We start from the raw sequence: 115,343 nt of genomic DNA, 5'->3' as shown, positions 1-115,343 counted from the left end.
TTCTTTTCATGAACTACGCCAGAATACACTCGGTTCTTCTCGAAATGCAAATGCTCCTCAACTACAAGCTCAGTGATTCAGCCCACCGATTACCTTGGTTTCTCAGCTTTTCTAATAACGCAGTGGATACTACTAAGCTATAAGACGTAAACTTAGCGTATCGTCATATGCGTGTCATTCTATAGGGTGGCACAACTATGTAGATGCAGGATGTTAAAGGTAAGGAACAGGTGAATGAGCGCATTCGATAAGATCGAAAAAACTGTGGAGAACGCAGTAGAGAATGTATTTTCACGCGCCTTTAAATCAGACGTCAAACCTGTCGAGCTCGCATCTGCGATCAAACGCACAATGGATGAGCGCTCTGCGGAGATTTCCCGAGATCGCATCGTTTCGCCCAACGATTTCACGCTGACACTATCCCCGCAAGATTTTAAGAAAATCGCTGAATGGGACGAAGACGCCTTACGCGAAGAACTCATTGGAATAGCCACAAACTATGCACGGGAACAAGCATACGTTTTCCTCGGACCTATTTCAGTGGCTTTTGCTGAGTCAAACACGCAGCCTCGCGGAAAAATCGAAGTTGCCTGCCATACCCGGCGTGGCCCAGTCGCCCCTGCCACCACCCCCCACGCCTCACCGCAAAACCCGATCATCGACGTCAACGGTGAGCGCTACATCCTCACCGGTGCCGTAACTGTTATCGGGCGTGGCTCAGTTGCTGATATTCAGTTAGACGATTCGGGGATCTCTCGGAAACATCTGGAGTTGCGAGTTACCCCTTCTGGTGTGATCGCAACGGACCTCAACTCAACCAATGGTAGCTTTGTTGAGGGGCATAAGATTTCTGCTGCCACTCTTGTTGACGGCAACACGATCACGATCGGACACACCCGCATCATGTTCTGGACCTCACCGGAGCCACAATGAGCCCACTAGTAGTTACACTTTTACGCTTCGGCTTCTTAGCTCTCGTCTGGCTTCTTGTCATTTTCATGCTGGTGACGATTCGAAACGATATTTTCGGAACAAAAGTACGTGACCGTGGTCGTCAGATCACCCAGAAACGAGCCCCGTTGAACGACGAACCAGCAACGCAAGCACGCCACCTCGTCGTCGTTCGAGGCCCACTCACCGGAACCGCGATTCCGCTGGGGACATCCTCAATCACAGTTGGGCGCTCCCCCGATTCGGCACTTGTGCTCGACGACGGATACGCATCTTCACGCCACGCCCGCTTCTACTCCGAAGGCGGATCGTGGTTCGTTGAAGACCTCAATTCAACAAACGGCACTTGGGTTGGGACACAAAAAATTATTGCACCTATCGAATTGGAAATTGGCGTTCCGGTCATCATAGGTAAAACTACGATGGAGTTACGTTAATGATCCGTTTTGAATATGCCGCGTTTAGCGACGTCGGCTTAATTCGTAAGTCGAATCAGGACGCTGGATACGCCTCCTCACACCTACTCGTTTTAGCCGATGGCATGGGTGGTGCAGCCGGCGGAGATGTGGCATCCTCCGTCGTCGTTGGCAATCTCGCACAGGTTGATGATTCACACCAAGCCGAAGATCTCCTACCGCTACTTAAAGAACAGCTCACCCGCTCCCAAGAACAACTTCTTCACATAGTGGAACAAGAGCCAGAGCTCTCTGGACTCGGAACAACTTGTATTGCTATCTTGCGTACTGGTAATAAACTTGGCATGGTTCACGTCGGCGATTCACGAGCCTACCTGCTCCGCCACCACAAACTTACTCAGATCACCCGTGACCACACATTAGTCCAGTACCTCGTTGACCACGGCGAACTCACACCAGAAGAAGCGTTACATCATCCTAAACGCCATGTCATCATGCGTAACATCGGAGCGAACGAAGGGCCTGCCGACGTCGACACCTCCGTTCGCGAGGCGCTACCTGGCGATCGATGGCTACTGACCTCAGATGGTTTGTTCGACGTCGTTTCTGATGAAACAATCGAATACACACTCCAGACTTACCCTGATCTGGATACGTGCGGCGAGCGGTTAATTGAGCTTGCCTTAGCTGGTGGCGCCCCCGATAACGTCACACTAGTTTTAGCTGATGTCGTCGACGATGCGGGGACCAGTTCATCATACGATCGCGGCCCAATCGTTGTCGGTTCAGCTGCTATCGATCACACAAAACCTACCCGAGCCGGTTTATCGGCAGCCGGACAACTCGTAGCTTTAACTAACCCACTACCTGTTCTTCCTGAACTGGACATTCAGCATGATCATTCACCTCGACGGTGGATCGCGCGTCTTGCGGTATTTTTCTTAGCTCTCCTGACGATAACAGGTGGACTTGGAGCGGGTTACTATTGGACTCAAACTCAATACTATGTTTCGTTAGAAGATAACAAAGTCGCTATCTTTAAAGGCATACCGCAATCTATTGGGCCATTTGATCTATCAGAAGTTTATGAAGTAACGACTATTCATGTTTCGCAACTGACCCCAATTGCACAAAACCGTCTAACGATTCCAATTACGCGCAGTTCATTATCTGAAGCTCGTAAAGTTGTTCACGATCTTTCGGCACAAACGATTGACGCCTCACCCCAGGCTGGCCAACAATCTCAGGAAGGCAAACAATCCCCGGCTGGTCAGCCAACGTCACCGTCCCAGCTACCAGGTGATCAGCCATGAGTGTGATTAGTACTCGACCGGCTCGTTCAGGTCGTGCTCAAGAACTCGGTTTACTTAGTGTCGCCCTCATCAGCGTTCTCAGCGCCTGGGTTTTGACCTATTATGGCGTCAATTCAGCTAATCCGGACCAAGCCTTACCCGATAATTTCTTCACCTTTGGAGGAGCAGCCGCAGGGGTTTTACTTCTCTGCCATCTTCTCATCCGGCGATTAGCACCTTATGCTGACCCAATACTATTTCCAGCTTCAGTTATGCTCACTGGGTTGGGGTTGGTGATGATATATCGGATCGATTTCCAGCTTGTCGCACGCGGCGCTAGCCCTGACGCTCGAGGGCAGCTTATCTTAGCCATCGGCGGTCTGATACTGATGGTGGGAACTTTGGCGTTCTTACGTGATCATCGCCGGCTTCGTCGAGTCACCTATATTTCACTGATCGTCGGTTTGTCGTTGCTGTTACTCCCGATGATTCCGGGACTTGGTGTTGAGGTCTATGGAGCGCAGCTCTGGATCAGCATTGCTGGTTTTTCATTTCAACCAGCCGAATTATCGAAAATATTCCTTGCCGTCTTTTTTGCAGGTTACCTTGTAGCCCAGCGCGACAATCTGTCATTGGCTGGACCAAAGTTTTTAGGTATTCACTTCCCACGCCTCCGGCACTCACTGCCAATCCTGCTTGCATGGCTTGCCGGTATGGGGATTTTGGCGTTAGAACGCGATTTTGGTACCGCACTGCTGTTCTTCGGGTTATTTGTTGCAATGCTCTACGTCGCTACCGAACGTACCTCGTGGATCATTATCGGCGGATTGCTCTCCACTGCTGGCGTGTATCTCATTGTCCAAGTGATGCCTCATATCCAAGCCCGGTTCACTATCTGGCTAAACGCCTTCGATCAAGATGTTTATGATGCACAGTACGGCTCCTACCAGCTCGTTCAAGGCTGGTTTGGTATGGCCTCTGGAGGCCTGTTTGGTACCGGTTTAGGGGAAGGTAGCCCAACGAATTCGTTCGCAGCCAACTCGGATTTTATTATTGCTTCGTTCGGTGAAGAACTTGGCCTGGTGGGCTTACTGGGAATTCTTTCACTGTATGCCATCATCGTGACTCGTGCAATGAAGACAGGTATAGCGTTACGTGACGGCTTCGGAAAGTTGTTAGCTGCCGGTCTGGGATTCGCAATTGCACTGCAGTGTTTTGTTGTCGTTGGTGGTATCACTCGCGTCATACCGTTAACCGGTTTGGCTATGCCATTTTTGGCAAAGGGCGGTTCCGCACTGCTAACCAATTTCATCATTATCGGCATTTTGATTCGCATGTCCGACTCTGCGCGTCGACCATTCGTCCCATCTTCTGTTTCACTGTCGACGATTAATACCGGCGAACTACCTGCCAATCTTATTGCGGATGAAGACGACGATCTCGAAAGTTCGGCTTCCACAGAAGCTGAACCGCATTCAGCCGAAGATTCATTGGCAACCACTGCAGTTCCTCGTATCACCGATGGGGGTTCTCGATGAATCTAGCGATTCGTAAACTTACAGCAATCATCATCGTCATGTTCCTCACACTGATGATGGCTGTAACATATATCCAATTCATTCGTGCTCCACAGCTGAACGCCGACACTCGTAACGTCCGAACGCTTTGGCGCGAATACGGCACGGATCGCGGCCCAATTATCGTTGCAAATCAACCGATTGTTACGTCTGAACCCCACGATGATGAGTACAAATATTTACGTACCTATCACCAGCCCGAGCTTTATGCTCCGCTGACAGGCTATTTTTCGACGACGTTTAACTCGATGACCGGTTTGGAACGTGAAGAAAATTCGGTGCTCGGTGGTTCTGATTCGGCACTATTTTCTCAACGCATTGAACAACTCATCACCGGTAAACAGCCTAAAGGCGGCGCGGTGGCCCTCACCATCGATCCAGTTATTCAGCAAACTGCATGGGATGCATTAGGGGATCATCGTGGTGCTGTTGTTGCGATTGAACCTGGAACTGGCAAGATCTTGGCGGCAGTATCCAAACCTTCCTACGATCCCAATTTGTTGGCAACCCGAGATAGCACTCTGGCGAATGAATCGTGGACGGCTATGAACAACGATGATCAGCAACCGCTTGTTAATCGCGCATTTGGTGGCAAACTCTATCCACCAGGTTCGGTTTTCAAGATCGTAACCGCAGCAGCCATGATCGAAAAACTCGGTTTGAACGCTGATTCTGTCGTTGAGGCACCCTTCTCTTACACCCCACCGGGAACCACGCATGAGATCTTCAATGCATACCAGCAACAGTGCGGCGATGGTTCGGGCCAAGTAACCCTCGCTACCGCATTTGCCGAGTCATGCAACACCCCTTTCGCGATTGGTGGAGTTAACGTTGGCGCAGAGCCACTTGTCGAAACTGCGCGAGAATTCGGATTCGATCAAGACTTCACAATCCCGTTACAAGTAATGGCGTCAAAATTCCCCTTCCCAGAAGATACTGCCGCTCTTGCAATGGATTCTTTTGGCCAACGTGACGTTGAAGTTTCACCGCTTGCTATGGCACTTATCGGCGCAACGGTGGCAAACGGTGGTGTCATGATGAAGCCATACATTGTTGCGCAAACCCTAACTGCCGACCTTGCTTTGCTTTCAGAAACTCAACCAACTCACTACGGTACGCCAATCAAACCGAGCACTGCAGCAATTCTGCGTTCGATGATGATTGGCGTGGTGAACAATGGAACAGGTACCAAGGCTGGATTGAGTAACGTACAGATAGCCGGAAAGACGGGAACCGCAGAAACTGGAAAAGAAGGCGGTGACCATTCGTGGTTTGTTGGTTTCGACGCAGTGGATCAACCTCGAATAGCTCTGGCCGTCGTCGTGGAGGAAGGCGGTAGCGGATCACAAGTTGCAGCGCCAATAGCGAGAGAAATTTTTGCATCGGCGGTCAATCGTGATTGAATCGCAACCTATCCAACACACACTTCATTATCAAGATAGGGCAGACTGGAAATCAGATTAATGGTCAAGGAAGGAACTCGAGAATGATTAACATCCCACGTATGCTGGGTGGTCGCTATGAAGTTGGCGAACTCATCGGGCGTGGCGGCATGGCCCAAGTTCACCTTGGTTATGATACTCGACTATCTCGCACTGTCGCTATCAAGGTTTTGCGCTCAGACCTCATCACCGATCAAACTTTTGTGGCACGTTTCCGCCGCGAAGCACAAAGCGCTGCAGGTTTGAATCATCCGTCTATTGTTGCGGTCTATGATACTGGCGAGGAACGAGTCGAGGGCGATGCTGGGCAAGAAATATCACTGCCCTACATCGTGATGGAATACGTCAAGGGACGAACCGTCTCCGAGCTGTTAAAAAACGGAGATGCACTTCCCATCAACGAAGCAGTACAAATAGCTATCGGTATACTTTCTGCGCTGGAATACTCTCATCGAGAAGGTATTGTTCACCGCGATATTAAACCGGGCAATATTATGCTTACCCATGATGGCAAAGTGAAGGTCATGGATTTCGGTATTGCCCGCGCACTAACCGATTCCTCAGCGACTATGACACAAACTAATTCGGTCGTAGGCACCGCACAGTATCTATCTCCTGAACAGGCCCGTGGCGAAGTAGTTGATTCTCGATCAGATCTTTATTCAGCTGGTTGTTTGTTATATGAATTGTTGACCGGCCGCCCTCCATTCCGCGGAGATTCGGCTGTTGCAGTCGCTTATCAACATGTTTCTGAACCGCCGGCACCACCTATGTCCGTGGCTCCTGATATTCCCGAGGCTATCGACCGTGTAGTGATGAAGTCGTTGGCAAAAAAGCGCGAGGATCGCTATCAGCGCGCCATCGATATGCGAGCTGATTTACTGCTTGCGTTACGTGGTGGGCGTGTCAATGCGCCAGCGTCGGATACGTGGAGCACCCAGATTCTCACTGCTCAGAACTCGGCTGCACCTACTCAAGTTGCTGCTCCCGTGACACAAACGACTCTTACTCAAACGGGAACGACTCCGGCCGTGGCGCCACCGAAGAAAAACAATACGGTATTTATCGTGCTCAGTATTCTACTTCTGACTCTTGCGGGAGCCGGGCTCATATGGGCTTTGTGGTCCAGCAATAGTTCGGGTGAGGTAACTGAGCCAGCCACTATATCTGTCCCAGACCTCGAGGGAACTAATCAAGTCTCAGCACGTCAGCGTCTTGAAGAAGCTGGATTGACCTTTGCGCTGGGTGATCCGCAAGAAGATAAAACTATTCCGGAAGGTCAGTTTGTTTCTTCAGATCCAGCCTTTGGCACAAAGGTCAAGAAGGGTTCTTCTGTGACGGTGTCATTTTCTTCTGGGCCCGGCAAGGTTTCAGTTCCTGACCTAACTGGTGGGAAATTCACTCAGGACACTGCGAAAGCTGAGCTAGAAAAACTCGGTTTGAAAGTTGGTCGTGTTGACATTAAGGATGTTCCTGGAAACGCGAAAGACGCTGTCACTGATACTTCACCGGCAGCAGGGCAATTAGTTGAACGTGGTAGCTCGGTCAACATTGTCGTAGCTTCGGGAAATATTGTCATTGACTCAGCAGCTATTAACACGCACGTGATTAACCAGCCGGAAGATGTAGCAAAAGCATATCTGCGAGACACTCTGAAAATTTCATCGTTCACTGTTGAAAAGGTTGAAAATCCTGATATTACCGCGGGATTAGTATTTAATATGGAACCTCTTCCAGGAACAGTCCCCTACGATACGACCGTGACTTTGTGGATAGCTAAGGAACCTGCTCGCGAACCGGATAATCCTGCTCCAACACCACCTGGGGCACCAAAAGATGATTCCGCTAATAACGGGGATGGCAACCAGAATCCCGGTTCTAATGTGGGAGAGAATCCGAACTCAAATAACCCAAATCCGCCAGATCAGAACTCGGCTAGAAGAAACTAATCATCGCACATGAATTTCAGGAGAGGTGGCTGCTCGTTTTGTACGGGTAGCCACCTCTTTTCCTACAACAAGTTTTCAACAAGTTCTCGTCGGAAAGAAAGCTATAAGGCCCGCACATGCATGTGCGGGCCTTATAGCTTTCAGTTCTTAGCTACTTTAGCCGACGGTGTTATCGAACCAGCCGGTAGTGTAGTAAACCCAAGGATAGACATAGGTGAAAAGTAGATAGATAACTCCTGCTAATAGAACGAGCATTTCAATAGCTTTCAACCATTTGGGGCCAGGTAAAATTCGCCATAATCCGTAGTACATAGATCAGCCTTCTTTCGCATTCATCTCAAGTAACTCTTTCGGCATACCCTCTGATCGAAGGATCGAGTAGTCGAGTTCGCCGTGAACAATCCAACGGTGAGTGGATGTGTATTGCGGATGACATGTGGTGAGGGTGATGAGACGTTTCGATGGAGCTTCGGTGACCTGCGTTCCATTTTCTTCAGCTTCACGTGCCTTGTATGGGTCTGGTGAAACGACTCGGACTTTGTCAGGAGTGACGAGTTCATGATCGGTCATACGGTAAACGTAGAAAGCATCAGCCGTCTCGACGATGATCGGATCTCCAGGTTTGAAATCTTCGACGAACATGAGCGCATCACCATTACCACGGCGGTGGGCTGCTAATGAAAAGTTACCCACTTGTCCCGGCCATGCGGTACCTTCGTAGTGGCCGAAGCCGCCATGATCGAGAATATCCCAGTTCGTGGTTCCTTCAGCCATCGTGCGGGTGGCAGCTTTTCCAAACGAAGGAAAATGGACGACGCCGAACATTTGCCCGTGGCTCGGGTTGAGTGTGAATGGTGGAGGCTCGTTTTCTACCGGTTCGGCCACCACGCTTGGCGCTGATCCATTCGCTTTGGCAAAATCGTCAAGCTGTTCACTTTGAACTTGGTTTGCTAAAACGCTTGTCCACCATAGTTGCCACACAACGAAGCCACCGACTATGAGACCAAAGGTAATGAGGATTTCACCTATGATACCGAGGAGAATAGAAAATAGACTTTTTTTCCGACGTTTTTTCGGCTCCTGTGCTCGTGTCATTGACCCATTTTGTTCAACCATTGGCGAGAAACCAAACGTGCCTGCGAGGGTGTCGCCGTCATGTTCGTTCGGTTGAGTTCGCACTCGTGCCTCACGAGGAAGCGCCGATCGACGTCGGGGTGGGGAAGTCAAATCTGCTGGCTGTTCGTCCTGCTCCAATGATTGACTCCTTTCATTTTTATATCTTTTGCTCACTATACGGGTATTTCTCCCTCAAAACTACCGTGTGGGCGCAGATAACGATAGTCTTATACCAGTTAGTTTCACTTTGAGCGAGGAAAATATGCCAGAATCTAAGAAGCGTAAGAAAGTCGAAGAGCGTCGTATCGCAGCATCACGCGATCGCCAGGAGCGCCCAGCACCTCAACTCCAGCGTTCTCCGCGCTGGTGGGCACCCTTAATGGTCGCCTTAGCCGTTATCGGCCTGCTGGTCGTTGTTACCGCCTATGTTTCCCATGGCCAAGCTCCTATTCCGGGTTTTGGTAACGGGAACTTGTTTGTTGGCATTGGCTTAATGCTAGTCGGCTTCTTAATGACTATGGGATGGAAGTAAGACTTAGTCTTTTTGATAAATGTCATTATGGTCAGGGATCTATCAATCCCTGACCATAATTTTTGATCTTGATCGCTTATCGCGATGGTGTTGCGCAGTTACTTATTGTGCTTGTACGGTCACCAACCGCCACGGTTTACTTCTTTCTGACGACGACGGCGTAGCTGCCACCATATTGCAGTAAAAATAAGTCCGGTGAGGAAGCCACCGAGATGCGCCTGCCAGGATATCTGCGGCGCAGTGAAGGCTAAGACGACGTTAATTCCGAGTAAAACAAGGATTCCTCGCGGGTCGGATTTGATAGCGTGGGTAAGCACCACAAGCGCACCGAAAAGACCGAAAATTGCGCCCGAAGCACCGACTGCAGCGATATTCCACTGCCCGGTCCATAACGCCCACAAATAGACAGCTGCATTACCACCGACGGCACTGACCAGGAATAATCCAGCAAAGCTCACCTTGCGCATAACTGGTTCAAGTTCTGCACCCAAGAACAGTAACGACAGCACGTTAAACCCTAAGTGCATCACCCCGCCATGTAAAAAAGCACCTGTGAGATAACGCCATGGCTCAACATCTGCGATGACTGGAATGAATGCATAATCATAGAAAGTATTGCTCAACACATATGTCATTAGTGTTGCCAAAATACATAGTGCGCTCATCGTAGCGGTCACTGGGGGAATATTGAGATTCTTCATATGCTCTCTTTTTACCTAAAAGCATTCCTGCCGCGCTGTGATGCGCGGCAGGAATGCAGTCATCTAATAAGTGTAAAAATCACTCAGAGATGGTGATCGACTCGATCATAATTGGTTCAACTGGACGATCCATTGGACCGGTTTGAGTGGTAGCAATCTTATCGACAACAGCCTTAGACTCATCATCGACGACCTTGCCAAAGATGGTGTGGGCGCCGTGCAACCATGGAGTTGGTGCAACAGTGATAAAGAACTGGGAGCCGTTGGTTCCCTTACCCATGCGCTTACCTGCATTGGCCATAGCCAACAGGTAAGGCTCGTTGAAGGCCAGTTCTGGGGAGATCTCGTCGTCGAAAACGTATCCGGGACCACCGGTTCCGGTTCCGAGCGGATCGCCACCTTGAATCATAAAACCGTCAATAACACGGTGGAAAATTGTGCCGTTGTAGAGTGGCTCGGTGGACTTTTCACCAGTTGCTGGATCAGTCCATTCGCGCTTACCCGAAGCAAGTTCGGTGAAGTTTGCGACGGTTTGCGGAGCCTGCTCTGGGAAGAGTTCGAGGGAGATGTTACCAACTGAAGTTGTCATTAATGCTTTCATAGTCTCCATCCTTGCACACCTGACGCTTCCTAGCCACCACGAACGCAACTTCACCGGCTGAGAGCGAAAACTGCCGATCACCGTCGCCAATTCGGTTAACCGCGAACAAGGAGGCCCAATATCTCCTATTTCAATGCAACTCAATGCTATTTCGTGAAACAATAAGAAGTAATAGAAAGCTCACCGTGAACAATTTACGGTGACACAACTTGGAGGTGGTGCAATGTCTTTCTTTAAGCGCGAGACTGCCGCAACAAAGGCAGCACAAGAAGCAACGAAGCTCAAGGATCAGGCTGCCGTAGCAACTGGTTCGTTCATGGCAAAGGTTGCCGATACATATAAAACATCCCGTACATGGGCAGAACCACGAATCGAAGAAGCCGCTGAGAAACTGGTTCCAGTTGCTCAAGATGCACTCGCCCGAGCAAACGATGCTGCACGCGAGGCCTACGAACGCACTCGTCCATATGTGGAAGAGGCCGTAACCAAGGCAAAGCCATACGTCGAGGAAGCTGTCACTGCAGCTCGCCCATACGTTGATGAAGCACAAACGTTTGTTTCTGAAAGTGCTGATCGCGTCAAGGAAGAATATCTTCCACGCGCAAAGCGTGCTGCCAATGCTGCATTGGCAGAGATTAAGGCAACTGCTGATGATCAAGCAACGAAGGTTGTCACGCTTTCCAAGAAGGAAATGAAGAAGGCAAACAAGCTTGCAAAGAAGGCTGAAAAGAAAGCCCTGAAGCTCGCTAAGAAGAACGAAAAGAAGTCACACACCAAGAAGTTCGTTGGCTTAACCCTCGTTCTTGGTGCCGCTCTTGGTGTCGCTTATGTTGCATGGGCTCGCTCTAAGCCAGTTGAAGATCCATGGGCAGATGCTTACTGGGAAGATCTCACTGTTCCTAACGATGAGGCCTTGGACGCCGTCGAAGAGCAGCTTCATGAAGCTGGCGAAAAAGTCAGCGAAGTGGCAAGCGATGTCGAAGAGAAGGTTTCCGAGAAGGTTTCCGATTCCGATATTCCAACCCCACTTGAGGTTGCTGAAAATATCGAAGGTAAAGACGCTCAGTAGTAACTGACTTTCACCTATCGATATCGATGGCTGAAACTATCGGCGTATTTCGTCGCGATTCACGTTACGTGAAGAGCACGAAATACGCCGATTTTCATTTTCTTCCCTCGTGCTCTCCCAGTTGAAACAAAATTACGTCATAATAGAAGGCATATGTAGCTGATAGCAAAACCTAAAAGCTATCGAAAAGAAAGGTTGACCTATGCGCGGCATCATCTTGGCAGGTGGTTCGGGAACCCGGCTTCACCCCATCACTCAAGGAATTTCAAAGCAGCTCGTCCCGGTTTATGACAAACCAATGATCTACTATCCGATGACGACCCTCATGCTTGCCGGCATCCAGGACATCCTGGTTATCACCACACCACACGACGCAGCTAGTTTCCAGCGTCTCCTCGGTGACGGCTCCCAGCTTGGTGTCAACCTTTCCTATGTTCAGCAACAAGTTCCGAACGGCCTCGCACAAGCTTTCGTGCTGGGCGCAGACTTTATCGGCAACGAATCGGCCGCTCTCGTTCTTGGCGACAACATCTTCTATGGTCCTGGCATGGGAACCCGCCTGCGTCGCCATGTTAACCCTAACGGTGGTGCAGTATTCGCATACCATGTAGATGATCCAGAACGTTACGGCGTCGTCGAATTCGATGACCAATTCCGGGCGCTTTCTATTGAAGAGAAGCCTACCCAACCGAAGTCAAACTACGCAGTGCCAGGCCTGTACTTCTACGATAACGACGTCGTCGACATCGCCGCAAACCTTGAACCGTCACCCCGTGGCGAATACGAAATCACTGATATCAACAAGCATTACCTGCGCGAAGGTCGCTTGACAGTTGAAGTTCTTCCACGCGGTACTGCCTGGCTAGATACCGGCACATTCGATTCGTTAGCTGACGCTACCTCGTTCGTGCGCACCGTCGAGGCACGCCAAGGTTTGAAGATCGGCTGCCCAGAGGAAGTCGCTTGGCGTATGGGGTTCTTGACCGACGCCGAACTAGCTGAACGTGCTGAGCCGTTGCGTAAGTCTGGTTACGGTGAATACCTCATGCGAGTCCTCGCAAGAGGTAAGAACGCATAACATGAATTTTTCGGCCATTTCCGCGGTCGTCGTCACATACCACCCACAAGATGTCAATGAATTATTGGGCAACTTAGCTCTACAGTGTACTGAGGTGATTGTTGTCGATAATTCCGAAGTACCACCAGAGCATCTGATCGACACGTGTAACAAAACCCACGCCCGACTTTTGTCGTTGGGGAAAAACGTTGGTATTGCTGCCGCTCAAAACATTGGTATTGACCTAGCGTTAAACCATGGAGCTGAGGCTATTATTCTTTTCGACCAGGATTCGGTTCCTGGCTCGTCACTCGTTCTCGAACTTGCTCACTATCTCGCCGACGATGTTGCTGCCGTCGGGCCGACACCGTACGACGGAGACGAACCCCTCGTTTATACTGACCACACATGGGGACCCAAGCGGCCTCGTACTCGCTTGGACTCCACCGAGCCGATAGATGTCTCGTTCTTGCTCGCCTCTGGGTGTCTGATTCGGGCAGATGTACTGCGTGAGGTCGGTTTCATGCCAGCAGAATACTTTATTGACCATGTAGACCTAGCGTGGTGTATGCGAGCACGCGCGTACGGTTACCGGCTGCTAGCAATTCCTACAGTACAACTACCACATTCGCTCGGAGATAAGGGCATAAAAATTAAGGGGCGCAGCAAAACTATCCACGTACATTCACCTATCCGGAATTACTATCTCACCCGGAATACCATTGAAGTCATGCGCAACCCTGATCTACCACTACGATGGCGAATCAGGTATGGTTACTGGATAACGCGCTTTGCTGCATTCACACTACTGACGAGTTCCGATCGAGGAATGCGCGGCGAGTTGATTTTGCGTGGTGTACGTGACGGCCTGCGACGACGGATGGGAAAAATTCATTAATAGACACGGTTTATCAATGATTTCTCAAAGATTTAGTATTCAACTCAGAAATATCACTATCGTCGTCTTCCTTATTGTAACGATATGGTTTATTGCCTATGTGTTCCGCACTGTCACCGGAACGACCCATGACGCGAATGAAGCAGCAGAGCTAGCTGAACAAGCGGAGGCTTCTACAGAGAGCCAAACAATGTTTGCTCTAACGTCATTCGATCCCTCTTTGGAGTCCTTAATTTCACGAGTAGATTCTTTGGAGGCCTCAAATTTAAATGACCTATATCAATCCGACTTATTATCTGAAGCTACTGCTGATCGTCTCGCACATGCGATAGAAACTATCGAAAGCACTCAATCCCAAGTGGGATTCGTGATGGTCGATATCACCACAGGGACCGCTATTTCCTATAATTCTGAAGCAGAATTCTATGGCGCTAGCACAATCAAAGGCCCATACATTGTTGCGATAAGTAAGTTTCTGCCAGACTCAATAACCGGTTCTGACAAAGCACTGATGCGCCAGGCTATTACCGTTTCCGATAACGATTCATATTTTTCGCTACGCTCGAACTATGGTGACGAATTGTTCGCATTTTTTGCTGATACTGCAAACGCTCCTGATATCAATCGCGAAGAATACTTTCCTCACCTCACGCCCAAACAGCTGACCAAACTGTGGGTGGAGAACTTCGATTATTTCTTCGTGTATCCCAACGAACAAGCAGATGATACGCGGGAACACTTCACCAGCCCATATAATTCGTTCATTTACGAGGCGCTAAAAGATACCCATCCGACTTATACAAAACCAGGCTGGATCGACCTTGACCTTATCGCTCGTAACGATGCCGGTATCGTTGAAACAGAAAACGGCCACTATCTGTTAACCATAATGTCCACTGCATACGATCAAGTGGAGGAGCTGATGGATCTCACCAAAGCACTCGATGAGATCCACCAGGAACTTGTTACTTCCGCAACGAATTAACAAACGTCATTGCTTCTTCATAAGTTGGCAGTAAGCCCTGCTCTTGAGCCTTCAACAATCCAGGCGCATCAGTATCTTTCTCCGAAAGCAACAATTCCATCGGATTTCCCGCACGGTCGATCTGTGGCCATTGAATACCGACTGTCTCACACAACGGATTAACGCCGTGTTCACGACCCGGTGCATATGGTGCCGAACATAGATAGGTAGCAACCGTATTATCTTCTAATGCAATGAATGCGTGGCCCAAACCTTCCGAGAGGAAAATTGCTCGACGGTCGACGTCGTCGAGCAACACCGAATCGTATTGACCAAATGTTGGTGAACCAACCCGAATATCGATCACGAAATCAAGCAACGCGCCTTGTGGACACATGACATATTTGGCTTGTGACGGAGGAACGTCAGCAAAATGAATGCCGCGAATCGTGCCAGCTTTAGACACTGACGTGTTCACCTGTTGTACATCAAGCTCACGTCCTACTGCTTCAACGAATGCTTCCTGTTTGAAAGCTTCGAGGAACAAACCGCGCGAATCCGGGAATTGCTTCGGAGTGATACGGTATGCGCCATCAATGGCGAGTGGTTCAATGAGCATGGGACCTCCTAAAAATAAATACTTCTGGGGAAAGTCTACGCCACCTGCAGTGGTGAACACGTTAGTTGCGTGCACGTGCGTGTAGAATTGAGAACAATATCTGACACACGCAAAGGAGATACACCCATGACTTGGATGGTTGTTGGCGCTAAAGGCATGCTTGGAACTGACCTTGTGGCACGGATCAAGCGCGATGGTCATGAGGTGCGAGCCGTTGATCTTGGCGATATTGATATTACCGATGTCGATTCGGTGAACACTGTTGTTGCCGACGTCGACGTCGTCATTAACTGTGCTGCCTTCACTGCTGTAGATCCAGCGGAAGAAAACGAAGGAACAGCATTCCGCGTCAACGCTACTGGCCCCGCAAACTTAGCGCGCAGATGCGCCCAAATCGGTGCCCGACTGGTACAGATCTCTACCGATTACGTCTTCCGTGGCGACGGCTCTACCCCATGGGGCGAAAATGATCCAGTTGATCCGATGTCTGCCTATGGGCGCACAAAGGCTGCCGGCGAATGGGCAGTGCAGGCCTACACTGATGATTATTTGATTGTGCGAACCGCATGGTTGTATGGCAAGTACGGTAACTGTTTCCCGAAGACGATGGCGAAACTCGCCCAGACTCACGAGACATTGAAGGTTGTTACTGACGAGGTTGGTCAGCCAACGTGGACAGTTGATTTGGCTGATCTGATTGTGCGCCTAGTGGATGCAAAAGCACCATCGGGTATCTATCACGGCACATCACAGGGCGAAACCTCGTGGAATCTTTTCACCAAAGAAATCATGCGTTCGATCGGCAAGGATCCCGAGATGGTGTTGGAGACGACGGCGGCTGCGTTCGATCGTCCCGCGAAACGCCCCTCCTACTCGGCTCTCGGCCACGATGCGTTGGTGAACATTGGTGTCGAACCGATTGGGGATTGGCGTGAGCGCTGGGTGGTTGCGGCGTCTGATGTGCTAGGCCTATAATTACTTTGCTTCCATAATAGGATATTTATAGGAATTTTCCATTAGTATGACATATATGAAAGCCGGACGCTTACGCACTTTTTGCGCTACAACAACTGCATTATTCGTGTCACTTACTGGAGCACTTACTACTGTTAGTTATGCGCACGCAGAATCAATAGATGAGGCATCTTCCGTATTAGTCGATGATATTAACGTCCTCGATCTAGCAAGCGGGGGTAGCTGGGTTGCTTCTGGTCAACGCTGGTGGTGGCGCAATGATGATGGAACATGGCCTGCTGCATCGTTTGTTCGAATCGATGGTCGTGTTTACTACTTCGACGATGACGGCTACATGCATACTGGCTGGAAAATGTACCACAACCAGTGGGTTTATTTTGGTAGTTCCGGCGATCAACTATTTGGCTGGATACATCTAGGTAACTTGTGGTACTACCTTGACCCACAAACCGGAATCATGACTACCGGAGAAAAAATCTTCTCCGACGGCAAATACTACTTCCGCCCATCAGGCGAAATGGTCACCGGATGGCTACAAAAAGACCAACAATGGTACTACTACACCGAATCCGGCCGCCAAAAAACCGGATGGATACATCTAGGTAACTTGTGGTACTACCTTGACCCACAAACCGGAATCATGACTACCGGAGAAAAAATCTTCTCCGACGGCAAATACTACTTCCACCCATCAGGCGAAATGGTCACCGGATGGCTACAAAAAGACCAACAATGGTACTACTACACCGAATCCGGCCGCCAAAAAACCGGATGGTTAAAAGACCACGACGATTGGTACTACCTTGATCCACAAACCGGAATCATGGTTACGGGATCAGCAAATATTAATGGTCAACAATACTCGTTCAACAGTTCCGGACGGTGGCGTGGATACCAAGCTCCAGCTGGAATGTTGCAACCTGTTTCATCTATTACCCCATTAGGATGGGCTAGCAATGAGCTTTCTCCAGGAATGAATGGAGTTAAAGTAGCTATTGTCCAAAAACGTTTGGGCCTGTGGCACTCGATGAAACTTGCTTCTGTGGATAGTAATTTCATGGCAGCGGTTCGTAATTTTCAAGCACGCGTAGGACTTCCTGCTACCGGCATTGTTAATAAAGCAACGTGGGATGCTTTGGCAACTGGTTACGATTGGTATGTGGATCAATACCAGGCACAACCAGTGCCATTAACTGCCCGGCGTTCAGAGCGTATCGAAGCTATGATAGCGTACGCACAACAACAGATTGGATCGCCATATACTTGGGGCGGAGCCGGACCATACAATCTCGGGTTTGATTGTTCTGGATTAGCTTTACAAGCGATCTATGCGGGCGGATTAGACCCACAGCCAATAAATGTCCATAAACATTCTTGGCCAGATTACCGATCATCCCAAGAACTATATCGCCATCCGCAGATGGTTCACGTTCCAATTTCACAACGCCAACGCGGAGATCTCATTTTTTACACTACTCGTGGCACCATCACGCATGTTGCGATTTACATCGGTAATGACCAAGTGATTCACACTGATTGGATGGGACACCCGGCACGTGTAGACAACTATTTAACCTCTTACGGCTGGGCAAATACAGTTAAAGATGTGGTTCGGCCATTCGCGTAAAACATCTTAGGCAGGATGAGAAGTACAAGCATCCTGGTCGCGTTAACTAGAAAACTACTGGCCAATGGGGCAAGCATGTAGTCAACGTGATATGCGATTGCGTTAGTTCAGTTATTGCTTGGTCAAATTGTGGATTACGTTCTGGTTCTTCGCCAAGCTTTATCGCTTCTTCAGCGCTTTTCCCATCAACATATTCGGAGATCTTACCCGCTACTAAATCATTGTTAATAGAACGATAACTGTGTAGTGCAGAATACGCTTCGAACGCAGACTCATCGGCGTGACTTATTTCTTCCAATGCTGGCTCGTGTTGCTCTACGAACACATCAACAAAATCACGCCACACAATGGAAATATCTGAAGCCCCGTTAAGCTGCGCATCAGTAAATGCTTTTCCTTGCGGACTATTGTCGATAAAATCAATCAGCAGTTTATCCATATCAGCGCAACCTTCACTTCCAGGATCCTGTTCAGGAATTTGCACTTTGGGTTTATCTGGCTCTGTTTGCGCAAAACTATCGGGCATCTTTGCCGTAGAGTTTTGCGTGTTCTGCTCCTGGCCTGTAGCACAGCCAGTTAATAACAGAAACGGAAGAGATAACGCTAGGATCGTGCGACTTGCTGAATATTTCATAGGTAAATTCTACCAAGTAGATAAAGTAAGCGAATCCATTCCACGAATTCCTTCCGTCTAGTTCCACTATATAGGTGGAACTAGACGCTCAGTTTGTCACACTTTGGCCTTTCGGTATCCATGTGCAATGGCATCAGATTGATTAGCAAAGCAGACTTCAGCGTTTGTGGAATTATAGAACCTCTGCTCGGGCATATGGTAGATCATCGAGCTCTGATTTCCTTTAATGGGCGCGTATGCAGGGCACTGTCCCCCAATTGTATTCACAATACTCTGCGTAGCTGATCCAGATCCGCTCGCTATCCAAGCACCATCTGCGCCAACGTAGTAATTACCGATCCACGCATTGCGCATCATCGCACCATCAGGACCAACGTAATAGTTGCCAACCCATGCATTGCGCATCATCGCACCAGAACTTCCTAGGTAATACCACTGACCACCGGAAGCAATCCATTGATTCGAGAGCATGGCACCCGAAGCATTGAAGTAGTAGTAGGTGCCAGTGGTATCAGTTGCCCAGCCACTAGCCATAGCGCCAGAAGCACCGAAGTAATACCATTGGCCACCAGCAGATAACCACCGGTTAGCTAACATTGCACCAGTTGCGTCGAAGTAATACCACTTGCCATTGGACTGTAGCCAGTTATTAGCCAACATTGCACCACTTGAATTTAGGTAATACCACTGACCACCCGAAGCCATCCACTGATTGGATTGCATGGCGCCAGAGACATTGAAGTAGTAGTAGGTGCCGGTGGTGTCTTTTGCCCATCCAGTAGCCATCGCACCATCGCTACCAAAGTAGTACCAGTGACCACCAGCAGATAACCACTGGTTGACTAGCATTGTTCCAGAATCACCTAAGTAGAACCAGCGACCATTCGTCTGAACCCACTTATTGGTTGTCATAGCACCACTGGCATCAAAGTAAAAATATTCACCTAGTTTATTTTGCATCCAACCGGTGATCATTACTCCTTCATCACCGAGGTAGTAACGTTTTCCAGCGTCCTCTAACCACCCTGAAACTGGATAGTTTCCGACGAAATAATACCAATGTCCCTCTGTGTGATGCCACCCATCCGAAATTTTATTATCAAGAATCAATGGGGTTCCAACACTAGCTATCATGGGCTTATTGACTGATTCCGATGCAACAGCAGGACTCGAAATTGCCAGTGCAAGTACACCAGCAATCGTCCCGGCTAAGGCACGATAGCTCTTTCGCATAACATCTCCGTTCTTGCTTTCTTTGAAATAGTGGCTAAGCAAACTTCCGCCACTTATCTTACTAACGCAAACCAGATTACCTTATAACTATGCTTGAAAGTGAATACGAAAACTTCTATATATCCTGCTTGTTCGACTAGTATGGGTAACCATGAAGATAGCAATGATAGTTAACAACTACCCGCCGAAAGTTGGTGGGGTTGAGTTTCATGTCGAAAATTTGGCGCGGGAACTCGCTCAACTCGGTCATAAAGTCTGGGTTTTAGATATTTCTGCTACTCCAGGAACTCGACACGAGCAAAATGTTACCGTCATTACTCGAAAAGCTCATTTACCAATCGCAGATGTCATTACAATTCCGGCGCTCGGTACCACCCGCAAGATCGCTAAATTCTTAACCGAACAGCAAATTGATGTCGTTTCCACTCACACCCGCTTCTTCCCAATGAGCTTCGTAGGTCTACGCGCTGCAAAGCTGGCCAATATTCCAATACTGCATACCGAACACGGTAGCGGTTTTGTAGCAACAAAAAATCCAATCATCTGGACCGGATCTCGTTTCGTTGATATCACAGTAGGAAAATATGTACTGAAAAAAGCTACCAAAGTTCTTGGGGTTTCAGAAGCAGTTACACAATTTGTTAAACGTTTAGCCAACGTTGACGCAACTGTTTTCTATAATGCGATTACGCCACCGCAACTTAACATTAAATCCGACGATCGTCTCAACCATTTAGTTTTTGTGGGACGGATTGTTCCCGGCAAGGGATGGGATGTTTTCATCAACGCTGTCGCCCAGTTACGCAAGGAAGGTTTCGAGGTAGACGGAGAACTTCTTGGAGATGGAGCTGACCTAGCCACGGCACGCTCTCTGATTCAAAAACACGGATTAGAGAAAGATTTACAAGCTCCGGGAAGGGTTAGCCAACAGGAAGTACGTCAGCGAATTGCTGGCGCAACACTTGTTAACCCCACAGTTTTATCTGAGGGTTTTCAAACCACGCTGGTTGAAGCAATTGCCGAGCGTGGACGTGTTGTCACTTTCCCTGTCCCTGGAGCTCAGATGCTTGTAACAAAAAAGGCACCTGTTCTTATTTCAAAAGAAAGAACCACCGATTCACTCGTTGCTTCGTTGCGCTCAATGTTGCTACATCCGCTACCACAAGCCCAGCTAGAGATTTATCAAGATCTCACATGGCCTGCGCAAGCTAGAAAATATGCATCTATCTGTGGTGCGCTTATTCAGCGTCAGAGTCAGTGATAGCTGAATCTGACGATAGATCTAGAGAATCATCTTTCGGGAAAACATATCCTCTCTTTTTGAGTTCAGCTTCAAGAATTGCAATTTTTCTTGCCAGCACCGTTGAGGTTCGCTCCGCTTTGCGTGCATGTGCAGTTGTGGTTACTGCAAATCCCATAAAGAAAACAATAAACATGTATAGGACTAAGTCAGTACCACGACCAATTCCTAGCCACGAGGCAACAATATCTGTGCTTTGCGGGAATAATACTGCGAATGCTCCTACCGCCAAGCCTAGCAGCCATGCTAAATGTCTGATCGCTTGGCCGCGGGCACTACGCCCTGGAACCACAATAGCGAGCGCAACTAGTAGAAGAGAAATAATAAGAATTGATTTGATAATGATCTGGTTGGTATCCATCATTTCTCACTTAAACATCAGATCGGAAAGAATATTGACTGAGTTCCATAAAGACTGGCCTTTGGAAAGCGAGTAGTCAGTGTAAACAATAAATACCGGCTCTTCGACATAGCGTAATTTATGTTCTGCAATTTCGCTGACGATTTCCGAAGCATGAGCCATTCTATTTTGACTGATACGAATGTTTTTTGCGGCATTTTGGTTCAATGCACGCAAGCCATTATGCGCATCTGTTAGTTGCATTCCAGTAGTCAGCCTTTGGAAAAATACTGCCGCCTTGAGCACTATGCGCTTCAAAAAACCTGCATTAGTTCTATCATCAAGAAAACGCGAGCCGATCACTACATCAATTGGTTCAGTCGCAAGCCGAACAACCATTTTCTGAGCATCAACAACCCGATGCTGACCATCAGAGTCAAATGTTACAAAATATTTAGCATTCGGTTGTAATAGAGCATAGTCTAAGCCAGTACGCAAAGCAGCTCCTTGACCAAGATTGATCGGATGTTCAACCACGTCTACTCCAGCAAGCCGAGCTTGTGCCGCAGAATCATCACTAGATCCGTCATTCACGCACACAATATTAGGGAAGGTCTTGCGAGCTTCCTCCATAACACCTTTTATGACTTGATCTTCATTATATAACGGAACAATCAGCCAGCTTTCTTGAGCAAGTTTCTCAGACCACCCGGTAACATTCAGTTCATTTTTAGTGGTTTTTTCAGGATCCGCCACGTTTCTTCCCGACCTCGATCCTCTATATTTGATGCAATAACACAGCTAATTATAGCAACCGACTAACTGGTAGATACTATTTCATTTCACATGCCACCATATTGAAATGAGTAATAGCTTACACAACTACTATCACTGTTCATTTTCACTCAACCTATCGATATATTTGAACATATATTATTTCCCGATACAGCGAGAGATTTCCATGCCCCATAAACTGACTCACGTACAGTTCGATATACTTCGCACACTTTCCGAGGCAGATACTGAGCTCTCGCAACGAGAGCTACAGTCACACGTTAACGCCTCATTGGGCAGTGTCAACACTGCTGTGCGTGAACTTGAAGCACTTGGTTATATTGAAGAACGCCACGTGACTGCTACTGGGATCAACGCTTTAGCTCCCTATCGAGTTCATAATGCCATCATTATGGCCGCAGGGCTATCGTCACGCTTCGCACCGATATCCTACGAACGTCCAAAAGGAACTCTACGAGTGCGTGGTGAAATCCTTATTGAGCGACAAATTGAACAACTACAAGAAGCCGGGATTAACGACATTACCGTCGTTGTGGGATACAAAAAAGAATACTTTTTCTATCTCATCGAAAAATATGGTGTCAAAATCATTGTTAATAAAGAGTATTCCAGTCGCAACAACAATGGCTCCCTGTGGTTAGTGCGTGAACAACTATCCAATACCTACATTTGTTCCTCGGACAATTATTTCACTGAGAATCCTTTTGAGCCTTATGTTTATCGAGCATACTATTCTGCAGTCTATGTTGATGGTCCAACAAATGAATGGTGTATTACCACGGGGCCAGGCGGTCGCATAACTGGATGTACCATTGGTGGCGAAAACGCCTGGACTATGCTCGGGCATGTCTATTTTGATTCTACTTTTTCTGAAACTTTCCGCGATCTTCTGGAACGTGTCTACCACCTCCCGCAAACAGCGCCTAAGCTATGGGAGTCACTCTTCATCGAGAACATCAAAGATTTCTCGATGGTTATTCGAAAGTATCCTGATGGAATTATCAACGAATTTGATTCAGTTGATGAACTTCAAGACTTCGACCCACTATTTATCGAGAACGTTGATTCGGAAGTCTTTGACAATATCACCAATGCATTAGGTTGTACGAAAACTGAGATCAGAGATTTTTCCCCCCTCAAACAAGGATTAACTAATCTCTCATGCCACTTTTCGGTCGGCGATAGTGAATACGTCTACCGACATCCGGGAATTGGAACGGATAAACTTATTGATCGTACTGCTGAAAAGCAGGCACTTTTACTTGCCCGTGATCTTGGACTTGATTCAACCTTCATCACTGCTGACGTCGGCAAGGGGTGGAAGATTTCCCGGTATATTCCCGAAATACGTAATCTTGACGTAACGAATGATGACGAACTACAACAAGCGATGCAGATGATCCGCAACCTGCACACCTCAGGCGCTGTTCTCGATAGGGATTTTGACTTTGTACAAGAAGCGATGAAGTTTGAGCAACTTTTGCACGAGATAGACCCCTCTATGCCGCAGGGATACTTGGACTTGCGTAAAAAAGTTATGAAGCTCAAAGAGTATGCTGATGCAGACGGTTTTCCTACAGTGCCCAGCCATAACGATTTTTACCCATTGAACTTCCTGATCACTCCTGACGGTCAGATGAATTTGATCGATTGGGAGTATGCCGGAATGTCTGATGTAGCAGCTGATTTTGGCACAATGGTTGTTTGTTCGAACGACATTGACGACGAACGAGCAAAACTGGCATTGACATACTATTTTGGTCGTACTCCAAATCAAACAGAAGAAAGGCATTACTGGGCATACGTGGTGTTTGCTGGCTGGTGTTGGTACGTATGGGCGTTACTAAAGGAAGCTGATGGAGACGACGTCGGCGAATGGCTCTTAACGTACTACGAGTATGCCTCACAGTACGTCGACAAGCTGCTTGCCAGCTACGAAGAAGCAGCTAAGTAAGTCCATCTCGCCTATTTTGACCTTCCACTAGCTTCCTATACTTGGAGTTACTGACTTACCCTTTTCGATACAGAAAGTATTCTTATGACTAACGGTTATAATCCGAAAACCCTACAACGAATCCAGTTAGCAATGACTGATGTATTGTATGAGTTTGATCGTGTGTGCGCTGAATTAAATTTACGCTACGTGGTTTATGGAGGATCGGCCATTGGTGCAATTCGCCACCAAGGTTTCATTCCCTGGGACGACGACGTCGACATATGCATGTTGCGTGAAGATTATGATAAGTTCTTCGCTCACGCACCGAAAATTTTGGACGAAAAATACGTCTTGATCGATTCACGTACCGACAGTAATTACCCAAAAACTTTTGGCGTTCTAGGCTTTAAGGAAAGTGAGTTCATACCTGGTTTGGCCGCAAAGCGTGATTATAGTATGCCACTGGGCATAGATCTTTTTCCGCTCGATCCTATCCCAAACTCACCGCGAGATTTTGCTAAGCAAAATAAAGCCACGTGGTTTTGGGGGAGGCTACTCTATCTCCAGGGCACCCCTAACGCAATACTCTCTGTGCCACAACCGGCAAAACTAGCAATTAATGCCGCATTACATGCTATTCACTGGTCAATGAGACTAGCTCACGTTAAGCCTGCAAAATTAATTGAAAAATGGGAGAAAGCTGCTCGACGATTCGAGCATAGTTCGTCTACTCTTTTTGGAGATTTCTCCACTCGAGATCCGCAACGGTGGTCAGCATCCCTCAATGAGTTATTCCCTGCACACCGTGTCCCCTTCGGTGATATTGAAGTCATGGTTCCACGTGACTATGATGCAATTTTAAGCCGCGGTTATGGCGATTACATGACTATTCCGCCAGAAGATCAACGAGAAAACCATGAAGCATCCTCGATTATTTTTGGCCCCTACGCTCCAAAACTAGTGGAATGAAATCTAACCGATTCGCTTCGATGCCTCTACAATATAGAAGTCTTCAAACCAGCGGGCAGTAGTAGTAATATCGAATCCGTTTTCTTGAGCTCGTTCCACTCCCGCACTGCGCATGTAATGTGGATCCATGGAGCGCTGGAACGCATTCTTTATAGCAGCTACCCACGCCGCAATACCTGCATTGAGATCAACAAAGCGAACTTCTCCGCTCCAGTTTGCCGCCTCTGGAAAACCCGTTGTGACAATACATGGAAGACCAGCTGTTTGAGCCTCCGATATCGCCACTGGCATACCCTCTGAAAAAGAAGTCATAATAAATACATCGCCAGCTTGGAGAAGATCATTAACATCGGAACGAATTCCAAGAAACTTAACTACATCAGTCAATTGATAATTCTCAATTTTATTACGTAACGTTGGCCCTTCCGAACCACCACCTCCAACCATTAACAACCGACTTTGAGGATTTAATTTATAATATTCATTGAATACATCGATCAAAAACGTCTGATTCTTCACTGGATCGAAACGAGCAACATGGATCAAAACCTGTTCATCAGAGCTGATCTCTAATTCTTTCCTCAACTTTCGACGTTTTTCTTCACTATATGCATATAGCTGTACAGAAACACCGTTGAAAATGATTTTAAATCGTGGAGAATTCACGATTTTTTCGCCGAAACGATCAAGACCAGCTTCAAAGGACGCACCCAAATAATAGTCAGCCACAAACCTGGTAGGAAATGCGAGTATTCGGAAAAGAGCTTGCGAAAAATCTAAGGGATAGTTCTGAGCATGCGAATGTGCAATGGCATACCGTCCAGCTTTATGGGCAGCTCTCAAATACAATGCAGCAACCGATCCAATATGTCCATGAACAACTATCATTTCTGGATGGTCAGCAAAGAACTTTTTATAAAATGGATATAGACGAGCTAACGACGTTGGGGTAATAGCCGGCGCCCGGAAGATTCGCCCTCCTAGCTTTAGAATTTCAGCATCATATGCCGCCTCACGATCAGTGTGCACTAGAAAATCAAACTGCACTTTAGACCGATCAATCGACCTATACAGATTCATTAAAAATGTTTCTGCCCCCGCCCGTTCCATTGCGCCGATAACATGACAAATTCGAATCACCAATGAATCTCCCTACAAAAATATATCAATAACCTAAATTCATGGTATCAAGAACTTCACTTCGGAAGAGGCGTCCACGAAAATCTCCTATACATACTCCTAATGTTATAGTATTCAGTGTTTAACTCCCTACCACTAAGATGGTATAGAGAAGATACTAGGATATATGAGGTGCATATGAGCACTAAAAAACAGCTAACACTTAAAAGCAATATGCTATGGAACTCGGTTGGATCCATGATTCGACTAATATGCAATTACGCTATAACAATTGCCGCTGTTCGACTTTCAACCGGATTTGATGTTGCAGGTAGTTTAGCTATCTCCATGTCGATATCTAACCTTATCCTTCCTTTTGCTGACTATCGTCTCCGCACATTACAAATCACCGACGTAAAAAATGAACGCTCATCTCATCGTTACGTTGGCTTACGTGTTCTCACATCACTGTTTGCATTTATCGCTGGTACCCTCTACGCCATTATTACCTCGTCTTTTGCCAGCCTCATCCCAGTCCTCTTGTATCTCATCTATTCTCTGACGGTTAACTTTATTGAAGTATTTCATGCAATTGATTGGCGCAACTATCGTATGGATATTTCTGGAATTTCCTATATCCTACAAGGTGTAGCAAATCTGGCATCATTTAGTGTGACGCTATGGACGACAAATTCATTGATCTGGGCAATCATTGCTATGATCGTCTCAGAAATCCTGGTTGGGGCTTTCTATGATGCTCCTCAAGCAGCAAAGTTCGAGGGGATTACACCTGTTATTGATATCCTGCCCTCGCTAAAACTACTCTTTACACTCACTCCGCTCGTTATTTCACAAGTGCTGAGCACTGCTGTCCTTACTATTCCCCGCCAACAATTAGAAATTTCTTTAGGTACCGATGCGTTAGGAATTTATGCTTCAGTAGCTTCTCCAGTACTCATCGTTCAAATGGGCGCCACATACGTCTACAGCCCACTGCTTCGAGAGCTGGCCCAGCGATTAAATTCAGATAAGCGCTCCGCCTTGAAACTCATCAAAAAAACAACCGGTTTTATGATCCTCATTACTGGAATACTATCCCTTCTTTTGCTAATGTTTGGCGACCGGCTCTTAGCGATCTTATTTGGCGATGACATTAGCCAGCATACTTACATCCTGCAACCAGCCATATTATTTACGTTAATCACTGCCTTTGTATGGTTTATGAACGATCTGCTGATCACCGTAAGGAACTACAAAGGAGCCTTCATTGGAAATGCAGTCGCTGCAGTTTTAACCGTTACACTTTCCCAATGGTTCATAAGCATGTTTGGAATCAATGGACCAAGTTGGGTTGGCACGGTGGCCTATTCCGGCGCCCTGCTCGTTATGGTTGTAGTATTTGCGCACAGCTACCGTAAGCTACCGCATAATACAAGTATCAACGATTAGCAACAAAGCTACGTCTATGTTCACACAAGAGCGTGTTTAGGCGATACCTTTTCCGCGATTATGTTTTCAGAGTCATTGCTTTGACTACTCTCAGCAATCGGCACTTTTTTCACTGAGTCACTGTTGAATGAATTCCGATGAGCAAAATACGTAACTACTACAATCGCCACGACAAATGCCAATGATGCCACTACCCACACAGTCATCGGTGAAATACTGGTATTCCACCACCATGAAATATTATTATCCAAGTTCAGTGGATGCGCTGGTTGGAATCCAGCAGTATAACGTTGCATAACGATATGAAGTGCCAAGCTATTAGCAATCGGGATAGCCAATGCAATAAGAATAAGTTGCGGAAGCTCAAATATTTGACGCTGCCGACTTCCAATTGTAAACAACATAAAAAGTAAAACACCCAACAATGGCAACATATAACGCGGCTGATAATCTCCAAAGCCTGTAAAAATGCCTTTGAGAATAAACACCAGCGGAATTCCACATATCGCCCCAAGAATAACGGATGCAGACATCCACTTGCGCCACGAACCAGAACGTAGCCCGGCCATTACTGCTCCGGCAAAAACAAAGAGAACAATATACGTTGCTGGACCTTCAACTGGTGTATCAAACCAACCTGGTCCGTATGTAACCCCAAACATTCCAGCAAAATAACGCGGAAGATCGAGAATAGTATTCAACGCATTGCGGAAAAGATTCCCCTCTGATTCGAAGCTAGCAGTGACGTGCTTCGCCTGACCACCTAACGTAATTGAGTAAGCACCAACAAACCCAATAATCGCGACCGCTACTCCCGGAATGATGTTTTTCTTGCTCCATTTGATGGCGAATATGAACGCCACTGCAACGACGAAAAGATAGAAAGAAACGTCACGCCGAGAGGACAGGCATAAGACTGCGGAAAACATAGCTAGCCCCAGCAAAACCCAACGGCGCCAATCTTTTCCGGTAGCGGCTCCATACATGGCCACGGTATAACCATAAAGCCCTGTAATCGCCCAAGAACTTGGATTAATTGAGGTGATGAAATAGAACCCCATTGGGATCCACGTAACCACCATCGGTAATAAATACGCCGTTCGTTGTTCTGGGCGCAAGAAAACTCCGATGAGAGTTAAAAGCAAAATCGCGATAGTTAAGTTCACCGTGCGCATGACGATTATCGATTTACCAACGTCATGTTGGATAAACAGATGCTGAAAGGCATAATAACCAGCTGGATAGTCGCCATCATCATAGCGATGGCTCCACATCAACTCGTTTGTGGAAATATCAACATTACAGTCCGAAGCTGAACTATCCGATTTGAACGCATGACAGGCTGCTCCCGCAGCCACAGGAATCGGAACTCGCACTTCATCAACACCATTGATAGCTTTAACTGTACACGATTCTCCAACCGGCCTCGGGCACCAAATAGAGCCCATATGGTAATCATCATCAGGAGAACCGCCAATTGGAGAGGCTACAACCCACCCTAAACCAGCTCCAAAAAAGGCTATCATCGCCACAATAACAAGGCTGATCGAACGAATACCTAATGCTGACCGCAGTTGCTGAATTTTACTATCACGCATTTTCATTTCCTGTAACTATCCACGTACTAAAACAGTTTCCGTAATCGCGAACGGACTTTATCTGCCAGCAACTTCGGGCCACCCGCTTTCAGATGCTCAATAACAAGTTTGGCATCGCGCGTGAGGTTAAATGGTACTTTCACAAATTGCAGATCAGTACGTATTACTTCGGTTGTCGCTGTCTTGTGATCGTCAGCTCGGCATGCATGATCCACAAAATCAAGCAACGGTTTGAGCGCATTTCGCCATTCAAACTGAACTGAATAGCGTGCAATATTTTGCTTAAACTCTTCAGCAAGGCCCGGTTCAAAGAGTACGCGCTCTAACGCCGTCGCCAACGCATCAACATCTTCAGGCGGAACCGAAATCCCAATACGCTCCGGATTTAACGCATTACCAAAAGAGTCACCTTCAGTTGCCACAATCGGCAAGCCAGCCCATAAATAATCCAGAATCCGTGTACGGAATGAGTACTGAGTTTCGATATGCTCGAAATGAGTCGAGACCCCGCAATCAGCGTCAAGTAAATAGTTGTGCCGAGTATTGTAATCTACCCAGTCATGGTTAAAGAAAACATACTTACCGGTTAGGCCGAGCTCATCAGCAAGATCCATTGCCGCCTGAGTCATCTGCATCTTCGGCACTGCCGGATTAGGATGCTTCACGCCAAGGAAATACATCCGAACATTATCGTGCTTCTTCACCAAAACATCGACTGCTCTTATCAGCGTGAGCGGATCAAACCAGTTATAAACTCCGCCACCCCATAAAATTACTTTATCATCGAGGGAGATTCCCGGAACTTTGCCCTTAATCGCATGGTATTCCTGCACCGGGCGTTCTTCATTCAACCCGAATGGCACAATATCAATCACCGATTCAGGGTCATTTCCGGCACCCACGAAGTTTCGATTAATTCGTCCCATAGCAGCTAACTGCCCCAGCCAGAAATAACGCTGCTTCTCGGATGCGCATAGGAATCTATCCCCGCGAACAATTTGCCGATTAAGCGCATTGGTGCTTGACACTAGTGTATCATCGCGGCCTTTGGGCCCTTGATCTTTAGCCTGCTCAAGCTGTTCAAGATGAATAGGATCATAGATATCTGTAATAAGGATTTTGTCACTATCCATAATCCACGGAGCCACCTCTAACAAGAAGCCTTGGAAAATCACGATATCAGACCAGTCAACAAGGGCATGCAATTCTTTGTCAATCCCGAGATGAATATCAAAATCAACTGACTCCACTCCAGAAACACCCGTTGTAGAACAAAGTTTAACCTGATGCTTTTCACTGAGACGCTTGGCCATCTCCCACGCACGTATAGCTGGACCAGCCATCTTTTCCGAAATCATATCGCCAGTAACAACCAAGATACGCGATGGACGGAAATACTTTCGATCAATGCCAAAATGATCCACTAGTTGCTTATACGCGTTAAGATAGGCTGAATGCGGTTCCAGTGGCTCCAACGCCACCCGCATCAACGGTAAAATCTCCGAATCATCGCGCACACGGGTTGCCTGAACGTGCTTTCGTTGTGCGGCAAAATATTCTAGATGCTGATTAAACCAGCCAACTGCGTAGGCACCAGTAAGTGCCGTCTTCGTGATCTGCGTACCAGCGAAGGCATCCGCATTAGCTGCATCTATTTCTTTTTCGCCTCGCGAAGCACCACGCTCATTCGCCAACGCCAGCGCCGAAGCAAATACCGTTCGCAAAAGATCCGGCCCTAGATTCTTATAAAGGCACGCCAATGCATTGCGCTCTAGTAGATATTGCTCACGATAGTTACCGAACTTATTCATCGAGACGTGATGACGGTGATAAGCAATCGACGCCGGTACATAACGCACATCGTATCCGGCTAATGTCACTCGCCATCCGAAATCAACATCTTCATAGAACATAAAGAATTTTTCATCAAAACCGCCAAGCTCTTCATAAACATGACGCGGCACGAACATCGCAGCACCGGTTGCAAATAGCACGTTCTTTTCCACGCTACCTTGCCCAGCATAGTCCCAGCCAGCTTCGCGCTTATATCCCATACCGAACCATGTCAGTGAACCATCAATGTAATCAATTTTGTCGCCTTCCCAGTTCAAAACTTTCGAGGCCACACAACCAATTTTTGGATCGTCTTCGATACGTGCCACGGCAGCGCTGATCCAGTTTTCGTCTGGGCGCGCATCATTGTTCAAAAAGGCAACCACATCTCCGGTTGAAGAAGCAGCACCTAAATTACAGCCACCTGCGAAACCAAGGTTTTCTCCAGCGTCGACGATAACTTCGTCAGGGATCTGCTCACGGAACTTTGCGAGAGAATCATCGCCTGAATTATTTTCAACGACGACGATTTCCAATTGCTCTTGAGGCCACGATGTTTGGCGTAAGTACCTTACTGCGTCAATCGTATCTTGCGCTCCACGGTAATTGACCAGGATCACCGAAACTTTTGTCATTTCTGGACACTTCCCTTCGCTTTATCCACCGTGTTGCCAGTTTTCTTCACCAGCTCATTGACAATACCTTGCGCGGTCCGTTTTGCGAGCATACCGTATGGAGTTTTCTGATAAAGCGGAACCGACTTAACATTATCGAGTGCTTTTCGTGGGTAGTTAATAGCTGTAAGAATCTGCGATGTGCCATCTTCAACGGCAACAAGCGAATTGTAAGCATGATCTTCGTCGTAAGCCATAGCATTAAGTCGTTTAAGGCCAGCAATATATCCAAGATAGAGGTCGCGTTGTTGCGACGAAGAAACAATGATCCGATCCGCGTGGCCAATAGTTTCATTCCACTTTTGCACAGAAGTTTCCGTGACTCCTGCCGTAAAACTGCGATGTTCATTTTGCATCAGACCCAAAACATCGGTAGTGGTCATATCCAGCACGATCATCGCGTTTGTTTCTTGAACTCCGATCACTTCACGGAGCGCAGCGCCGACGAAGACGATTACTGACATTTGCTCTAAAATACCAGGCTGCACGGCAATCTGCTTTAACTCGCCTTGTGAATAGCGGTGGAGTGTATCGTTACACGTATTCCATACGTAAACGTCAGGAGACAAAAGTGAACTAACCTGCAACATTCGGTTGTACGCATGCTCGTCATCGAAGGAACATACAAACAGAACATCAGGATCACTGTACGGAGAAATATCCGCAAAAGATTCACGCAATAAAGTAATAGAAGCTGAATCTAATCCGGTGCTTGCCCACATTTCGTCAATGAAATCTACCAAGCCTGGCAATCGTTTCGCAGGTATACGATTCATTGGAAAATTAATAACACTTGCAGCTTGGGTACGTTTCATTCCCTTGGTCCATTGACGAACTAGGCGTGCCCCCGATAGCGCGTGAGCAGGAAGGGTGAGTTCTCGATTATTTTCATCTCCTGGGGACAACTGTAAATCTAATGCTGAAATATCCGCATCAGCCATCGTTCCCGAGAGAACTCCTAAAATCAGTGGAGCAAGTTCATACGACTGTATTTTCGGATCAAGATTGCGCGACAAAACGTTCATGTATGCCAACAACGAAGCAGGGTTATGTTCTAGCCCTTCCACTCGGCGGCGATGAATTACGTGCCCACGGGCACTTAACCGGAACATCACATCCATCGCCATCGTTAACGCATCAAGCGAACCATCAAGACCACCAATATAATGAACGTCCTCTGCATTAAAAAAGTATGCAGCAGCAGCTGTAGATAAAGCTTGGCCTTCTTCTCCTCTACCAGAAAAGACGACATTCTCTCCGTTACGCACATGCTCCAAGCCATTATCCATAACTGTCGAGATCAGCTCTTGCGGAATCGCTGAAACACATGGGATTACTACAACAACACCAGGGAAAGACATGCGGTCGAAAACATTAGTAAACTCCCCAGGTACAGCTTTTTCCACACGCGCATCATTTTGCAGATACGTCGACCACTGCGGTGAAAAACTCTGATCTTCACCAATAACAAACAGTGAATGCACTACGATCTCCCTAGATTTAATAAGATGTAACCTATATCCAATGCTACCTTGATTACCCTGATTACTCAGAGCACATACCTCAAATTTCACTATGTCTATCTCACATGTCTACCATTTGGCCACTTGAGCATTAATATAGATTTAAGAATACTGAAACGATTGGATATCAATGCAAGAACATAACGCCAACCGAAACCCGAGCCTGTCCGCTCAGCAAAGGTTTACGCGCCTTGCCAATGAAGAGATGCGCACAGTTTCGCGAAATTCTAGCTTTATTCACGGCTTAATCCCCTCTTGGCTCGACGTGTGGAACCATCGAAACTTACTCATGCTTCTTATCCGTCGTGAACTCAAAGCGAAATACAAGGATTCTTTCCTTGGTTTCACTTGGACTTTAATCCGTCCATTAGTGCAGCTGTTCATCTACTATTTCGCGATCGGGAAAATCCTAGGTGCAGAACGCGGGATACCAGATTTTGGCGTTTATGTTTTTGCAGGATTAACTGCATGGGCACTATTTAACGAAATTGTTGCGATGGGGACCCAGTCGATTGTTTCAAACGGAGGAATTATCAAAAAAGTCTACCTCCCTCGTGAAATTTTCCCTCTCGCCAGCGCGGGCGCTGCATTTGTCAATTTCTGCGCTCAGATGGCTGTACTTATTGTGGGGGCACTAGTTATACGTGGAATATCTATCACTCAATTCATTCTTTATGTCCCCTTAGCTTCATTAGTTCTTTTTGTTTGGGGAGTAGCATTCGCATTATGGTTATCCGCAGTTAACGTCAGCATGCGCGATACTCAATATCTTGTTGAAGTTGGCTTACTCATTGGAATGTGGCTAAGCCCGATCGTTTACTCTTATGAGATGGTGGCTAACGTTGCAAGTAGCACCATTTCCATTATTTATAGTTGGAATCCGATAACATTGGCAGTATCAGCCTTTCAAGCTGGAACATGGAAGGCAGGGATGGACAATGGTGCACAACTCCCTCCCGATTTGCTAACTCGAAACTTCACCGTCCTTGCTGTCGGTATTGTTTTATGCATTCTTGCTCAACGCTATTTTGCCCATGCACAACGTAATTTCGCTCAGGATCTATAATGACATTTAACGTAGCACCAGAACCTTTAGACGTTATTAAAGTAGATAGCGTCTCTAAAAAATTTGTTTTACGTAAAGATAAATCGCTTAAAGAACGCATTGTTAATGCTGGACGTAACCGTAAGCACATCGAGCGCTACACCGCACTTGATGATGTTTCTTTCTCGGTACAAGCTGGCGAATCCCTCGGGCTAACTGGCGCCAATGGCTCCGGAAAGTCTACGCTACTCAAACTTATTGGTGGAATTATCTCTCCCGATTCAGGGAGCGTTAAGGTTCGCGGCCGCATTGCAGCTCTTCTTGAACTTGGGGCAGGATTCCATCCCGATCTAACTGGAATGGAAAATATCTTCCTTAACGCTTCAATCATGGGACTGAGTGAAGAAGAAATCGATGCCCAGATAGATTCCATCATTGATTTCTCCGGAATTTCTGACTTTATCAATACCCAAGTAAAGTTCTATTCCTCTGGCATGTACGTTCGCCTAGCTTTCTCAGTTGCAGTTCATTCAAACCCCGATATTCTCTTGGTTGATGAAGTTCTTGCTGTAGGAGATGAACCTTTCCAACGAAAATGTATGGAACGTATCCGACAGTTCCAAGACGACGGGCGTTCTATTATCTTGGTTTCTCATTCACCTGACCAAATCGTAGAAATGTGCGATCGTGCTCTTGTCCTTCAAAAGGGTGAGCTCATCACGATCGGCCCTACCCGGGAATCTATGAACATTCTTCACAAATCTTACGCAAAACAGATTCAGGTCGATCGAGCTAAATCCACAAATATTTCACCTGAAGTTGAAGAAGCGCTCCATAATCTAAAAATTACTGATGTCCGAGCTAGCGGTTTCACTAGACTTCCTAGCGGTGTTGACCTTTTCCTCTCAGGTAACAATCTGACTATTTCCATAGATCTCGACACTCAGGTACCACTAGAGGATTACACGGCCGAATTGACCGTGGAAGCTCTCGATGGCACGAAGGTCTTCACTATGAACAGTGCCAATCTTGATCAACAACTTCCACCGCTTTCATCTACCGGAACTATCGATATAGTGATTCCAAATTTCTATCTTGGCGAAGGCCAATTTGTTTTCAATGTTCTGATCAGCAATTCTTCTGGCATAACACTGGCACATAAGGCCAACGCACTAATTCTTCAAGTAGGATCTGACGCAAAAACTTCCGGCTTAATCAAAGCTTTCCCCGAAATCACCGTTAAAGCTGACTGACACGTTCAAAACAATCAAGGAGAAAAATGAAAGTACTTATCACTGGCGGAGCCGGCTTCATCGGAGCGAACTTCGTCCACCAAACTGTTGAAACGATGCCCGACGCCGACGTCGTCGTCTTAGACAAACTCACCTATGCTGGCAATCCAGCCTCAATCGCTGGCTTGGATCGGGTCACCCTCATCGAAGGCGATATTGCAGACCGCGATACTGTTGATCCGCTGGTGAAGGATGCCGACGTCGTCGTTAACTTCGCTGCCGAATCCCATAACGACAACTCGCTCAACGATCCGTCTCCATTCATCCGGTCAAACATTGTGGGTACCTTCGAACTCCTCGAAGCAGTTCGCCGCCACGGAACCCGGTTCCACCACATTTCCACCGACGAAGTCTACGGCGATCTGGAAATCGGCGAACCACGTCGTTTCCAGCCTGGTGACGCATATGTGCCATCGAGCCCATACTCGTCATCAAAGGCAGCATCCGACCACTTGGTTCGCGCATGGGTACGCTCCTTCGGTATCGAAGCAACCATCTCGAACTGCTCGAACAATTACGGCCCCTATCAGCATGTCGAAAAGTTCATTCCACGAACCATCACCAACTTGATGGACGGTATTCGCCCACGGATTTATGGCACCGGCGAACAGATCCGCGACTGGATCCACGTGCGTGATCACAACACCGCTGTCTGGGCGATTATTAACAAGGGTCGCTTGGGCGAAACCTACCTGATTGGCGCCGACGGCGAACTCAACAATCTCCAAGTTACCCAGATGATTCTGGAAGAGTTCGGCCGACCAGCTGACGATTTCGATCACGTGAACGACCGCCCAGGGCACGATCAGCGTTATGCTATCGATAACTCTAAGCTGGTTGAAGAAACCGGCTGGCAGCCGTCGTTCAAGAACTTTGCTGACGGTCTGCACGACACCATTGAATGGTACAAGGCCAACGAAGCTTGGTGGCGTCCAACGAAGGATGCTGTAGAAGCTAAGTACGCCAAGAACGGCCAGTAGCTGTTAGTTTTAGTCGCCTATACCAGCGCCTAACAGCACTGAATCGGGGAATAGTGCAAACTGCGGCAATATTTGACGCGGTTTGCACTATTCCCCGATTTGTTGCATAAACTATTTTATTTCTGTCCGAGGACTAGTCTTCAACCTCAGCTGCAACAGCGATGATTTCGTTGTCGCCGACGCCATCCAACTTTCCAGCCTTCTCTAGGCGGTTGTTAACAATGGCCAGGACAATTGCACAAGCAGCACCAATTGCTGCCACCAGTACTGTGATCCACAAGATCTGCTGGTAGCCAACATACGGATCAGCCTTGTTAGCTTCCACCAAACCTGCAGTCATTGGGTGGGCCCAGAGTACTGAGGCGAAAGCAGCAAACGAACCGACTGACATAGCCGAACCCGAAATATGCTCAGGCAAATGCAATTCTGCAATCGGAGCAAGAATAACTGCCTTACCCATGAAGATACCGATTGCCATAATCATCAGCAGAACCATCGCGAGCCACATTGAGCTAGAGCCAGCCGGAAGCAACGACACTGTGAATGCACCGCCTGCAGTCACAGCCAACGATACGCCCAGCATAACCGTTGAGGACTTAAAGACGTAATCCGCAACGATACCTGAAATAAGGCCAGCAAACACGCCGATAAGACCGGTGTTGAAAATACCAAACGCACCCGCAACCGCATCCGAAGCGTTGAATACGAGCTTGATGTATGGTGCAGACAGGTAGATGAGGTTGACGTAGGTCCAGTACAGGCACATTGCCGCAAGACCTGCCATCCATACACGTGGCTTGAGGAGCACGTTGATCAGACCCGCGAGCGCAGCAGCGTTCTTACCGGCCTTCTTATCACCGATCTGGACGCTCTTAGCAATTGCATTCTTTGGTACGTAACGTAGCAGAGCAATGATAATCGGGATGAGTAGAAGGGCATATCCGATTCCGAAGCCCTTCATAATGCTGACTGCGTTATCTGGATACAATCCGAGGAACACCAAAATAATTGCGTTCATCGCAAATTCAAGTGCTCGGCGAATGGTTTCAAGCAAGCCCATTGCTAAACCGCGACCCTTAATATCCTCGTCTTTTGCAATAAATACGACGCCGTTGACCACTGCTGGCCAACCGATTGCATCCCAAATACCCCAGCTAGCTGCAATGACAACCATGAATTTAAATGGAATACCTGGAATCAGATACAAGATAAGGAATGTGACAAGACGCCATCCAGCAAATGCAATCAGGATTGAGCGAATAGTAAAACGATTGTTCACCCAGCCAGCTGGCACATAGAAGAACATCGCAATGCCGATCCAGCCAAATAGAATACCGAATTGGTCAATGCTAATTCCGAGCGACTCAGACAACGGCAGAAGCAACGAGCCTTTAAATGCTTCGAACGAAACATATACCAACTGGCCAGTAAGGACGATGCTTAAGAAGGCACCGATTTTGCCGCGCTGTAGGAACTTAGGTATACGTCCGCTCGACGTTAAACTATCTATCATGAGTTTTCACTTTCTGTTTTAGTTAGTTGCTACGTTGCCGCTAACATCAATTTTTGGAAAATATCAAGTAGCAGAACCAGTCAGGAGCGGGAAGGCAACCTGCCTTCCTGCTCCTGATAGGCATTAAAATACTGTTACTACTTCAAGAATTCATCGGCGATGTCGGTAAAGACTCCGGTTGCACCCCAGTTGAATAGCTCGTTGGCGCGGTCTTTTCCGTTAACGGTCCATACATTCACGCCATAACCAGCTTCACGGAATTGAGAGATGAGCTCTGGGGTCAGCTTTGCGTCCTCTGGATGGATGTAGGTTGCTCCGACGAGCTCCAGGATAGACTTCCAGTCTGGCCACAGGTTATCAACGACGAAAAGTGCGCCGATCGGAATATCTGGACGCATGTCATGTACATGATGAAGAAGAAGGTGGTTGAACGAGGAAATGATAACCTCGCGTTCCGGATCGAGGCGGTCGAGCTCTGCTAGCGTGTTTTCAATCATTTGCATCGACATGGCTTTGCCGCGCTCATTGGATTTGAGTTCAATGTTGGCATTCATACCTGTTTCGTTCATCAAATCTACGAGTTGATGAAGCGTTGGCATAGGTTCACCGGCATATTCGGAAGAAAACCAGGATCCCGCGTCGATGCTTGGCAGATCTTCAGCGGTGAGATCGTAGAAATACCCGGACTTGTTTGTGGTCCGATCTAGTAACGTATCATGCAGAATGATTGGGGTACCGTCCGCCATAATATCGACGTCGGTTTCAAACCATGTGCAGCCACTTTCAGCTGCTAGGCGGAATGCAGCAAGCGTGTTTTCGGGCGCACGATGGTTGAGCCCACGATGTGCAATTACTTCGCGTTGTAATAAAGTATGTTTCATAATGTCACTATCCTCGTCGATTTGTGTACGAATGAAGAATAGCTCATCTTTATTCATGAAAACACTTGAAGCCTCCCTATGAGAATTATGCGCAGAGAAGCCAGACTTCTCTGAAAAATTTCTCACTGGTCAACGATAAGGTAATTTTCTACTCACTCCCGCGAGTTTGCCACCAAGCCCGAACATCGAGACCTGCTCCTAGCAGTGCGCGCAGTGGCACGTATGCTATGCCAGGGTAGGCGTCCGCTAAATATTGCTTTGCAGAATCGTGGTGGGCGCGAATCATTTTAGCTGGGCGCGCCTTCCACGAAGCACCTTGTTCGTGGACAACAGCTGCCGAAGGTACATAGACGCTCGTTATTCCAACTTCGCCTGCACGCCGGCCCAGATCGACGTCTTCGAAAAACATGAAGTACCGGGGATCAAATCCCTCTAACTTTCGCCATGCCGAGGTACGAATAAGTAAACAGGCCCCCGATAACCAGCCGGCTACGTGTTCATGTTCAGTGTTGCCGTGGTAGGCACGAGTCCACGGGTTCGCCGGCCACACATGAGCAAATAGAGCATGCCCAACTCCGTTGCGCAGGCTTGGGAGAGCACGAGCAGATGGGTAAACCTTTCCATCGCGTTCTAATAACCGTGGCCCAAAGATACCTGCTTGCGGCCAACGATTTCCAGCATTCACTAATTCCACTAAGGATCCGGGCTGGAAAACGGTGTCCGGATTAGCCACGCATACCCACGGTTCAGTAGCATCGTGCAGACCACGGTTCGCTGCGCGTCCATATCCTAAATTGCGACCTGGCCGAATCACACGTGCAGAAAATTCTTGCGCATATTGGTCAACTATCGCATCGACGCGTTCGGCTTGTGAACCGTTATCAACAATCGTCAACGTTATATTCACACTGGGGTCACTAGCACCATGGAGCCTACAAGCGACACGTAGAGAGGAAACCATAGCTTCCAGCTCGGGCCCCGGATTATACGCAATTGTGACGACGTGGATACCCACAGGTTGTTGTTCGGCCATAGTCATATTGTAGTTCACTTTAAGAGTAAGTCAGTTACTGATGGATCATATTAACTTAGCCACTCTCCACATTTGATTTCATCTTTAAACACGCCACAACTGAACAAAACGCATAGTTATCTTATATGAAAAAATCTACACTTAATTGTAAGAGCGAAAACGGCTCAGCACCTCGGCAGCTATACCCCAGCCTGGCATGCCACCAGCATCATAGCCAAACCCCGCCGCATACCCAACACAACCACTCGGCGAAGGTTCCACCCATACGTCTCGTAAGAAAATTATCTGGTACGTTTTAGGAGTCATGCTCATACTTGCCGCAATTGGATTCGGCGGGTTCTTCCAGTTCTTCAATGACAAGAATCCTTCCGGCGACGGTAACAGTCCACAAGCTATGACCTCCGGTAAGGCTTCTGAAAGCGACTCACCAAAGAACCCTCAAGAAAAGAATGCAAACGACAAGCTTGAGATGCACACAACAACATGCCTGGCACAACTCCGCCGATCATCCTCGACTACGGCAAGCAGGCCGTGTTCGAAGACTGGGTATGCGCCTCAGAGCAAACGGGCCTCACCTGTTGGAATTCGAAGACCGGTCACGGCGCCACTTTTGCTCGGGAACATTTCGAAAGCTTCTAAACATCTAGCTCCCGTCGGGATGTTTGCTAGCAGCGCTCGTATATCACGCATCCGGCAACATTAATGTCCACGTGGGGTGAAGGTAAAATTTCTTACCTCCACCCCACGTTCACACGTTTTAGCCGCATACGATCCTACTGAGTAGCCTCGACCCATTGGCACACCAACACCGGATCGACCGGATTGGCGAAGCTACCGCCACGCACCGGCGAACCAACATGGAATTTGCGGATACCAGCTTCCTTCAGACGGTCAAGATGTTCGAGACGCAGTCCACCACCGACCATCATCACCTCAGCGATTCGCGGATCGACTGCTTGCGTTAACAAATTTTCCATTCCAGCATCAACGCCGGCAGCCGAACCTGCAGTTAATACACTCGTCACATGTGGCAGTTGTAGAATCTTCTTCCAGCCAGCACCATAGTCTGCCACGTTGTCGATTGCGCGATGAATCGTCATTTCGCATTCTGGTACGCCACGAAGTACGTCAGCCAATGTGTGGGTGTCGAACTTTCCGTCACGGACCCAGCCGACGACGAGTGCTTCAACACCGGCATCGACAAGGTCGCGAGCGCCCGCTGCCAGTTCGCTGACATTCTTTGGGGTGAATCCGTCCCGGTCGCGGAGCATAGCGCGGATTGGAATATCGCTTACTGCCCGAATTTTTGCGACTTGTTCGACGGTTGCGGATAGTCCGTCTTGATCCATCGTGCCAACGAGTTCGATCCGATGGGCACCGCCTTCCACCGCCCCCAGCGCGTCGTGTTCGTTGAGCGCAATAACTTCAAGCATGTTATCTCCTTTGATACCAGTGAAGAGTGATGACTTGTCTACTTCTCTAGTTTAGCGACCCTCATCGGCCATTCGTCCGTTGAATCACCGAGCCAAGTAACGTTGTGGTTGCGTAATGGTTCCGGCAGTACAATTTCTCGCTCTGCTTCTTGGAGAAGATAGACGACGTCGTTGCTACCGTGTGCCGACGCCGGCTGAGTATAGTATCGCCCATCGATCACCCCTGGTCCCCACGGCCGGGTTCCATAGATCGCTTGGCCGTGTTGCGTTAACCAGCGTCCCATATATAGCAATGATTGGCGTTGAATCTCCGGAATCGTACCGTCTGCCTGCGGACCAATATTGATCAACAAGTTTCCGTTTTTGGCGACGACATCGACAAGGTAACGCACGAGGTCTGGTCCGCTCAGTGATAGTGAGACGTCTTCGTCGGCATTGTATCCGAAAGATCTTCCCAGTCCGCGCACTGCTTCCCAAGGGCGTTCCATCATATCATTAACGTCTCGATATTCACGGGTCAGGACGCCTTGGGCAGGTACACCCCAGCGGTCATTAATAAGTCCGTGCGGAACATGAGCTAAATAGTCGGTGAAAAGTTGAGCAAGACCATAAGGTTCCTCGCCTTTTCCGCCGTCGGGCCAATCAATATCGTTCCATAAATAATCTGGAGAATATTGGTCGATCAATTCGCGTATTTGAGCAGTTGCATACTGTGCGAATTCGGCGTCGTTGCGCCGGAATCGGAAAAGTTCCTCATCTGACGTAATCGGCCCGAAATCGCTGACATGCCAATCCAGGGCGCCGGAAAAATAGAGTCCAAGACGCAAGCCGGCACGCCGGGTAGCGTGTGCAAACTCGGCAATAAGATCTCGATACGGACCGCGGCGAACGGTAGAAAACTGCGTCGTTTGTGTGTCCCACAAACATAACCCGTCGTGATGTTTCGTCGTCGGAACAACATAGTGTGCGCCTGCAGCCACCGCCAGATCAACCATGTCTGATACGGCGTTGTCGTTAATCGTCCACAGGTCAAGCAGATCTTCATAGTTGCGCTGCCCATACCGGGCACGATGCAGCAAAGCAGTTGGCGAACCAGGAATCCGTACCGTATTTCCATACCATTCAGCATAACGATGGAAGGCATACTCTTCGTCGGCATTAAACCGCTCATCGCTGGTCACCGCCCACGCCGGAATCGAATAAATTCCCCAATGGATCATAATGCCAACTTTGGCATCCCGATACCAGTGTGGAACCGGGGTTGGCGGATAGGTGATATCAGTACGGTTTCCAACTCGTTCATCAAAATTTAGCATGCCTGCACTCCTTTCCGAGCAGCGCCGATCAGAACCGCATCTGCCCCCAACACAGAACGATGAATATCGAGTTGGGCTCCTGAAATCAGCGGATATTTTGCGGCGACCTCACTGATTCCCGCCATGAGATAATCCCAGTCACGAGTCACGCCCCCGCCGACGACAACCGCAGTAAGATCGAGCATCGTCGCAACCTGGATGATTGCCAGCCCAGCGTACCGGCCCGCATCAACAAGAATATCGACGGCGGTAGAGTCACCAGACCGGGCAGCTTGGGCGACCTCGCCCGCGTCGTGAACCTGACGTCCGGTCGCTAACGCATACCGATGCGCAATTCCGCGACCCGACGACGTCGTCTCAATATGTCCGCGACCACCACACGTACATGGCAGGTCGCCAAAACCTGGCATGTGCCCAATTTCAGCTGCTGCCCCGCGTTGACCATGAAGTAGCTGGCCGTCAAGCATAATTGCGCCACCTACCCCAGTACCAAGCATCAACCCTAAACTTGTATCCGTTCCAGCAAGCACTCCAGCATATGTTTCGCCAAGCAAAAATGCGTTGACATCATTTTCAACCCCCACCGGAATGCCCAGAGCCTGCTGAGTTTCTTGACCTAACGCAAACCCGGCCCAGTCGTTAAACGAATCAGATGCCGCAAGGATCGTGCCTTCTGTGTCAATCACACCAGCTGCACCGATACCCACCGATTGCGCATCTGGCCAGTTGTGACGGACGATGCGCGTAATTTCTTCAACTACGCGAGCTCCTGACTCGCATGCCGGACTAGGGATATCGATGCGACCAATAATATCGCCTGAGTCAAGCACACGAGCCACACTCATCGACGTGCCACCAATATCGACACCGATGCGCACTGAACTATCGAATGTGTCCATGCTGCTCATCCCAACGGATAGTGGCAGGCAACCTGGCGTCCTTCACCAACCAAAACAGGTTCGGTGTTACACAGCTCGGTAGCAAATGGACAACGGTTTTTAAACCGGCACCCTTCCGGAGGATTGATAGCTGAAGCTGGTTCACCAGTCAGGTGGACGATTTCTTTGCGCTTATGCCGTGGATCAGCAACCGGGATTGCTTCAATAAGTGCCTGCGTGTAGGGATGGCACGGATTATCCACAATTTCTGCGGCCGGGCCAATTTCCACAATCTTGCCTAGATACATCACTGCGATCCGGTCGGAAATATATTTGACCACTGAAAGATCGTGGGAGATAAAAATATAGGTTAATGATTGTTCTTCTTGCAATCGGCGCATCACGTTGAGCACTTGTGCTTGAACGGAGACGTCGAGCGCCGAGACAGGCTCGTCGCATACGATCAGTTTCGGTTCGAGCACTAAGGACCGCGCCAAACCAATACGCTGTAGCTGACCGCCGGAAAATTCGTGCGGATACTTCCACATTGCCCCGTGTTCGATACCGATCTTACCCACCAACGTATTGGCACGATCCTGCTGTTCTTCACGGTTGCCGATTTTTTGAATCTTGAGCGGTTCAGTCAAAATTTCGTCAACCCGCATGCGCGGATCCATTGCCGCAAACGAATCTTGGAACATCATCTGCACATCGCGCCGCATCTTCTTCAAATCCCGTCGCGAAGCTTGCGCAATATCTTTTCCACCAATCAACACATGGCCTTCGGAGGCAGGCTCAAGAGCTGTGATGACCCGGCCTAACGTTGATTTTCCACACCCTGATTCACCCACAATACCGAGAGTTTCACCTTCGTAAACATCAAGTGAAACATCAGATACGGCATGTACGGACCCGATTCGACGTCGAACAATTTTGCCACCCATCGCCGGATACAGCTTCGAAAGGTGTTGAACCGAACAAATAACTGGACGATGTGTCAGATCGCGCTTTTCTCGGATCGAAATCGGCCGCTCGAGTTCTGGACCGGCCGGATTCCAACACGCATGCGAATGAACTTGGCCGTCTTTATCAGTCACCGTGACTAATTCTGGCGTATCGGAGTGGCAGACGTCGAGTGCGCGCGGGCATCGCGGAGCGAACGGACACCCCACAATTTCTTCGCGTAACGACGGCGGCATTCCCGGAATCGCATACAGCTCCTGGCGAGTATCTTTTGTATTTTCCGGCAACGCAGCCATCAACGAACGTGTGTATTGATGTTGCGGGTTAGTGAATATTTCATCCGTTGTTCCCACTTCAACTACCCGCCCGGCATACATAACAGCTACCCGATCAGCACGCCCAGCAACCACACCAAGATCGTGGGTCACTAAAATAACCGACGTATCGAACTCTTTCTTCAAATCGTCAAGAAGATCAAGAATCTGACGTTGAATAGTGACGTCCAACGCCGTCGTCGGCTCATCAGCAATTAACAATGCAGGCTGACAAATCAACGCCATCGCAATCATCACACGCTGGCGCATACCGCCCGAAAGCTGATGTGGATAATCATTAACGATAGCTTCGGGTCGTGGCATACCAACTTTACGCAACACGTCAATAGCGGCCTGCCGGCCTTCAGCTTTCGACACGCCACGGTGAACACGTAACGGTTCGGCAACCTGGTCACCGATTTTCATTGTCGGATTAAGTGAGGTGAGCGGATCTTGGAAAATCATTCCGATTTCCATACCCCGCACACGCCGCGCATCCTTATCGGATAAGTCGAGCAAGTTACGTCCCTGGAAAGTCAATTTCCCACCAGAAACACTACCCATATGCGGTAACAAGCCCATCACCGAAAGTGCAGTCATGGTCTTTCCGCACCCGGATTCACCCACAATACCGAGAGTTTCACCAGGCATAACCTCCAGGTTGACACCTCGCAACGGCTCTACTTGACCTTTACGAAGCTTAATAGTCACATGAAGATCTTCAATAGAGAGCAATGGTTTACTTGTCATGATCGCTCCTAACGGCTTCGCAAACGTACTTCAAACGCGTCACGTAACCCGTCACCAACGAAGTTAAACGCAACAACTAGCAAAATAATCATGATTCCCGGCGGATACAACAACCACCAGTGACCGTTGTATACCTCATTCATACCAGTAGAAAGCATGCCGCCCCAGTTCGCTGCCGGTGGCGGAACACCAAGGCCGAGAAAGGATAAGTAGGCAACATACAAGATAGCGTCAGCAACCTGGAACGTAGCATTAACAATCACCGTTCCGATAGCGTTTCGCACAATATGAGTTCGAACAGCCCGCAACGGAGAACCACCCATGCCACGCATCGCCGTAATATACTCGCGCGAGCGCAACGCCAACGATTCGCCACGGATCAGACGGGCCGGATTCAACCACGCAAAAGCACCAATAGTTAACACCAAAAGTGAAACATTCGGCGTGATAACCGAGGCGATCAGAATGAAGAGGAAGAGAGCTGGCACTGCCATCATCGCATCAACGATACGCATCATTGCTGAATCAACCCAGCCGCCAACGAAACCAGCAATAGCTCCCCAAATTGTGCCGATCGTCGTCGCCAGAATACCGGCAGCTAAACCGATAATAATAGAAGTTTTACCACCTTCCATTAAGCGACCCAGTTCGTCGAAACCTACGCCGTCAGTACCCAGCGGATGCTCAGCAGACAACGGCAGATAGGCATCTGAAAGCGACGAATATTGCTGTTCTGTTACCCAAATATAGGGACCAACGAACGAAAATAGTGTAAACGCAATGAGAATCGATAGCCCAACAACAGCTAACCGGTTAGAAACAAACACTTCTACACTTTGCCGGAATATGCCTTTCGGATTCTTACCACTCATCAGGCTTCACCTCCTCCGTAACGGACACGTGGATCAGCGATGGCATACATGATGTCTGCCAACAACGCACCGATCACCGTCGCAATAGAAATAATTGTGGTTACGGCAAGCAGAATCGGATAGTCACGACCTTGAGCTGCCTGCCAATACATCAACCCCATGCCGGGATAGTTAAACAGTGACTCCACCACGAGGCCGCCAGAGAATAAACCTGGCAGGGACATACCGAGCAAGGTAATGACCGGGAACAGCGAATTGCGCATAGCGTGTTTAATGACCACACGAGATTCCGATAATCCCTTAGCCCGAGCGGTACGAATATAGTTTTCTTCAAGATTGTCCACCATCGATGAACGTACGTAACGGGTGTAGGCAGCCAACGAAACGATTGCGAGTGTGACGGCTGGCAAGATGAGTCCTTGCCATTGGGAGAGCATTTCCGAAACCGTGAAACCTTGTGGTGCTTCTGGTGGAAGTACTCCCCATACTTGAGAGAAAAGAACAATTAAAAGCAAGCCCATGAAGAACAATGGAGTGGAATACATCAGTAGCGCGATAGCGGTGATCAGGTAGTCCGGCCACCGGTTTCGTTTCCAGGCTTGTAGCATGCCCAACGGGATTGCGATGACGACGGCGAGCACCAGTCCAAGGAAGCTCAGCAGCATTGTTTTGGGAAGTCGTTGCGCAATCGCATCAGCAACATCCATATTCAGAGCGAAAGAGGTACCGAGTTCGCCGTGAATAAGCTGATTAATATAGGTGAAATATTGCTCGTAAAGCGGACGGTCGTATCCCATTTGACGCGAATATGCATCGAGCTGTTCTTGAGTAGCTTGGAGTCCGAGCGCAGATCGTGCTGCCCCGCCAGGTAGCATATGCAAAATTGTGAACGTAATGATCGTTACGAGCACGACAACAACCAGCGATTGCACCAGTCGCCGTGAAATGTAGCGGACCATAACCTCTCCTTCACAGCATAGTCAGGTACGTGTTGCACGCCAGACGTGAAACCCGGTTTGACGGTGCAACACGTACCTGATGGATTTAGATGGCAATGATTACTTTGTGTGTGCCCAATCTTGTGGATACAAGTTCAGCATTGGATCTTGTGGACCAACGCCAACCAGATCCTTCTTCCATGCCGAGATTTGAGCTACTGGGTTTGGCATCCAAAGAACTGGGAGATCTTCGGCTAGGTAGTCGTTGTAGGCTTCGAGTGCGGATGTGTCCTTGGCACGCAGTGTTGCTTCAATAAGCTTGTCTGCCTCAGGGTTGGAATATGAACCGAGGTTGACTGGTGCATCAGTTTGGAACAACCGATCGCCAGAGGCGTAGACCGGGTAGTACCACGAGGACTGCGATCCGAAGAAGGACAGATCCCAATCGCACGCTTCACCTGGCTTACACTTTTGTGAAACTGCTACTGAATCTGGAACTTCTTGAATATCGAGCTTGATACCAACTTCGGAGAAGCGAGAATTGATTTCTGTCATCATCCGGGTGGTGGCTGGGAAGCCAGACTGAGAAATTAACTTGAAGCGCAGCTCTGCACCCTTGTCAACGCCTTCACCACATTGGTCGTCGCCAGTTCCTGGCTTTTCACAAACGCTCACATCACCGGCGTTGATTCTCCAACCGTGCGATTCGAGAAGCTTCTTTGCGCCTTCAGGGTCAAACTTGTAGGCACAGCCTTCCATAGAACCAGCAGTTCCAGGCTTTTGTGGAACTGGACCACAGGTCGGGGTTGCAGTATCTGCCCAAACAGTCTTGGAAATCGACTCTTGATCGATCAGCATCTGCATCGCTTGGCGGATGTACTTTTGCTTGAAGATCGGACCGGACTTCGGGTTAGCAAAGTTGAATGGCATGTAGGTGATTGACCATCCAGCCCATGGTTCAACTGTGTAACCCTGGGACTCGATCGTCGTCCGTTGGTTGATTGATCCTGCTGGGATGTAACCGAAGTCTATACCTCCCGAACGTAGGACGTTGAACTGGGAGTCGTCTGAGGTGAATGGGCGCAAGGTTACCGAATCCAGCTTTGGCTTATCGCTACCGGTGTAGTTCTTGTTTGCGACGAGCTTGACTTCGCCGTTTGGTACGAAGGATTCAAGCTGGAAAGGTCCGTTAACAACCTTCCATAGCGGATTGGTTGCATACGATTGTAGATCTTTCGATGCTTCGGTGAGCATGGCGAAGATGGCTTGTGCACCTTCAGTATCCCGATCGAAGTCACCGATTTCTCCGCTCTCCGACGTCTTGCCCCAAACATGTTGCGGGAGTGGACGAACCGAAGCTAGCTGGTTGTCAACAAACCAACCAGGGTTGAAGGCTTCGGTGGTTGTGAAGGAAACAGTGTGATCGTCGATGATCTTGAATTCGGCAACATTATCTGGGAAGTTGCCCTTGCGGTACCCAGACCATTCTTCTTTGTTAGCGTTGAGGATATTCCACCAGAATTCGACGTCACGAGTGGTGACTTCTTGCCCGTCAGACCACTTCGATGGCTTCATCGTCAATTCGTATGTCAGGCCGTCTTCCGAGACCTTTGGTTCTTCAGCCAAAGAACGGTCATCAAGATTGAACTGGTTATCTGCATCAAGCTTGTACTCGTAAAAGCCCTTGTAAAGCATGTTGATGAAAATACCGTTTTCACCTTGAGTTTTTCCTGGTGCAGAAATTGGGAAAATCCAGGTTGGGGTTCGTAAAGCTACTGTGACATCGCCACCTTCTTGGATTTCTCCAGTGGCTTGAGTGTTGCCGTTATCCGGCTTGTTTTCAGCGGTTTGGCCAGAACATGACGCGATCATGAGCATCGCACTGGCAAAAGCAGCTACCTTAGCTACTCTCGATAATGGTCGCATAGTCGTCTCTCCTCATTGAGAAATATGTAGGCGGGCTCTCCAACCGCCTGTGATTTACACGATACCATCTGCCTACTAACTTCGTAGACTTTTTACAAAAATATTCCAGACTTTGGGAACTTAGGCTAGGCTTGAAACACACCGAAGAGTATTCGTTACGATCGACCGCTAGAAAACGAGGCAAGTTTTTGGAAAGCATCACACTAAAACCAATAACAGCTAGCCATTCAGCATCATTATCTGACGCAAATAACACAACCGACTCAACAATCTTGAGCCAACTACTCCACGGTCCCTTATCTCGAACAGACCTCATCAACAAAACACACTTTCCACGATCAACAGTCCACGCAAGCGTAAGGCGTCTGCTCGAACAACACGACATCGAAGAATACAGCCTCGCCACATCCACAGGTGGCCGTCGCGCAGCACTCCTGCGCATTTCTCCGCTCCACGATATTGCCGACGTCGTCGAACTCGGTTCCCATCACGCGCGTGTGGGGATCGCCAAACTGACCGGAAAAATCCTCGCCACTGCCGATCTCCCACTCTCGATCGACGACGGCCCAGAAGCTATCATCACACTCCTGCATCACGCATGGAAAAAGCTCCACCAAGATAACCCCACATTGCCTCGAGCAACAATTATCGGAGTGGCAGTTCCTGGCCCAGTCGACACCCACGGAACCATCGTCGGCGCTGCACGCATGCCCGGCTGGAACAAAACGAACTTTCCCCAACTGTTAGAAAAAGCCACTGGCCTACCCACCGTCGTTGAAAATGATGCCCGTGCAGGCGCCATCGGCGAATGGACCAAACGTGGTGAAACCACTGAATCTTCTATCTATGTCAAAGTAGGTTCCGGTATTGGAGCTAGCTGGATCGCTGACGGTATTGTCTTTCGCGGTCATCAAGGATTCGGCGGAGAACTAACACATACCCGCATCCAATCACCCAATCCAACAATCTGCAGTTGCGGAAACACTGGCTGCCTCGAAACCGTCGCCTCCGGCGCTGCACTCTTACGCCACCTTGCACAAATCGATTCCCCGATCACCACCGTCAATGAACTTATTGAAGCCACCCAAAACGGAGACGTCACTGCCGCTCCTCTGGTGCGCAACGCCGGCGGATATATCGGCGAAGCACTATCCGGATTAGTCAACTTCCTCAATCCGCAACACATTATTATTGGCGGATCTTTTTCGCAAACACGCACACTCATAGCCGGAATTCGCTCCGAGCTCTACCAGCGATGCCTTCCTATGTCTACTGCAAACCTGACCGTCGACACCGCAATCTCTGGCAAAGACGCACCGTTAATCGGCATGGCTATCCTCGCCCGCCAAACAAAAACTACCCCTAACCATTCCTAACCAGCCCACTCATACGTATTCCAATCAAAGGAGATGACAACAATGCGTATTGCTATCTGCGGGATTCACATCGAATCCTCAACATTTACTCCCTACCTATCCGTTGAATCTGATTTCACGGTGCGCCGAGGCGAAGAACTTCTCAAGCGTTACCCATTTATCACCGAATCTGACATCCCGCTGATGGATCGCGTCCCACAACATTTGGCTGGCGACGACTGGCAGGTTACCGGGCATCGGCCGTGGACTGAAGGTGTGGAATGGGTACCGGTTTTGCACGCCTCAGCCTTACCAGGTGGACCAATTGATGCCGACGTTTTCGCTATGTGGCGGCGCGAAATCTGTGAGCGCCTTCCAGAAGTTGGCCCACTGGACGCGATCTTCTTCGATATTCACGGGGCAATGAGTGTTCCCGGGCTTGATGATGCTGAAGGATATTTAATTAAAGGAATCCGGTTGGCGATGGGCGACGATATTTTAATCGGAGCTTGTATGGATTTGCATGGCAACGTCTCCCACGACTTGTTCACAATGGCCGACATGTTGACGTGTTATCGAATGGCTCCGCATGAAGATGCGTGGGTGACTCGCGAGCGCGCAGCACGAACCTTGGTTGAATGGGTGCGTTCTGGCAAGGGCCGGCCGAAGAAATCGTTGGTTCATGTGCCGATTTTGCTGCCTGGGGAAAAGACGTCAACGCGGATGCAACCAGCTGCTCGGTTATATGATGCGGTTGCCGAGTTTGCCGACCACACACCGGGTGTCATTGATGCCAGTTTCTGGATCGGTTTCGCGTGGGCTGATCAACCACGGTGTAGCGCTGCCTTTGCCGCCTATGGTGACGACCAAGACGTTCTCGACGCCGGCATGTTGCGTATAGCCCAGCAGGCGTGGGATGCTCGCCACGAGTTTGAGTTCGTGGCACCGGTTGATTCGTTCGAGTCGGCGTTGGATAAGGCGATAGCGTCAGATAAGCGGCCGTTCTTTATTTCTGATTCGGGTGACAATCCGGGCGCAGGCGGCGCCAATGATGTGACGGTGGCGCTAGCTGAAGTATTAAGTCGCCCAGAAGTAACTGGCGACAAGGTCAGCGTCATTGTGGCTTCGATTTTCGATCCAGAAACCGTACGGATTGCTGCTGAAGCTGGAATAGGCGCCGAGGTAGCCGTATCAGTTGGCGGCAAGATTGATACTCGTGATCCTGGCCCGGTGCAATTTACTGCCCTAGTTGAGAATCTGGTTGATGATCCGGCTGGATTGTTGACTGCTGTTTTGCGTCTGGGCGGGTTGCGGGTAATTGTGACAACGCGGCGTAACCAGTACACGATGCGCGAACAGTTCACTCGGTTGGGCCTAGATCCAGAAAAGACCGATATTGTGATTGTCAAGATCGGATACCTGGAGCCATATCTGCATGATATTCACGCAGACTGGATTTTGGCGTTGACACCTGGTGGGGTGGATCAGGACTTGATCCGGTTAGGGCATTCACACATTAACCGACCGATGTTCCCGTTTGACGATCCAGACGACGTCGAGCTGTCGGTGATTCGTTCGTAGACTTATGGTTTAAAGATGTGTGATGCCCGGGAGCTAAGCTTCCGGGCATCACATTAAATTAGAGGGCTTTGCGAAAGTACTTATTCTTCGCGTTGGAAAGACATTGTTGCGGCATAACTGGCTTCTGATGGCCAACGACTCGTAATAACCTTTGACCGAGTGTAGAAGTTAACTCCTTCTGGGCCGTGGATATGATGATCTCCGAGGAGAGACTCCTTCCAACCACCAAATGAATAGTATGCGACTGGAGTTGGAATTGGCACATTAACCCCAACCATGCCAGCTTCAACATCTAGTTGGAAACGCCGGGCCATACCACCGTCGTTCGTGAAAATAGCAGAACCGTTTCCAAATGGCTGGGCGTTGACAATCTCAATTGCTTCCTCATATGAATCTGCATCGTGAATTGTCAGTACTGGACCGAATATCTCTTCTTTATATAAGTCCATATCGTATGTCACTCCAGTTACCACTGTTGGACCAACGAAATACCCGTTTTCATATCCTGGGATGGTGATATGCCGTCCGTCAAGAACAACATTCGCGCCGTTTGCTTCAGCATCATCGATCAACGAGACAATACGATCATGCGCCTTTTTATCAATGACTGGCCCCATCTGAACGCCGTCATCAAGTCCCATTCCAACTTTGATCTTTTCACCATGCTCTTTGACTCGGCGAGCAAGTTCTGATGCAACCCCGCCAACAGCAACAACAGCAGGAAGCGCCATACACCGTTCTCCGGCAGCACCAAAGGCAGCAGCGGCGATATGCTGGGCAACAAAATCTAGATCAGCATCTGGTAAAACAATTGCGTGATTATTCGCTCCCCCGAGAGCTTGAACCCGCTTACCATTACGAATCCCAACGTCTTGGATAATGTGTGCAACCGGCGTTGACCCGACGAAGGAAATAGCATCAATATCTGGATGTTCAAGGATGTCAGTAACTGTTTCACGGGTACCAGCGATAACATTAAAGAGACCTTCGGGTAGCCCTGCCTCTTTATAGAGGCGAGCGATTATTAACGAAGCAGTTGGAGTTGGAGTCGCCGGCTTAAGAATGAACGCATTACCTGTTGCAAGAGCAATGGGATGCATCCACATTGGGACCATAACCGGGAAATTAAAGGGACAAATTCCGGCCACGACACCTACTGGTTGATATATGGTGTGAACGTCAATGCCTTGAGAAGCATTAAACGTGAATTCACCTTTGATGGCAGAGTTAATTGAACATGCAAAATCGAGAGTTTCGCGACCACGTTGAATCTCTCCAATTGCGTCTGAATAGTCTTTGCCGTGTTCTTTTACAATAGCGCGCGCGATCTCATCTTGATGGTCGAGAACAAGTTGCCTCATATTAAACATGATCGCGACCCGTTTTGCTAGGGATGTCTTTGCCCATTCTTTCTGCGCCCGAATTGCGACTTCCACAGCATGATCAAGATCCTCTTTTGATGCAAGCGCCACTTGACTTTCCACCAAAGCGGTTGCTGGATTTTCAACATCAGCGTAACCGCGCGGATTTCCACTGTAAGGCTTGCCATCGATCCAGTGCGAAATGGTTTCCATCATAACTCCCTTGTTGTGTAGAACCCTAAACGAATTGCATAACATATGCTACCACAATTTCACTATTTGTCATAACAATTGGACCAATGTCCTTGGTGTGTCAACATAAAACAGATCGGCCCTCATATACACAAAGCAAAATAAGGGCCGATCTCTATTGTCGTTTTGAAGAGAAAAGAGGAAAATCAACCTCTAGAAATAGTGACGTTGCGGTTTAACTCCTTCCTGATATTCTGCGTAAGCACGTTGAGTCGATTCCAACCGTGAAACTTGCGCAACCGGTACATCCCAATAGGACGACGAAGGCGGATTGGGGCCATACAAATCAGTTTCGATATAGATCATTACTGACGTATCCATCTCAGTCGCCCGCCTGTAGGCATCTTTAAACTCTTCGATATTCGAGACGCGAAGAACGGTCAAACCCCACGATTCAGCATTCTTTGCAATATCAACTGGAATCAAATCACCTTCTTGATTGTGCGGACGTCCACCACCCATACGATAACGAGTGCCAAAGCGTTGAGAACCACGCGACTCCGACAATGCACCAATTGAAGCAAAGCCGTGATTTTCCAATAAAACATAGATGACCTTGAGGCCTTCTTGGGCAACAGTCGCAAGTTCCATCGGCAACATTTGATATGTACCATCACCGACAATCGATACGACTTCCGAATCTGGCAACGCCATCTTCACACCCATGCCCGCGGGAATTTCATAACCCATCGTAGAGAAAGCATATTCGACATGGTATTGCACCGGAGTCTTCGCCTGCCACAAAGCCTGAAGGTCACCTGGCATAGAGCCAGCAGCGTTGATTAACACATCATTATCCCCCATCATCTCATTAAGTGCTCCAAACACTTCGATCTGAGCTGGTAACGGACCATGACCAATATGATAAAGCTGGTCGACTGTATCGAGCCAGGCCTGCCGTTCTTGGGCAATACGTTGAGCATACTCATCACTAACATGATAGTCAGCCAACAACGTAGTCAACTCCGCCAATGCTTCACGAGCATCAGCAACCACCATATACGCGCCATTCTTCACAGCGTCGAAGGCCTTAACATTGATATTGACAAACTTTACGTCAGCGTTCTTAAATTGCGTACGCGAGGCCGTTGTGAAGTCTGAATAACGGGTGCCAATACCGATAACTAGATCAGTTTCATCAGCTAAATGGTTCGCACTATCACCACCCGTTGACCCAACACCACCAACCGATTGAGGATGATCGCAATTAATCGCACCCTTACCTGCTTGGGTGTCAGCCACTGGAATACCAGTTACTCGTGCAAATTCACGGAGCTCTTCCGAAGCCTTTGAATAAATTACTCCACCTCCAGCAATAACCATTGGTGCTCGCGAATTGCGAATCAATTCAGCTGCTCGCTCCAAGCACGATTTTTCTGCTGGCGGTCGGCGGATATGCCATACCCGCTTCACAAATGCTTCTTCAGGAAAATCAAAAGCCTCTGCTTGAACATCTTGTGGCATTGCAAGCGTGACCGCACCGGTATCTGCCGGATCTGTTAGTGCACGCATTGCCTGCATTAAGGACGGCAACAACTGTTCTGGTCGATTGATTCGATCAAAAAACACTGATACTGGACGGAAAGCATCATTCACCGAAGTGTCGAGAGTTTGCTGATTTTCAATTTGTTGCAAAACGGGATCAGGAACACGTGTAGCAAATTGATCAGAGGGGAACAGCAGAACTGGCAACCGATTAGTTGTTGCCAACGCGGCACCCGTCACCATATTCAACGCACCCGGACCAATAGAGGACGTACACATTAAAGTCTGCGTACGATTCTTCGCCTTAGCATATGCTGCAGCAGCATTAACCATGCCCTGTTCATTGCGCGGCATATAATATGGCATCGAACCGCCATCAGGCTCTGGATCGATTTCATTTTGTAATAAAGCTTGCCCTAAACCAGCAACATTTCCATGCCCAAAAATACCGAAGGCGCCAGCAATTAAGCGTTCTTCGACACCATCAGCCTCAACAAACTGATTGACAAGAAAACGAATCGTTGCTTGCCCAACCGTCAATCGCACCGTATTTTTCATAGCGTCTCCTTAGTTAACGGAACAAATGGCAAACGGGGATCGACGTCATCGTCTTCCCAAGCTTGACGTTGCCACGTATGTACCGGATCGTCAGTCATCATCCAAACAGAATCTTCGGCAGGACCTGCCATCACATTAAGGTAATACATGTCATGTCCCGGCGCCGCTACCGATGGGCCATGGTATCCGAATGGAACAACAACTGTATCCCCGGACCTAACTTCAGTACACACATCAATTTCTTTGCCTGGTGAGGAGTATACCCGTTGTAGGCCAAACCCTTCCGAGCTCCTCTCCGGACCGCCCTTGCGTACCTCAAAATAATATATTTCTTCGAGAACTCGTTCCTGATCATTATGCTCATCATGCTTATGTGGCGGATAAGAAGACCAATTTCCACCTGGAGTAAGGACTTCTGTGACAAGCAAATGAGACGTTTCGACGTCGTTACCCAACGCATAGTTGTTTACCTGGCGGGAGCACACTCCAGAACCGCGAATACCAGAATTAACTTCACTAACTGGGCAATAGCGCACCGGAAGATCACGCGTTGCCTTAGCTCCTGGGAAAGCGAAACGTCCCCCACGGGTAGCGGTCAATTCACATGAAGTTCCACGTGGAATATACATATAGTCCGTGAGCGAGGTAAATACTGACTCGCGCCCATCAAGATGGAAGGTTTGCCCGTCAACGAAGACATCGCCACTGCCTGTCAACGGCAGAATCAACAACTCCTCGTTTTCCGAATTGATAGTAATAGTTTCACCGTCCGCCAATCGCGCAATTCGCAGACTAGAAAACTCCCACCCAGCACGCTCTGCACTGATATCGGTATCAAATTGTCCGTGTGCTGTACTTCCTGCTGGAAGCACATACTTATTATTTTCGTTCATAATAGCTCCACTGCTTTATCGACTGCACTTTCTACATCTCCGTCTGGAGGAAAAAGAAGAGATCGCCCAACCACAAGACCGAAAACATTCGGCAATGTCATTGCATGGGCCCAACCGTTCAATGCTGCTTCAGGATCAGCAGGAACCTCACCACCAAGGATCAACGACGGTAAAGTGGTTGCTTCCATAACGCGATCCATCTGAGGAACGCACGGTAATTTCAGCCACGTATAGGCACTTGTTGAACCTAAAGCTGACGCGATCGCAATAGATTTAATAACCGCATCTGGGGTCAAATTATTGAAGATATGATTATCTTTCCATTCTGAAATGAACGGCTCAACCATGGCAATCTTTTGCCGAGCGGCAAGATCATCGATCGCGCGCGCGGTAGATTCCAACATATTCGGCGTATTATTATCGTCGAAACATACCCGCATGAGCGTCTTACCACCATCGAGGTTTCCATCCGCAATCGCTTTGGCAGTATAGCAACCGAAACGATCATCAATTTCAAATGACGCTCCCTGGAGACCTGTGCGGTTCATAGAACCAAAAACAAGCTTTCCTTCAAGGGCTCCCAGCAAAGTTAAATCCTCGATAATATCAGCGGAACCCAAAAATCCGTCAACCCCAGGTCGCGATAAAGCTTGCATACATCGCTCAAGCAACTCATGACGATTAGCCATCGACATCTTGTTGCCACCTGCTCCCATTGCTCCTCGAGCAGGATGGTCACAAGCTATAATCATCATCTTCCGACCATTTTCCGGAATATGGCCAGGTTTCCTAGAACGCAATGCCTCTGCAATTTTTTCCGGTTCATATAGCCGAGTTTGGGCAATGTCTTGAATTCTCATCATGGCAACTCCTCAACTCGAGGGTTGGTCTGTGGATTTTGCGCCATAAGTTCGAGGACTTCAGCCTCTGTTGCCATAGCGGTCGAACATTCTAGACGAGACGAAACAATCGCGCCCGCCGTGGAAGCGAACTGAATTGCTTTCGGAATGTCCCAGCCGGACAACAAAGCGTGTGCGAGTGAACCACCGAATGAATCACCAGCTCCCAAACCATTGAGAGTTTCCACCTTTGTAACTGGTACTTCAATGCGCTCAGATCGCGTTTTTGCGAGTGTTCCCTTCGGCCCCTGCTTAACAATAGCTAATTCGACGCCACGCTCAAGTAGCGCATCAGCAGCTCGATCTGGTTCGGTTTCCCCAACCGCAATACGGCACTCTTCCTTATTCCCTACTGCCACATTGACATAGTCAAGTAAACCACCAATTTCTTGGTGAGCGGATTCCTCACTTTCCCAAAACATCGGCCGGTAATCAAGATCAGCTATTGTCCACCCAGATGACTTTTGACGCGCACGCAAAGCAGCCCAATGAGCTGATCGAGACGGTTCGTCAGATAACCCCGTACCCGAAACCAGAAAAACTTTGGCATGTTCAACAGCGTCAAGAGGAATATCGATATCACGTAGTTGTAGATCAGGGGCAGACGGCTCGCGATAAAAATAGAGCGGGAATGTATCTGGCGGAAAGATCTCACAAAAAGTTACAGGGGTCTTATACTTCGGCGTGGTAATAACATAATCATCGCGAACGCCTAAACGGCGCATCTCACGACGAACGAAGACACCAAAAGGATCGTCACCTACACCAGAAATCACTGCTGCACTATGTCCCATTTTTGCTGCAGCTACCGCAACATTAGTTGGTGATCCACCTAAGAATTTTCCGAAAGTATCGACATCTGCAAGGCCAATACCTGCCTGTAGTGGATATATATCCACACCTGATCGCCCAATCGTTAAAACTTCAGGATATTGATCGTCGCGCGCCATTGCGGACTCCTTTCTCACACACCAACATTGTCATTGATTAAATAGAAATTTGTCAAGTCATTGTCCTAACATGAATATGACAAATTAGAAAGTTGCGTGATTACCGTTTCCAATGACTACACTATATGTAATTGCGTCAACAGCATTTTTCATGTAACGACATTCGAAGGAGTATGCAATGGAAGAGAAAGAGCCAAGTCAGAACCTTGACACCCCTTTCATACTCGACATTAAGCTTAACCGCCATTCTACCGATCCTCTTTATCAACAAATTCTCGAACCGATCTCAAAGTTGATCAAAAATGGCACTCTGGCACCAAACCAATTACTCGAAGATGAAATTTCGATGGCACAACGTCTCCAAATTTCACGCCCCACAGCCAGGCGTGCACTTCAAGAATTGGTCGATTCCGGACTTGTCGTTCGTCGTCGCGGAGTCGGAACACGAGTCACCCCCTCACATGTCCATCGCCAATTAGCATTAACTTCGTTAAACGATGATCTCATTAAGGCGGGGCACACCACCAGAACCGAAGTTTTGGAATATCAAATTCACCTAGCAACTCCCGAAGATGTCGAATTTTTGAATTGTGCACCAGACGAAGAACTAGTAACTATTCAACGCTTACGCTGGATAGACGATCACCCCCTGGCACTCTTAAAAAATACAATTCCGAGCCGCATTGCCCCGACACTCACCGAGCTTTCCCATTTCGGTCTTTACGAATCGCTGAGTCGGCATAATGTCTTTCCAACCTCGGCTATTCAAACACTAGGCGCAAAAAATGCTTCCAAGCGCGAGTCAGACATCCTAAATATCGAGCCTGGAAACGCATTATTCACTATGCAACGAACTGCATATGACGAAAATGGAAAAGTTATCGAACATGGAAACCATGTATATGACGCTCAGCAATATAAGATGACATTCCCACTAGTCTCGCACACAAATTAAATACCTCCAGTTGACATAATCGCGCCAAATGCATAATTTGGCGCGATTAATCAACACTAAACCGAATGTTCATACAAACCCTTGACATTCAAAATCTATGTATGTAACGTATATCTCACAAGATGCCACCAATGGCGGTGGCTACTAGAGCGATTCACCTTAGATAACCTAAGTCGATATTTGGTTGAGGAGATACCTGACGATGTCAGAAATACAATACACACCTGGTCCGCTACTAACGGCTAGCAAAGAATTTAAGACGGTTCTATGGAATGACTCTTCTGATCTTGAAGAGCTTCGACAATCAATTTCCTTTGGCGGTGTCGGCGCGACCTGTAACCCAGTGATTGCCTACACAACAATTGCCAAACATCCAGAGATTTGGACTGATCGAATCAAGAAAATCGCTCAAGAAAATCCAACATGGAGCGAATCTCAAATTGGTTGGCAAGCAGTGAAGGACATGTCTGTCGAAGCGGCAAAGCTACTAGAACCTATCTTTGACGAGACTAATGGACATGACGGTCGCCTATCTGTCCAAACCGATCCACGCTTGCATCGCGATGCTCATGCTCTAGCAGATCAAGCAGAAGAGTTTCACAATCTCGCTCGCAACATCATCGTGAAGATTCCTGCAACAAAGACCGGTATTGAAGCAATAGAAATGGCGACTGAACGGGGAGTTTCCGTAAATGTCACCGTATCTTTTTCTGTCCCACAAGCCGTAGAAGCCGCAGCAGCTATTCAACGCGGTTTAGACAAACGCGAATCCGCCGGTCACGATATTAGCCAGATGAGCCCAGTAGTCACAATTATGGTTGGACGTCTTGACGATTGGCTTAAAGCGGTCGTAAAGCGTGATGGCATCTATGTAGATCCTTCCGCACTAGAATGGGCCGGCGTAGCAGCAGTTAAACATGCTTACAAGATCTTCACTGAACGTAAGTTCCGCGCCCGCGTACTAGTTGCCGCATTCCGTAACGTCTTACAGTGGAGCGAATTCCAAGGCGGAGACCTCGTTGTCTCCCCACCATTTGGATGGCAACGGATTATCAATAATTCTGATTACACTCCAGTAGAGCGTATGAGTTCCGAAGTTGATAACTATTATCTAGAGCAGCTCCGTCGCATTCCGGATTTCAACCGCGCTTACGACGTTGACGGAATGAAGCTAGAAGAATTTGAAACATTTGGTCCAACCGTCCGCACTTTGCGGCAGTTCCTTAACGCCGATAATGATCTCGATATGCTTATCCGCGACATTCTTATCCCCGCACAATAAATTATTTTCCTTACAACGAAGTTAGGACAAAATCATGATCCGAATTGGAATTGTTGGCGCCGGGCGTATTGCACGCGTACACGCCAAAACTGTTGATGCACACCTCGATGCTGAACTCGTATTCATTGCTGATCCAGTAGAAGACGCAGTTAAACCATTAGCAGAGAAGTACGGAATTCGGTATTCGCTCAATCCAGATGACGTTTTTACCGACGCCGAAGTCGATGCAGTTATCATCTGTTCACCGACTCCGCTCCACGTCGAACACATCTTGAAGGCAGCAAAAGCCGGGAAGCCCGCACTGTGCGAGAAACCAGTTGCGATGGAGACTGAAACCGTCGAGGATCTCGTTAAAAAGTTAGAAAATCTCGACCATAAGACTATGCTTGGATTCAATCGCCGATTTGATCCTACTTTTGCGCGAATGCATGACATGGTTAAAGCAGGAGTCGTTGGGAACGTCGAACAAGTAACGATTATTTCTCGCGATCCAGCAGCGCCACCAAAGGAATATATTGCTGTCTCCGGCGGAATTTTTAAGGATATGACTATCCACGATTTTGATACAGCACGGTTCTTCCTTGGTGACATAACATCTGTTTATGCAGTCGGACAAAATCTAGATCCAGATCTCAAAGATACCGGTGATTTTGACGCTGCAGTGATTACCCTGGCTAATTCACAAGGTGCAACTGCCACCATTACTAACTCGCGCCATTGTTCTTCTGGCTACGATCAACGCCTAGAAGTTTTCGGCGATAAGGCAACCCTCAATGGCGAAAATATGCGCCCTACACAGGTGCGTGTTTCTAACGGTGAGTACACTGACGCAAAGGACGTGTACCTCGACTTCTTCCTGGAGCGATACGCTCAGGCCTACGCTCTTGAGCTCAATGAGTTCTTCGCAGCAATCAAAGAAAACCGCCAGCCAGCAACATCGATTGCCGACGGCGCAAAAGCACTGCGTATTGCTGAAGCCGCCGAAGAGTCAGCTCGAACCGGAAAAATTGTTTACCTATAATCCACCACTAATCTAATTTTCAACACTTAATTCAAAGGAGAATTACAATGAAGATTGCAGGAGCGCCAATTAGTTGGGGTGTATGCGAAGTTCCAAACTGGGGTTATCAGTTATCCCCAGAGCGTGTGCTCACCGAAATGAAGGAAATGGGACTAACCGCAACAGAATTTGGCCCACAAGGGTGGCTACCTCAGGAGCCACAGGCGCGCGCCGAAGCTGTTTCTCGTTATGGTCTTGAGCCAGTTGGTTCTTTCTTCCTCGCCATCATGCACGATCCAGACATTGATCCAATTCCCGCGGTTGAGCGCGAACTGGACGCGTTTGAAGTTGCAGGTGGAACTAATTTGATTCTTGCTGCCGATTCTGGACAAGATGGCTACGATTCACGGCCAGTTCTCGACGAAAAGGGCTGGGATACACTCTTCACCAACCTTTCACGCATCACAGAAGTGGCGGCAAAACGAGGAGTTACCGCATCTCTCCATCCACATTGGGGAACAATGGTACAAAATCTCGACGAAGTCGAACGTGTTCTAGACAATTCTCAAGTTGGTCTCTGCCTCGATACTGGCCACTTAGCGTGTGGAGGAGCAGACGTTGTTGAACTAGTTCGTAAGTATGCTGATCGCGTTAAGATTGTTCACGCCAAGGACATTCATAAAGATATGACGGACAAGCTCCTGCCTGGTGAAATTACTTGGGGTGAAGGTGTCAAGGCTGGCATGTTCGCACCAATTGGCGAAGGCGACATCGATTTCGGTGCCATTGTGTCAGAATTAAACAAAGTAGGTTTCGATGGTTATTACGTTCTGGAACAGGACATCATGATCGACGGCGAACCGGCACCTGGCGAAGGCCCAATTATCAGTGCTCGCAAGTCATTTGAAGCCCTTCAAGCACTTGCGTAAAGAGCTCTATTTTCAAAGAAAATATTAACACTGCCTGTCTTTCGAACACCAAAGGGCAACCTTTGTAAGACAGAAGTGGTTTTCAACGAATTTCAGTAGCTCAGCGGGGGTGAGTAAGCACATTACTCACCCCCGCTTCCTCATGTCTACTTGGCGCACACGCATCTGCTGCACGCACCATAGTTACGGAAGAATTCCGATACATGTCAGAACAAATTAGAATCGTGATAGAACATACATCACCCAGACCTTGTAAATATTCAAACATTTAACTACTGTTATAAGTGTTCGAACAAGCAGATATGAATCAGCGTTCTGCGAAATTAGCGCAACACGTAACTATGATAGATCGATATAAAGGAGAGGTATTCCCTCTAAAGTAATAGAACTTATATAAAAGTCAATCAACATAAGTTCCCATCTCTATCTGAATATGTTGCCCCCTACTTTATATGCATAACGCATACATCCCGATGACGACGAACGAATGACAGGAAAAAATGACAAGCACAATTATGCCCACCACTATCACCCCATCAGATATCTCCATTGCAATTATTCCGCAACACGGAGTTACATCTGAGAAGAAATCGACCGCGCTTAATCTAAGCCCTGCTATCGCCGTATTATCACTACTTTTCGCCGCAACCATTCTTGGGATAATTGCCCATGCACCAGTTGTGGTATTTCTTACCGGAACTGCAACAGCCGTGATCACTTTGGTATTTGCTTTTCTGGATCTGCACATTCGACGGCTAGACCACGAAATTGCCTAAGGTAGTTTCCCGCTGAGATAGTCCCTGAAGGGACAATACATTAATAGGCTGAGGGTCTCACAACTGTGTTGTGAGACCCTCAGCCTATTAGAAGTAGGTTACTTACTGTAGAGATCTTCCATATAAACTTCAATCTCTTCCAAAGACTTACCAGATGTTTCTGGCATAATCTTCCACAAAATTACCGCAATGACGAGATTCAACACACCATAAATGGTGTAAGTCAATCCACCACCAAAAGTATTCATCATCGCTGGGAAAGTCCAGGTAATCGTTGCGTTAACAATCCACATACAGAAGATGGCCGTACCATTCATCACGCCGCGAACCGACGCTGGGAACATTTCACCCAGCATTGTCCACACCACAGTTCCATTGGAGGACTGAACTACCAACATGAAGAATGACATAGCACCAAGAATGACGTAGGCAGCCCATGACGGTGGAACCCTACCTGCATTCATATCTGGAGCGATAGCAAACTGGAACACACCGGCGATCACTAACAACGTTAGACCAACAAGAGTAACGTCCCAGATAAGGATACGGCGTCGTGTGAACTTGGTGATCAAAATAAGACCGAAGCTTGCACCAATCACTGACATGACACCATTTGCTACTTGTGCAGTGATTGCCGCTGACGTTCCCATACCTGCGTAACCGAGAACCTTTGGCGCATAGTACATAACAGTATTCACACCAGTTGTTTGGTTGACAATAGCTAAGAAAATACCAACTAAAAGGAGCTTCCGGAGCCAAGGAGTTGCCCAAACTTCTCTTAAACCTTTAGCTTGTTTCTTAGCTAGATCCTTCTGCCGGCTTTCAACCATTTCATAGAGTTCGTCGGTAATCGCATTGTCCGATTCTCCTTCACGGACAGTTTTCAACGAACCAATTGCCGCATAGACTTCTGTACGCAGTACGAACCAACGAGAAGATTCTGGCAAGAAATGCATGCCAAGCCACAGGAAAATAGCTGGAATTGAGCACAGTACGATCATCCATCGCCATGCCGAGCCGTTGCCGGAACCTTCTTGGATGGAAAGTTGCATCGCGAAATCACGGATAACATTCATGTCAGTTGAACTGGTTGCTTGTTCGATTGCTTTTTGCAAAGTATCCCAACTATACGCACCCGCTTCGATTTGCCCGCTTGGGTCTGACGTAACTGTTAGTTGCGGACCACCATACGCAGCATTAATTCCTGCGTTCATCGCAAAGGCCAATAACTGACCTGTAACAATCATCAACTGATCGAGCGCCACAATTGTTCCACGAATGCGCTTAGGAGCCGTTTCTGCAAGGTAAACTGGAACCGTCGCAGATGCACCACCGACAGCGAATCCAAGGACCAGTCGGAATGGATACATAACCCAAACATTTGGCGCAAAAGTGTTCCCTAATGCTCCAATAAGGAACAAAATAGCGAGCATAATAATGTTATGACGACGACCGTAGCGGTCAGAAAGACGCCCGCCAAACAGTGCACCAAAGGCAGCTCCAATTGTCAGGATGCCACCAATTGCACCTTCTTCAAAAGCAGTTAATCCCAAACCGCCGGCCCCCGAAGGCATATGCATATATGGTAAGGCACCGGAAATAACACCTGTATCGTAGCCGAAAAGCAACGATCCAAGAGTTGCCACCCCAGCAATTGCGATAATACCGCGGTGTTTACCAGAGGCCGGTGTTTCCTTTACCATCCGCCCTAACTCATCCTTGGTCAATCCTTGGATTGAGACTTGTTTCGTATTATTGTTTACCATCAGATCTCCTTTGATGATGGTCATGCAGCAAGTTACAAGATTCACCATCGTATCTCATAGCTTGTCTGACTAATTTACATGGGTTAGGTGTAGTTCTTACTCATGCACTCATTGTGCGAAGGTTATTTTTCCACTAACTTGATGTACGTTATGCCATTTCCCGTCCTGAGCAGATTTCACAATTGCTTCATCAATTTCAGCCGCTGACCAGCCATCTGCAACTGATGGACCAATTTGCTCTCCGGTCAACACACCGCTGAGGAATTTGAAACATTCAACTGCTTTCATGTCATCAAACCCCATAGAAGTTCCTGCTCCTGGCTGGAATCGACTGAAATGAGGATAGTTTGGATTTGCCATGGAACGGGTGTAGCCGTGAACAGTTCCTTGATCTTGTCCTATGCAAACTTCCAAATCATTGAGCTTTTCAAAGTTCCAACGGATAGAGCCGTCCGTTCCATAAACTTCGATCTGATATTCTGCTCTAGGTCCTACAGCGACTCGGTTCGATTCAATTGTGCCTAATACGCCCCCTGCAGTTCGGATAATAGCAGCAACATAATCCTCATTTTCCACCGGATGCATTTCATCGGATACTTCCCATCCAGTGTGTCCAACTCCCATTTTTGTTGGAATTGGTCTTTCAGTTATAAAAGTTCCGGTTGTTGCAGAAACTGAAGTAATCGCATCACGCAAAACATATTGCACAAGATCTGAACCATGGCTAAGTAAATCACCAACAACTCCAGCGCCAGCCTTGCTCCGATCATATCGCCATGTGTATGGACCTTGCGGGGATGATGCATAATCAGCAATCAACCAACACCTGACATTCGTGATAGTGCCGAGCTTACCTTCCGAAATTAGTTTTCTAGCTTCTTCGATTGCAGGAGTATGTCGATAATTGAAACCAACAGACGTGATGATGTTTTTACCATTTACCGCCTGAGCAATCTCTGCAGCTTGTTGAGCGGAGATACCCATCGGCTTTTCAATCCAAAAAGGTTTTCCGGACTTTGCAACTGCCAGTGCAATTTCTTTGTGAAGATAATTTGGGGAACAAATCGAAATTACATCTACCTCTGGATCATTGATAAGTTCGTGATAGTCGCTAACCGCTTTCTCAAAACCGAGCACATCAGTTGCGAGTTGTTGATTTTCAAGAACAGGATCGCAAGCTAAAACCAATCGAAGCTCAAGGTCCAGCTCCGGATACAATTCCGCCATTGCTTTATAGCTACGAGTGTGGAGTCTCCCCATCCATCCAAGAGAGATAACACCTACTCCAAGGGAATTTTTCTTAGTCATATGGTTCTCCTAAAGTATCCACCGCCATTGGTGATCACGCATGAAAGGCACCATTACCTTTAAAGAACACTTTAATTGTAAGATTAAAGAAATATTTTGTCTATACAAATAAAGCAATTAATTACATTGTTATTGGGTGCATGTCGTATATTGTCTTATTTCAAGTAAATATACGACATGCACCCAAATATCAAACTACAACGACATGTCTACAACAGCACGACCTTGAATCTTACCCTGTGCCAACAGTTCGTAGCCCTTCCCTGCTTCTTCAAGCGGGAAACGACGCGTCACAATGTGTTGGTAATCGATCTTACCTTCGGATGCCATCTTGACAACTACTGGCAAATCTTGTCGAGTGCGAGCTCCGTACGATCCTAGAATTGACTGCGAACGGCGAACAGTTCGATTGATTTCAACGGCGGCCGTTTGCACGCCTGCACCTAGACCAATAGGTACCATCCTTCCGCCATCGCGCAGAGCATCGAGCGCCGATGCCCAAGTTTCAGGACGGCCAAGCGCTTCGAAGGCGACATCCACACCGCGACCGTCGGTAATCTCGAATACAGCTTCGCGCACATTCTGCTTAAGGGAATTGACTACATCGGTTGCACCAAGTGCTTTCGCTGCTTCAAGCTTATCGTCAGCAACATCGATCGCGATAATTTTCTCAGCTCCGAACGCTTTAGCGACTTGAATAATATTAGAACCGATACCTCCAGTTGCAACCACTGCAACACTTTCACCGTAACGCAAATCGGCGCCACGACGGACCGCACCATAACCCGTCAATGCGGCGCACCCGAGAATTGCTCCGGAAACCATATCCATCGAATCTTCTAATACCGCTACCGAAGTCGCAGGAATAACGCAATACTCCGCCAAAGCGCCCATAGAGTACATCGCAATAGGCTCATCATCTAGGGCAAACAATCTAGTTTCCCCGTCATAGAGTTGTCCCTTGATCCGGTTTAGATCGAAGAATGGCGCACAGAGATCATCTCGTCCTTGCGCGCAATAATCACACTGACCGCACGGCATCAGGAAAGCTCCAGCAACATGTTGCCCAACACTTAAGCCCGTATGTTGATTACCTGGTCCGACTTCAACAATTTCACCAGTTACCTCATGACCCAACACGGCTGGCATCGGGAACGCAATCTTGCCGCCAATGACATGAAGATCGGAATGACACAACCCGCAGGCGGTAACTTTTACTAACACCTCCCCGTCACGAGGATGTGGTGTTTTTATTTCTTCGACCTGTAACCCTAGCGCTGGATCACGTAAAACCGCTGCCCGCATCGTTGCAGGAATTTGTACAGACATTTTATCCTCCATTGGAAATTTATCTGACTTTGTTAGTTACAATAACAAAGCCAGTTTAGCCCGCTAACAACACCCTGTCCATCACCTTCTACCAATTCTCACCTTTTAATTAAGATACGTCAGAACAAATACTGACATTCATAACTAGTATGTAACCGATATTAATAATTTTGAGTTATTGTATTAACATGCTGAGTTTTCCTTCAATGACATTACTAGCACTTGGCGCATTCTTCGTCGGAGTATCTAAACTAGCCCTTCCGGGTCTCACCACCCTCTCAGTCGTTATTTTCGCTCTTGTTTTACCAACAAAAACCTCAACGGCTGTTCTCTTAATATTGCTCATTGTTGGAGATCTTCTTGCTGTTAAAACTTGGTTCCCTTACGTACATTGGGACGCCTTAAAGAAGCTATTTGTTGGTGTTCTATTGGGCGTTTTACTAGGTTCTTGGTTTTTGGCTAAAGTTCCGGCGCATAGCCTTCAAAAAATTATTGGAACACTCATCCTGGTACTGATTGCCATCACTTTTATTCTCCAGCGCTCAACATCTATCAACGCTCAACAACGCTTGGCATCCCCTGTAACACGTTATATATATGGAACCCTTGCAGGATTCACGACAATGACAGCAAATGCGGGAGGACCGGTGGTTACTCTGTATTTTCTGGCCTCAGGGTATGGCGTCGAAGCATTTTTGGGTACTCAAGCGTGGTTCTTTTTCCTTGTGAATCTTGTAAAACTTCCGTTAGCTCTCAACGTTGGATTATTGAACGCTCACTACACGTTTATCGCTTTAGCGTTATCCCCATTAGTCATTGTGGGAGCAATTTGTGGGCGTTATCTAGTTCGCTATATAAAGTCTGAAGTATTTAATAACTTGGTGACTATATTGACACTTACCACAGCACTTTATCTCGTGATTGCGTAACATATTTTTCAGGGCTGTGTGGTATCAGTGAGACCACACAGCCCTGCTCGTGCTTTTATCTGAGTTTTAAGATTATTTGCTACCGCATCACTTATCGCCCATAAGAATATTTTGGGCACACTCGTTGGAGTTTTTCATTAAGACATCTTCTATCTCTTGCGACACGTCACCTTGATCTAGTTTCTCTTTGTCGAGGGCCTTATCCAATTCTTGGGCCTGCTCGTCATTGAGCTCATCTAGGACTCCGTCTGCGAAACAGTGTCCAAAATCTTCAACTTGCTTTTGTTCCACGTCGCCTGTTGGGACATTTTCAGTAAATTTACTGTATAACTTATCTTTAATAGCTTCTTTGTCGGTTCTGTCAGAACATCCTGCTAAACCGGCAATCGAAAATGCGAGAACGCATACTCCGGCAATAACCTTCTTCATGTCTCTCCTCCGATACAGACACCACGCCTCTCTTGAGAGAGTTTTTGTCTGCCTGATTATATATTTGGTAGTTTATCGGAATTCACACTACCAGAAATACGTATTATCTTTGCGATGATCTCACCGTAACTAAACCGTTTTTGTTAGGATGTACATAGCGGCCTGTAGCTTTATGCCCCAGTCTACTCAACGCCCACTAAACGACAAGGAAGTCTCATGGTCATTGATGAAACCACCCAGTCCTGGCTTGCCCAGGAATTTCATGCGTTAGTTGATTTTGCTCGCCGGTCACGCTGCGAGCATGGTTTTTCTACTCTCGACGCCGACGGCGAAGCTGATCGGGCTGCCGGCCTTCAGCTATGGATCAACTGCCGGATGACGCATGTTTTTTGCCTTGCAACACTCAATGGCGACGAGTCGGCTCGCGCTTTTGCCCAGCACGGAATCGACTGCTTGCGCCACTATTTTTACGACGAACAGCACGGTGGCTTCTTCACAACATTGCGGTATGACACCGATGAACCACTCGGGGATAACGGCGAACGCAAAGCAGCCTACGCGCACGCTTTCGTTCTGCTCGCTGCTAGTTCAGGCATCCAGGCAGGCTTAACCGGCGCACAGGAACTATATGATCTTGCGCTAACCGCCCACGAAACCTATTTTTGGGAGCCAGAATACGGGTTAGCCCGTGAATCCTGGAACCGCGATTTTACTGAAACTGAAGACTATCGTGGCGCCAACGCAAATATGCATACATTGGAAGCTTCATTAGCTGCTTGGGATGCCACATCGGACGTACGCTGGCTTGAAAAGTCGGCCTCGATTCTCTCTTTTGTGCTGGGTGAAGCCGAAAAGATCGGCTGGCGTATTCCAGAACATTTCGATTCATCATGGCAACTCCTTCCAGATTTTAATCGAGATCAACCAGCCGATCCGTTCCGTCCCTTTGGCCTAACTCCAGGCCACGGTATTGAATGGGCACGGTTAACTCTGCATTTCTGGGCTGCTAACAACCGACTTGCGGGCGATATTGCTCCTGAGTTACACGAATTTGTTGAGCACCTCCCACAAGCTGCCTATTCATTGTTCACGACGGCGTTGGCTGATGGCTGGGATGCCGATGGTGCTCCGGGAATTGTCTACACAACAGACTTCGACGGCGAACCAGTGGTTCATGAGCGGATGCACTGGACAGTGTGTGAGGGGTTGGGAGCCGCTGCCGCCTTCGCTACCTATGCCGAACATGCAGGCGATAGCGATCTCCGTGCCGAAATGCAGCTATGGTTTGATACATTCCTCGACTACGCCAAGGAATATCTCATCGAAACGCCCGGCCGATGGATTCACGAACTGGATCGCACCAACACGCCATCAGGCATTACCTGGCCAGGCAAACCAGATGTCTATCATGCCGCCCAATGCGTTCTGATGCCAAAATTGGACCTCACCCCATGCTTTGCTGGCGCATTGGCTCATAAGTCACACGACTAACGCTGTCATCTTGGCAAATCAAAAGCCGCCGCGGGATTCCTCCCGCGGCGGCTTAGCAGCTTAACAATTAGAGCTCTTCGAGTCGTGGTGGGTTTGCCCCCGCCCGCGAAACAGTAATATCAGCAACCCGCGCTGCAAACTCGGCAATCTCACGCACAGTGCCTTGATCAAGTTGGGCAATCTTTTCGCGACGACCAGTCAAGCCACGGTGAGCTAACTGGTAGACGAGTGCGCCCATGAAGGAATCGCCAGCCCCAACCGTATCGACAACTTTCACCTGCGGATCTGCCGCCACATGAACATATTCACCGGCTGCGTTTACGACGATAACACCCTCTTTTCCGGCAGTTACAGCAACCAACAGCGGCCCATGCCCAGATGTGCGTCCTTGCGCAATCCAGGTACGTGCCAGCTCAATCGCGTCATCTTGACTTAACGCGTCACGTTCGAACAAATATCCAAGATCTTCATCAGAGCATTTCACCACATCAGCCTGCGCTACTAGGCTCAACACGTGCTCTCGAACCTTCGCCATATCATCAATAAGTGCTGGCCGAATATTGGGATCGTAACTGATAGTGGCGTTCTGTCGGGCACGGCCAATAATCCGCGCTACATCTTGGGCGCCAGGCTCGATAAACGCTGCAATAGAACCGGTATGCACATGCTCAACTCCTGTCAGATCTGGCGCGTATCCGTCCAGATCCCAGGTCATATCGAACGTGTAAGTACTTGCGCCCGTCTCGTCAAGAGTGGCAAGAGCGGTCGCGGTACGTTCGGTTTCGACAGTAGTAGTGGCAACGTCGTCGTCAGCTAACCATTGTTCAACGATCTTCCCGTGCGCATCGCCTCCAACCATCGTCAAAAGGTGGGCTGGAATACCAAGCCGGCTAGCTCCGATAGCAACATTTGCAGGGCTTCCACCCGGGTGTTCTTCAATAGTTCCGTCAGTGCGTTTGATGATGTCGATGACGGCTTCGCCAACGATCAAAATGCTCATTTGCAGACCTCTTCGTCTTTCTGTGGGAGTTTTCGGGTTGAATCCCGAATGATAATGTCAGCCGGTTCTTGCTTTTCCAGGCGAGGCTGGTTGCCGTTGAGAACGTCCAGCAAAAGCGCTGCAGCCTGCCGGCCAATAGCTGCTGGTTCACGATTGATAACCGTAATTGACGGGGTGACTATTCGACACAGTGGGGAGTCTTCGCATGAGCAGATCAACACGTCACGGCCGATTTCTTTACCGGCAGCGCGCAATGCGTTAAACCCGCCGAGGGTGAGGATTTCGTTGTCAAAAATGATGGCATCGGGGGTAGCGTGTGCGTCGAGGAGTTCCGCAATGGCGTTGCGTCCAGCTTCTTCGGTTGCGGTCGTTCCACTTGCTACTACTGTAGTAAAGCCACGTTTACGACCATGGTTTTCGAGGGCTCGAATACGTTCTTGAGTGTGGATGAGGCTCGGTATACCGGTAACGTATCCGATGGTTCGGGCGCCTTGGTCATAGAGGTGTTCAGCAAGCGTGGTGACGATTGCGGCTTCGTCGCCAATAATGGAGGCGGTGTTGGGGACGTCATTGCCAACGACGACGGCTGGCAATCCGATTTCGTTAAGGATATCGATTCGCGGATCGCCGTCGATCGGATCAACGACGACGACGCCGTCGACTCGCCCTTGTGCCCACCACGTGCGATAGGTAGCTATTTCGGCTTCTAGATCTGGGCCGGTATGGAATACCAGATCGTAGTTGTGTTGGGTGAGTGTTTCTTGCAGGCCGACAATGAAGTTGAAGAAGAATCGTTCAGATGTGTAGGAATCTGGTTGGCGGGCGATGAAGAGCCCTACCGCGTCGGCTTTAGCGAGGGAAAGTGATTGAGCGCGAGAGTTGGGTACCCAGTCCATTTTGTTTGCGATGTCGAGGATGCGTTCGCGGGTTTGTTCGGAGATACCTGGGCGGTTGTTGAGGGCGAAGGATACAGCAGTGATCGAGACGCCTGCTTCTTGGGCAATATCCTTGATTGTTTTTCTACTCATAACCTACCTTTTGGCTTTCTGACGCGATTTAATGACTGGTTATATCATAGTCGTATCAGGCATGAACCTCAGCGTTTTTGCCCAATCGATATGAAGACTTGCTCTAAATCGGTTTAGTCATTAATCTGAATATACATCGGGAACAATGATGCTCTCAACTGAAAGGTTGCTATGGACGCCGGACTACTTCTCACTCGTATCAAGCGCACGCTTAACGAGCGAATCGCGCGAGCACAATACACTCCAGTTAGTCAGCTAACCGTAACCACATGGCGGGTGCCAGACGAAACAGTTGACGGGAAAAGCGTCATCGGAGAACCCACAACTCCGCCGTCGTCAGCTCACTTCACTGTATTAAACGTCGGCGAAACCTGGGGAAAACCCTGGCAAACCGTCTGGTTCAACATCCACGGAACCACCCCGGAACATATTCCTGCCGGGGACACAGTCGAAGCACGGATCAACCTTGGCTGGGCTGACCACTCTGCCGGATTCCAAAGCGAAGGCCTCGTACGTGATAGCCAAGGGCATACCGTAAAAGCCCTCAACCCACGCAACCAGTGGATACCACTTCCACAAACACCTAACACCAGCTTCAACTTCACCATCGAAGCCGCAGCCAACCCACTCCTCCTTGAAGTCCTTCCCTTTCAAGTCACCTACGACGGCGATAAGCTCACCGCATCCCAGCAAGATACCTATCAGTTGTCCCAAGCAGACGTGGTCGTTCGCCACAACGACGTCGTCAATCTCACCACAGACATCACAGTCCTCTACGAGTTGCTTGAAGCCAAAGGCACCGCCGCCTTCACCAATGACGACTACGAGACGCTGTACGCGCTGAACTCTGCCCTCGATCAGATCGATCTGGACAACATCCCGGCAACCGCTGCCGCTGCCCGCACAGTAATCGCACCGATTCTCGCCCGCCCAGCACTACCCGGCGCACATCGCCTCTCCGCCGTCGGCCACGCCCACATCGATTCCGCCTGGTTGTGGCCAATCCGCGAAACAAAACGCAAAGTCAATCGCACCATCGCCAACGTTGTCCGCCTGATTGAGGACGGAACCGGACTGGTCTTTGCACTACCTGCCGCTCAACACGTTGCCTGGCTGGCCGACGAAGATCCCGAACTCTTCGAACGCGTCAAGAAATGCGTGCGCGACGGCTCCATCGTTCCGGTTGGATCCATGTGGGTAGAACCCGATGCCGTCCTGCCCGGCGGTGAAGCCATGGCCCGCCAACTCGTAGAAGGAATCAGCTTCTTCCGGGAAGCATTCGACTACGAATGCAAAGAAATCTGGCTCCCAGACTCCTTCGGCTACTCTGCCGCTCTGCCACAGCTAGCTCGCGAAGCTGGCATTGATCGGTTCTTAACTCAGAAAATATCGTGGAACCAAACCAACATATTCCCGCATCACACCCTGCAATGGGAAGGAATTGACGGGTCGCGGATCTTCACTCACTTCCCGCCGGCAGACACATATGGTTCGGAAATCACCGGTGCCCAGATTCGCCACGCCGTCGAAAACTTCAAAAACAAAGGTGAGACCAACAGTTCCCTTCTCCCATATGGATATGGCGACGGCGGTGGAGGTCCCACCCGGGAAATGATGGAACGCCTCGATAGGTTGGAAGATCTCCGTGGTGCACCGCGCATCATCCGGGAATCTCCACATGATTTCTTCGACCGTGCCGAAGCTGAATTCCCTGAACCTCCAGTCTGGGTTGGCGAACTCTACCTTGAACTACATCGCGGTACGTTCACCTCCCAAATCGCCGCGAAACAAGGCAACCGCCGTAGTGAGGCATTACTGCGTGAAACTGAATTGTGGTGCACTATTGCTGCCCTTGCCGGGGCCAGCTATCCATATGAAGAACTGCGTGCACTTTGGCGCAATGTTTTACTGTGCCAGTTCCACGATATTTTGCCTGGCACATCGGTTGCCTGGGTCTATCGCGAAGTAGCTAAGATCTATGCTTGCGTCAAAGAAACCTGCGAACGGCTTATTTCGGACGCGTTCTCATACTTATCTGCGGGTCGCTCCCCCGTCCACGCCCTTGCTAACGCCACAGCTTTCTCCTCACGTGGCGTTGCACCATTGGGCGCGGCAGTGGCGGCCGAATATTCCGGTGGCGTCGTTGATGATATTCAGATCGGCAAATCGTTCCTCTCCAACGGTGTTCTCACCATCGATTTTGCTGACGACGGCGCATGCACCCGCATCACCGATGCCACCGGACACACGTTTATTCCATCCGGCGAAAAGGCTGGCCAATTCTTTGTGTTCCAAGACTTCCCCAACATGTGGGATGCGTGGGATATTGATCCTTTCTATCGCGGTTCTGAAACAGTGTTACCGCTAGAGTTCGACGGAACTAGAATCGACGACGACGGCGTGGCCTGCGCTCGTTCCCGCGCCACATTCAACAACTCACATATGAGTATTGAATGGCGGCTCGCTCCGGGCGCCGACTATGTTGATGTTCATGTGGAAGCCGATTGGCACGAACACGAAAAACTTCTCAAGTTGGGATTCCCGGTAGATATTCATACCGCCAGTGCTCAATACGAAACTCAGATGGGCTATATTGAGCGGCCAACTCATACCAATACCTCATGGGATAGCGCTAAGTTTGAAGTTAGTACCCATCGCTGGGTGCGCCTCGAGAATGCTCACATATCCTGGTCAATCGCCAACGATGCTACATATGGATGGGATATCAGCCGCCACAGTGCTGGCCGACGCGGAACGTGGAGCCTTGTGCGTGCCACACTCATAAAATCCGCTGTTTATCCAGATCCAAACCAAGATCAAGGAACGTTCTCGTGGAACTTCCGGATTCGCCCGCAGGCTTCTGTCGCTCAAGCAATTGCTGACGGCCAGCAACTCAATCTGCCGTTGCGTGAAGCCCCCGTGGAAATCCAGGCACCGTTTAGTGTTGATGGCGCAATCGTTGAATCTGTTGCGATGGCACCGGATAAGAGTGGCGACGTCGTCGTCCGGCTATATGAGGGGCTCGGTAGTCCAGCACACGTCACGCTCACCTGGCCAGATGTTCAGGTGACGGCCACTGACTTGTGTTACCGCCCTAGTGAGGATGCGCCAGCGGTATCCTCAGATGCCGGAAAGCATAGTTTTGATCTTGCCCCGTTCCAGATCGCCACGATGCGTATCACCCCAGCAGAAAGGAACTAGACATGAAATTCGGTGTTAACTACACCCCGCGAATTGGCTGGTTTCATTCCTGGTTAGATTTCACTCCAGATCATGTTCGCGCTGATTTTGATGCTATCGCGTCGCTAGGCGTGGATCATGTTCGGATTTTTCCGTTGTGGCCAGTACTGCAACCCAACCGTACATTGATTCGCCAGCGGGCACTTGACGATGTTGCTACGGTAGTCGAGCTTGCCCATGAGCGCGGTATGGACACATATGTGGATGTATTACAAGGGCACCTGTCCTCCTTTGATTACTTACCGTCCTGGGTGAATTCATGGCATCGTCGCAATATCTTCAGCGATCCAGATGTGGTCTCAGGTGAGATGGCTCTAGTTGAGGCACTTGCTTCGCGGTTGCGTGATGTTCCGGGAGCACAAGGCTTAAGCCTGGGTAATGAATTCATCCAGTTCGCAGCCGATCGCCATCCAGAACAACACAAAATCACCTCTGCACAAGCACACGACTGGCTTACCCAATTACTGGGTGTAGCTCGCACCGTGTGGCCGGATGCTACTCATGTTCATACTCACGACGACGATATCTGGTTTGATACCGCGCATCCTTTCGATCCGGCGTCGGCCGTTAAATTTGGTGATGCCACCACTGTTCATTCGTGGGTGTTTGGTAAGGTAGGCCCACGTTTTGGGCGTGGGAGCATACAGCTAGAATGGTTCTCCCGGTATTTGTGCGAACTGGCAGATGCTTGGGGCCAGGCTTATGGTCATACCCAGCGTCCAGTGTGGTTACAAGAGATCGGGTCACCGTCAAACTATGTAGATCCTGGCGATTCGGCTCAGTTTTTAACCGCTAATATTGAGCGATTGATGGGCGTTCATGGCGGTGGAACTGCCCCGAATTTGAATGCGATTACTTGGTGGTGTTCACACGATGTGTCGCGGTCTTTAGCAGACTTCCCAGAGCTAGAGCACACTCTTGGATTATGCGATTCCGACGGTAATGTTAAGCCAATTGGGCGAGCATACCAAGAAGCTGTTACTGCCTGGCAGGATGTTGAACCGGTGAGTATTGACCGGCCAACGTTGACGATCGATCTCTCTTCACAAACACGCGATTTGGCTGATGCTCACCATACCTTCTTTGATCAGTGGATGGAACAAGCATTGACTGGAAAAGTGCCACAGATTGCTATTAACCAGATCAGCTAATCTTCACTAGCCTATTTATACAGTTGTTCGCCGGAGCCAAGCTCCGGCGAACAACTGTATTACTACAAGTACACAACTAGTTTGCGTGTCTACGGTTTCGCCGCATCACACCTGCTGCTAGTACAAATAAAAGAGTACCAGCGACATAGAAGTGGTCCCGGCTTATCCCGCCGGTCAGTGGCAATGGTGGCGTTTCTATGCGAGTATTCTCAATCTTCCCGAAACTAGCATTGATAGTTTCTCCACCGATGGTTACTTCATGAGGAGTAGAATCTAGAAAATAACCGAATGGCGCACGGGTCTCTACCAATGTCCACTTCCCCCAGGCAAGATCGGATACCGTGAACTTACCGGCTTCCGGATCTTTGTCAGGCCCAAGACATTTTTCTGCATTTTCAGCTATACAATCTTCAACAGTTGTCGACTCTTGGTTTTCAGCAGTTAATGTCCAGACTGAACCACCTAAGAACGTATCAGAGCTATCTGCTGCATCAACCTTGGCCCAACTAACAGAACCAGGGTTCGCTGTATTTGTGACAGTACATTCTATGGTTCCACTTGTCTGTTCAGTGGCCGGTGAACATTCTACTTTACTTGACACATGTGGAAGATCGGTAAGTTCTTTGACTCGGTACTGGTACCGTTGACCATTTTCAGCAAAACGATCAAGCTTCCACGATACCGAAGATTCCTCATTCTGCCTTTGAATAACTTTAGGTTCCCCGACCTCAGCCCAATCGCTACCGTCGGTTGATCGTTCTGGTACAACCTTCACATCTGAACGCTGATTTTCTGGGACATTTTCCCATACTTTCGTCGCAGTAAGATTAATCGGTTTTTCCGTATTAGTCACAACAACACTAATATCTGGGTCATTATTGTTGTTGACAGTAAACGAAGCAGAGTCAGCTCCGTTCACCTGATAAGACACGTCATAATCTTCTGAAGTTACATTGCCTTCAAAAAGTTCTTCAACGCTATACGTACCTGTTAAGCGTAACTGTGTTTGGCGTGACTTCGTTGCTGACTCAGCATTTGAGGCATTCAGATCATACGTGAGTTGCGATGGGCACTCTTGCGGACTCCTACATATACCTCGTGCAACGTCATTCTTTAAATCAATCTTAAAATCATGATTCACATTTTTCGGCTTTTTATCAGCTGTGAGAACTTTCTTCTGCACCGTAATTAAAACTGGGTTCACTTCGGGTTTCGGAAAAAGCTTTTCCCTGTTTTCCCCCAAATGATCTTTGTATGTTAGTTGAGCATCTTTATTCGTCGGAAATAGGTCCGTTGAACTAGGAGTTTGACCTTCTTTTTTAACGTCCCGAAGTTTATCGGTTATCTCCACACGATAAGTTAATTCTTCATATTTAACTCGCTTACCATCCCGAATCTCCGACTGAGTTAAATCACCAATATTCCAGGAGAGCACCCCATCTAATTCATTATATGTAGCATCACCTTGGAGCGGTGTAACAGCACCAACAACACGAAATCCATCACCCATCGGATCTACAATGCGTGCGTCTGAAATCGGTGAAATAATCGATCCGGCAATTTTACTGAAAACACTTTCAAGCTGATTCGGCTCAGCACTCGTGTAGTTCTCTGGAGCAGTTGCTATTCTACTCAAAATATTTTGACCGTTTTGCCCAACAGCAAGCGCTACAGACCAAACCTTATTATTATCCTTTTTAGCAAAATTCGCCTCAGCTACTGCTGAGTTACCGTGGTTGAGGTAAATGATTCTATTATCAATGTTTGAAAAATAACCGCTGATAGCCCATACACTATACCCATTCCCCATCCGATAATTAGAAAAGTCACTCTTCTCTAAGTTATCTCGCGTCCCCCAAGAAACACTGTATTTGTCTAACTTCCCTATATCAAGAGGGCTATTTATCCCATACCCAAAAGTCGGCTCTCCATCAGAAAGTAACACGATATGTTTTTGATCAGCAGTGGAATCTGCCAGCATTTCAGTAGCTTTACGAATGCCATCTTGGGTGAACGTACCCCCGAACGGCCGCATACTATCGATCGCAGCATCTAAATCATTCTTACTACTGCCAATATTCTTGTCCAACGTAGCATAAGCAGCAAAAGAGACCAGCCCAATTCGCGTTGCTTGCGAACTCGTATCAGAAAGCAACTTATCAACGAATAATTTTGCAGCTGTTTTAGCTGAACGCATTCGCCCCGCAGTTCTCATACTTCCTGAACGATCAATCACAAGTACAACATCGCTCGTCCGCTTCAGCTCCCGTGCTTCAACACGTAGTGTTATATCCCATGTATTAACAAGACCTTCAACCGCTTTCGCTGTTTTACAAAGCCGCACTTCCCCAGGAACATCTGAATACTCGACACAGGGGGGATTCATTGGATCGTTGACAGCTTCAACAGCACCAGCCCAAACTCTGCTACCAGCAAGTCCGCTGGTAGCAGTGAGTAAGATAAGCGCAATGAAAAATAATGCACCTCGACGGATCACAAGACTAAACTTAGACTGATACATAAACTAAGCCAATGAACCTTTCACCATCAAACAAAAATATCTATAAAAGAACAAAAAGACTAAACACAATCCTGTGAGCTACTATAGACGAAAAGCTGGCAAATATCTCATCTAGGCTTCTCCACCAGTTTTCCCTTGCGATTACGAAATAACCGCGCCCAAGAATCTGGTTCGGAACGCCGCTTACGTGGACGACGACGTCGCCACGGGCGAACCGCAGGAACGGACCAGCGAACCTTCTTCGACAATGCAATAACCCCATCAACCCCGAGCAAAAAGACAGCCAGCCAAATACCGAGATATGTCCACCATTGCAACGGATCGATACGTTCACCCAAGATGATCGCAACGACGATCACTAGAACCGGTTCGACATAGGACAGCAAACCAAACATGCCATAAGATAGCCACTTAACCGCCAAAACGTAGCTGATCACGCCAAATACTGACAGTGCTCCAAGAGCCAAAAGTACCGCGACTAGGGACACCGAAGAAAAGGTATTCTGTAACGATTGAGGACTGAAAGCCACCCAGATAGCTGGTGGTAACGCAAGAGTCATTTCTAAGGCGAGCGCACCCACACCGTCGGTTTCGAAATAACGGCGAACCACAAAATATGCAGGGTAGCCAATCGCGATAAAGGTGGCCACCCATCCGATACCGCCAGCTCGCCACATTTCCCACGCAACAGCACTAGCAGCGATAACCGAGGAGATAACCATCAAACGGGTCATTCGCTCGTGGTACAACACACGGCCAATCACCACCATCACTAGCGGCATAAGGAAGTAGCCCATGCCAACGTCAAGGGTCTTGCCGGCTTGCGGTGCCCAACCAAATAGCCACATTTGCCCGGCAAGCATCGGCGCGCAAAAAGCGTATGCGATCAGTTTTTTCGGTTGTTCACGTACACGGCGAAGCTCACCAGAAAACCACCAAAAACGTTTCGTCATAAGCAGGACGATAAGCACCCCTGGAACAGTCATAATCATGCGCCAAGCCCATAATTCGATTCCAGTTAACGGGGCAATGAGCGATGACATGTATGAGAACATCGCGAACGCAACTGAGGATAATAACGAGATAATAACGCCACGATTAGACATACGACCACACAATACTGATATCGGGGTGGAAAAGGTGAGGGGCAGGACCAACAAGTGGTCCTGCCCCTCACCTTAATCGCTCAACCGAACTTCTAGCTCGGCGAATGACTGTGAGCTTGAACTATTTCATCAAAGCTACTTCTTCTTTGGCTTCTCGTGCGATTTTGTGCCAGCCTTTACCGGACTTTTAGCGGTCGGATGAGCCATCCGAGAAACCCTTTTCTTGGCGCGCAAGATTTCCTCACGCTCACGCAAATGGCGACGTTCCACAGCCAACTGACGGTTGAACTTTTCCTGCTCACGTTGATCGAGATAGATGACGTCATTGCGTAAATCCTTCACGATAGCGAACATGAGACCAATAACGATGAAGATGAACGGAGTTGCGGCCACGATGGTCACCGACTGGATTGAATTCAACGCTTGGTCGCCACCCGAAACAAGCAAGGTAAGACCGATCAATGCGGTAACTAAACCCCACAAACCTGTCAACCATGGTGTTGCATTCGAGCGTCCGCCTTGGGAGAGAGAACCCATCACGGTCGATGCTGAATCAGCAGACGTAATGAAGAACGTTGCCAGCAATACAACCGCAACGATGCCCATGACGAAACCACCTGGCATGGAATGGAGGAGATTAAAGAGCTGGGTTTGAGAAGAACCATCTTGGTAGATCGATTCCCCACCTTGCTCCATAGAAATTGCGGTACCACCGAAAATAGCGAACCAAACAGTTGATAGACCTGCTGGAACCAAAAGCACACCGGTGCAGAATTCACGGATGGTACGGCCACGGGAGATACGTGCGATAAACATGCCAACGAATGGTGACCACGAAACCCACCACGCCCAGTAGAAGATTGTCCATGAGGAAATCCAGTCACCAGCGGTACCATCAGCAGCAGATGCAGTACGGCCAGCCATTTCAAAGAATTGCGATGCATAAGCACCGATTGAACCTGGGAGCAGGTTGAGCTGGACGATTGTTGGCCCGAAGGCGAATACGAAGATTGCCAAGGACGCAGCAAGAATCATATTGACGTTGGACAGGATACGAATACCCTTACCAACACCAGACATTGCTGAAATCAAGAAAGCAAGAGTCAAAACGGAAACGATCGAAATGATCAGTTCCATTCCTGGATTATCAACGAATCCTGCAGCTTCGATACCTGCTCGGATCTGGAGCGCACCAAGACCAAGAGAACATGCTGTTCCGAATACGGTTGCGAAAATTGAGAGCGCATCAATAGCTTTTCCAACGAAACCGTTGGCGTGCTTTTCACCAATAAGTGATGTGAAGGTAGCCGAGATGAGCTGTGGACGACCAACCCGGTAGGTCGAATATGCGATTGCCAAACCAACAATGGCATACATGGCCCAAGGATGAAGAGTCCAGTGGAACATCGCGGTTGCCATTGCGGTACCAACCTCGTGCACATTGTGCCCGGGTACGCCGTCACGGTAGAAAGCCAGTGGTTCAGATGCGCCATAGAACATCAAACCAATACCCATACCGGCTGCGAACATCATTGAGACCCATGACGTATTGGAGAATTCCGGCTGTTCATCAGCTGCACCGAGTCGAATCGCGCCGAATTTACTACCGGCCACGACGATAACGAAAATAACAAAGACTGTTGTAAACAGGACAAATGCCCAGCCTAAGTTATTAAGAACCCAACCGAATGCGGCACTAGATGCTAGAGAAAAGTTCTCTGGAGCACCCAAACCCCAAGCAACAACGGCTAAGACAAGAATCATCGCTGGGAGAACAACCGGCCAAGCGATTGATGCATCATCGGTTTCTGATGCTAGTTCAATAGGTTCTTCTTGAATATCTGCGGCATTAATGTGTTCTTCAACTGAGAGGATCGCTGCCAGTTCCGACGTCGCACTCGACGTGGGATCTAATGGCTTTGTTTCACTCTCTCCGTAGTTATTATTTTCATTTTTAATATCACTGTCCATGTTGCTATTCTTCCCGAGCATAAAAGTTTTTCCAAGGAAATCTGCGAAAATTGGCGCTTTTTCCGTTGTACCTCACAGACTTTCCACATAAAAGGGGTGAACCTCCACTGGAGATTCACCCCTTTTACACTATTATTCTACTCAGTTGCGTTCTGGTCGACGCAGACAAGCAGCTCCACCAATTACTGCGAGCACCACGAGTGCAAGCACCGATGAAAGGTCAAGACCAGTCTTCGCCAACGTATTGACTGTTGATGGAGACGTTCCTGATGGATCAACCTTAACTGGTGACGTTGGTTGCTTCATTGGATCCTGAGCAACTCCGTTAGCAACGACATTGAACTGAGCGGTTGCACGTTGTGCGCCAATGAACTCAACCATGTGCTCTCCAGTTGGGAAATCAGCTGGTACAGTCCAGTCAACCGTCACGGAACCATCGTCACGTACTGCGATAACACCCAAATCAACAACTGTTGAATGAACCCGAACTTGAACACGCTCTCCAGGTGCAAAACCCTTGGCAGTAAATGTTTGCACATCACCTTGTTTGATGTCAGGATGGGCAACACTCACAACTGGAGCCGCTGACTGTGCCTGAGCGTCTTCATCATTTGAGTTATCGATCGGGTTAGCTGGAGTTAACGGAATAAGTGGATACTCTGCCTTAGGAGCTTGCTGAGCTTCTGCAAGCTTCTTTTCAAGCTCCGCTTTATCCTTCTCCGCCTGCGCTAACTGCTCGGAAAGCTTCTCATTTTCCGCGTTGAGCTCAGTTACCTTCTCCGTCAGTTCGGTTTTCTCAGTCGTCAACTTGTCGAGCTGTGCCTTGGCATCGTCAATTTCTTTATTTGCGTTCGCTAAATCATTGGTGAGCTGATCAATCTGCTCTTGCTGTTGCGCAATCTCTGCTTTGTTTTCTTCGATCGCTTGCTCAGCTTGTGCTAGCTCCTCAGCTTTTCGGGCCAGTTCTTCTTCAGCCTGCTGCTTCGCCTTGGCTAATTCTTCAGCCTGCTTTTCTAGCTCAATAACCTGCTTAACACCTGGACAGGTTCCCACCCAATCCATATCGAAGTTCCGATAGTAAATACCATTTTCTTTGTGTTTCTCGGTACCATCTTCGGAAAGCATTCCAATCCGACCATTGTGCTGGACAGTAATCGTGACATATCCAGTAGATCCCTCGTTAAACATCTTTGAATGTGGCCATGACTTTCCGTCATCGCATGACATCCAGACTGTGCCGTGGGAACGATCATTATTTTGCCCACTGGGATTATTATCTGTAATTCGCTTCGCATTAGCGTACAGCAAAATCTGGGAACGTAGATCGTTAGCTGGGGCATGGGGGAAAGCGCGAATAATTTGTCCGTTAGTCTTACCCTCTGTCACTCCAGGCATCCAGGTGGGAGTTGACCAGGTAAATCCGCCGTCCTTGGAAATAGCCTGCCAACGATGGCCGTCGCCATTCCGATAATTATTACTCGGGCCATTCTTGTCACGTGACGTTAGAAGAAGATCGCCATTAGACAGCTCAACAACCTTATTCTCATCCATTTTGTCACCAACTTCAGCGCCTGGTTCCCATGTCTCACCATGATCTTTGGAAATCAGAGAGAAGGCCGCTTGTGGACCTCCACGCCAATCCGCCTTAGTAAATTGCTGAACTAGCCAACCGTCACGATCTGGATGGGTGAGCTGAATACCTTGCCCTGAGGCGGCGAAACGCCACAATGTCTGCTTGTTTGGCGTAACTTTCGAAGTAATTACCTTAGAGGTCCATGTCTTGCCGTCGTCGTTCGACGTAGAAACTTCAACTTGAATAACATGCCGGTTGGTTTCGTCATTACCAGGGACAGCTTCTTGAATTCCCGCTTCATAGCTACGGACGTGGAAGTTAAAAATTTTGCCGGTTTCCCAATCCACTACATAGGACGGATCGGAACAACCGTGAATTTCGTTCCAGTTACTGACCGGATTACCTTGGCAAACGTAGCCATCTTTTTGCCATGTTTCGCCATTATCTTTGGAACGGTATTGAATAATCGAGTTTGGATTAGGTGAATCTTCACCATTCTTCCACTTCGTCGTCAATCCCTTATACCAATTTTCGCCATTAAATCCGGTAGTAACATTCTTTAGCTGATTCGGATCACCAGCACTTAAAGGGCGCTCATCAAAAGAAGCTATAAGATCACCACCTGGCGTGGCTGTGATCGCCGGAATTCGATAATAAATCTTACCTTCTTCACGAACGATAATCGACTTAACGTCCGACATTGTTGCATCGCTGAACTGAACCTGCGGCTGAGATACCAGATTTTGCGACGTCGAATGAGTTTCGTCGTCGGCTGCGTGAGCTAGTGGACTAGCTACCAAGCTAGAAAAAGTCAGCGCGCTTGTGACAACACCAGCAAAAATCAGATGCCGGAATTGGTTGCGTTTACCCCTCATGCGTTCTCCTATTTTCGTACGGCGACATTGCCGTTGGCCTCTTTGCCTGCGGATTGGAATTATCCAACCTCATACTAGCGGAAATTCCATCAGTTGTCTGATGATTTTCAATCCTGGCCGAGAAACCAAAAACATAAAAAGGAAACAGGGAGAGGAAACATAAGAGCCCTCTCCCTGCATAACATCACATCACCAAGCTACAGTTTTCTCTTGTTTATACGTGTAATACATATACCTGCAGTTATTAGAATACCGGCCAAAATAAATGTATTACTAACCTCGAAACCCGTTTTCGCTAAAGCTGGTGCCTGAGGGTGAACAGACTTTGATTTTTCCCCTAACTCGGTATTTTTATCAATATCATGTTCTTGCTTTTGATCTTTTTCCGTGTCACTCTCATTCAATTCTGGTGTCGATTGATCACAGGATGATGTCTCCGTCAAATAAGAGACCAATGCATCAAAGTCCGACCCTGCAAAGCCAGCATCCACAAGAACCTTTGCGTCTTTAAAAGCATTGATATTATTTCCACCATTAACAACATAGTTTGTTATTGCCAGTGTGTAGGTATCCTCATCATCGATAATCACACCGTTTTCTAAAGTCATAGCCTGGATTTTTTCGTTAGATTCACCTTTACTGTCATACAGATAGGACATCCCAGAAACAATCGGATATCCACCACCTGTGCCATTAGGAGATGAATCTACTCCTTCATCTATAGCCTGCCGTAACTGCGCCCCCGTAACCTCAATCTTCATAACTTTGTTATCGTATGGAAAAACAGCCAAGATATCTTTCATCGTTAAGTTACCGGCAGCTAAATCTGCACGTAAACCGCCTGCATTTACCCAACCTAGATCAGCATTAACTCTTTTTTGAAATGCATGTGCCGCAACTTTCCCAATTTCCTGGGGTCTCATTAACACCTTGTTAGAGCAAGTAACCTCTTCACTTAAACGCGCATCTAACTTCTTCATATACGTTTGTGCAATCACGCCTAGCTCACTATTATCTGTTACGGTTTCATCAATTTGAATTTCATGGTGCGTTGCCACCCACTTGTTTTGCTCATTTCTTTCGAAGTCAATGCGTGCAATTGACCCATAGTTGCCTTCAGTTGCCACAGCAAAACGTCCATCATCAAGGCGTGTCACATCATTTCCCTCTTGTTTAAACTCATTTTCCTCACGTAACACCACCGATATCTCGGGAACTTCTTCCAAGAGGTTTTTGGCATCTTCAGCATTCGGGAACTGAGCTAAAGCTACAATAACATCAGCTTCACTTAATTGAGAAATAGCAGATTTGGCAGACTCGACATAATCATGCTGTACAACATCATTTCCTGCAGTTGTTGTCTCCATTCCAACAGTTAAACCAATATATCCAATCTTCACATCTCCCACTTGACGGAGAATTGTAGGAGCAACTATTGGACTATTATTCGCTGTTAAGTTTGATGAAACCCAAGGGAAATGTGATGCCTTTACATTCACCATTGCCTGTTCTAGTCCATAATCGAAATCATGTTGTCCAAAACCTGCCACATCAACACCGATAGTGTTGAATGCATCTACCATCGCCTCGCCATGAAAAACAGCACCAAATAGCGTTCCGCCACCTAAATCGCCACCAAAAGCAACATCGACCGGAATACCTTTTTCTTTCTCTTGATCTAAAACAGTAGCTAAACGTGCAACGCCGCCATGGTAGGTTGGTTGTTCTTTTGTCCCTTGTTTGACGGGCAAAATATCATGTCCATCTTGGAAAAACAAAATAGAAGCCTGGGGAAATAGATTATCTTGTTGCTCAACCTCTTCTGCCATTGCTGTAGTGGACAATCCGCTACTCAAAGACAATAAAAAAGAAACTAGTAATACACGTTTTTTCATATGTAACCCCTTTGTTTACTCATCACTATGTTATCGATGTACCGGATATAAAGCATACGGTTATTAATGGGAGCAAGATAAAGCTGGCGAATGAGACATCTTTATCTCATCCGCCAGCTTTATCTTAGTTTCGTAAATGCTCAGTCAGTGACGATAATGACTCGCAAGTTACGTGGTCCGTGCACGCCGTCAACTCGAACCAGTTCGATATCTGAGGTTGCCGATGGTCCAGCAATCCACGTAATCGGACGAGTTGGGTTTTTATCCAAAACCGAAACTGCCTGCGGAACGGTTGGATAAATATCCTTCGCCCGCAAGACGATCACGTGACTATCTGGAACCAATGTAATCGCACGTCGTCCTTGATCCGGTTCACCATCAAGGACGATAGTGCCAGACATGGAGATAGCAACTCGAGCACCGGTAACAACCGCATCGATTTTGTCTAAATCGTAGTTGCCTAACGGCTTCTCACGAGAATCTTCCTGAACGGTACGGTCATGCCGGCCAGCCGCTTTCTTCCATTCTTCATCCAAACCATGTGGGACGACGACAGAAGACGCATCTTCCAAATACGCATCGATAGCGTCTGGAATGCCTGCTTCATCAGTGGTCACAACAACGGCAGTGTAATCGACGAGTTTCTCGATCAAGTCCTCGATTACTTCTGGCGCTCCTGGCGGGAATTCACCTTCTTGGATATAGTTCCGTGGTGGCTCCGGAGCAGGTTCTCCCTGAGAGAGAGCAAGCGCATCTTTAATGCGTTGTAAAATTTCTTCACGTGCACTCACTTCTCGTTCTCCTTCTTATCTTCTTTGAGCCATTCACGGAATGTACGTGCCGGTGGGGCTGGCACATCACGAACCATCGTCCACCGATTAGCTAGTGGGATAGGAACATTATGGATCTTGCGATCCTTGCCGGCAACCACTCGTCCAGCCTTGACACCCTTAGTCGCAGCAGCCCAACGCTTACCATCACCCATGAACTTCGATGTTGCCTTCATCGCCACATCCCAAACATCTGGAATACCTCCACGATTAGCTTCGGTAATTCGATGGCGCAAATCAACAAGAACCTCTGGGATATTGATCTTCACCGGGCAAACTTCATAGCAAGCACCACACAACGATGATGCGTACGGCAACGACGATGCTGGATCATTGTGATCCATAGCGCCAAGAAGCTGCGGAGTAAGAATAGCGCCGATAGGACCAGGATAAACTGAGTTGTATGCGTGTCCGCCAACATGCTCGTATACCGGGCAAGCATTCATACATGCGGCACAACGGATGCAGTGCAATGCTTGGCGGCCAACTTCGTCAGCCAAAACCTTCGTACGACCATTGTCCAAGAGAACTAGGTGGAACTCTTGCGGTCCGTCACCTGGAGTAATACCAGTCCACATGGAGGTGTATGGGTTCATGCGCTCACCAGTCGATGAGCGTGGCAGAAGTTGAGAGAATACTTCAGCATCCTTGAACGTTGGGACGAGCTTTTCAATACCAACCAGCGAAATGAGAGTTTCAGGAAGGGTCAAGCACATACGACCATTACCTTCAGACTCAAACACTGATAGTGTTCCAGTTTCTGCAATCATCATGTTAGAACCAGAAATAGCTACTTTGGTCTTCAAGAACAGCTCACGCAAATGGGCGCGTGCTGCCATCGCCAAAACACGTGGTTCAGTAGTTTCAATTGGCTCTTCTAGATCAGCCATTTCACGATTGAAAATTTCACGAATCTCTGCGCGGTTGCGGTGGATTGCTGGCACAACGATGTGTGACGGCATGTCTTTGCCGAGCTGAACGATCATTTCTGCCAAGTCGGTTTCGTGTGCCGTAATGCCATGCTTTTCAAGCTCTTCGTTAAGGTTAATCTCCTGAGTCGCCATGGACTTAACCTTGACAACTTCTTGAGCATTCTTTTCCCGAAGAATACCAAGAATAATCTCGTTGGCTTCCTTCTTATCGCGTGCCCAGTGAACGATACCGCCACGCTTGGTGACGTTTTCTTCCAACTGAACAAGCAGCTCAGGCAGATTACTCATCGTCTTGTGCTTGATGGCCGAACCTGCATCGCGTAATGCTTGCCAGTCCGGCATTTCAGCTACACGTTCTGCACGCTTGTTACGAATAGTTGTTGTTGCATGACGAAGGTTCTTACGTAGCTGGTTGTTACGGAGCGTAACAGCAGCTCCCTCGGGAAAACTAGTTCCCCATTCAAGAGTTTGATCTGGCAGAGCGTCACCTTGAACCCACTGTCCGTGACCCTTGCCGAACATTTGTGGCAAACCTAAAAACGTAGCCATTACACACCAGCCTTCGTAGTAGATTCTGGAGCCGTCCACGGCTCATTTTGGGTACCAGCAAGCACCTCAGCTAGATGCATCGCCCGAACTCCAGCTCGGTTTCGGGAAAGACCACCAGCAATGTTCATCAAACATGAATAGTCACCGGCAACAAGAACATCTGCCTTGGTAGCAATGATGTTGTTCATCTTGTCAGTGAGCATCGATGCTGACGTTTCATGGTTCTTTATAGCAAACGTTCCGCCGAAGCCACAGCAAGATTCTGCACTTGGGAGTTCGACGAGATCAATACCGCCTACTTTCCGTAATAGCTGCAACGGCTTATCGCCGACCTTAGCTACACGCAATGAGTGGCAGGTTGGATGGTATGTGACGCGGTGTGCGAAATATGCGCCGACGTCGTCAGTGCCCATAACATCAACGAGGAATTCAGAAAGTTCGTAAGTCTTCTTCGCAATCGCAGCCGCTTTAGTTGCCAGCGCAGGATCACCCAACTTGTTAGCGACCATTTCCTGCTGTTCGCGAATAGAACCAGTACATGAACCAGATGGAACAACGATCGCATCCCATTCGCCATCGAGGACAGGTTCGAACGTCTTGACGTGGTTTTTAATCAACGGCATGGCTTCTGGATAATATCCCGTGTTGATATGCATCTGTCCACAGCAAGCTTGGCTTTCTGGAAATTCCACTTCGACATCAAGACGTTGGAGCAGATGCATTGTTGCCTGCGGAGCCTGCGGGAACATGGCATCCGCAATACAGGTTGCAAATAGTGCTACTTTCATTTCTTTTCTTTCTATCGGTGCATCATAGGACGTTGATAACATCATTGAACGATGGGAATGACGCCCTGCGTAGCAAGGAACGTCAACAAGCATAGTACGAGAAGCAGACCAGCAGAGAATGGTGCAGCTTTCCGCAAGATTTCCGCTTCGGATCCTGGCTTAGCGATCGCCGTAGCGGCGATGGCAAGATTTTGTGGAGAAACAATCTTGCCAAGACCTCCACCAATGCTATTGGCAGAGAGAAGGATATGCGGATCAAGATTTGCACCAGTTGCCGCGGTGGATTGCAAGGATGCAAAGAGCGCATTAGCTGATGTTGCTGAACCGGTGACTGCGGTTCCGATCCATCCAAGAATTGGTGATAGGAAAGCGAACGCAGAACCAGTAGCGGCTAGTGCTGCACCAATGGCAGCGGTTTGACCAGAGAAGTTCATAACATATGCCAAAGCCATAACCAGAGCAATTGTCAAAAGCGACCAGCGCAAGGAATGGATTGTATTGAACAGAACCGAGATACCGCGCCCAAAGGAGAACTTAAAACGTTCGCTCGAATTTGCGCCATAAACCGCAGAAACAATGAGTGCGGTAATAACGATCATCGTACCTGGGTTAGCAAGAGTCTGGATACCAAGGATTGCAGCCGAGGAAGCTTCTCCGCTACTGGTGAGTAACGAACCGTATAGTCCTGGCCACTCAATGGCGATCGTCGTTTTGGCAAGCGCTTCGGGTACGTTGAACCCGAAGGTCCAGAGCTTAGCAATAGAGAAAATGATGACGACGAGCCAGTATGGCATCAATGCAAGAGTGAGACGACTAGCGCTTGGTGCCGCTTCTTCTTTGACTTCTGAACGCCAATCTTCTGGGGTTGTTGGGTTCAAAACAACTAGTGCTCCGGCCACCACAGCAAAACCGAGAAGCGAAGCGAAAACAGCGGTAAGTTCATACGAAACAAAGTGTGCCGCCACGAAGTGACCGAGCGCAGTGACTAGTCCCTGGAGAAGACCGATATGCCAAAGTTGGCGAACACCACGACCACCGTCGAGTATGAACAGAAGTAGGAAAGGGATAAGAATGATGACCCACGGAGTCATCGATGAGGCCGTATTCGCTACATCGGTAGCGGCAACTCCACCAATTTTACCTGCTGTTGTAATCGGAATTGCCATCGCACCGAAACCAACATTGATTGCATTACCAACCATGGTCACCAAGGCAGCTTTAATAGGACTGATGCCAAGTGAAACGAGCATCGCAGCCACGATAGCAACTGGGGCCCCGAAGCCTGCTAAACCTTCAAGCAGGCCACAAAAGGAGAAACCTAAGAGGAGAGCTTGAATTCGCATATCACCCTTGCCCACAGCAGAGAAGACTGCTCGCACATCTTGGTCTCGCCCAGAAAAAACGGTGAGATTGTATAGCCACACGGCGGCGATGACGATGTATAGAATCGGCATAATGCCGAATGCCGTTCCGAAAAGAGCAGAATTAATCGCCATTGGTATTGGCATATAGAAACCAAAGACGGCAATAGCCAAAGCAATGACTAAAGACCCAAGCGCACACCAGTGTGTTTTCAATTTGAACACACCGAGCATAAAGAAGAACGCAACAAGCGGCAAGATGCCCACTAGTGCAGAAAGGACAGTTGAGCCGGCAATAGACTCAGTAGAAGGCACGAATGTGACCGCATGCATCGCCATTGAATACAAATGATCTCCTAGGACAAAAGTAATATATACGTGTCCATTGTGTTCCAGTGGTTAAATTAATTCAAGCTAAAAACTATCCACTATTCTGACTTTTCGGACAATATTAATATTGTTATAGGTGAAATAAGTGTATAGTCGATTTTGTTTAACGTGAGACTTTCCTTAGCTAAATCAGATTTCCACTCCTGTAAAGCCTCTGCCCGAGTTTTCTCACAATGTGGTTGGAAATATGAAGCCCCATATACGGATCATGCAAATATTTATAGAATGCTTTTACTTCAAGTTTCACACCTTGAAGATTGTGTCAATTTCAGTTCTTTCTGTCTTAATGGAGCGGCAATGAAAAAATCACTTATCGCCATAGCACTTTCAACATCCCTATTCATCCCGCAACTCACTAGCCCACTCGCACATGCAACACCATTGCCTGCCTCAGCCACCAGCTCCTTCGCCGCCGTGATACAACCCAACGATGGAGAAGAAACGATTAAAGAACAAGCCGAAGAAAAGGCTGAAGCTATCGAAAAAACACTAAAGCACGTTGCTGGGATTGCTGATGTTGTCCAAGCTGCACGTCCCGAAATTAACTGGAGCAAAGAGTTCAACAAGCTTTTTAGCACCCTCAGCGAACTTCAAGGAGAAATCCTTGCATTAGCTTCTGGTAATATTCCCGCATTCGAAGCTAAGACCATCCTGGCTCGCACTGAACTCGCAACCAATATCGGCCTGACGATCGATACCGCAGCAACAAAGCTGAAAAACAAGGTTCAAGCTGCCCATGTTGAAATCGGTTTTGCCGTGACTCGTGCAGTTATTCGCTTGACCAACCTCACCTCAACCGAAGAACAATTGAAAGAATCACTCGAAGATCTCAGGAATGTCATTGACCAGGTTTCCACATACCCAGAAATCACTCCAACCGATACCGCAACGATTTATGTCAAGAACGAACTAACGAAGAAGATTTGGAAGACTCGTTGGGATCGTGACAAGAATATCCTCGGAAAAAAGGCATTCGTCACCTATCATGAACTCAATAAGCACATCACGAAAGCAGTTGGCGTTGAACTCAATCCACACTCAACTGTGCAACAAGTGCGCGAAGCCATCGCCGATCTCGATACCGCATACTCTGCTGCATCGACCGGCAAGTAAACGCGCTAGTTCATAACTGTAGGCTCCCTATAAAACTAGGGAGCCTACGTCACAATGTAGAAGTTATCCAGCAGTTGGAGCTAAGGCTTCATCATGAGCCATCGCCTCATTCTTCTTCGTCCGAACCTTCGAAGCAAAGAAGCTAATACCCACCGAAACAACCGTCCACAGCAAGAGAACTAGAACCGTCTTACTAACGATTCCATCCACGCCGCCACCGGCAATCAGCGACCGGAACGCCAGCTGAGTATCGCTCATTGGCAAGAGCCAGTGAATCCACTGGAAGAACTTCGGCGCAGTTTCGATTGGGAACGTTGCTCCCATCGAAGTGATCTGCAAGCTGAGCAACACAATCGACAAGAACCGACCACGGAACGCGAAAGCCGCAACACACGCCTGATTGACTGCCATGAAACAGATACTGGCGAGAACCGCCAACGCACTCAACCCAGCCAAGTTCGCAACATGCAATTCACCCATTGCATTGACTACAACCATCATCACAACAGCCTGAACGACCGCCAACATGGTTGCTGTTACTGCCGGCTTCGTCACTGCTTGGACCCATCGACCGCGAGCGCGTTCATCATGATCGAGAGCTGGCAAGACCAAGAACAGTGCGATTGTGCCAATCCACAATGCGAGTGACATAAACATCGGAGTAAATCCAGCGCCGTTATTTGCAACTGCATGTAGCCGTTCAGTCTTAACTTCAGCGACCTTTCCGGCCGTCGCTGAAACATTCTTTTGATCAGCACTCGATAGTTGCGGAATCATTCCAGAACCTTCAGTTAAGCCGTTGCGAAGTTTTGTGGCGCCGTCGTTCAACTTGGTTGCCCCATCAGCAAGTTCGCCAACCTTTTCTTGAGCGGTTTGCACACCATCGTTCAGCTTGCGAGCGCCGGAGTCTAGCGCGCCCACACCTTGCTGAGCAGTTTGCGCACCGTCTGCTAGTTTTTGTGAACCAGAACGTGCTGATTGCGTACCGTTCTTCAGCTTACCAATTCCGGAGGCTAATTCTTGTGCCGAGCTGGCAGCCTTCTGCGAGCCCTCGGATAGTTTGGTCATGCCAGTAACAAGCCCCGTGGAACCGTCAGCAAGTTTTTGCGCACCAGCATCGAGCTTGCTCACACCATCAGTTAGCTCTGGCAACTTCCCCGTCAGCTTGCCGATTCCGCCAGCGAGCACCTGTGCTCCATCACGTAATTGTGCGGACTGGGTTCCGTTTACTCCGCTGATTTTTGCTAATCCTGCACTCAGATCGTTAATACCACCAAGGAGAGTACCATCGTTTGACGACGACGCCGTTCCAAGCTTCGTCTTGAGCTGTCCTACCCCAGCACTAGCCTTAGCCATGTTTTGGGTCAGCTGATCACTTCCCTGCGCGAGCTTCTCCGAACCTGCCGCAACCTGGTTGACACCGTCCTTGACAGCCTGTGCTCCTTGCGCGATCGTGTTGATCACTTCAGTGAACGGTGCGAACCCCTTAAGCTTCCCGGTGATCGAATCAGCACCCTTGACCAGGGCCCAGCTACTTTCGCGGAGTTTTTGCGACGATGAAGACAATGCCTTTATTTTCTGGCATATCTCCGAATCTTGCGGTTTACACTGCTCCGCAAGCTCGTCAATGCCAGTGGTGTAATCATGCAAAGACTTATCGAACGATCTAGTACCAGCTGCGAGCTTAGTAGCGTCGCTCGTATCAACATACTTCAGCGATTCGGCAACAATATCAGTCACTCCAGCTAGCTCAGTAGCACCATCTTGGAGAGATGGCTTGCCATCTTTTCCTACAGTGACGCCATCGCGTAGTTGTTTAAGACCAGCATTGAGAGCTTCTGTTCCAGCCATCAGACTCTTTTGAGCGGTCTCTGGCTTAGTCGGATCAAAATCTCCAGCTTGACCTAAGCCTGCACTCATTTTCTCGATAGCGCCAGGTAGTGCTTGAGCAGCCTGTTGTAACTTGGCGCTTCCAGCTTGCGCCTGATCGACGCCGTTAGTGTACGCTGCGATTCCAGGAGCTAATCTGCCAGATCCATCCGCCAACTGCTTCACACCAGCACCAAGTTTGCCGGTGTTGTCATTTAACTTATGTACACCCTGGGCAAGTTGTTCTGCACCATTATGTAGCTCGCTCGAACCCGATGCTGCCTTATTAACGCCCGAGTTGAGTTCGGTTAAGCCTAGCGATAGTTTTTGCGAACCATCCGCAGCGCGCCCGGTTCCGTCGTCAAGCGTAGCCAATCCATTACGTAACGTTACTGTTCCGTTCGCAAGGTCATTCATACCGACGACGAGGCGTCCAGTTCCCTGCGAAAGGTCCCGTGTTCCTTGGGAGAGTTTTCTGATGCCATCATCGAATTTTCTGACGCCATCGTTAAGTTTGACAGTTCCGTCAGCTAGCTTCGTTGAACCATCGGCAGCATCATGTAGACCGCCGCGGATCTTCTCAATCGAAATAAGAAGCCGTTCGGTAATTCGAGTCGCACCGCGTTCATTAATTCGATTCGTCATCGCCTCAGACACGGTTTTAGCCATGGTTCCAGCCAGATAGTTCACGCCGTCATCGGTAACTAACCGCAACTCTTGGGTCGCGGAAGATCCAATATCAGTACCGATCTTTGCAACATTCTTCGAAAAGTCGTGCGGAATATACAAAATGGCACGCACACGTTCGTCGTTCATCTGCGCTAATGCGTCCGGTTCAGACATTTCTTTCCAGGAGAAGCCGACGTCTTCACCATCTTTCGGATGTGCCAACGCATCAGTTAATTCTTTTCCTAGCGAGAAGGTTTCTTGCTTACCAGTCACCAATGTTCCGGTATATGCCTGGTCTTCATTAACAATTGCAGCCGTCATATCATCAAGACGATTTGTTGGATTTTGATAAGTCATTGTCAACAAGCCCGCATATAGCAGGGGAATAAGCGCAACTGCGAATATGACAATTGCAGTTCCCAACCGTGGACCTTTTAGCCGTGTCATCATAGAGCATACTCCTCAAGTTTTAACCGACACTCACGATACACCTATGTATCCAAGATGTTCAATACACATCTGTATCGAGTGATGGGGTAGACTAAAGACACTAATTAAAGGAGTACATATGGCACTTCGAGCACACTCAATCCGCCGCGAAACAATCGCAAAACTTGCGGCAGCCCCGCTATCGGCACGCCGAAAGCGCACCCGCGCCAAACTTCTACAAGCCGGCTCGATCCTATTCGTGAAAAAAGGAATTCTGGGAACATCAGTTGGCGACATCTGCGATGAAGCAGGATTCTCACGTGGTGCCTTCTACTCAAATTTCGCCGATATGGACCACTTCATCCAAAACCTTGCCGACGATCAATGGGGTCGAATTCTTGACACCACCATGGACGCATTCGCTGAATCTGACGTACCGAGTATCGATGGAACATCTGATGATAAAACACTGACCAGCACCAAACTACTAGCCTCGAGAATTCTCGCCGCACTCCCTATTTCTCGGGATTTCTACCTTCTTCTCACTGAGTTTTCAACATATCTGGCCCGTGCTCACAACAAAGAAAACCCACTATATGAAGGTGCTGAAGCCTTCAAGAAGCAACTTTCTGCAGTCATTGAATCAAAACTTTCCGACATCGGCAGACGCAGTATTCTCTCTGCCCCGGACTTGGTCAACATGATCCTCGCACTCGCTGAACGATCCATGATCCTTGCGCTGACCCACCACGATGAGGACTTAACTGCCTACCTAGTACGCACACTGCCCAGTGTGCTTGTCAAGCTCACTGTTCCAGTAAGTAACTAGCGCTCACCAGCGGGGTTCCGGCATCGGCTTGCCGTCACGGCGCCGAATCATTTCCATCCAGCCTTCATAGGATCCGTCGTCGTTCTGCCGAATCACATCCCACCGAACATTCAACTCATAACCGTACCGGGCATAGAGTTTCCCGAGGCCTAAACCGGCCCGGAACTGCAAATGCAAAAATTCAATATTCGCTCCCAATGCGGCAAGTACTTCTGGCGCATGTAGGTGCTCCATCAACATGCGCCCCAGACCATTCCCATGGAAATCGGGACTAACCTGCAACCGCTTAATCGTTGCAATATGGCGTGGCTGACCCTCTGGAACGCCAACAATCCACCACGCAAAACCCAAAAGCTGTTTCGTGCTCATGTCACGCATAATATAGAGCCAGCCACGCCCCTCAGCCATATCCCGTTCGTGCCCAGCAAGAAGCTCTACATATCGGCTACGAGGATCCCCCGGGCGAGCACCTACAGCAGCTCCCAGCTCAGTATTTTCTTGCCACATTGCGAGCATATCGGCGCGAAGCTTGGCGTTGGTCAATGAGGTAAACGTTTCAAAATATATCTCAGGCACGCGATTATCTTAATCGAGATGTGTGCGTTATTCACACTTCACCTCACCACACTTACGGCGGCCACACACCCAGCATGCGCCACAATAGCGGTATCGCGCACGATAGCACCCTATAGAACACTATCGTGCGCGATACCGCTTATATAGAACATCCACTTGGCTAAATAAATGAATGTCAGCTACGAGGGTCAGTCACGTCGAACCCACAGAATGATGGCTCCCGCGGCAATAAATGCGACTACGAGTATTCCGATTCCCTCAAGTGAAATCCCAGTCTTTGACAGCTGCTTGGCGACATCGTGTGCACCCGTCGGATGAGTTCCCGAACCAGAATCTGAAGACCCACTGGTGTGATGGTCGCCAGTATTTTGGCCAACAGTATTCTGACCATTACCAGCGCCGTTCTGATCACCAGGATCAGAATTCTCAGCAACCTTCACCTTCATTACAGAGACAGGTTGAACACCAGCCACGTTAGCTACGGCAACAAGATAATGCGTACCTAGCTCAACGTTTCGAGCGATAGTGACTTCATATCCTGAAACATTCCCCGCGCTATCTGCCACCGTATCCGCTAACCGTACAGGTGAAGAGTACATGTATACACGGGCTGTGGTATCAGCAGCCAAACCAGTAAACGCTACGTTCACAGTTTCACCACGATGAGCAGTGTACTCACCAGTCAACGTCACGGTTCCAGCACCTAGAGCCTTTTCGATAGCGTCCGAATCAGCATAGACCGGATCCTCAGAAATCTCAGGGGTATCCGGCGTTCCAGGAACATCCGGGGTTCCCGGAACATCTGGCTGATCCGGGGCAGGAACATCTGGTGTACCTGGGGTATCCGGGCTATTCGGCTTATCTGGAGTATTCGGAGCGCTTGGGAAGGAGATCTCGAACGTGTTCATCTTCTTGTGGTCCTCAGATTCGACGAGAATCCGGGATACCTTGTTGTACATCGGCAAAATTGTTACTGCCGCATTCTCGAGCGCAGTTGCAGTGAGCTCGTCTGGCCCAGGAGCCGGTGACTCGAACTTACCCGCCGCGAGCGCTTCAGCAGAAAGCTGCTCCCCGTTAAGGGTCACAGACTCGAGCTGTGCACTGGTGTTGGTGTTGTACGTCTGGGTAACACCCCTGAGAAGAATCTCCGAAACACCGGTAACTGGCTTAATATCAGAACGGCCCGTGTGACCGCCTTCCTTATTATGGACAACAACCTTGAGATAGGTCGTCGTCACTGGTTCAAGGGAATAGGTGTAAGGAATGACGTTGCCTTCCTGTTGTCCGATGGTCTCGGTAACCGTGATCGGCTGCCAGTCTTGACCGTCGGTGTCGCGCATAAAGAACTCGGTGGTGTTTGCCGCCGGGAAGTTTGCCGACCATGCGTCTTCAAAGAACCAGACTTCGAACTCGGAGAACTCTTGCGGGGTATCATAGCCGAATACGAGATCGGTCGATGTTTCGCCAGTATCTTGCGTGTTTTGGTAGTTAGTCCACACGTTCGGGTTAGGTCCGCCGCCACCAAAGTTTGGCACTGCAGTCTTGCCATCACGTACTGCTTCCAACGTGTCGGATTGCTTGGCTGGATCGGTGATCGACTGGGTGAGCGACTTTGCTGCCGAGGCAAGATTTTCACCCACAGCAACGGTTGCCTTTTGCATACGGATCGTAGCGGTCACCGGGTATTCTTTACCGAAAATTTCGGTTGTACCCGAAACTGTAACTACTCCTTCGTGCGACCAATCCTTCGTCGAAAGATCTTCCCAGGTTATTGGGAACGACGTCGATAGCACGGTTCCATCTGGCATAACAGCCGGCCGCTGACCTGGCATGGTTGGCGGGGTGTTGAGCGGGCTGGTGGTGGAATAGTTGAGTACTCCACCAACACCGTCAATCACGACGATGTTCATCGCGATCGTATCGCCGTCAGTGGTTGTTCCGGTGGCGACGAAGCTGCCAGCCGTGGCGTACTTGTCTTGCGAAATCTCGTTCCAAGTCACCTTGCTCGAGCTGACGGTTGCATCCTTGGCGTGAGCTTCGACAGCCTCGGGGAGCACTGGGGCGTTTCCGGTCTTGACGTAGATAGTACGTGGGTATACATAGTGATCAATTGACGACGCCGATGTTCCATCATCTGCACTTCCGGTTGTTGTGACGGTGACAGTTTGTGGTTCCATTCCCGGCGCGGATGCGGTGACGGTGAAGGATCCAGCTGCTGTGGTCGACTGTGCGATTGCCAAGACTTTTCCGGAGAATGCCTGACGCTTGTGAGAGTAGTATGGCGTGTGGTCAGCGTGCTCGCCGTTGTCGGTTCCCAGCAGGGTTCCGTTTCCTTCGATAGTGAACGTAACGTCGTTCTTCGCGTCAGGCACTGGGTTTCCATTGTCATCAACGACGGTGACGTCGATGTAGGCGAGGTCGTCACCATCGGCGGTGATCGACGTGCGATCAACTTGGACGTCGAGTGCTGCGGCTGTACCGGCGGTGGTTACGCGGTTGCGTCCCTTGGTGTCAGCGATAACTGAGCCGTCGGCGTCTTTAGCAACTGCTTCCAAGGTTCCGTCAGCGTAGGGGACTTGCCACGTCATGTAAAGGTTTTGGTGTGCGACTGACTTCGCGTCGGCTCCCTCAACAATGTTGTAGCTGTAGCCAGCTGGGGTGGTCTTCGTCGTGAAGGTCTTTTCCCCGAGGCTCTTGCGAACGCCGTCGTTGCCGGTGAAGAATAATTCGACGCTGTGTGCATCAGAATAGACGTCAACCTTGACATTGCCGGAGGCATCCTTCGCAACAACGTTGGAGTTCCACGCTGGCAAAATGTGCAAGGTGTGGACATCGTCGTTCCACTGGCTTTGGTAGAGGTAGTAGGAGTCCTTCGGGAATCCTGCCGTGTCAACGATGCCAAAGTAGGAATTCTTTGGTGATGGCCAAGGGCCTACCGCACCCGGCGATCCGCCCCACCAGAAGGTTGGTTCACCAATGTAGTCGAATCCAGTCCAGACGAATTCACCGGCAACGAAGTCACGAGTGATGACGTCATACCATGCTTGTGAGGCGTATGCTCCCCAGCTAACCTTGGAGTTGTCGTAGGAAGTGAGGAGCTTATCAGCTGTCTTTCCAGTATCAACAGTGCGGTTGTAAACGCCACGGCTATTGACCGACGACGCTGTTTCCGAACCATATATGAGCCACTGCGGATGCTTGTTGTGTAGCTCGTTGTACTTGTTGCCATCCACATAGTTCAAACCAACGGTTCCACCAACTTGAGCGATACCGTCCATCAACGAGGCAGCTTCTGGAGCGAAACCTTTGAGATTGTTGTCGCCACGGGTAACTGGACGAGTGGTGTCGATTGCTTTCGCCCAACGAATGAGGTTAGCCTGCTGTTTTGTATAGTTTGACATCGATGTGTACTGGCCGGTTCCTTCACCGATTTCATTTCCGAGCGACCACATGATCACCGAAGGTGCGTTGATGTCGCGACGCAAAGTAGTTTCAAGATCGAATTGTGCCCACGTCGATCCTGGTACCACGTTCTCCAATGCCGTATTTTCTGGCACAGCCTTCTCGAAGAATCGGGAATAGTCGTTGTAGTTTCCGTTCTTCTGGTGCTGGAAACCGTCGAAGATTTCCTCGACGATCAGCATACCCTTCTCATCAGCAAGATCGATCAGATCACGAGAAGCCGGGTTGTGAGTGACGCGGATAGCGTTTGTCCCCATCTCCTTCAAAATGTCAATCTGGCGAGCAATAGCTGCGCGGTAGGCGCGAGCACCGAGAGCTCCCTGATCGTGGTGCATCGACACACCCTTGAGCTTCATCTGCTTGCCATTAAGCGTGAAACCAGTGTTCGCATCGAAGTCAATGTTACGGAAGCCTGTCTTGGTTGTTACCGTGTCAAGAACTGTGCCTTGCTCGTCGGTAATCGTCGTCGTTACAAGGTAACGTTGCGGATTATCCAAGCTCCACAAGGTAATTCCGGACGCATCAAACGTTGCAGTATCATCATTGGATGAGTTAGCTACGAGCGTGACTGCATTCCCCTGGCTTTCACCAAGTGTGGTCTTGCCATCCAATGTCGTCAATTGGTGGGCTACCCGAACAGTTTTGTCAGCATCAGACTCGTTGACGAGCTTCGTCTTCACTGAAATATCAGTAGCACCATTCGTCATCGTTGCCAAATCTGGTGCGGTGACGGTAACGCCGTCGTAATTCACGTGAACCTTGTCAGTAACAACGAGGTCGACGCTTCGATAGATTCCAGAACCGGAATACCAGCGGCTCGACGGAAGCTGATGATTGACTTTCACCGCAACAACATTGTTGGCGCCAATCTTGACAAACTTTGTAATATCGACTGAAAAAGGGGTGTAACCGTATGGATGGTTAGCGACTTCCTCACCATTAACATAAATCGTGGCATCCATGTAAATGCCGTCAAAATTCAGATTAATCTGCTTGTTTGCAAACGTCTCATCCAGCGGGAGATTCTTGCGATACCAGCCGATTCCACCAAGTAAATATCCGCTTTCTGCTTCACCTTCTTGGGTGAACTCTTGTTCGATGGAATAATCATGCGGAACATTCACTGTACGCCAGGTGGCATCAGAATAGTTCGGGGATTCTGCTCCACTTTCCTCACCCAGTTTGAATTTCCATCCGTGGTTGATGCTATGCACTCGCTGTGAGGCATCGAGTGACTTAGTGTACACAGCTTCTGGTGCCGATACCATCTGGGTATCAGTATTGAGTTGAGTGTAATCTTGGGCTGCGTTGGCCGGTGGCACAGTAAGCATACTTAGAAATATAGCTACTGTACTTAGTGATGCGCTACGCCGCCAGAAATTGGCTCGCGAATTACTCATTCATTTCCTCATTTCGTCATTGAAATATGAAAAAGGCTATAGCCTACGTCACAGAGTACCTTATTTCTTTTTGTTATGACAGGGAAGATAAAAACCTTATCTGGATTATCCGGTATCTATTTTTATTGCGTATATACAGATCCTGACCCGAACAAAAATCGCGTTCGCCCCCGCCAACGTTCTGACACTCAAACCTACGCCATGCTATACAGGCTCTTCGCGTTTTAGCGGGGTGAAACGTTGTTACTCGGTGGGTTTACAGGCCTAGTATCAGGTGCTGGTGTAGTGATTTTAACGTTAGTAGCTGTGTTTTCGTTGTCGTTAATGTGGCGGTGATGAGATTTTTAGTGGCCCGGAATAACTATACAAAAGTAAGCAACATACATTGTCTTTGTTAACCCGTTGGTGTTAGTGCGTGGAACACTCGATGATAGAAAATGCCTTGTGATCTTCTCACTGGTAAACAGGTTACACGAAGATATTATGCAGCAGTCTCCAGTTAGGTTTACCGGCATACAGTAATGCACGAATGCGATAGTTGTTGAAATTCGTGAACCCAAATCCGATACGTTTAATACGTTTGATGAGATTGTTTAACGCCTCGGTGATGGAATTAGAAAGATGCGTTTGATGATACGCCAAGATTTGAAGCTGCCATCGTTGTAGCGTGCGTCCTAGCTGCTGAATTTCTGGGGGCATAGCCACATCCAGGCATGTTTGTATCAATTCTGCAAGCATGGTGGTCGCAACACCAAGATCTGTTTGCTGATAAAACTCTCGTAAGCGTTTATCCGATACGCAATCGCTACTTCAGCGTGAGGATCTCCTAACACAAGCATGCTTTCTAGACGCTGGACCATTGCTGGCAGTAGTTTTTCACTACCATATGTCAGTAAACGCCGAATCTTGTATAAAGGATCTTTTTTATGCCCACGGTGTCCCAAGGTCTGATTTTGCACGCGTCTACGTACAGTATCTAACACACGATTGGCTAACGTAATCACATGGAAATGATCAGCTATTTGAGTTGCCTGAGGTAATACCACGTTATACACAGCACGGCATGTTGGGCTCATGTCTAAAGTGGCATAGCGGATTCGTGCTTTCCAAGCGTTGGGCTGGTCTTTTAAATAGCGGGCTACGTCTATGTAGTTACAGCTTGGGATAATATCAATAATTTGATGATGCTCGACGTCACATACCGTAGTGACATAACTTGTGCGGTGTCCTTGTATGCGAACGAAACTTGTTTCATCAAGCCCGATTGCGTGAGTCTTGTTTAAACGCTTACGGTCTGCTTGTAGTAACACTTGACCATACATAGTTACTGCATCATTGACTGTGTGCCAAGAACACCCAAGATCAGCTGCGACTTCGCTAATTGTTCGTCCCATGCCTACTTGCCGGGTCGCCCATTTAGCTGCCCTGGTAGTCATCTGGCAACGTTGAGCAGCAATACGTTTATCTTGACTTGTCCATGAACCAACATCACATGCAACGTTTGGACAATACAAGCGGTGCTTACGCCATAACAAGCTCATAGACCGACCATAGACAGGTAAATCTATATACCGCACTCTTGGCCTTTCTTTAACGCGTGCAAGACTTTCACAACGCGGGCATGTTGGTCTCTTAAGGACTTGTTCAATTTCGATTTCCTGTTGAGAGCCATAACGGTAATACGCCAAGACGCGAATATCTTTCAAACTCACAAGCCGAGCAAGAATTACGGTAGGATCCTAAGCGGTGAAGATACGTTCAAGTTTTTGATTCACACTCTAAGCATGAACTACCTTCACCACTTCTGCATCCCCACACCCCGCTAAAACGCGAAGAGCCCGAAAAACAACACGATCTGGCCTATAAGCCGCTATACACGAGCGTGGGCGACATATCCTCAGTACATATGAAGGATCCCGGTAGGTTATTTCCTACCGGGATCTTATCTGTGGAGCTAAGGGGACTCGAACCCCTGACCCTCTGCTTGCAAAGCAGATGCGCTACCAGCTGCGCCATAGCCCCTTTTCGAACTTTAACGTCCGAGGTTATTCTACAGGATCTGTGACAGATTGCCACTCAGCCTGCATTTGCATCGTTTCCGATGCTTTGAGGAATAATGCATATCCCCCAACTACTGCGAGAGTGGTGAGAATGAATTTCTTCATCGCTTCTCCTTCTCGCATCAGCGTGGGCCTAGATGGACTCGAACCATCGACCTCTACATTATCAGTGTAGCGCTCTAACCGACTGAGCTATAGGCCCTTGTGCATTTCTTGGTGCCGAATTAGATTAACTCACTTTTGAGCTCAGAATCAAACTACAACGGCTCCAAGCAATGCACGTCACATTTTTATGAATTTTCATGCCGAGTAACTCCCGAAAAACCCGGAAATTACTCGTCAGTCACTGTGACGTGGAATCCACCAACCAGCATGGCAACCACGTTATAGATCAATGCCATGAGCGCACCGAACGCGGTCATCAACACTGTTTCTACAACGCCAACCACAACTGAGAACGAAATCACGCGCCCAAATTCCATAAACTGACCAAGCTCCAAGAGCGCCTCAGAATTCAACGTCTTGAGTAGGCCATCAATCTGCGACCACACATGCATCGAGTCAAGTACGAACCACAATACAGCGGTTGCAATAACAATCATGATGCCGATAGCTACCGACACGAGGAAGGACAATTTGAGCGCAGACCATGGGTCTACACGTGAAATCGTCATCTTCACCCGGCGAATACCGACATCAGGATTCTCGTGCGGAACCATATCTTGAACCATGGTTGGCTGCGCGATTTCTTCTTCGTGTGGGGCTGTCATCTCGTTCTCCAATGAATCAGTGAGGTATTCACAATTATCGTTATTCTACGTCCGCAGAAGTTTGCGCGTCATCTTTCACGTCATCTTCCGATTCAGATGAGGTTTCGACGGCAGAGCCAGAAGCCTCGACGACGGCGGAATCAGACGCTTCTTCCTCGTCTTCTGCTGGCTTTTCCAAGTTGAGAGCGATAGAAATGATCTTGTCGCCCTTATCCGGGGTAGCAAACTTGACGCCCTGCGTATTACGGCCAGTCAGTGACACTTCATCAACAGCTGAACGCACAACCTTGCCAGATTCCATAATGACCATAACCTCGTCACCTGGATGGGTGATCAGTGCGCCCACAAGATCACCGCGAGCTTCAACCACGTTGGCAACCTTAATACCTAAACCGGCACGTCCCTGAACACGATACTGTTCAATATCGGTTCGCTTCGCGTAACCACCTTCAGTAACGACAAAGACTTCTGCACCTTCGTCGACAACATCCATAGCTAACAACCGATCATCACCACGGAACTTCATACCGGTCACGCCAGAGGTCGCTCGGCCCATTGGACGCAACGAATCGTCAGTGGCAGTAAAACGCAAGGACTGTCCGCCACGCGATACGAGGAGGACGTCGTCACCCTCGTTCAACAAACGGGCAGCCACCAAACGATCAGTGGTGCCATCTTCGCGTTCGCGCAGCTTAACTGCGATCAAACCGCCGGTACGTGCCGAATCATAATCACTCAGACGCGTCTTCTTCACTAAGCCGTCTTCAGTGGCGAGCACGAGATAGTCGGCTTGGTCATAGCTGCGGATCGAGACCATCGAAGCAATGGATTCGCCCGGCTGGAATGCCAACATGTTAGCGATATGCTGACCCTTCGCGTCACGTGCGCCCTCGGGAAGCTCGTAGCCCTTGATGCGGTAGACCCGGCCCATATTCGTAAAGAATAACTGCCAGTCGTGGGTTGAGGTAATTCCGAAATGCTCAACAATATCGTCTTCACGTAGCGAGGTTCCCTTAATTCCCTTGCCGCCACGATGCTGGGCACGGTATTCACTCACCTTGGTACGCTTGACGAAACCAGATCGAGTAATCGTTACAACGACGTCGTCTTCCGGAATCAAATCTTCGTCGGACATTTCGCCGTCGAACGGCAAAATGGTGGTACGACGTTCATCGCCAAACTTCGCAACTACGTCACCAAGTTCGTCTGCTACGATGGTCCGCTGACGTTCCGGCTTAGCCAAAATGTCTTGGTAGTCGTCACGCATCGCCATTTTCTCGTCACGCTCGTCGAGAATCTTTTGACGTTCGAGAGCGGCTAGGCGGCGCAACTGCATAGCGAGAATATGATCTGCCTGGATCTCGTTAATATCGAGTAATTCCATCAAGCCAACGCGGGCCTCGTCCACTGTTGGTGAGCGGCGGATTAACGCGATCACTTCGTCGAGCGCGTCGAGAGCCTTAACTAAGCCCTCCAAAATCATCAACCGTTCGAGTACCTTCCGCAAGCGGAATTCAGTACGGCGACGGATCACTTCAATCTGGTGATCAACCCAGTGGCGTACGAAACCATCAAGTGAAAGAGTACGTGGCACACCGTCAACCAACGCCAGCATGTTTGCCGGGAAGTTGTTTTGCATCTGAGTGTGCTTGTAGAGGTTGTTCAACACAACCTTGGCAACGGCGTCTTTCTTGAGTACGATGACGATGCGCTGCCCGGCGCGCCCGGATGTTTCGTCGCGAATATCGGCGATACCTGGTAGGCGACCGTCTTTAATGCCTTCAACCATCTTATCCAACAAGCGATCAGGATTGACCTGGTATGGCAAGTCGGTAATAACCAAGCATTGCCGGCCGTTGATTTCATCAACTTCGACAACTGCACGCTGGGTGATCGAACCATTACCAGTACGGTACATGGACTCGATGCCCTTCGAACCCAAAATAGTTGCACCAGTTGGGAAATCTGGTCCCTTGATGCGTTCAATGAGAGCATCAAGGAGTTCTTCACGGGTGGCTTCTGGGTGTTGGAGGAACCATTGCACGCCTTCGGCTACTTCGCGCAGATTATGTGGCGGGATACGGGTTGCCATACCAACCGCAATACCTTCCGAACCGTTGACAAGCAGGTTTGGAAAACGTGCGGTAAGCACGGTCGGTTCTTGTACCGAACCATCGAAGTTCGGCACGAAATCAACAGTATCTTCATTAATATCTCGAACCATTTCGACGGCGAGCTGCGCCATACGTGCCTCAGTGTAACGCGGTGCAGCAGCGCCAAGATCGCCGGCAGTTCCAAAATTTCCTTGGCCGGCTACGAGTGGGTAACGCAGGTTCCAAGGCTGGACCATGCGAACCATGGTGTCGTAGATGGCGGCGTCTCCGTGTGGGTGGAAATTACCCATCACGTCACCGACGATTTTCACTGACTTCGAGAAGGAGGAATCTGGACGGTAGCCACCATCCCACATAGCGTAGATGACTCGACGGTGAACTGGTTTCATGCCGTCGCGAACATCTGGCAATGCGCGGCCAACAATAACCGACATCGCATAGTCAAGGTAGGAGGTTTCCATCTCGCGTTGGAGATCGACGTCCTTAATGAGGCCGTGGTTGTATTCTGCTATTTCTTCGCTCATAGTTACCTAAAACCAGCCGTTCTTAAATATCGAGGAATCGGACGTCGTGCGCGTTGCGTTGGATGAAGGAGCGGCGCGATGCGACGTCTTCACCCATAAGGATGGAGAAGGATTCGTCAGTTGCAGCAGCTTCACCGATACTGACGCGCTTGAGTGTGCGCGTATCTGGATTCATTGTGGTGTCCCACAGTTCTGAATCGTTCATCTCACCAAGACCCTTGTATCGCTGAATACCTTGACCTTCAGCCTTCGGTAGTCGCTTCCCGGCCGCGAGGCCTTCTTCGAGTTTGATGTCACGTTCTTTATCAGAGAAGACGTATTCGTGGTCTGCGTTCGTCCACTTGATACGGTACAGCGGTGGCATTGCCAAGTAAATGTATCCGCGCTCGATGAGTGGCCGCATGTAGCGGTAAACCATGGTGAGTAGCAAGGTTGCGATGTGCTGTCCATCGACGTCAGCATCGGCCATGAAAACGATCTTGTGGTAACGCAATTTTTCGATATCGAATTCTTCTCCAACACCGGTACCGAATGCGGTAATCAGGCTTTGGATGGAATCGGAAGATAGTGCACGATCGAGACGTGCCTTTTCCACGTTGAGGATCTTTCCACGGATCGGCATGATTGCCTGGTGGTTTGGGTCGCGGCCGTTAACGGCAGAACCGCCTGCGGAATCACCCTCGACGATGAAAATTTCACATTCGGCTGGATTATTCGAAGTGCAGTCTTTGAGTTTTCCGGGCATCGCAGCCGATTCGAGGACGGACTTACGACGGGTGGCTTCACGAGCTTTACGAGCCGCAAGACGAGCGGTTTGTGCTTGCATTGCCTTGCGGATAATTTCTTTACCGTCGGCTGGATGCATATCGAGCCAGTCGGTGAGTTGCGCATAGGTAGTTTGCTGAACGAAGGTACGTGCTTCGGTATTACCGAGCTTCGTCTTCGTCTGGCCTTCGAACTGTGGTTCACCGAGCTTGACGGAGATGACGGCAGTAAGCCCTTCACGGATATCGTCACCGGTGAGGTTTGCGTCTTTTTCTTTCAGCAGACCTTTATCGCGGGCGTACTTATTGATGATCGACGTCAACGCGGTACGGAAGCCCTCTTCGTGGGTTCCACCTTCAGTGGTGTTAATCGTGTTAGCGAAGGTGTGAAGCGACTCGGAGTATCCGTTGGTCCATTGCATAGCGACTTCAACAGAAATAACCCGCTCGGTATCTTCGGCTTCGAAGTAGATTGGTTCAGAATGAACCGGTTCTGCCTTCTTGGTTTTAATCAGGTGGGTAACGTAGTCGTGTAGGCCGTTATCGTATCGATACGTGACCTGAGTGTGCTTGGTTTCGACGTCGTTCTCATCGCCGGTAACTTCATCGCCTTCAACAACGGCGGTTTCCCGTTCGTCAATCAACGTGATCTTCAGGCTCTTGTTCAGGAATGCCATCTGATGGAATCGCTGACGTAACGTATCGAAATCGAATTCAACGGTTTCGAAGATGTCTGCGTTTGGCCAGAAAGTTTGGGTGGTGCCGGTGCGATCGGTTACTTCGCCTTTTTCAAGCGGGGCCACCGGGACGCCGTTTTCATACGAGATTCGCCAAACATAGCCATCACGGCGAACTTCAGTATCCATGCGTGACGATAGTGCGTTCACGACGGAAATACCAACTCCATGCAAACCACCTGAAACGGCGTAGGAGCCGTTGCCGAATTTACCACCAGCATGCAGAACGGTCATAACAACCTGGACCGCTGCGACGCCTTCGGTTGGGTGAATATCGACTGGGATTCCACGGCCGTCGTCTTCAACTTTGACGCCACCGTTGTCGAGAAGAGTGACAGTAATTTCGGAAGCATATCCAGCAAGTGCTTCGTCAACGGAGTTGTCTACGACTTCGTAGACAAGATGGTGAAGTCCTCGTTCTCCGGTTGAACCAATGTACATACCTGGACGCTTGCGAACAGCTTCGAGACCTTCTAGGACCGTAATATTCGATGCATTGTACTCAGTACCTTTAGCTACTGTTCCGGCACGTTGTGTGGTCTCATCGTTGGTCATATTTTCATCTGACACGCGTGGACTTCCCCTCGTTCTGCTTCACGCATTGATATGAGTACACATAAATGTGTTATAGCTCATATAACATGCTTAAAATCGGCTCTGCTTGATTTTTCCCTAAAACTGTAGGGACCTACCTCAAGATATCCTTTATCATTATACCGCGTTTTTACGTTAAATAGGAGGCGTAGAGGAACTTGACTGACGGTGCATATTTTACTTGATTGTGTTGTAGGAGCGCTATCGCTATTGTCCTCCAACGGCATTGTCTCAAATCGGCGGCATAACGCACGGCAGCGCTATATACACGTCAGCATGCGCTATTTCGCTATTTTGGAACGCGCACAGGAAGCAGTTGCTGGAAATTGGTCACTTTAGGGGAAAATGGACACGTTGCGGGAAAACCGAGGTGGGCCAACATGTCAGCTAACTAAAAGTTTGAGCTAACTATATGTATCTCGCGGACCTCGCCCAGGAACCGAGAATCGGCCATGTTTCCAGGAAGGAACATATGGTCCTTGAAGAACGATTTCTTTAACGACTCCTTCACCTAATTCTTTGGCCAATCGTCGATCAAGGTGATTCAGTAAAGAACGCATCTGAGTTTCCCAGGCAACTGTTCGCGCTTGCAATGTCAAAATTCCGTCCGGACTAAATTCCACAACGTGGCAATTAGCAGCCACCGATTCACCGACAATTTCGGGCCATCTAGCGGCAACCGAGGCAACATCAACCTGGGATTTCCAGCCGCGCTCCTCAATAGCTTTTTTTACCAATTCAAAAAGAGGTTTCGGATCACGTGACGATGGACGTGCCCCTGAACCAACGTCTTGTCCAGGGCTAGGAACGAACGGTGCCTGGCCGATTGGTTCCGGTTTCGTTGCTGCCAACGTAGCTCGTGAGGTTTGGCGACGCTGAACAAATCCTTGATCTGCCGCCATTTTTCGAGCACGGGCAAGCATTTGTAGTGGAAGAACATCACCGTGTTTCCGAGCAGAAACTTCGCGCGCCTGCGCTACTCGGCTACGGGCAGAGGAAGTCTTGGAATGCTGCAGATTATCCTGGGTTCGGGAGTTGTCACTCATCGTGCACCCCGCAGGTCATCGTGCATCCCGGAGGTCACCGGCGATGGAACTGGCTCATCAATCGTTTCATCGACCGCCTCGTCGAGCGGCGTTACTTGACCTTCATGGACTGAAAATTTCTGCCCGTCGAGTTCGACCGGCAGATCATCACCGACTGCAGCTGTCACAAAAACTTGTTTTCCTTGACGCACTATATCGGCAAGTCGTTGACGACGACGAGCGTCGAGTTCGGCAAAAACGTCGTCGAGAATCAGGATTGGTTCGCCGTCGTCGGCCCAATTTCCGGAAACGTCATCTCGTAGAACGCGCCAGGAAGCGAGCCGTAGAGCAAGTGCATATGACCATGATTCTCCGTGCGATGCAAAGCCTTTTGCAGGCAAAGTTCCAAGCGATATCGCGAGGTCGTCGCGGTGTGGGCCAACGAGGTTCACTCCACGTTCGATTTCTTGCTCGCGCCATTGGCCAAGAGCTTCTCGTAGCCGTTCCTCGGTGAGTGCGACGTCTTGTAGCTGAGTTTCGTGCGCAGTGATGTCGGCTAAGAGTTGCCCGGTGTCATCGGTTTCGAGTTGCGTTGCAGACGGTAGTTCCCAGCCTGTGCGTTCATCAATATTGGCGATATAGTCGATTCGAGCAACACCTTTTCCGCCGGAGACTTCTCGATAATATTGTTCAACGTATGGCCGCAACTCAGTTACTATGCGAGCTCGTTCAGCGATGATGTGTGCGCCTAACCGTGCTAATTGACCGTCGAAAATATCGATCGTGGCATGGTCGATAATTCCTCCACGACGCTGGGTTTTCCACATTGTTTTCAACAGTGCGGCTCGTTGTTTTGTAACTTTTGCGTAGTCGGCTTTTATTTGTGCCATCCGCGGCCGCAACTGAATCATAACGTCGTCGAGAAAACGACGGCGAACTGACGGATCTCCTTTTATCAGTTCGAGATCTTCGGGGGCGAAGACGACGGTGCGCACAATTCCGAGTAAATCTGCTGGTTTTGCGTTTCCACGGTTGATCCGAGCACGATTTGCTCGACCAGCAAGAATCTCAATTTCTACAGTTGTCGGAGATTCTCCGTGCATGACTTTTGCGCGCACGACCGCTGCGTTAGCTCCTTGGCGAACAAGGCTCGCATCGGCATTGACCCGATGTGAAGAAAATGTTGCCAGGTACCCGATTGCTTCAACGAGATTGGTTTTCCCTTGCCCGTTTTCTCCCACAAACGTGGTAATTCCTGGCTGACAGGAAACAACAACTTCGCGATATGAACGAAAATCGTTCAATGCGAGGTCAGAGATGTACACGGTGTCAGTTGCTGCCGAACGTACGTACTGGCATCAACAAGAGACGGAAATCGTCAATAGATTCGCCGTCTTTTTCGGCAGTCATGACTGCTGGTTTTGTTGGATGCGTGACAGAGAGACGGATTTTCTCCCCGGCCATAACTGAAAAACCTTCTTGAAGGAAGATCGGGTTGAATGCCATCTTCAAATCTTCTCCAACAACTTCAGCTGCGAGGGCCTCAGATGCTTGTGCTTGGTCGCCTTGCCCTGCTTCGATTGTTACTTCGCCTTCGGTGAAGGACAAACGCACTGCAGCATTCTTTTCCACAACAAGGCGCGAACGCTTGATGGCGTCGAGCATATCGGCGCGATCCATCACCATATATCCGGCGCTTTCTGACGGGAAGAGTGAAAGAACTTGTGGATATTCGCCGTCGATCAGTTGAACTGTGTTCTGCTTGCCACCGGCAGCAAATCCGATAAGTGAATCGGAGAGTGAAATATCGATTGGACCGGCAGATCCGAGTGCTTTAGCAATATCAAGGAGGCGCGAAGCGCGAACCAGAATACGTTGTGAGATGGTGGTATCAGCTGGCTTCCATGTCAGTTCACGTACCGCCAAACGGTAACGATCGGTAGCCATAAGTGCTAAAGAATCGCCATTAATCTCGATACATACCGAAACGAGAAGTGGCAACGTGTCATCGTTGGACGCCGCAATAGTTACTTGACTGATAGCTTCTAGCCATTGAGCACCATCAACTGTTCCAACCACTGGCGGCATTTCGCCACCTTCAGTGAAATCTTCGCTTGCCATAGTTTTCATCGAAAAGTGCGAAGATCCGCATTCGATATCGAGCTTGGTGCCTTCGAGAGTCAGTTCGATAGGTTTACGTGGCAAAGCACGGCAGATATCGGCAAGAAGACGACCATTGATCAATACATCGCCGGCGGTGAGAACATCTGCTTCGATATCAACATGGGACGAAATATCTGAATCACGTGAACTTAATGAAACGATACCGTTTTGGGATGCTTGGATTTTTAAACCGGCAAGTACTGGAATCGCTGGACGATTCGGGATGGTACGAGCAACCCATGTAACGGCTTCTGTGAAGACGTCATGTTCAACGATTAATTTCACCGCAACCTACTTTCTTCAAAATTACTACTTATAACTGTACGCGATAGTGAGCATTGGTCGGAATTGAAATGACATTTTGCTTGGAAAACGTTACTTACTCGCAGTCGGTGGCTATCGGTTGTTTCCAGTATTTATATATGTAGTAGTAGTAATAGGCTCTGTGGAAACTGTGGAAATCACATTTTTTCGGTGATCTATCAACATTTTAGGTAGTGGATTATGTGTGGTTATTAGTGTGAGTAAAACACGCCATTATGTGAATGAGACAAAACAAAGTAGTTTTTATCCACAGATTCACAGGTTTTATCCACAGTTATCCACAAAATAAATCACAAGAAGATGTCATTACTCATTCGACAGTTGCGCATGGTCGCGCGCAGCGTTCTTAATAATCGTTGTTAGCTCAGATACTTGGTTGAAAATCGTTTGCTTTTCAGCCATCAGCGCCTCCACTTTACGAACTGCGTTCATCACGGTGGTGTGGTCTCGACGATTGAACTCCTCAGCGATCTTAGGAAGCGAGAGATCTGTGAGTTCTCGACATAGATACATTGCTACGTGGCGTGGCTGAGTCAGGGTTCGGGTTCTTGTTGGCGACTTTAAATCAGCTAGCGGAACATTGAAATAATTCGACACTTGAGCCACGATCATTCCGGCAGTGACCTGAATAGACGAGGGATCAGAAATCATATCTTTGAGCTGAGATTCAGCTAGCTGTAGGGAAATCTCTTGTTTGGTCAGGTCAGCAAAAGCCCGGATTCGACGCAGTGCGCCTTCCATTTCACGAACGTTACTGGTGATTCGTGAGGCAATGAATTCCACGACGTCGCGTGGAACTACTAGTCCTTCTGCCATTGCTTTTCGGTTCAAAATCGCAATACGTGTTTCGAGGTTTGGCAAGTCGATAGCTGCCGTGATTCCAGATTTGAAGCGCGAAATCATGCGATCTTCGAAGTCGACGAGCAAGTTTGGTGCCACGTCGGAGGTGATCACGATTTGCTTACTGGAATTAATGAGTGCGTTGAAGGTGTGGAAAAATTCTTCCAGAGTTCGGGATCGGTCGCGGCCAGATAAGAATTGAATATCGTCAATCAGCAGGACGTCAACCGTACGGAATTGGTCTTTGAAGTTGTGCATTTGGCCGTTCGCTAGCGCATTAATAAAGGCGTTGGTGAATTCTTCGGCAGAAACATAGAGAACTTTTTTGTTCGGAAACATTTGTTGTACGGAGTTTCCGATGGCATGCAGAAGGTGGGTTTTCCCCATTCCGGAGTCAGAGTAGAGAAACAACGGATTATAAGTTGAGCCGGGCAGTTCGGAGACTGCAAGTGCTGTCGCATGAGCAAAGCGATTCGATTCTCCGGTGACGAACGTTTCGAAGGTATAGCGCGGATTGAGGCGCGCAGAGCTACGGGTGTCGTGTCCACGTTGAATATTTTGTGGAGTATTTACTGCCTCGGGTACAGCGTGCGAATGACTTGGCGCTGGAAATATTTCAGAAGGCTCTGCCATTGGTGAATTATCAACGTTTTCTTCGGCATGCACAGGTGATGGAAGCGTTGCGACAGAACGCAGTGAAGATTCCTGGCTCGGAGCATGGTTCGACGACGATGCAGGGGTCACTTTTTCTTCGGATAGTGCACGATCGACGGAGATGTCTAGCGTCATTTCTCGGCCGATGATGGCGGATAGTTGTTCCGTTAACACTTGGGCAACATTGGTGTTAATGAGGTTCCGGGTGAATTCAGTTGCTACCCCTATAAGGAAGCGATCGTCGACGATTGCCAGTGGTTTTGCGAGGCGAACGAACGCAGTTTGCGAATCAGAGAGGCGTCCTTCGCCACGCGCTAATTCAATTGCTGCCGTCCATGCGTCTTGCGCGAATGATCCGTCCGGCAT

86 protein-coding genes, 2 tRNA genes and 1 pseudogene are annotated in these 115,343 nt (G+C 48.6%); 33 read left to right on the top strand and 56 right to left on the bottom strand.

Features of this window, described 5'->3' with window-relative positions:
* Positions 1-234: 234 nt before the first annotated feature.
* From JTE88_RS00445 to pknB, 6 genes are all read left to right on the top strand, one after another.
* On the top strand, positions 235-933 hold the full coding sequence (locus JTE88_RS00445; RefSeq protein WP_204424616.1) for an FhaA domain-containing protein: 699 nt from the start codon (positions 235-237) through the stop codon (positions 931-933).
* The gene (locus tag JTE88_RS00440) at positions 930-1,388 is read left to right on the top strand and encodes an FHA domain-containing protein FhaB/FipA (protein ID WP_204424615.1); all 459 of its coding nucleotides are present in this window, start codon (positions 930-932) and stop codon (positions 1,386-1,388) included. Before JTE88_RS00445 ends, JTE88_RS00440 begins: the two co-directional genes overlap by 4 nt.
* Entirely contained in the window at positions 1,388-2,680 is a 1,293-nt protein-coding gene (locus JTE88_RS00435; protein ID WP_204424613.1) for a PP2C family protein-serine/threonine phosphatase, read from the top strand. The genes JTE88_RS00440 and JTE88_RS00435 overlap by 1 nt, the downstream gene beginning before the upstream one ends.
* Positions 2,677-4,197 (top strand): FtsW/RodA/SpoVE family cell cycle protein, encoded by a 1,521-nt coding sequence (locus JTE88_RS00430; protein WP_204424612.1) that lies wholly within the window; start codon positions 2,677-2,679, stop codon positions 4,195-4,197. The genes JTE88_RS00435 and JTE88_RS00430 overlap by 4 nt, the downstream gene beginning before the upstream one ends.
* Positions 4,194-5,639, top strand: coding sequence for a peptidoglycan D,D-transpeptidase FtsI family protein (locus JTE88_RS00425; protein WP_204424611.1), 1,446 nt, complete (start codon positions 4,194-4,196; stop codon positions 5,637-5,639). The genes JTE88_RS00430 and JTE88_RS00425 overlap by 4 nt, the downstream gene beginning before the upstream one ends.
* Positions 5,640-5,722: 83 nt before the next feature.
* Positions 5,723-7,627, top strand: coding sequence for a Stk1 family PASTA domain-containing Ser/Thr kinase (pknB, locus tag JTE88_RS00420; RefSeq protein WP_204424610.1), 1,905 nt, complete (start codon positions 5,723-5,725; stop codon positions 7,625-7,627).
* Between the two features lie 315 nt (positions 7,628-7,942).
* On the opposite strand, the gene JTE88_RS00415 is transcribed toward pknB, so the two are convergent.
* A complete protein-coding gene (locus JTE88_RS00415; RefSeq protein WP_204424609.1) occupies positions 7,943-8,881 on the bottom strand; it encodes a class E sortase in 939 nt (312 codons plus the stop codon).
* 124 nt (positions 8,882-9,005) lie between these two features.
* Between JTE88_RS00415 and JTE88_RS00410 the strand changes: the two genes are divergently transcribed.
* Entirely contained in the window at positions 9,006-9,275 is a 270-nt protein-coding gene (locus JTE88_RS00410; protein WP_204424608.1) for a cell division protein CrgA, read from the top strand.
* A gap of 119 nt (positions 9,276-9,394) precedes the next feature.
* Here the strand turns inward: JTE88_RS00410 and JTE88_RS00405 are convergent, their stop codons facing one another.
* A complete protein-coding gene (locus JTE88_RS00405; RefSeq protein WP_204424607.1) occupies positions 9,395-9,976 on the bottom strand; it encodes a rhomboid family intramembrane serine protease in 582 nt (193 codons plus the stop codon).
* A gap of 79 nt (positions 9,977-10,055) precedes the next feature.
* On the bottom strand, positions 10,056-10,577 hold the full coding sequence (locus JTE88_RS00400; protein WP_204424606.1) for a peptidylprolyl isomerase: 522 nt from the start codon (positions 10,575-10,577) through the stop codon (positions 10,056-10,058).
* Positions 10,578-10,800: 223 nt separating this feature from the next.
* On the opposite strand from JTE88_RS00400, the gene JTE88_RS00395 reads away from it, so the two are divergent.
* The 4 genes from JTE88_RS00395 (at position 10,801) to JTE88_RS00380 (ending at position 14,586) form a co-directional block, all read left to right on the top strand.
* The gene (locus JTE88_RS00395; protein WP_204424605.1) at positions 10,801-11,646 is read left to right on the top strand and encodes a hypothetical protein; all 846 of its coding nucleotides are present in this window, start codon (positions 10,801-10,803) and stop codon (positions 11,644-11,646) included.
* A gap of 202 nt (positions 11,647-11,848) precedes the next feature.
* Positions 11,849-12,724 carry a glucose-1-phosphate thymidylyltransferase RfbA gene (gene rfbA, locus JTE88_RS00390; protein ID WP_204424604.1) on the top strand — a complete coding sequence of 292 codons (876 nt, stop codon included), beginning with the start codon at positions 11,849-11,851 and terminating at the stop codon, positions 12,722-12,724.
* Position 12,725: 1 nt separating this feature from the next.
* The gene (locus JTE88_RS00385) at positions 12,726-13,601 is read left to right on the top strand and encodes a glycosyltransferase family 2 protein (protein ID WP_204424603.1); all 876 of its coding nucleotides are present in this window, start codon (positions 12,726-12,728) and stop codon (positions 13,599-13,601) included.
* Between the two features lie 16 nt (positions 13,602-13,617).
* Complete coding sequence (locus tag JTE88_RS00380) at positions 13,618-14,586, top strand: serine hydrolase (RefSeq protein ID WP_204424602.1); 969 nt, start codon at positions 13,618-13,620, stop codon at positions 14,584-14,586.
* On the opposite strand, the gene JTE88_RS00375 is transcribed toward JTE88_RS00380, so the two are convergent.
* Positions 14,567-15,184, bottom strand: a complete 618-nt coding sequence (locus JTE88_RS00375; protein WP_204424601.1) for a dTDP-4-dehydrorhamnose 3,5-epimerase family protein — start codon at positions 15,182-15,184, stop codon at positions 14,567-14,569. The genes JTE88_RS00380 and JTE88_RS00375 overlap by 20 nt on opposite strands.
* 126 nt (positions 15,185-15,310) lie before the next feature.
* Here JTE88_RS00375 and rfbD point away from each other — a divergent pair, with 126 nt between their 5' ends.
* Positions 15,311-16,159 carry a dTDP-4-dehydrorhamnose reductase gene (gene rfbD, locus JTE88_RS00370; protein ID WP_204424600.1) on the top strand — a complete coding sequence of 283 codons (849 nt, stop codon included), beginning with the start codon at positions 15,311-15,313 and terminating at the stop codon, positions 16,157-16,159.
* Positions 16,160-16,214: 55 nt separating this feature from the next.
* Positions 16,215-17,786, top strand: a complete 1,572-nt coding sequence (locus tag JTE88_RS00365; RefSeq protein ID WP_204424599.1) for an NlpC/P60 family protein — start codon at positions 16,215-16,217, stop codon at positions 17,784-17,786.
* 46 nt (positions 17,787-17,832) lie between these two features.
* Here JTE88_RS00365 and JTE88_RS00360 read toward each other — a convergent pair whose 3' ends face one another.
* Both JTE88_RS00360 and JTE88_RS00355 read right to left on the bottom strand, forming a co-directional pair.
* Positions 17,833-18,420: a hypothetical protein gene (locus JTE88_RS00360; RefSeq protein WP_204424598.1), complete on the bottom strand. Its 588-nt coding sequence runs from the start codon at positions 18,418-18,420 to the stop codon at positions 17,833-17,835.
* 96 nt (positions 18,421-18,516) lie between these two features.
* Complete coding sequence (locus JTE88_RS00355) at positions 18,517-19,653, bottom strand: sunset domain-containing protein (protein WP_204424597.1); 1,137 nt, start codon at positions 19,651-19,653, stop codon at positions 18,517-18,519.
* 151 nt (positions 19,654-19,804) lie between these two features.
* Between JTE88_RS00355 and JTE88_RS00350 the strand changes: the two genes are divergently transcribed.
* A complete protein-coding gene (locus JTE88_RS00350; protein WP_204424596.1) occupies positions 19,805-20,914 on the top strand; it encodes a glycosyltransferase family 4 protein in 1,110 nt (369 codons plus the stop codon).
* Here the strand turns inward: JTE88_RS00350 and JTE88_RS00345 are convergent.
* Positions 20,892-21,317 carry a DUF2304 domain-containing protein gene (locus tag JTE88_RS00345; RefSeq protein ID WP_204424594.1) on the bottom strand — a complete coding sequence of 142 codons (426 nt, stop codon included), beginning with the start codon at positions 21,315-21,317 and terminating at the stop codon, positions 20,892-20,894. The two genes, JTE88_RS00350 and JTE88_RS00345, sit on opposite strands and share 23 nt — an antisense overlap.
* Positions 21,318-21,320: 3 nt before the next feature.
* On the bottom strand, positions 21,321-22,016 hold the full coding sequence (locus JTE88_RS00340) for a glycosyltransferase family 2 protein (RefSeq protein ID WP_239519599.1): 696 nt from the start codon (positions 22,014-22,016) through the stop codon (positions 21,321-21,323).
* Between the two features lie 238 nt (positions 22,017-22,254).
* Between JTE88_RS00340 and JTE88_RS00335 the strand changes: the two genes are divergently transcribed.
* Entirely contained in the window at positions 22,255-24,042 is a 1,788-nt protein-coding gene (locus tag JTE88_RS00335; protein ID WP_204424591.1) for a phosphotransferase, read from the top strand.
* A gap of 84 nt (positions 24,043-24,126) precedes the next feature.
* Positions 24,127-24,993: a LicD family protein gene (locus JTE88_RS00330; RefSeq protein ID WP_204424590.1), complete on the top strand. Its 867-nt coding sequence runs from the start codon at positions 24,127-24,129 to the stop codon at positions 24,991-24,993.
* 3 nt (positions 24,994-24,996) lie between these two features.
* On the opposite strand, the gene JTE88_RS00325 is transcribed toward JTE88_RS00330, so the two are convergent.
* The gene (locus tag JTE88_RS00325) at positions 24,997-26,133 is read right to left on the bottom strand and encodes a glycosyltransferase (RefSeq protein ID WP_239519598.1); all 1,137 of its coding nucleotides are present in this window, start codon (positions 26,131-26,133) and stop codon (positions 24,997-24,999) included.
* Between the two features lie 177 nt (positions 26,134-26,310).
* On the opposite strand from JTE88_RS00325, the gene JTE88_RS00320 reads away from it, so the two are divergent.
* Positions 26,311-27,561 (top strand): lipopolysaccharide biosynthesis protein, encoded by a 1,251-nt coding sequence (locus JTE88_RS00320; protein WP_204424587.1) that lies wholly within the window; start codon positions 26,311-26,313, stop codon positions 27,559-27,561.
* A gap of 20 nt (positions 27,562-27,581) precedes the next feature.
* On the opposite strand, the gene JTE88_RS00315 is transcribed toward JTE88_RS00320, so the two are convergent.
* The 3 genes from JTE88_RS00315 to JTE88_RS00305 are packed head-to-tail and all read right to left on the bottom strand — an operon-like array spanning position 27,582 to position 33,150.
* Positions 27,582-29,159 carry a DUF2142 domain-containing protein gene (locus tag JTE88_RS00315; RefSeq protein WP_204424586.1) on the bottom strand — a complete coding sequence of 526 codons (1,578 nt, stop codon included), beginning with the start codon at positions 29,157-29,159 and terminating at the stop codon, positions 27,582-27,584.
* A gap of 26 nt (positions 29,160-29,185) precedes the next feature.
* On the bottom strand, positions 29,186-31,627 hold the full coding sequence (locus JTE88_RS00310) for a glycosyltransferase (RefSeq protein ID WP_204424584.1): 2,442 nt from the start codon (positions 31,625-31,627) through the stop codon (positions 29,186-29,188).
* Positions 31,624-33,150, bottom strand: coding sequence for a hypothetical protein (locus tag JTE88_RS00305; protein WP_204424583.1), 1,527 nt, complete (start codon positions 33,148-33,150; stop codon positions 31,624-31,626). Before JTE88_RS00305 ends, JTE88_RS00310 begins: the two co-directional genes overlap by 4 nt.
* A gap of 328 nt (positions 33,151-33,478) precedes the next feature.
* Here JTE88_RS00305 and JTE88_RS00300 point away from each other — a divergent pair, with 328 nt between their 5' ends.
* From JTE88_RS00300 to rfbB, 3 genes are read left to right on the top strand one after another with little or no spacing between them, the layout of a single operon-like run.
* A complete protein-coding gene (locus JTE88_RS00300) occupies positions 33,479-34,255 on the top strand; it encodes an ABC transporter permease (protein WP_239519524.1) in 777 nt (258 codons plus the stop codon).
* Positions 34,255-35,487, top strand: a complete 1,233-nt coding sequence (locus JTE88_RS00295; protein ID WP_204424580.1) for an ABC transporter ATP-binding protein — start codon at positions 34,255-34,257, stop codon at positions 35,485-35,487. The genes JTE88_RS00300 and JTE88_RS00295 overlap by 1 nt, the downstream gene beginning before the upstream one ends.
* A 26-nt stretch (positions 35,488-35,513) precedes the next feature.
* On the top strand, positions 35,514-36,506 hold the full coding sequence (gene rfbB / locus JTE88_RS00290; RefSeq protein WP_204424578.1) for a dTDP-glucose 4,6-dehydratase: 993 nt from the start codon (positions 35,514-35,516) through the stop codon (positions 36,504-36,506).
* Between the two features lie 133 nt (positions 36,507-36,639).
* On the opposite strand, the gene JTE88_RS00285 is transcribed toward rfbB, so the two are convergent.
* The 10 genes from JTE88_RS00285 to JTE88_RS00240 all read right to left on the bottom strand — a co-directional run bounded on the left by JTE88_RS00285 (position 36,640) and on the right by JTE88_RS00240 (position 49,323).
* Positions 36,640-38,019, bottom strand: a complete 1,380-nt coding sequence (locus tag JTE88_RS00285; protein WP_204424576.1) for an MFS transporter — start codon at positions 38,017-38,019, stop codon at positions 36,640-36,642.
* Positions 38,020-38,156: 137 nt separating this feature from the next.
* Positions 38,157-38,900, bottom strand: a complete 744-nt coding sequence (locus JTE88_RS00280; RefSeq protein WP_204425669.1) for a glycerophosphodiester phosphodiesterase family protein — start codon at positions 38,898-38,900, stop codon at positions 38,157-38,159.
* A 148-nt stretch (positions 38,901-39,048) separates the two neighbouring features.
* Positions 39,049-39,933: a glycosyltransferase family 2 protein gene (locus JTE88_RS00275; RefSeq protein ID WP_239519523.1), complete on the bottom strand. Its 885-nt coding sequence runs from the start codon at positions 39,931-39,933 to the stop codon at positions 39,049-39,051.
* A 773-nt stretch (positions 39,934-40,706) separates the two neighbouring features.
* Positions 40,707-41,366, bottom strand: a complete 660-nt coding sequence (locus JTE88_RS00270) for a copper homeostasis protein CutC (RefSeq protein WP_204424572.1) — start codon at positions 41,364-41,366, stop codon at positions 40,707-40,709.
* 38 nt (positions 41,367-41,404) lie between these two features.
* Positions 41,405-42,682 (bottom strand): alpha-L-fucosidase, encoded by a 1,278-nt coding sequence (locus tag JTE88_RS00265; protein WP_204424571.1) that lies wholly within the window; start codon positions 42,680-42,682, stop codon positions 41,405-41,407.
* Entirely contained in the window at positions 42,676-43,581 is a 906-nt protein-coding gene (locus JTE88_RS00260; RefSeq protein WP_204424569.1) for an ROK family protein, read from the bottom strand. Before JTE88_RS00260 ends, JTE88_RS00265 begins: the two co-directional genes overlap by 7 nt.
* Before the next feature lie 5 nt (positions 43,582-43,586).
* Positions 43,587-45,587, bottom strand: a complete 2,001-nt coding sequence (locus JTE88_RS00255) for an ABC transporter ATP-binding protein (RefSeq protein WP_204424566.1) — start codon at positions 45,585-45,587, stop codon at positions 43,587-43,589.
* 8 nt (positions 45,588-45,595) lie between these two features.
* Entirely contained in the window at positions 45,596-46,459 is an 864-nt protein-coding gene (locus tag JTE88_RS00250; RefSeq protein WP_204424564.1) for an ABC transporter permease, read from the bottom strand.
* Positions 46,459-47,418, bottom strand: a complete 960-nt coding sequence (locus JTE88_RS00245; protein ID WP_204424563.1) for an ABC transporter permease — start codon at positions 47,416-47,418, stop codon at positions 46,459-46,461. The genes JTE88_RS00250 and JTE88_RS00245 overlap by 1 nt, the downstream gene beginning before the upstream one ends.
* A 99-nt stretch (positions 47,419-47,517) precedes the next feature.
* Positions 47,518-49,323 (bottom strand): peptide ABC transporter substrate-binding protein, encoded by a 1,806-nt coding sequence (locus tag JTE88_RS00240; RefSeq protein WP_204424561.1) that lies wholly within the window; start codon positions 49,321-49,323, stop codon positions 47,518-47,520.
* A 272-nt stretch (positions 49,324-49,595) separates the two neighbouring features.
* On the opposite strand from JTE88_RS00240, the gene JTE88_RS00235 reads away from it, so the two are divergent.
* On the top strand, positions 49,596-50,699 hold the full coding sequence (locus tag JTE88_RS00235) for an ROK family transcriptional regulator (protein ID WP_239519522.1): 1,104 nt from the start codon (positions 49,596-49,598) through the stop codon (positions 50,697-50,699).
* Between the two features lie 33 nt (positions 50,700-50,732).
* Positions 50,733-52,259: a M81 family metallopeptidase gene (locus JTE88_RS00230; RefSeq protein WP_204424557.1), complete on the top strand. Its 1,527-nt coding sequence runs from the start codon at positions 50,733-50,735 to the stop codon at positions 52,257-52,259.
* Between the two features lie 80 nt (positions 52,260-52,339).
* On the opposite strand, the gene JTE88_RS00225 is transcribed toward JTE88_RS00230, so the two are convergent.
* The 5 genes from JTE88_RS00225 to iolC all read right to left on the bottom strand — a co-directional run bounded on the left by JTE88_RS00225 (position 52,340) and on the right by iolC (position 58,657).
* Positions 52,340-53,833 carry a CoA-acylating methylmalonate-semialdehyde dehydrogenase gene (locus tag JTE88_RS00225; RefSeq protein WP_204425668.1) on the bottom strand — a complete coding sequence of 498 codons (1,494 nt, stop codon included), beginning with the start codon at positions 53,831-53,833 and terminating at the stop codon, positions 52,340-52,342.
* 192 nt (positions 53,834-54,025) lie between these two features.
* Complete coding sequence (iolD, locus tag JTE88_RS00220) at positions 54,026-55,915, bottom strand: 3D-(3,5/4)-trihydroxycyclohexane-1,2-dione acylhydrolase (decyclizing) (RefSeq protein ID WP_204424556.1); 1,890 nt, start codon at positions 55,913-55,915, stop codon at positions 54,026-54,028.
* The gene (iolB, locus tag JTE88_RS00215; RefSeq protein WP_204424554.1) at positions 55,912-56,808 is read right to left on the bottom strand and encodes a 5-deoxy-glucuronate isomerase; all 897 of its coding nucleotides are present in this window, start codon (positions 56,806-56,808) and stop codon (positions 55,912-55,914) included. The genes iolD and iolB overlap by 4 nt, the downstream gene beginning before the upstream one ends.
* Positions 56,805-57,671, bottom strand: a complete 867-nt coding sequence (locus JTE88_RS00210) for a Cgl0159 family (beta/alpha)8-fold protein (protein ID WP_204424552.1) — start codon at positions 57,669-57,671, stop codon at positions 56,805-56,807. Before JTE88_RS00210 ends, iolB begins: the two co-directional genes overlap by 4 nt.
* On the bottom strand, positions 57,668-58,657 hold the full coding sequence (gene iolC, locus JTE88_RS00205; protein WP_204424551.1) for a 5-dehydro-2-deoxygluconokinase: 990 nt from the start codon (positions 58,655-58,657) through the stop codon (positions 57,668-57,670). The genes JTE88_RS00210 and iolC overlap by 4 nt, the downstream gene beginning before the upstream one ends.
* A gap of 178 nt (positions 58,658-58,835) precedes the next feature.
* Between iolC and JTE88_RS00200 the strand changes: the two genes are divergently transcribed.
* The 5 genes from JTE88_RS00200 to JTE88_RS00180 all read left to right on the top strand — a co-directional run bounded on the left by JTE88_RS00200 (position 58,836) and on the right by JTE88_RS00180 (position 63,599).
* Entirely contained in the window at positions 58,836-59,612 is a 777-nt protein-coding gene (locus JTE88_RS00200; RefSeq protein ID WP_204424549.1) for a GntR family transcriptional regulator, read from the top strand.
* Positions 59,613-59,814: 202 nt separating this feature from the next.
* Positions 59,815-60,894 (top strand): transaldolase family protein, encoded by a 1,080-nt coding sequence (locus JTE88_RS00195; RefSeq protein ID WP_204424547.1) that lies wholly within the window; start codon positions 59,815-59,817, stop codon positions 60,892-60,894.
* A gap of 34 nt (positions 60,895-60,928) precedes the next feature.
* Positions 60,929-61,915, top strand: coding sequence for an inositol 2-dehydrogenase (gene iolG / locus JTE88_RS00190; RefSeq protein ID WP_204424545.1), 987 nt, complete (start codon positions 60,929-60,931; stop codon positions 61,913-61,915).
* A gap of 47 nt (positions 61,916-61,962) precedes the next feature.
* Positions 61,963-62,823: a sugar phosphate isomerase/epimerase family protein gene (locus tag JTE88_RS00185; RefSeq protein ID WP_204424544.1), complete on the top strand. Its 861-nt coding sequence runs from the start codon at positions 61,963-61,965 to the stop codon at positions 62,821-62,823.
* Positions 62,824-63,323: 500 nt separating this feature from the next.
* A complete protein-coding gene (locus JTE88_RS00180) occupies positions 63,324-63,599 on the top strand; it encodes a hypothetical protein (RefSeq protein WP_204424542.1) in 276 nt (91 codons plus the stop codon).
* Positions 63,600-63,697: 98 nt separating this feature from the next.
* Here JTE88_RS00180 and JTE88_RS00175 read toward each other — a convergent pair whose 3' ends face one another.
* The 3 genes from JTE88_RS00175 to JTE88_RS00165 form a co-directional block, all read right to left on the bottom strand.
* Positions 63,698-65,365 (bottom strand): MFS transporter, encoded by a 1,668-nt coding sequence (locus tag JTE88_RS00175; RefSeq protein WP_204424540.1) that lies wholly within the window; start codon positions 65,363-65,365, stop codon positions 63,698-63,700.
* 108 nt (positions 65,366-65,473) lie between these two features.
* Positions 65,474-66,673: a Gfo/Idh/MocA family protein gene (locus JTE88_RS00170; protein ID WP_204424539.1), complete on the bottom strand. Its 1,200-nt coding sequence runs from the start codon at positions 66,671-66,673 to the stop codon at positions 65,474-65,476.
* Between the two features lie 195 nt (positions 66,674-66,868).
* A complete protein-coding gene (locus JTE88_RS00165) occupies positions 66,869-68,002 on the bottom strand; it encodes a zinc-binding dehydrogenase (RefSeq protein WP_239519521.1) in 1,134 nt (377 codons plus the stop codon).
* Between the two features lie 188 nt (positions 68,003-68,190).
* Between JTE88_RS00165 and JTE88_RS00160 the strand changes: the two genes are divergently transcribed.
* Positions 68,191-68,931, top strand: a complete 741-nt coding sequence (locus tag JTE88_RS00160) for a sulfite exporter TauE/SafE family protein (RefSeq protein WP_204424538.1) — start codon at positions 68,191-68,193, stop codon at positions 68,929-68,931.
* Between the two features lie 87 nt (positions 68,932-69,018).
* Here JTE88_RS00160 and JTE88_RS00155 read toward each other — a convergent pair whose 3' ends face one another.
* Positions 69,019-69,360, bottom strand: a complete 342-nt coding sequence (locus JTE88_RS00155; protein ID WP_204424536.1) for a hypothetical protein — start codon at positions 69,358-69,360, stop codon at positions 69,019-69,021.
* A gap of 216 nt (positions 69,361-69,576) precedes the next feature.
* Here JTE88_RS00155 and JTE88_RS00150 point away from each other — a divergent pair, with 216 nt between their 5' ends.
* Entirely contained in the window at positions 69,577-70,851 is a 1,275-nt protein-coding gene (locus tag JTE88_RS00150; protein WP_204424534.1) for an AGE family epimerase/isomerase, read from the top strand.
* A 67-nt stretch (positions 70,852-70,918) separates the two neighbouring features.
* Here JTE88_RS00150 and JTE88_RS00145 read toward each other — a convergent pair whose 3' ends face one another.
* Both JTE88_RS00145 and JTE88_RS00140 read right to left on the bottom strand, forming a co-directional pair.
* Positions 70,919-71,851, bottom strand: coding sequence for a carbohydrate kinase family protein (locus JTE88_RS00145; RefSeq protein ID WP_204424533.1), 933 nt, complete (start codon positions 71,849-71,851; stop codon positions 70,919-70,921).
* Entirely contained in the window at positions 71,848-72,879 is a 1,032-nt protein-coding gene (locus JTE88_RS00140) for a LacI family DNA-binding transcriptional regulator (RefSeq protein ID WP_204424531.1), read from the bottom strand. Before JTE88_RS00140 ends, JTE88_RS00145 begins: the two co-directional genes overlap by 4 nt.
* Positions 72,880-73,050: 171 nt before the next feature.
* Here JTE88_RS00140 and JTE88_RS00135 point away from each other — a divergent pair, with 171 nt between their 5' ends.
* On the top strand, positions 73,051-76,080 hold the full coding sequence (locus tag JTE88_RS00135) for an alpha-mannosidase (protein WP_204424529.1): 3,030 nt from the start codon (positions 73,051-73,053) through the stop codon (positions 76,078-76,080).
* Between the two features lie 2 nt (positions 76,081-76,082).
* Positions 76,083-77,270: a glycoside hydrolase 5 family protein gene (locus JTE88_RS00130; protein ID WP_204424528.1), complete on the top strand. Its 1,188-nt coding sequence runs from the start codon at positions 76,083-76,085 to the stop codon at positions 77,268-77,270.
* 76 nt (positions 77,271-77,346) lie between these two features.
* Here JTE88_RS00130 and JTE88_RS00125 read toward each other — a convergent pair whose 3' ends face one another.
* The 9 genes from JTE88_RS00125 to JTE88_RS00085 all read right to left on the bottom strand — a co-directional run bounded on the left by JTE88_RS00125 (position 77,347) and on the right by JTE88_RS00085 (position 92,004).
* Positions 77,347-79,791 carry a vWA domain-containing protein gene (locus JTE88_RS00125; RefSeq protein WP_204424527.1) on the bottom strand — a complete coding sequence of 815 codons (2,445 nt, stop codon included), beginning with the start codon at positions 79,789-79,791 and terminating at the stop codon, positions 77,347-77,349.
* 107 nt (positions 79,792-79,898) lie between these two features.
* On the bottom strand, positions 79,899-80,897 hold the full coding sequence (rarD, locus tag JTE88_RS00120) for an EamA family transporter RarD (protein ID WP_204424525.1): 999 nt from the start codon (positions 80,895-80,897) through the stop codon (positions 79,899-79,901).
* A 135-nt stretch (positions 80,898-81,032) separates the two neighbouring features.
* Positions 81,033-82,868, bottom strand: a complete 1,836-nt coding sequence (locus tag JTE88_RS00115) for a BCCT family transporter (RefSeq protein WP_204424524.1) — start codon at positions 82,866-82,868, stop codon at positions 81,033-81,035.
* Between the two features lie 141 nt (positions 82,869-83,009).
* Positions 83,010-85,316, bottom strand: a complete 2,307-nt coding sequence (locus JTE88_RS00110; protein WP_204424522.1) for an exo-alpha-sialidase — start codon at positions 85,314-85,316, stop codon at positions 83,010-83,012.
* A 197-nt stretch (positions 85,317-85,513) separates the two neighbouring features.
* Positions 85,514-87,211 (bottom strand): bifunctional metallophosphatase/5'-nucleotidase, encoded by a 1,698-nt coding sequence (locus JTE88_RS00105; RefSeq protein ID WP_204424520.1) that lies wholly within the window; start codon positions 87,209-87,211, stop codon positions 85,514-85,516.
* 140 nt (positions 87,212-87,351) lie between these two features.
* Positions 87,352-88,002: a LutC/YkgG family protein gene (locus tag JTE88_RS00100; protein WP_204424518.1), complete on the bottom strand. Its 651-nt coding sequence runs from the start codon at positions 88,000-88,002 to the stop codon at positions 87,352-87,354.
* Positions 87,999-89,522 (bottom strand): LutB/LldF family L-lactate oxidation iron-sulfur protein, encoded by a 1,524-nt coding sequence (locus JTE88_RS00095; protein ID WP_204424516.1) that lies wholly within the window; start codon positions 89,520-89,522, stop codon positions 87,999-88,001. Before JTE88_RS00095 ends, JTE88_RS00100 begins: the two co-directional genes overlap by 4 nt.
* On the bottom strand, positions 89,522-90,310 hold the full coding sequence (locus JTE88_RS00090; protein ID WP_204424514.1) for a (Fe-S)-binding protein: 789 nt from the start codon (positions 90,308-90,310) through the stop codon (positions 89,522-89,524). Before JTE88_RS00090 ends, JTE88_RS00095 begins: the two co-directional genes overlap by 1 nt.
* Before the next feature lie 41 nt (positions 90,311-90,351).
* Positions 90,352-92,004, bottom strand: a complete 1,653-nt coding sequence (locus JTE88_RS00085) for an L-lactate permease (RefSeq protein WP_420826949.1) — start codon at positions 92,002-92,004, stop codon at positions 90,352-90,354.
* A gap of 354 nt (positions 92,005-92,358) precedes the next feature.
* Here JTE88_RS00085 and JTE88_RS00080 point away from each other — a divergent pair, with 354 nt between their 5' ends.
* Entirely contained in the window at positions 92,359-93,174 is an 816-nt protein-coding gene (locus JTE88_RS00080) for a CAMP factor family pore-forming toxin (protein WP_204424512.1), read from the top strand.
* Positions 93,175-93,237: 63 nt separating this feature from the next.
* On the opposite strand, the gene JTE88_RS00075 is transcribed toward JTE88_RS00080, so the two are convergent.
* Positions 93,238-96,162, bottom strand: a complete 2,925-nt coding sequence (locus JTE88_RS00075) for a YhgE/Pip domain-containing protein (protein ID WP_204424510.1) — start codon at positions 96,160-96,162, stop codon at positions 93,238-93,240.
* A gap of 118 nt (positions 96,163-96,280) precedes the next feature.
* On the opposite strand from JTE88_RS00075, the gene JTE88_RS00070 reads away from it, so the two are divergent.
* A complete protein-coding gene (locus JTE88_RS00070) occupies positions 96,281-96,970 on the top strand; it encodes a TetR/AcrR family transcriptional regulator (RefSeq protein ID WP_204424509.1) in 690 nt (229 codons plus the stop codon).
* Between the two features lie 3 nt (positions 96,971-96,973).
* On the opposite strand, the gene JTE88_RS00065 is transcribed toward JTE88_RS00070, so the two are convergent.
* The 13 genes and pseudogenes from JTE88_RS00065 to dnaA all read right to left on the bottom strand — a co-directional run bounded on the left by JTE88_RS00065 (position 96,974) and on the right by dnaA (position 115,343).
* Positions 96,974-97,546, bottom strand: coding sequence for a GNAT family N-acetyltransferase (locus tag JTE88_RS00065; RefSeq protein WP_204424508.1), 573 nt, complete (start codon positions 97,544-97,546; stop codon positions 96,974-96,976).
* A 188-nt stretch (positions 97,547-97,734) separates the two neighbouring features.
* Positions 97,735-102,339, bottom strand: a complete 4,605-nt coding sequence (locus tag JTE88_RS00060) for a glycoside hydrolase family 2 TIM barrel-domain containing protein (RefSeq protein WP_204424506.1) — start codon at positions 102,337-102,339, stop codon at positions 97,735-97,737.
* Positions 102,340-102,876: 537 nt separating this feature from the next.
* Positions 102,877-104,120, bottom strand: a pseudogene (locus tag JTE88_RS00050) (ISL3 family transposase).
* A 237-nt stretch (positions 104,121-104,357) separates the two neighbouring features.
* Positions 104,358-104,430 (bottom strand) — tRNA-Ala (locus JTE88_RS00045).
* 23 nt (positions 104,431-104,453) lie between these two features.
* A complete protein-coding gene (locus JTE88_RS09005; protein ID WP_239519520.1) occupies positions 104,454-104,573 on the bottom strand; it encodes a DLW-39 family protein in 120 nt (39 codons plus the stop codon).
* A 23-nt stretch (positions 104,574-104,596) separates the two neighbouring features.
* Positions 104,597-104,670 (bottom strand) — tRNA-Ile (locus JTE88_RS00040).
* A 130-nt stretch (positions 104,671-104,800) separates the two neighbouring features.
* Complete coding sequence (locus tag JTE88_RS00035) at positions 104,801-105,238, bottom strand: DUF3566 domain-containing protein (protein WP_204424503.1); 438 nt, start codon at positions 105,236-105,238, stop codon at positions 104,801-104,803.
* Between the two features lie 40 nt (positions 105,239-105,278).
* Positions 105,279-107,876, bottom strand: a complete 2,598-nt coding sequence (gyrA, locus tag JTE88_RS00030) for a DNA gyrase subunit A (protein WP_204424501.1) — start codon at positions 107,874-107,876, stop codon at positions 105,279-105,281.
* A 22-nt stretch (positions 107,877-107,898) separates the two neighbouring features.
* Positions 107,899-109,932 (bottom strand): DNA topoisomerase (ATP-hydrolyzing) subunit B, encoded by a 2,034-nt coding sequence (gene gyrB / locus JTE88_RS00025; protein WP_204425665.1) that lies wholly within the window; start codon positions 109,930-109,932, stop codon positions 107,899-107,901.
* 443 nt (positions 109,933-110,375) lie between these two features.
* Entirely contained in the window at positions 110,376-111,017 is a 642-nt protein-coding gene (locus JTE88_RS00020; protein ID WP_204424500.1) for a DciA family protein, read from the bottom strand.
* Complete coding sequence (gene recF, locus JTE88_RS00015) at positions 111,014-112,321, bottom strand: DNA replication/repair protein RecF (RefSeq protein WP_204424498.1); 1,308 nt, start codon at positions 112,319-112,321, stop codon at positions 111,014-111,016. The genes JTE88_RS00020 and recF overlap by 4 nt, the downstream gene beginning before the upstream one ends.
* 4 nt (positions 112,322-112,325) lie before the next feature.
* Positions 112,326-113,444, bottom strand: coding sequence for a DNA polymerase III subunit beta (dnaN, locus tag JTE88_RS00010; protein WP_204424496.1), 1,119 nt, complete (start codon positions 113,442-113,444; stop codon positions 112,326-112,328).
* A gap of 345 nt (positions 113,445-113,789) precedes the next feature.
* Positions 113,790-115,343 (bottom strand): chromosomal replication initiator protein DnaA, encoded by a 1,554-nt coding sequence (dnaA, locus tag JTE88_RS00005; protein ID WP_204424495.1) that lies wholly within the window; start codon positions 115,341-115,343, stop codon positions 113,790-113,792.

It is taken from the genome of Arcanobacterium phocisimile (assembly GCF_016904675.1).
Lineage (GTDB): Bacteria > Actinomycetota > Actinomycetes > Actinomycetales > Actinomycetaceae > Arcanobacterium > Arcanobacterium phocisimile.
Note: the sequence above shows the minus strand (reverse complement) of the source record. Positions and strands in the feature narration are given on the sequence as shown.

What these genes read in the sequence shown, in the direction of transcription:
- gyrA (WP_204424501.1), bottom strand. Translation starts at nt 107,876, where the DNA reads ATGAGCGAAGAAATAGCAGAATACAACCACGGCCTCATTAAGGACGTC.
- JTE88_RS00285 (WP_204424576.1), bottom strand. Translation starts at nt 38,019, where the DNA reads ATGATAGATAGTTTAACGTCGAGCGGACGTATACCTAAGTTCCTACAG.
- JTE88_RS00355 (WP_204424597.1), bottom strand. Translation starts at nt 19,653, where the DNA reads ATGCGAAAGAGCTATCGTGCCTTAGCCGGGACGATTGCTGGTGTACTT.
- JTE88_RS00405 (WP_204424607.1), bottom strand. Translation starts at nt 9,976, where the DNA reads ATGAAGAATCTCAATATTCCCCCAGTGACCGCTACGATGAGCGCACTA.
- JTE88_RS00300 (WP_239519524.1), top strand. Translation starts at nt 33,479, where the DNA reads ATGCTTCTTATCCGTCGTGAACTCAAAGCGAAATACAAGGATTCTTTC.
- JTE88_RS00105 (WP_204424520.1), bottom strand. Translation starts at nt 87,211, where the DNA reads ATGAAAAAACGTGTATTACTAGTTTCTTTTTTATTGTCTTTGAGTAGC.
- iolB (WP_204424554.1), bottom strand. Translation starts at nt 56,808, where the DNA reads ATGAACGAAAATAATAAGTATGTGCTTCCAGCAGGAAGTACAGCACAC.
- JTE88_RS00430 (WP_204424612.1), top strand. Translation starts at nt 2,677, where the DNA reads ATGAGTGTGATTAGTACTCGACCGGCTCGTTCAGGTCGTGCTCAAGAA.
- rfbA (WP_204424604.1), top strand. Translation starts at nt 11,849, where the DNA reads ATGCGCGGCATCATCTTGGCAGGTGGTTCGGGAACCCGGCTTCACCCC.
- JTE88_RS00240 (WP_204424561.1), bottom strand. Translation starts at nt 49,323, where the DNA reads ATGCGACCATTATCGAGAGTAGCTAAGGTAGCTGCTTTTGCCAGTGCG.
- JTE88_RS00265 (WP_204424571.1), bottom strand. Translation starts at nt 42,682, where the DNA reads ATGCTAAATTTTGATGAACGAGTTGGAAACCGTACTGATATCACCTAT.
- rfbB (WP_204424578.1), top strand. Translation starts at nt 35,514, where the DNA reads ATGAAAGTACTTATCACTGGCGGAGCCGGCTTCATCGGAGCGAACTTC.
- rfbD (WP_204424600.1), top strand. Translation starts at nt 15,311, where the DNA reads ATGACTTGGATGGTTGTTGGCGCTAAAGGCATGCTTGGAACTGACCTT.
- JTE88_RS00080 (WP_204424512.1), top strand. Translation starts at nt 92,359, where the DNA reads ATGAAAAAATCACTTATCGCCATAGCACTTTCAACATCCCTATTCATC.
- iolC (WP_204424551.1), bottom strand. Translation starts at nt 58,657, where the DNA reads ATGGCGCGCGACGATCAATATCCTGAAGTTTTAACGATTGGGCGATCA.
- iolG (WP_204424545.1), top strand. Translation starts at nt 60,929, where the DNA reads ATGATCCGAATTGGAATTGTTGGCGCCGGGCGTATTGCACGCGTACAC.
- JTE88_RS00125 (WP_204424527.1), bottom strand. Translation starts at nt 79,791, where the DNA reads ATGTATCAGTCTAAGTTTAGTCTTGTGATCCGTCGAGGTGCATTATTT.
- JTE88_RS00165 (WP_239519521.1), bottom strand. Translation starts at nt 68,002, where the DNA reads ATGTCTGTACAAATTCCTGCAACGATGCGGGCAGCGGTTTTACGTGAT.
- JTE88_RS00380 (WP_204424602.1), top strand. Translation starts at nt 13,618, where the DNA reads ATGATTTCTCAAAGATTTAGTATTCAACTCAGAAATATCACTATCGTC.
- JTE88_RS00280 (WP_204425669.1), bottom strand. Translation starts at nt 38,900, where the DNA reads ATGAAACATACTTTATTACAACGCGAAGTAATTGCACATCGTGGGCTC.
- JTE88_RS00020 (WP_204424500.1), bottom strand. Translation starts at nt 111,017, where the DNA reads ATGAGTGACAACTCCCGAACCCAGGATAATCTGCAGCATTCCAAGACT.
- JTE88_RS00170 (WP_204424539.1), bottom strand. Translation starts at nt 66,673, where the DNA reads ATGACTAAGAAAAATTCCCTTGGAGTAGGTGTTATCTCTCTTGGATGG.
- JTE88_RS00275 (WP_239519523.1), bottom strand. Translation starts at nt 39,933, where the DNA reads ATGGCCGAACAACAACCTGTGGGTATCCACGTCGTCACAATTGCGTAT.
- JTE88_RS00375 (WP_204424601.1), bottom strand. Translation starts at nt 15,184, where the DNA reads ATGCTCATTGAACCACTCGCCATTGATGGCGCATACCGTATCACTCCG.
- JTE88_RS00070 (WP_204424509.1), top strand. Translation starts at nt 96,281, where the DNA reads ATGGCACTTCGAGCACACTCAATCCGCCGCGAAACAATCGCAAAACTT.
- JTE88_RS00350 (WP_204424596.1), top strand. Translation starts at nt 19,805, where the DNA reads ATGAAGATAGCAATGATAGTTAACAACTACCCGCCGAAAGTTGGTGGG.
- JTE88_RS00110 (WP_204424522.1), bottom strand. Translation starts at nt 85,316, where the DNA reads ATGAGGGGTAAACGCAACCAATTCCGGCATCTGATTTTTGCTGGTGTT.
- JTE88_RS00320 (WP_204424587.1), top strand. Translation starts at nt 26,311, where the DNA reads ATGAGCACTAAAAAACAGCTAACACTTAAAAGCAATATGCTATGGAAC.
- JTE88_RS00245 (WP_204424563.1), bottom strand. Translation starts at nt 47,418, where the DNA reads ATGGTCCGCTACATTTCACGGCGACTGGTGCAATCGCTGGTTGTTGTC.
- JTE88_RS00160 (WP_204424538.1), top strand. Translation starts at nt 68,191, where the DNA reads ATGCTGAGTTTTCCTTCAATGACATTACTAGCACTTGGCGCATTCTTC.
- JTE88_RS00270 (WP_204424572.1), bottom strand. Translation starts at nt 41,366, where the DNA reads ATGCTTGAAGTTATTGCGCTCAACGAACACGACGCGCTGGGGGCGGTG.
- JTE88_RS00445 (WP_204424616.1), top strand. Translation starts at nt 235, where the DNA reads ATGAGCGCATTCGATAAGATCGAAAAAACTGTGGAGAACGCAGTAGAG.
- JTE88_RS00335 (WP_204424591.1), top strand. Translation starts at nt 22,255, where the DNA reads ATGCCCCATAAACTGACTCACGTACAGTTCGATATACTTCGCACACTT.
- JTE88_RS00130 (WP_204424528.1), top strand. Translation starts at nt 76,083, where the DNA reads ATGAAATTCGGTGTTAACTACACCCCGCGAATTGGCTGGTTTCATTCC.
- JTE88_RS00150 (WP_204424534.1), top strand. Translation starts at nt 69,577, where the DNA reads ATGGTCATTGATGAAACCACCCAGTCCTGGCTTGCCCAGGAATTTCAT.
- JTE88_RS00115 (WP_204424524.1), bottom strand. Translation starts at nt 82,868, where the DNA reads ATGGACAGTGATATTAAAAATGAAAATAATAACTACGGAGAGAGTGAA.
- JTE88_RS00360 (WP_204424598.1), bottom strand. Translation starts at nt 18,420, where the DNA reads ATGAAATATTCAGCAAGTCGCACGATCCTAGCGTTATCTCTTCCGTTT.
- JTE88_RS00035 (WP_204424503.1), bottom strand. Translation starts at nt 105,238, where the DNA reads ATGACAGCCCCACACGAAGAAGAAATCGCGCAGCCAACCATGGTTCAA.
- JTE88_RS00155 (WP_204424536.1), bottom strand. Translation starts at nt 69,360, where the DNA reads ATGAAGAAGGTTATTGCCGGAGTATGCGTTCTCGCATTTTCGATTGCC.
- JTE88_RS00250 (WP_204424564.1), bottom strand. Translation starts at nt 46,459, where the DNA reads ATGAGTGGTAAGAATCCGAAAGGCATATTCCGGCAAAGTGTAGAAGTG.
- JTE88_RS09005 (WP_239519520.1), bottom strand. Translation starts at nt 104,573, where the DNA reads ATGAAGAAATTCATTCTCACCACTCTCGCAGTAGTTGGGGGATATGCA.
- JTE88_RS00425 (WP_204424611.1), top strand. Translation starts at nt 4,194, where the DNA reads ATGAATCTAGCGATTCGTAAACTTACAGCAATCATCATCGTCATGTTC.
- dnaA (WP_204424495.1), bottom strand. Translation starts at nt 115,343, where the DNA reads ATGCCGGACGGATCATTCGCGCAAGACGCATGGACGGCAGCAATTGAA.
- JTE88_RS00345 (WP_204424594.1), bottom strand. Translation starts at nt 21,317, where the DNA reads ATGATGGATACCAACCAGATCATTATCAAATCAATTCTTATTATTTCT.
- gyrB (WP_204425665.1), bottom strand. Translation starts at nt 109,932, where the DNA reads ATGACCAACGATGAGACCACACAACGTGCCGGAACAGTAGCTAAAGGT.
- JTE88_RS00200 (WP_204424549.1), top strand. Translation starts at nt 58,836, where the DNA reads ATGGAAGAGAAAGAGCCAAGTCAGAACCTTGACACCCCTTTCATACTC.
- JTE88_RS00295 (WP_204424580.1), top strand. Translation starts at nt 34,255, where the DNA reads ATGACATTTAACGTAGCACCAGAACCTTTAGACGTTATTAAAGTAGAT.
- JTE88_RS00180 (WP_204424542.1), top strand. Translation starts at nt 63,324, where the DNA reads ATGACAAGCACAATTATGCCCACCACTATCACCCCATCAGATATCTCC.
- JTE88_RS00095 (WP_204424516.1), bottom strand. Translation starts at nt 89,522, where the DNA reads ATGGCTACGTTTTTAGGTTTGCCACAAATGTTCGGCAAGGGTCACGGA.
- JTE88_RS00365 (WP_204424599.1), top strand. Translation starts at nt 16,215, where the DNA reads ATGAAAGCCGGACGCTTACGCACTTTTTGCGCTACAACAACTGCATTA.
- JTE88_RS00060 (WP_204424506.1), bottom strand. Translation starts at nt 102,339, where the DNA reads ATGCTTACTGTGCCACCGGCCAACGCAGCCCAAGATTACACTCAACTC.
- JTE88_RS00410 (WP_204424608.1), top strand. Translation starts at nt 9,006, where the DNA reads ATGCCAGAATCTAAGAAGCGTAAGAAAGTCGAAGAGCGTCGTATCGCA.
- JTE88_RS00255 (WP_204424566.1), bottom strand. Translation starts at nt 45,587, where the DNA reads ATGACAAGTAAACCATTGCTCTCTATTGAAGATCTTCATGTGACTATT.
- JTE88_RS00145 (WP_204424533.1), bottom strand. Translation starts at nt 71,851, where the DNA reads ATGAGCATTTTGATCGTTGGCGAAGCCGTCATCGACATCATCAAACGC.
- iolD (WP_204424556.1), bottom strand. Translation starts at nt 55,915, where the DNA reads ATGAAAAATACGGTGCGATTGACGGTTGGGCAAGCAACGATTCGTTTT.
- JTE88_RS00395 (WP_204424605.1), top strand. Translation starts at nt 10,801, where the DNA reads ATGTCTTTCTTTAAGCGCGAGACTGCCGCAACAAAGGCAGCACAAGAA.
- pknB (WP_204424610.1), top strand. Translation starts at nt 5,723, where the DNA reads ATGATTAACATCCCACGTATGCTGGGTGGTCGCTATGAAGTTGGCGAA.
- JTE88_RS00090 (WP_204424514.1), bottom strand. Translation starts at nt 90,310, where the DNA reads ATGAAAGTAGCACTATTTGCAACCTGTATTGCGGATGCCATGTTCCCG.
- JTE88_RS00135 (WP_204424529.1), top strand. Translation starts at nt 73,051, where the DNA reads ATGGACGCCGGACTACTTCTCACTCGTATCAAGCGCACGCTTAACGAG.
- JTE88_RS00085 (WP_420826949.1), bottom strand. Translation starts at nt 92,004, where the DNA reads ATGCATGCGGTCACATTCGTGCCTTCTACTGAGTCTATTGCCGGCTCA.
- JTE88_RS00400 (WP_204424606.1), bottom strand. Translation starts at nt 10,577, where the DNA reads ATGAAAGCATTAATGACAACTTCAGTTGGTAACATCTCCCTCGAACTC.
- JTE88_RS00175 (WP_204424540.1), bottom strand. Translation starts at nt 65,365, where the DNA reads ATGGTAAACAATAATACGAAACAAGTCTCAATCCAAGGATTGACCAAG.
- JTE88_RS00330 (WP_204424590.1), top strand. Translation starts at nt 24,127, where the DNA reads ATGACTAACGGTTATAATCCGAAAACCCTACAACGAATCCAGTTAGCA.
- JTE88_RS00195 (WP_204424547.1), top strand. Translation starts at nt 59,815, where the DNA reads ATGTCAGAAATACAATACACACCTGGTCCGCTACTAACGGCTAGCAAA.
- JTE88_RS00435 (WP_204424613.1), top strand. Translation starts at nt 1,388, where the DNA reads ATGATCCGTTTTGAATATGCCGCGTTTAGCGACGTCGGCTTAATTCGT.
- JTE88_RS00225 (WP_204425668.1), bottom strand. Translation starts at nt 53,833, where the DNA reads ATGGAAACCATTTCGCACTGGATCGATGGCAAGCCTTACAGTGGAAAT.
- JTE88_RS00315 (WP_204424586.1), bottom strand. Translation starts at nt 29,159, where the DNA reads ATGCGTGATAGTAAAATTCAGCAACTGCGGTCAGCATTAGGTATTCGT.
- JTE88_RS00260 (WP_204424569.1), bottom strand. Translation starts at nt 43,581, where the DNA reads ATGGACACATTCGATAGTTCAGTGCGCATCGGTGTCGATATTGGTGGC.
- rarD (WP_204424525.1), bottom strand. Translation starts at nt 80,897, where the DNA reads ATGTCTAATCGTGGCGTTATTATCTCGTTATTATCCTCAGTTGCGTTC.
- JTE88_RS00310 (WP_204424584.1), bottom strand. Translation starts at nt 31,627, where the DNA reads ATGACAAAAGTTTCGGTGATCCTGGTCAATTACCGTGGAGCGCAAGAT.
- JTE88_RS00385 (WP_204424603.1), top strand. Translation starts at nt 12,726, where the DNA reads ATGAATTTTTCGGCCATTTCCGCGGTCGTCGTCACATACCACCCACAA.
- JTE88_RS00440 (WP_204424615.1), top strand. Translation starts at nt 930, where the DNA reads ATGAGCCCACTAGTAGTTACACTTTTACGCTTCGGCTTCTTAGCTCTC.
- JTE88_RS00210 (WP_204424552.1), bottom strand. Translation starts at nt 57,671, where the DNA reads ATGATGAGAATTCAAGACATTGCCCAAACTCGGCTATATGAACCGGAA.
- JTE88_RS00140 (WP_204424531.1), bottom strand. Translation starts at nt 72,879, where the DNA reads ATGAGTAGAAAAACAATCAAGGATATTGCCCAAGAAGCAGGCGTCTCG.
- JTE88_RS00230 (WP_204424557.1), top strand. Translation starts at nt 50,733, where the DNA reads ATGACAACAATGCGTATTGCTATCTGCGGGATTCACATCGAATCCTCA.
- JTE88_RS00075 (WP_204424510.1), bottom strand. Translation starts at nt 96,162, where the DNA reads ATGATGACACGGCTAAAAGGTCCACGGTTGGGAACTGCAATTGTCATA.
- JTE88_RS00185 (WP_204424544.1), top strand. Translation starts at nt 61,963, where the DNA reads ATGAAGATTGCAGGAGCGCCAATTAGTTGGGGTGTATGCGAAGTTCCA.